This window comes from Methylobacterium sp. V23 (genome assembly GCF_002917135.1).
Classification (GTDB): domain Bacteria; phylum Pseudomonadota; class Alphaproteobacteria; order Rhizobiales; family Beijerinckiaceae; genus Methylobacterium.
On the sequence record NZ_PDHT01000001.1, the window covers coordinates 336,182 to 446,847 of the forward strand.

Below are 110,666 nucleotides of genomic sequence, written 5' to 3' on the forward strand. Positions count from 1 at the left end.
AAGCGCGCCGGCATCGCCCTCAATCCGGGGACGCCGGCCTCGGCGATCGAGCCGCTCCTCGACCTCGTCGACCTCGTCCTGGTGATGACGGTCAATCCGGGCTTCGGCGGCCAGAGCTTCATTCCCTCGACCCTGGAAACCATCCGGCGGATCCGGGCGATGACCGCCGGCCGCGACATCGACATCGAGGTCGACGGCGGCATCGGCCCCGAGACCGTGGCGCTGGCCGCCCGCGCGGGCGCCAACGCCTTCGTGGCCGGCAATGCCGTGTTCAAGGGCGGGCCGTCCGGCTACGGGGACCGGATCGCGGCGATCCGCGCGGGTGCCGCGGAGGTCGGAGGCGGTCCCCTCTCATGCTGAGGGCGCTGATCTTCGACGTCGACGGGACGCTCGCCGAGACGGAGGACCTCCACCGGCAGGCCTTCAACGGTGCCTTCGCGGATCTCGGCCTGCCCTGGTCCTGGTCTCCGGCGCGCTACGCCGATCTGCTGACGGTGATGGGCGGCAAGGAACGCCTGCGCCACTACGTCGAGACCGAGCACGCCGACGCGGTCGAGACCCTGCGCCCGCGCATGGGCGAGATCCACGACCGCAAGACCCGCCGCTACGGCGACCTCGTGGAGGGCGGCAGCCTCGGCCTGCGCCCCGGGGTGGGCCGCCTGATCGCGGAGGCGCGGGCGGCCGGGCTCAAGCTCGCGGTGGCCAGCACGACGAGCCGACCCAACGTCGACACCCTGCTGCGGATCAACTTTCCCGCGGGCGACATCCCGTTCGACGTCATCGCCTGCGGCGACGAGGCGCCGCGCAAGAAGCCGGCCCCGGACGTCTTCGAGCTCGCGCTCGCGCGCCTCGACGTCCCGGCCGCGGAGGCCGTCGCCTTCGAGGATTCCGCCGCCGGCATCCGTTCGGCCCTGGATGCCGGGTTGCCGGTGATCGCCACGCGCAGCCGCTACACCGAGAGCCACCGCCTCGACGGGGCGTTCTCGGCCGTCTCCGATCTCGGCGAGCCCGGCGCCCCCCATCGGCACCTGTCCGGATATGCCTGGCCGGACGGCGTCGTCACGGTCGGCGCCCTGCGCGACTGGCACGCGCAGGTCACCGGCTGAAGGTCACCGGCTGAGGGTCACCGGCTGAGGGTCGGCGTCAGGGCCTCGGACGCCGCGGCTCGCCGCGTCCGCGCGGGGCGCCCTCGGCGCGGGTCGGGAACAGCATCGCCCCGGCGACGATCCCGAGCGCACCCGTCAGCGCGAGCCTGAGCCATCGCGGCGACCCCGCGTCGGTGCGGGGCCGGGTCCGGAGATCCCTGCCGCTGCTTTCGGGCCGTGCCCGATCGATCGCCTGCTGTGTCATCGCCCCAGGATAGTCCCTGTCCGCCGGATAGCCATGGGGGATCGCGCCCGAGGCCGCGCACGCTGCGGCGCAGCGTTGTCACGGGCGCGGCCCGCGGCCTATAAGCCGGCCAACCCCGCTCCGTCCGGCATCGCGGACCCGCCGCCCCGGCATAGGCTCCTGGCATATGGCCTAGGTAGATTGCCTCGGCAGATGGCCCCCGCGATCCGGTCTCGTTCCTACCAGTCTAGGGTCACGTCATGGCCGGCCATTCCCAGTTCAAGAACATCATGCACCGGAAGGGCCGCGTCGACGCGGTCCGGTCGAAGCTGTTCGGCAAGCTCGCCCGCGAGATCACGGTCGCGGCCAAGCTCGGGCTGCCGGACCCGGCGATGAATGCCCGTCTGCGCGCCGCCATCATCGCCGCCCGCGCCGAGAACGTGCCCAAGGACAACATCGAGCGCGCGATCAAGAAGGCGCAGGGGGCCGATGCGGAGAGCTACGACGAGATCCGCTACGAGGGCTACGGCCCCGGGGGCGCCGCCCTGATCGTCGAGGCGCAGACCGACAACCGCAACCGCACGGCCAGCGACGTGCGCTCGGCCTTCACGAAGTCCGGCGGCAGCCTGGCGGAGACGGGCGCCGTCTCCTTCATGTTCGACCATGTCGGCGTGGTGGAGTTCGAGGCCAAGGTCGCGGATGCCGACACCATGCTGGAGGCCGCGATCGAGGCCGGTGCCGACGACGTGCGCTCGGACGAGTCCGGCCACGAGATCACCTGCGCGCAGGAGGCCTACGGCGAGGTCTCGAAGGCCCTGGAAGCCCGCTTCGGCGAGCCGCGCCGCACGGCCCTGGTCTGGAAGGCGCAGAACACCATCGAGGTCGACGACGAGACCGGCGAGAAGCTGATCCGCCTCGTGGAGGTGATCGAGGACCAGGACGACGTCCAGAACGTCTTCGTCAACTTCGCCCTGTCGGACGCCCTGATGGAGAAGCTCCAGGGCTGAGCGAAGGCCCCCGCCTCAGGCGGCCTTCACGGTCTCGAGGAAGCGGTTCACCTCGCTGCCGAGCTGATCGGCCTCCTGCGCCAGCGCGGAGGCCGAGACCAGCACCTGGGCGGCCGCGGCGCCCGTCGCCTCGGCCGACTGGGCGACGCCCCCGATGGTGCCGGTGATCGCCCCCGTGCCGGTCGCCGCCTCGGCCACGTTGCGGATGATCTCCCGGGTCGCGGATCCCTGCTGGTCCACCGCCGCCGCGATGGCGTCCGCGGTCTGGCTCATGGTGCGGATCTGCGCGGCGATCGCCTCGATGGCCGTCACCGCCTCGCCGGTCGTGCCCTGGATCGCGTTGATCTGCTGGGTGATCTCGTCCGTGGCCCGGGCGGTCTGGTTGGCGAGTTCCTTGACCTCCGCCGCGACCACGGCGAAGCCCCGGCCCGCCTCGCCGGCGCGCGCCGCCTCGATCGTCGCATTGAGGGCCAGCAGGTTGGTCTGGCCGGCGATGCCGGAGATCATGCCGACGACGTCCCCGATCCGGGCCGCGCCCGTGCTGAGGGCATGAACCAGGCGGCCGGTGGCATCGGCCTGCCCCACCGCGCCCTGGGCCATCCGGGCCGAATCCGCGACCTGCCGGCCGATCTCCGCGACGGAGGCGCCGAGTTCCTCGGCGGCGCCGGCGACGCGACCGACATTCTGCGCGGCCATCTCGGCGGCGCCGACCACGGATCCGGCGCGTCCCGCCGTACCCTCTGCGGTTCCGGTCATGGCCTGGGCCGTGCCCTGCATCGCCGCTGCCGCCCGCGTGACCCGGCCCAGGATGTCGCTCACCGTCGTCTCGAAGTAGTGGGCGGTCTGCTGCATGGCGGCCTTGCGCTGCGCATCGGCGCCCGCCCGCGCCAGCGCGCTCTCCGATTCCAGGACCCGCATGCGGTCCATCTGCGCCTGCATCGCTCCCTCGGAGGCCGTCTGCGCCGCGAAGGTCGTCGCGATGGTGCGGGCGACCCAGGCCAGCACGCCGGTTTCGAGGAGCAGGATGACCGCGTGCAGCATCACGCGGGCGAGGTCCGAACTCTTGGCGCCGCCGGGGAAGATCAGGGCCGGCATCACGAGGTTCAGGGTGAGGTGGTGGCCGGCGATGGCGGCGGCGCAGGCCACCAGGATGGTCCAGTCGCACCAGGCGACGATCACCGCCATGCAGGCGAAGAAGTACATGTGCAGGTCGACCTGCCACGGATGTCCGGCCAGGGCCGAGAGCAGGATCGCCGCCATGCCGATCAGGGACAGGCTGCTCACCAGCCGGGTTGCCAGGCCGAGGGCGGAGCGCCGCCACATCAGCGTGCTGAGACCCGCCAGGGCGCCGGCGACCGACAACGGCACCAGGGTCGGATTGCCAGCGAGCCAGGCCGCGAGCGCGACGATCGGCAGGTGCAGCCAGAGGATGCCGATGAGGAAGCGGCCAAAATGCTGCCGAAGGGTGTCGAGGTTGGTCATCGGCGGGTCGGATCCAGAGGCGAGCGTCGGGGTCGTCGGGTCTGGTCGAGGTCGTCGGGTCTGGTTGGAGCGATCAGGTCTGTGCGGTGGGCGTGCAGCCCGTCGCGAACCAGGCGTCGAGGTCGGAGGATCCGGCCCGCACCGCCAGGACGTGGGGCCCGCCGCCCGGGCGCAGGATGGTGCCGCCCGCGCGGGCGACGATGGCGGCGACGTCCTGGCCGGGGGAACCGATCACTGCCACGGTCCCGCAGGTGGTCGGCGCCACCAGCCCGGCCGGCAGGACCAGGGTCGCACGGATCGCCAGGGGCCCGAGGAGCCGGTTCGGGCGATGGGCCGGGGAGTCGTTCACGAGGAAACCCGTCCGCCTGGAAGGTGTCCTGTGTTAATACAGGCCCATAGTCTAAGAAGCAGTTACAGAGCCGTATTGGAGCATGGTCAGCCCGGGGCTGATCTGACTTTCGCGGCCTCCGGGATGGGTCCGCAGGGCGCGCCGGTGCGCCACCGATCGCGGCACCGCGCGGGTGCGGATTGGCATAACGTTCCGTTCACGGTATGTCCCTAACGCTCGCACGGCGCGATGTTCGCGCCCGGAGCCGCGCCAGCCATGACCCTGTCCGCATGACCGTTCCCGTTCGCATCCTCGGCATCGATCCGGGCCTGCGGCGCACCGGCTGGGGCGTCGTCACGGCCACGGGGACCAAGCTCGCCTACGTCGATTGCGGCGTCGTCACCTCGGACGGGGACCTGCCCCTCGCCCTGCGCCTGCGCGAGCTCTACGAGGGCATCACCCGCATCGTCGGGGCTTTCCAGCCGGACGAGGTGTCGGTGGAGGAGACCTTCGTCAACAAGGACGCGCAGGCGACGCTGAAGCTCGGCCATGCCCGCGCGGTGGCGCTGCTGGTCCCGGCGCTGGCCGGCATGCCGGTGTTCGAGTACTCCGCCAACCTGATCAAGAAGACGGTCTCGGGCTCGGGACACGCCGACAAGGTCCAGATCCAGGCCATGGTGAAGTTCCTGCTGCCGAAGGCCGAGTTCAAGGTGGCCGACGCCGCCGATGCGCTCGCCATCGCCATCACCCACAACAGCCATCGGGGCGCCCACGCCCTCAAGCGCCAGCACGTCCCGGTGGCCGGGACGAGCAGCCTGGCGGCGGCCCGCATCGCGGCGGCCCTGGCCCGCAACTGAGCGCGGCCGCGCCCTGGACTCTGCCCGGGCGCTTGTGCAGTGCCTCTGGGCGCAACGCGCGCTGGGCGGAGATCGAACGGAATGGCCGACCACGGAACGATGCGGCCGGCGCTGCCGGTCGGCGAGACGCTGCGGGACGGCGTGACGTCCGCGCTCCCGGCGATCCGCGCCCTCGGCTCGGCCACCACCGTGGCGTTCCTCATCGTCCTGGCCAAGGAGGCCGCCCACACGCTGATGGGCGACCCGACCCGGCCCGCGCGCTTCCAGGACGACCTCTTCCTCGTCGACGGCCTCTGCACGATCCTGCTCGCCCCCTACTGGATGGCGATGTTCCGGCTCATCCTGGGCGCCGACGGCTCCGTGCGCGCCGTCGTCGAGGGCCGGGCGGGCCCGTTCCAGGACTTCCTCGCCCTCGAGCTGTTCTGGCTCCTGGTCAGCGGGGTGCTGGACCGAAGCCTCTCGCCGGAGAGGCTCGGTCCGGTCGCGCTGATCGTCGGCCTGCTCGCCTGGATCGCCCTCCTGCTCCTGCAGATCCGGACCAGCATGCTCGCGCCGGCCCTGGCGGTCGGCGCCCCCGACGCGACCCTGCGCGGCACGCTCGCGCTAACCCGCGGATCGACCGCCCGGATCGGCGTGATCCTGGTGGCCACGATCCTGCCCCTGGGTCTCGTGGACCGGATGCTGCACGCGCCCGAGCGCGCCGGCGTCGACCTGCCCCCCGTCGTCCTGGCCGTCCGAATCCTCGCCTCCAGCCTCATCGACATGGCGCTGCTCGTCCTGGTGACGGCCCTCCTGGCGGGGATCTACCGACGCCTGCGGCCGTCGCAGCGCGGCCTCACTCCACGGCCTTGAACTCGCCCTCGAGCCGCAGGGACACCTCGTCGCCGAGGAGCGGCAGGAAGGCGTTGATGCCGAAATCCGAGCGCTTGATCACCGCCCGTCCGTCGAACCCGACCGTGTAGGCCTTGTTCACCGGGTTGATCCCGGCCTGGTTGAAGGTGGCGTCGAAGGCGACCGGCCTCGTCACCCCCTTCAGGGTCAGGTCGCCGTTGACCCGCGCGGTGGTGGGGCTCGTCGGCTCGATGCCGGTCGCCGTGAACGTGGCCTTGGGGAACTTCGCGGTGTCGAAGAAGTCCGGCGCCTTGAGGTGCTGGTTGAGCCGGTCGTCGAGGCCGTTGACGCTGTCGGTGCCGATGGTGACCGTGAGGGTCGATTTCGCCGGCTCCTTCGGGTCGAGCACCGCCTGCGCGGTCACGTCGGTGATCTGGCCGTAATAGGTCGAGAAGCCGAGGTGGCTCACCGACCAGGTGATCTTGCCATGGGCGGAATCGAGCACGTAGGCGCCCGGACGGACCTGGGTCGGATCGCTGGACGGCGCGGCCGGCGTCACCGCGGCCGGCGTCTCGGCCGCCCGGGTCGCGCCGGCGGTGAACAGGAGCCCGAAGGCGAGGAGCAGCGCGGTCTGGCGCATCGAGGCGGTCATCCGTGAGTGGCGGGCAGGGCGCCTTTGATTTCACGAACGCCGCGCCGCCTCAAGGCAGGCCGGCCGCCGTCGCGCGGGAGCACAGGGTTCCGGACCATATGACGGTCCGGACCACATGGCGCTCGGGCGTTCCGGCCTGTAGGCAATCCGCCGGCGGATGGGCATCCGGCGGCGTGAGGGATGGGCGAGGCGATGATCGGCAAGCTGAAGGGCGTGGTGGATTCCTATGGCGAGGATTTCGTGATCCTCGACGTGCAGGGCGTCGGCTACGTGGTCCACTGCTCGGCCCGGACGCTCCAGCGCCTGCCCGGCATCGGCGAGGCCGCGGACCTCGCCATCGAGACCCATGTCCGGGAGGACATGATCCGGCTCTACGGCTTCCGCTCGGATGCCGAGCGCGAGTGGTTCCGTCTGCTTCAGACCGTGCAGGGTGTCGGCAGCAAGGTCGCCCTCGGACTGCTCTCGGTGCTCGAACCCTCGGCCCTCGCCTCGGCCATCGCCATGGGGGACAAGGGCGCGGTGGCGCGGGCTCCCGGCGTCGGTCCGCGCCTCGCCGCCCGCCTCGTGGCGGAACTGAAGGACAAGGCGCCGGCCTTCGCGCCCATCGATCCCGCGGTGATCGCCCTGTCGGGTGCGGTGGAAGCCCGCACGGCGCCGCAGCCCGTCGCCGACGCCATCTCGGCCCTGGTCAATCTCGGCTACGCGCCGGTCCAGGCCTCCGCGGCGATCGCCGAGGCCCTCAAGAACGCGGGCGAGGGGGCCGAGGCCAAGACCCTGATCCGGCTCGGATTGCGCGAGCTCGCCCGCTGAGGGCGGCGGGATCGTTGGGGCGCGACGGAATTGTGCCCTTGACGATCGCCGTTTCCGTTGCCAGTTTGGGCGCAAGCAGCTAACCTGCTGAAAGTAAAGCAGTTTTCAATTATTCTAATCTACGCGCCAATCCGATGCGGGGGCTCAGCTTCTGCGCTCTGGCGTCAGCACCGCCTCAGATTCGACGAAGTGGCCGGGTGAAAACCTCACCCGGTGGCCTCACCCGACACGCGAGCCACGCACGAGTTACGGTCCCGCATGATCGTCTGTTCCTGCAACGTCCTGTCCGATCGCGCCGTGCGCGCCTGCCTGCATCGCGGCCCGGATTGTCCGCGCACGCCGGCCCAGGTCCAGGCCTGCCTCGGGTGCAGCCCGAAATGCGGGCGCTGCGCCCGGACCATCCGCAACATCCTACAAAACGCCCTCGATGAGGCCGGGCATGCATGCACGGCGACTTGCGCGAGCTCCTGTAGTTTGGTCAAGGTCCAGCCTGCGGAGGAGGGGATCGCCGCCTGAGCGCCCATTCCGGGTGCTGAAGCTCCCCTCCGGCGACACGTGCCTCAAGGGAGATTGGGCGGATGAAGGGTGATGCGAAGGTCGTCGAGTACCTCAATCGGGGACTGCGCAGCGAGCTCACGGCGGTCAGCCAGTACTGGCTCCATTTCCGCATGCTCAACGACTGGGGTTACATCGATCTCGCCAAGTTCTGGCGCAAGGAATCCATCGAGGAGATGAACCACGCGGACCGGTTCGTCGACCGGATCCTGTTCCTCGACGGCTTCCCCAACCTGCAGGAACTCGATCCGCTGCGGATCGGTCAGAACGTCCAGGAAATCATCGAGTGCGATCTCGCCGCCGAGAACGAGGCGCGGGCCCTCTATCTCGAGGCGGCCAAGTACTGTGATTCGATCAACGACCGGGTGTCGAAGCGCCTGTTCGAGGATCTGGCCGAGGACGAGGAGGGCCATATCGACTTCCTCGAGACGCAGCTGGAGCTGATCGGCCAGATCGGCCTGCCGCTCTATGCCCAGAAGCATATCGGCGGCCTGGAGCCGATCGCTCCGGAAGCCGAGTAAGAGCCGGACCGCGCCGGGCTCGCGAGCCCGGCGCTCAGTCTGCCACCGCGCCGGGCTTGCGAGCCTGGCGCTCAGTCTGCCAGGACTCGCTGATAGATCTCGCGCAGGGACAGGGTGACGCCGATCGCCGGCAGATCGAGCGTGCCGTCGAGACCCTCGATCACCTGGAAGCCCCGCCAGACGCCGTCCACCCGATCGTAGACTTCCAGATGCGGTCGGTCCCGGGCGACCAGCACGTAATGCTGAATGTGCGGGCAGCCGCTGATAGACCTGCCACTTTTCAAAGCGGTCGCGGGCCTCCGTGCCCGGGGAAAGGACCTCGAACAGCACACGGGGGTTGTCGACCGAGGTCGCCCCCGGCGCGATGTCGCCGCAGACCACGATCACGTCGGGCAGCATGGCCGCCTCCAGGGCGCGGCTCTTCATGAAGAAGGTTTCCGTGAAGACCTGGCAGCTGCCGCCCGCCGCGTCGAACTGGTTTCCCAGGCGCCGCGCGATGTTCTGGACGATCCGCGCATGCTCCCAGCGCGCGCCGACCATCATCCGGACCACGCGCCCGCCGATCAGTTCCCAGCGCTCGTTCCGGGGCTTGTCCGCGAGAAGCTCCTCGAAGTCGTCGAGGGCCATCCATTCGAATTCCTGCGACGCACCGTCCACGACGAATCCCCCGCCTCGCGGCGGCCCTTGGCCGCGCGGAGAATGTAGCGCGAACGGCGCCTTTATGCGACATCCAGCCAGAGAACAGATGATGGACACAGGGCGCCGCCGCCCCCACCGAGAGTCCGTGTGAGCAAACCTGCGAGACCCACCGCGAAGGCGTCGGCGCCCAAATCGCCGACCCTCCAGCCGCTTCCCGAATCGCTCCTCACGCCCGAGCGGCGCGAGGACGACCTGGAGCAGTCGATCCGGCCCCTGAGCCTGTCCGAATTCATCGGGCAGCGGGCCGCGCGCGCCAACATGAGCATCTTCATCGAGTCGGCCAAGAAGACCGGTTCGGCCCTGGACCACGTGCTGTTCGTCGGGCCGCCGGGCCTCGGCAAGACGACGCTGGCGCAGATCGTGGCCCGCGAACTCGGGGTGAACTTCCGCTCCACCTCCGGCCCGGTCATCGCCAAGGCGGGCGACCTCGCCGCCCAGCTGACCAACCTGGAAGAGCGCGACGTGCTCTTCATCGACGAGATCCACCGCCTCAATCCGGCGGTGGAGGAGATCCTCTATCCGGCGATGGAGGATTACCAGCTCGACCTCATCATCGGCGAGGGGCCGGCCGCCCGCTCGGTGAAGATCGAGCTGCCCAAGTTCACCCTGGTCGGGGCCACCACCCGCGCCGGCCTGCTGACCACGCCCCTGCGCGACCGGTTCGGCATCCCGATCCGGCTGGAATTCTACGACGTCGACGAGCTCGAGCTCATCGTCAGCCGGGGCGCCCGGGTACTCGGCCTCGGCATGTCGCCGGAGGGCGCCAACGAGATCGCCAAGCGCGCCCGGGGGACGCCCCGCATCGCCGGGCGTCTGCTGCGCCGGGTGCGCGACTTCGCCATCGTGGCCGATGCGCCGACGGTCACCCGCGCCATCGCCGACCGGGCGCTGCAACTCCTCGACGTCGATCCGGCCGGCCTCGACGTGATGGACCGCAAGTACCTGACGATGATCGCGAGTTCCTTCAACGGCGGGCCGGTCGGGATCGAGACCATCGCGGCCGCGCTGTCGGAGCCCCGCGACGCGATCGAGGACATCATCGAGCCGTTCCTGATCCAGAAGGGCTTCGTCCAGCGCACGCCGCGCGGGCGCATGCTCACGCCCCACGCCTTCCGCCACATGGGCTTTCCCGAGCCCCGGCGCGAACCGAGCGGGCAGTTCGGCCTGTTCAACCCCGACGACCCCGACGCCTGAGCGGCGCGCGGCCGGGAATCAGGCCGCGTCGCGATGCTGCGTCCGGTCGGAACGCGGGTCCGTCCGATCCGGCAGGGCGAAGGTCCGGCGGGTCAGGATGTCCGTGAGGTCGGGCGCCGGCAGGGCACGGCTGAAGAGGAAGCCCTGCAACTCGTCGCAGCCCTCCGCCTCGAGGATGGCGGCCTGCTCGGCCGTCTCGACGCCCTCGGCGACGACGCCCATGTTGCAGGCCTTGCCGAGGCCCACCAGGGCCCGGACGATGGCGATGCTGCCCCCGTCCTGCCCAAGGGTGCGGACGAAGGATTGGTCGATCTTGAGCTTGTCGAAGGGAAAACGGCGCAGGTAGCTGACGCTCGAGTAGCCCGTGCCGAAATCGTCCATGGCGATCTGGAGGCCGAGGGCCTGCAGCCGATGCAGGATCCGGAAGGTGTCGGCATGGTCGCGCAGCAGGACCGATTCGGTGATCTCCAGTTCCAGCCGGCTCGCCATGAGACCGGCGCCGATCAGCGCCCGCGTCACGTCCTCGACGAGGTCGCCGCGGACGAACTGCACGGAGGAGAGGTTGACGGCGATCTTGAGCGTGCCCGGCCAGGTCGCCGCTTCGCGGCAGGCCTGGGCGAGGACCCAGGCGCCGATCGACCGGATCAGGCCCATCTCCTCGGCCAGCGGAATGAAGGTCGCCGGACCGATCAGGCCCTCCCGGGGGTGACGCCAGCGCAGCAGCGCCTCGAAGCCGTTGAGGGTCCGGGTCCCGGCCGCGACGAGGGGTTGGTAGTGCAGTTCGAACTGCCCGCCCGCCAGGGCGCGCCGCAGCTCGGTCCCGAGCTGATGCCGGCGCTGGAGGTCCACATCCATGTCGGTCTCGAAGAAGCGCCAGGTGCCCCGGCCCGCCGCCTTGGCCTGGTACAGGGCCACGTCGGCCCGGCGCAGGACGGCGTCGCTCTCGGTGTCCGTCGGCTCCACCAGGGCGATGCCGATGCTGGTGCCGATGACGATCTCCTGGTCCTGGACCGCGAAGGGCGTCTGGAGCATCGCGACGAGGCGTGCGGCGAGATCGGCGGCGTCCCCGGGCGCGACGATCCCGGACTGGACGATGGCGAATTCGTCGCCGCCCAGGCGCGCGACGAATTCGGACGCCCGCAGGCACTCCCGCAGGCGCTGCCCCGTCAGGCACAGGAGGGCGTCGCCGGCCGGGTGACCCAGCGTGTCGTTGACGCCCTTGAAGCCGTCGAGGTCGAGATAGAGCACCGCCGTCCGCCCGGCGCCGCCGCGGCCGGCCAGCACGCCCGCCATGTGCTCGCGCAGGAAGGCCCGGTTGGGCAATCCGGTCAGCGCATCGTGGCGCGCCATCCGGACGATCTGCGCCTCGCTCTGGCGGCGCTCGGTGACGTCCTCGTGGGTGCATTGCCAGCCGCCCCGGATCGGAACGTGCTTGATGGCGATGGCCCGCCCGTCGGCGAGATCCCAGGTGAAGGAGGCCGGCGACCGCGAGGCCTCCTCCGGGGCGGGCCAGGGCGGAGCCCGGTCGCCGTTGCTCGCCGTGAGATAGGACCGGATCGCCGCCACCGTCGTGCCGGGCTGGCGCAGGTCCGGCGGAACGCCGTGCAGCGCGACGTAGCGCGCGTTCATCACGATCAGCCGGTTGTCCTGGTCGAACAGGCAGAGGCCCTGGGCCATGGTGTCGAGGGCGACCCCGAAGCGGGCATATTGCGTTCGGAGCGCGTGCTCGCTGCGGGCCCTCTCCTCGGCGCGCAGGAGGCGTTCCTGGCCGCTGGCCTGGCGCCAGCCGAGCACGAAGAGCCCGACGAGCCCGAGGTCGAGGAGCCCGGCGGCCGCGCCCAGCACCGTGGCCTGGCGGCGCCAGGGCGCCAGGGCCTCGGCGGTGGTTCGGCTGACGCTCAGGATCGCCGGATAGTTCGAGAGGGTCCGGGTGGCGACGAACCGGTCCTGCCGGTCGATCGGACTGACGGTCCGGGTGACGCCGCCGGCCTTGTTCTGCAGGGCGATCAGGGCGGCGCCGGTCGTGGCATAGCCGCGCCCGATCGTATCCTCCCGGTGGGGATGACGCACCAGCAGCACGCCGTCGGTGCGGAACAGCGAGATGACGTAGTCCGGCTGCGGTGCGATCTGGCCGTAGAGGCCGGCGAAGTACTGCAGTTCCACCGCGCCGAGCACGAGCCCGAGGAAGCTCCCGTCCGGGGCGGAGATCTTGCGGGCGATGTAGAGGGTCCAGCTTCCGTTGCCGCGGTTCTGCACCGGCTCGCTGATGAAGCGCTGCAGCAGCGGGTCCGAGGCCAGGGCCTTGAAGTAGTCCCGGTCGGCGATGTTCACGTCCGGGATGGGCCAGAACCGGGTGAAGTTGCGCAGGGTCCCGGTGTGATCCACCACCGTGACGGCGTTGACCTGGGGCAGGGCCGCCGTGCGGGCCCTGAGGGAGTCGTGCATGGCCCGCGAGGAGACCTGGACCGCGAAGGCCGCGGGCGTGGTGACCTCGGCGGCCCGGATCTCGTCGATGAGGGAGTCCTGCACGAGCTCGATCGCCTGCAGGGCCCGGTCGGCCTGGTCCGCCAGGACGGTGGTGAGGCTGACGAGGTTCTGCTCGGTATCGGCGACGGCCCGGCCGTGCAGGTCCGCGATGAACAGCGCCGCACCCGCGGCGATCGCCAAGCCGAGAACACCACCCGCGGTCGCAAGCAAGATGAAGGAGCCGGCGTAAAGGTTTCTCGCCACGGCCACCAGGTGAGCCGATCGTCTCCGAACGCTGGCCGTAAGCATGATCCTATCCTTGTACCGCCACGGCGGCACAGACATCGACCCTGAGCGTCTCGACGTTGCTTTCCAGGAGCGCCAAGGGCTCGGCGCACGAGCGCCTTATGGGTGATCAACGTGGGAACGCCTTAATTTTTCGTCCGAGCTTTCGGGCGGAATTTTCGCACTGTCGGCGCGGAAACCTGCGCCGGCGACCCGCACCGGTGGGCACCGACGCGCGGCGTCTCGTGACCCCGCGTTGCTCGCCCCCCGGAATCTGCTAGAGCGGCCAACCGCTCAGGGGCGATGGCCACCCCGGCGCGAGGGCCATCGCGCGCGGCCAGGGGGCGGCGTGGCGCCCCAGGCGCGGGCCGCGGGGGTCGTCATCACAAATCCGGGAGACGCGACGTTGACCCAGCCCGAACCCGGCGTTCACGCCCTCGCGGTGCGCGTCTATTACGAGGACACCGACTTCTCGGGCTTCGTCTATCACGCGAGCTACCTGCGCTTCATGGAGCGGGGACGCACCGAGCTCCTGCGCGGTCTCGCGGGCGACCAGTCCGACCTGCACCGGGACGCGGCCGGCCTGCACTTCGTCGTGCGCCGCATGGTGATCGACTATGCCAAGCCGGCGCGGATGGACGACCTTCTCGACGTCCGGACCTGGACGGCCACGATGAAGGGCGCCTCGATGCACCTCGCGCAGGAGGTTCGGCGGGGCGGCGAGGTGCTGGTGAAGGCCGAGGTCGTCGTCGCCTGCGTCCGCGACGGCCGCGCGATCCGCCTTCCCGACAGCCTGCGGCGGGTGCTCGCGCCGGAGCGCGGCGACCGCGAGCCGGGCTCCGGGACGTGACCTGCGAAGGTCGGTCTGCGGGTTTCGATTCGGTTTCGACGGAGAACTTCGTCGAAGCACAGTCAATCGGTTCGTGTGCCGTCGCCGAGCCCAAGTCGTGCAGGGGCGGCCGCGCCGGTGAGGCGTGGCGCAGATCCCGATTCGTCGGACGCATCCGGGGCTCCGCCCGCGCTGGCCGCAAGGGAATGTTAACCCTGCCGGGTGCTTAACTGCCGTCAGGCCGGGCGGGTGCGATGCACAAGGCCGGCCCATACTTTCGACAGATTCGCGGGCCATTGAGCCTTGAAATCGCTCAAGGTTCCGGTTGAAGCGCGCAGGACGGACCGCCGGTTCCGTGACGGCTCCGCGCGGGGTTTTTCGAGGATCATGTCATGAACCCAGCCGATGCCATGCAGGCGATGCCGGCCCCCGACATGACGCTGCTCGGCCTGTTCCTGCAGGCGCATTTCGTCGTCAAGATCGTGATGCTCGGGCTGATCGGCGCCTCGATCTGGTGCTGGTCGATCATCGTCGACAAGACCCTGCTGTTCCGCCGCACCAAGGCCGAGATGGACGCCTTCGAGGAGGCGTTCTGGTCCGGCCGCTCCCTGGAGGAGCTGTATCGCTCGTTCAACGACCGGCAGCCGGTGGGGCAGGGCGCCCTGTTCGTGGCCGCGATGCGCGAGTGGAAGCGCTCCTTCGAGGGCTCCGGCCGCCAGATCCAGAGTCTGTCCCAGCGCATCGACAAGGTGCTGGACGTAACGATCCAGCGCGAGGTCGAGCGCCTCGAGTCGCGCCTGCTCTTCCTCGCCTCTATCGGGTCGGCGGGTCCCTATATCGGCCTGTTCGGCACGGTCTGGGGCATCATGACCGCCTTCACGTCGATCGCGGCGTCCAAGAACACCTCGCTGGCCGTGGTGGCGCCGGGCATCGCTGAGGCGCTGTTCGCCACCGCCATCGGCCTCTTCGCCGCCATTCCGGCGGTGCTCGCCTACAACAAGCTGCAGGCCACGGTGGCCAAGAACCAGTCGCGGCTCGAGGGCTTCGCCGACGAGTTCTCCGCCATTCTGTCCCGGCAGATCGACGAGCGCCTCTCGCTCGTCGCCTGACCCCACCCCCACATCCGAGGAACGATCATGGGCATGGCCCACGGAGCAGCGCAGGGTGGCGGCGGACGGCGTCGGCGGGGACGCCGGCACGCGGCCATCAACGAGATCAACATGACGCCGTTCATCGACGTCGTGCTCGTGCTGCTGATCGTCTTCATGGTCGCGGCACCGATGATGACGGTGGGCGTGCCGCTCGACCTGCCGCAATCGAAGGCGAGCCCGCTCAACTCCGACACCAAGCCCGTGACCCTGTCGATCCGGCAGTCGGGCCAGGTCTTCCTCGGTGAGAGCGAACTCTCCGACGACACCATCGTCCCGAAGCTCACCGAGACGGCCAAGTCCGGGTTCGAGGAGCGCGTCTTCGTGCGCGGCGACAAGCGGGTCGATTACGGCCGCGTCGCCCAGGTGATGGCGATCGTGACCGCCGGCGGCTTCAAGAAGGTCGCCCTGGTCACCGAGCCGGACCAGAAGTAGCGGGCCCGGCGGTGCGAATTCCCTTCAAGCGCAGTGAACCGGGCGTCTGGGTCTCGGCGGTGACGCATGTCGGCCTGCTGACGGTCGCCCTGCTGTCGGTGGCCGCCCCCGCCCTGCCGGATGCGCAGGAGGGCGTGCCCGTCGAGGTGATGACCGAACAGCAATATTCAGAGCTGACGAAGGGCGAGCGCAACGCCGATGCGCCCCAGCCCAACGCCAAGCCGCGCGCCGACCGCGTCGCCGAGAAGTTCGAGGAGCGCGAGCCCGAGAACGCCAAGGTCGATGCCCCGGCGCCCCCGAAGCGGCCCGCCGACATGAAGGTGGCGAGCGCCGAGGAGATGCCCCTGCGCTCCAGCGAGCCCGACCCGCAGGAAGCCAAGGCCGAAGCGGCCAAGCAAGCCGCCAAGGAAGCCGCGAAGGAGGCTGCCAAGGAAGCGGCCAAGGACGCCGCGAAGGCGGCCAAGGCCGAGGCTGCCAAGGCGGCCGCCGCTGCCGAGGCCAAAGCCGCTGCCGCCGCGGAAGCGAAGGCCGCCGCCGCGGCCGAGGCCAAGGCGGCCGCGGCGGAAGCCAAGGCTGTGGCCGCCGCCAAGGCGAAGGCCGAGGCGGTCAAGCGCGAGCATCTCGCCGAGTTGATCGAGAAGCAGGAAGCGGAGGCTGAGGCCAAGGCCGAGGCGGCCGCCAAGGCCGAAGCTGCCAAGGCCGAAGCTGCGAAGGCCGCCGCCAAGGCGAGAGCCGAGGCCAAGGCCAAGGCCGACGCGCAAGCCAAGGCCGAGAAGGACGCGGAGGCCAAGGCCGAGAAAGAGGCGGAAGCCAAGGCGAAGGCCGTGGCGGAGGCGAAGGCCAAGGCGGACGCGGAGCGCCAGAAGGAGCTCGCCGAGGCGAAGGCCGAGGCAGAGGCCGAAGCGGCGGCCAAGGCCAAGGCCGATGCCGCCGCCAAGGCGAAGGCCAAGGCGATGGCCGATGCCAAGGCGAAGGCCGACGGGGAGGCCAAGGCCAAGAAGCAGGCCGAGCTCGCCGACAAGTTCAGCGCCGGCGACATCCGCTCCCTGCTCGCCTCGAAGGCGCCGTCGCAATCCACCGGCGCCACCGGGCGCGAGGTGCAGCGCACCGCCTCCCTGGGCGCGGCCTCCGGCACTGCCCAGCGCCTGTCGCCGTCCCTGCGCGACGCCCTGGTGGGCATGCTGCAGCAGCAGATCGAGCGCTGCTACGTGGCACCGCCCGGCGCCACCCAGGGCGTGGTGCTGCCGATGCTGGACATCCGGCTGAACCCGGACGGCACGCTCACCTCCGAGCCCCGCATCATGCGCGGCGGGGCGAACGCCGTGGATCGCTCCATCGCCGAGGCGGCGCAGCGCGCGGTGCGCCGCTGTGCGCCCTACAAGATCCCGACCCAGTACGCGCCCTACTACAACGACTGGAAAGCCATCAACGCGGAGTTCGAGTTCTCGCGGGTGTGAGGCGGCAGCCCCGTCCGGGCCGCGCCTGCACGCGCCGCGCACCCGCGCGGTCGGTGACGGCGTCCTGGAGGACGTCTTGGACGAAGCCTTGGACGACGTCCGCGTCGGCGTCCCGCCTTCCCCGCGCGGCGGGGCCGACCGTTCACCCGCACCGTCCGGACCCATCCCCGATCCTCGCATGCCCACGACCACGGAATCGATCATGCATCGCAGTCTTCTCGAGAGCCCGGTGTCCAAGGGCCTGACGTCGCTCCTCGCGCTCCTGGCCCTGGTCCTGTTCGGCCTGAGCCCGGCGGCGGCCCAGCTCAACCTGCGCATCGGCGGAGGCTCGTTCCAGCCGATGCCGATCGCGGTCACGGATTTCACCGGCGACCCGAGCCTGGGGCTCCTCGTCTCCAGCGTGGTGACGAACAACCTGCGGCGCTCGGGCTACTTCACCCCGGTGGAGAAGGCGAAATTCCCCGAGGCGCCGGCCTTCGATGCGGTGCCCGGCTTCGAGAAGTGGCGGGCGGCCGGAGTCCAGGCCCTGATCACGGGCCGCGTCGCCCGCGACGCCGCCGGCAAGCTCAAGGTCGAGTTCCGCCTCTGGGACGTCACCTCGGGCCAGCAGATGACGGGCCAGCAATACGGCACCGATCCGGCCAATGCCCGCCGCACCGGCCACCTCATCTCGGACGCGGTCTACACCAAGATCACCGGCCTCGGGCCGTGGTTCGACAGCCGCATCGCCTTCGTGGACGAGTCGGGTTCGAAGGAGCATCGGCGCAAGCGCCTGATGGTGATGGACCAGGACGGCGCCAACGTGCGGGCGCTGACGAACGGCGAGAACGCGGTGGTCGCCCCCCGCTACTCCCCGGCGACCCAGGACATCGCCTTCATGACCCAGACCACCGGCCAGCAGCCGCGCATCCAGGTCATCAACCTGGAGACCGGCAGCCGGCAGGCGCTCGGCAAGGCCGACTCGATGAGCACCAGCCCGCGCTTCTCGCCCGACGGCCGCCGCCTGGTGATGAGCGTGCAGCAGGGCGGCAACGCCGACATCGTGGTCATGGATCTGGCCTCGAAGGCCCAGACGCCGATCACCAACGGCAACGCCATCGACACCTCGCCGACCTTCTCGCCGGACGGCAGCCAGATCGTGTTCGAGTCTGACCGCGGCGGCTCGCAGCAGATCTACGTCATGAGCGCCTCGGGCGGCACGCCCACCCGCCTCTCCTTCGGCGAGGGCTCGGCCTCCCAGCCGGCCTGGTCGCCGCGCGGCGACCTCATCGCCTTCACCCGCCAGCGCAAGGGCGGCTTCGCCATCTGCGTGATGAAGCCGGACGGCTCGGGCGAGCGCGTGCTCACGGAAGGCTTCCACAACGAGGGCCCGACCTTCGCGCCGAACGGCCAGTACGTGCTGTTCTTCCGCGATCCGGGCGGCCAGGGCGGCGGCAAGCTCTACATGGTCGACATCACCGGCAAGGTGGAACAGCCGGTCCCGACCCCGTCCTACGCGTCGGACCCGACCTGGTCGCCGCTGCTGTCGGGGAAGTAGGGCGCGCCGCGCGCGGCGGCCGGATCAGCCGCGCTCGGAGCCGACGGTCCGGCGCATGAAGCCCAAGGCCGAGCTCAGCGACGCGCCGGCGGCGCCGGTCACGGCCTGGACCGCGCCGACGGCTGCCTCGCTCGCCGTCGTCGCCAGGGACGCATCCGCGTGTCCCGGCCCATCGACCGACGGGGCCACCCGCTGCGCGGCCCGCGCAAACCCCCGTCGCAGAACCTCCCGATCGTTGCCGATCAGCGCCGGAAGCCGCGGGTCGGCCAGGGCGATCAGCAGGCTTCCGTCCTCAAACGTGATTTCCAGCAGCGTCTGAGGCTGGGATTCGTCGGCCGACACCGCGGTCAGGGCGGTCGCGGCGAGCAGCGCCGTGCCGCTCAGGTCGATGTTCGAGGCGAGGGCGAGGCTTCCCTTGAGGCCGTCGAGAACCTGCCCGCCCCAATTCCGGGCGCCCGCGATCGCGCCGTGCGCCTCGATGGTGCGAAGGCTCTCGACGGAGCGCTCGACCCCGTCCGGGCCGGTCAGAACACCCGCCTCGTAGGTGCCTCTGCCCTTCCCGCAAGTTCCGGCAACCACCTTGATGTCGGCCATCGCACCCTCCCGCAGGATTTCTACCCCTGCGTGTGGGCCGCTGTCATGTCGAAAAGCTCGGCCGTGCCGGCGCGATGGATCGGCGACGGGGCGGCGGAGGGATCATCCCCCCTCACTCCGCCGGCACGAGCCGGTCCCGGGCCCGCAGGGCCGGGAACACCCGGCCCCACAGGGCCGCGACCAGGAGGGTGGCGAGGCCGCCCGCCACCACGGCCGGGACGGCGCCGATCAGGGCCGCCAGGGTGCCGGATTCGAACTCGCCGAGTTCGTTCGAGGCGCCGATGAAGACCGAATTCACCGCCGAGACCCGGCCCCGCATGGCGTCGGGTGTCTCGCCCTGGACGAAGGTCTGGCGCACGAACACGCTGATCATGTCGGCCGCCCCCGTCACGAACAGGCAGGCCATGGAGAGGGGCAGGGAGGTCGAGAGGCCGAAGCCCACCGTGGCGAGGCCGAAGATCGCCACGGCCTGGAGCATGCGCAGCCCGGCTTGGCGCTGCAGCGGCCGGTAGGCGAGGGCGATTGCCGTGAGCACGGCGCCGGCCGCCGGCATGCTGCGCAGGACGCCGAGGCCGAGGGGGCCGACATGCAGCACCTCGGCGGCGAAGATCGGCAGGAGGGCGGTGGCGCCGCCGAGGAGCACCGCCACGAGGTCGAGGCTGATGGCGCCGAGCACCACCGGATGGGTGCGGATGTAGGTCAGGCCGGCCGAGAGGGTCTCCCAGGTCACGGGCGGGCGCTCGGCGAGGGCGGCGGGCCGGAACCGGATCGCCAGGATGAGGGCGCTGGCCAGGGCGAAGCTCGCCGCCGCGGCGCCGAAGACCACCGCCGGCCCGAGGGCGTAGAGAAAGCCGCCGGTGGCCGGGCCGAGGATCGAGGCGCTCTGCCAGAGCGAGGCGTTCCAGGCGATGGCCGAGCCGAACAGGGGGCGGGGCACCAGGGTCGGCAGCAGGGCCTGGAGGGCCGGGTTGGCGAAGGCGCGACAGGTGCCGATCACGACGACGAGCCCGTAGATCGGCCACAGGGTCGTGGTGCCGAGCCAGGCGGCCAGGAGCAGGCCGAGATCCGCCAGCGCCAGGGTCGCGTAGGCCAGGGCCGCCACTAGGCGCCGGTCGTAGGTGTCGGCGACGTGGCCCGTCACCAGGGCCGACAGCATGGCGGGCAGGAAGCTCGCCAGGCCCACGAGGCCGAGGGCCAGGGCCGAGCGGGTGATGTCGTAGACGAACCACCCCACCGCCACCGCCTGCATCTGGAAGGCGAGGCCGGTGAGGAAGCGGGCCGCTCCGAAGAGGCGGAAATCGCCGTTGCGGAAGACGGTCCAGCGCGGCGCGGCATCGGTGCTCATCCCGCCGTGCTGGGGCAGGGCGGTTTCTGCGTCAAGCGCCAGGATTAAGAGGCGGACTCAACCGTGCCGCCGCAGGCCGCGACCGTCCGGACCGGGACCGGCCTGCCGGCGGCGAAGTCTTTCAGGGCCGCCCGTCCGTCAGGGCGGCGCTTCGGTCCGCGGCCGCGAGGGGCACCGCCTGCAGCGCCTCCAGCACCAGGCCGGGCGTGAGGATCTGCGGCAGCACCGCGGGCTCGCCCGGACCGGCATAGAGCAGGTAGAGCGGGACGCCGCTGCGGCCGTGGCGCTCCAGCAGGCGGGTGATCTCGGGGTTCTGGTTGGTCCAGTCGCCCTTGAGATAGGTGATGCCCCGCGCCTTCAGGCCGGCCTGGACCGCCTCGGCGCGCAGGGCCACGCGCTCGTTGACCTGGCAGGTGATGCACCAGGCCGCCGTCATGTTGACGAAGACCGGCTTGCCCTGGGCCAGGAGCCCGTCGAGGCGCGCCTGGGTGAAGGCGCCCGCAGCGGCCTGCGCGGTCTCGGGCCCGGCCCGGTCCCGGTCGAGGCCGACGGTGAGGATCGCGAGGGCGGCGAGCGCCGCCACGGCGGTGCCGCGCGCGATCCAGCTGCCGGCGGGGCCGGCCCCGTGCCCGCGCTCCCAGGCCCAGGCGGCGAGGCCCACCAGGACGAGGCCGACCAGGGCGGCCAGGAGCCCGGCCGAGCCGACCTGCTGCGACAGCACCCAGACCAGCCAGGCGACGGTGGCGTAGATCGGGAAGGCCAGCGCCCCCTTCAGGGTGTCCATCCAGGCCCCGGGGCGGGGCAGCCGCCGCAGGGCCGCCGGCCAGAGCGTGAGGACGAGGAAGGGCAGGGCGAGGCCGAGGCCGAGGCTCGCGAAGACCGCGAGGCTCACGGCGGCCTCCTGCGTCAGCGCGAAGCCCACCGCCGCGCCCATGAAGGGGGCGGTGCAGGGGGTCGCCACCACCGTGGCGAGGACGCCGGTGAAGAACGAGCCTTCCAGGCCGGCCCGCCGGGTCAGGCCGTCCCCGAGGCCCGCGATGCCGGCGCCGAGATGCACGACGCCGGACAGGCTGAGCCCCATGGCGAACAGCAAGTAGGCGAGGCCCGCCACCACCAGGGGCGATTGCAGCTGGAAGCCCCAGCCGATGCCGGCGCCCGCCCCCTTCAGGGCGACGAGCAGGCCTGCCAGCGCCAGGAACGACGCCAGCACGCCCGCCGTGTAGGCCAGCCCGTGCAGCCGGACCCGGCCGGCCGGCTCGCCGGAATGCGACACCAGGCTCAGGACCTTGATCGACAGGACCGGGAAGACACAGGGCATTAGATTGAGGAGGAGGCCGCCCAGGAAGGCGAGGCCGGCCGCGCTCCAGAGGGTCAGGCTCTCGTCCGGCGCCGGCACCGGGGTGGCAGCGCCCGACGCGTTCGTGGCCGCGGTCGCGGCCGTCGCCGTCGCATCGGCCGTCGCGCTCGGGGCCTCCCCGATGGCATAGGCGCGGTGCACCGGGCCGTCCGGCGTCGCCTCCTCGAAGGTGAGCACCCCCGGCAGGGTCGTGGGAGCCGCCACGGTGCTGTCGCCGCGGGCCAGGTCGATGTGCAGCCCGTCCGCGTCGCTGCGCGCCTCCTGGGGCGCGGCGTTCTCGATGGCGATCTCCGCATAGGGGAAGTAGGCGACGGAGGACGCCGCCAGCCCGGGGGGCGCGGCGAGGTGCACCTGCAGGCGCCCGTTCTCGGCGCCGTAGCGCACCGGCCAGGGCGCGGGCGCGGGCAGGGCCGCGCGGGCGGCCTCGAACAGCATCATCGAACCGGGCGCGACGCCCGTGCTGGTGCCGCCCGGCGCCACCGGCAGGGTCAGGCGCAGCTCGGCCGAGCCCGGCACGCATTCGCGCTCGCAGACGAGATAGGTCAGCCTGGCCTGGAGCGTCACCGGCTTGCCGGGCGCCAGCGCGGCCGGCGGGGTGAGCTCGGCGAGGAGGACGGCCTCGTCCTCGTAGCCGAAGTTCATGAGGTGAGCGACCGGGATGCGGCTCGGGCTCGGCCACTGGATCGGCCCCGCCGAGAACCCGGCCGGCAGCGTCCAGGCGACCTCCGGAGCCAGGCCGGAATCGCCGGGATTGCGCCAGTAGACATGCCAGTGCGGCCGCATCACCATGCGGATGCCCACCGTGAAGGGCACGCCGGGCCGGATCGCGGAGGGCTCCCCGACGAGGCTCGCCTTCACCAGGTCGGCCGGCACCTTGAAGCCCTGCGCGGACGCGGCGGGCAGAGCGAGGCCGAACAGCGCGAGCGCCAGGGCGAGAAGCCGGATCATAGAGTCCTGTTCGGAGAGGGAAGCGTGCAGGTTACGTCCGTTCGCCACGGGCGCAAAATCCCGAAGCCGCGAGAACCCTTGTTCCCGCCTTTTCGCTCCGCCGGAAGGCGTGGGATGGTCGCAAGCGCCGTCCGGCGCCGCGGCCGAGCCGGGTCAGGCCGCCGCCGCCATCGGGCGGGTCGCCGCCTCCAGCCAGGCCCGCGTCGCCGCGTCGAGGTCCGGCCCCAGCGCCGCCCGCACCCGGGCGTGATAGGCGTCGATCCAGGCCGTCTCCTCCGGGCTCAGGAGGTCCGGGCGGATCAGGCGGCGGTCGAAGGGGGCGAGCGTCAGGGTCTCGAAGCCGAGCATCGGACGCTCCCCGCCGGGCACGTCGCGGGCCTCGACCAGGACGAGGTTCTCCAGGCGGATGCCGTAGGCGCCGGGCTTGTAGTAGCCGGGCTCGTTCGAGAGGATCATGCCCGGCTCGAGGGCGACCGTCCCGGTCTTGGCGATGCGCTGCGGCCCCTCGTGCACCGACAGGAAGGCCCCGACGCCGTGGCCGGTGCCGTGGTCGAAGTCGAGGCCGGCCTCCCAGAGCGGCAGGCGCGCGAAGGCATCGATCTGCGCGCCCGTCGTGCCCTTCGGAAACACCGCGCGGGCGATGCCGATATGGCCCCGGAGCACGCGGGTGAAGTGCGCGCGCATCGCCTCGGACGGCGTGCCGATCGCCACCGTGCGGGTGATGTCGGTGGTGCCGTCCCGGTATTGCGCCCCGGAATCCACCAGGAACAGCTCTCCGGGTTGGATGCGCCGGTCGGTCTCGTGGCTGACCCGGTAGTGGACGATGGCGCCGTTCGGGCCGCTGCCCGAGATCGTCGGGAACGAGACGTCTTGGAGCAGTCCGCCCGCGGCGCGGAAATCCTCCAGGGCCTCCACCGCGGCGATCTCGGTCAGCGTCTCGCCCTGCGCATCGAGCCAGGCCAGGAACCGGGTCACCGCAAGACCATCGCGCAGATGGGCCGCGCGGGTGCCGGCGATCTCCGCCGGGTTCTTCACCGCCTTCATGGCCGTGATCGGGTCGGGGCCGAGATCGGCGACGCCGCCGGCCGCCTCGACCCGCTGCGTGAGGGCGTCGGCGGCGGTGGCGGCATCGAGGCGGATGCGCGCGGCGTTCGCCGCCTGTGCCGCCAGGGCGTCCGCGAAGGCGGCGCGCGGGTGAAGGTCGGCCAGGGGCGCGAGGGCGGCGCGCAGCTCCGGGCTCACGCGCGGCGAGGTCAGGTAGAGGGCGGCCCGGCCCGTGCGCGGCACCAGGGCGTAGCCCAGCGCCAGGGGGGTGTGGGCCACGTCGCCGCCGCGCAGGTTGAAGGCCCAGGCGAGGTTGTGCGGATCGGAGATCACCAGGGCGGCATCGTCCGCCTCGGCCAGGGCCGTCCGGATCCGGGCGAGCTTGTCCTCGGCGGACGCGCCGGCCAGTTCCGGCGGATGGGCGACGACGGCACCCGCCGGCGGCCCCGGCCGGTCGGTCCAGACCGCGTCGACGGGGTTCTGGTCCACCGCCTGCAGGCGCGCGCCGGCCTTGGCCACCGCGCGCTCCAGGCGTGCCACGCTGTCGGGGGTGTGCAGCCAGGGATCGTAGGCCAGCACCTGGCCGGCCTTGATGTGGGCGCCGATCCAGGCCGCGACGCTGGTCTCGGCCAGGGGCACCGGGGTGATGTGGGTGGTGTCGACCTGGGCCGGCGCCTGCAGGGTGTAGCGCCCGTCGACGACGAGGGCCGCCGCCTCGGACAGGATCACGGCGGTGCCGGCCGAGCCGGTGAAGCCCGTGAGCCAGGCCAGGCGCTCGGCCTGGGGCGGCACGTACTCGGACTGGTGCTCGTCGGCGCGCGGCACCACGAAACCGTCGAGCCCGGCGCTTCGCAGGGCCTCGCGCAGGGCCTGGATACGGGCGGCCCCGTGGCGGTGGCTGGGATCGTCGAAGGTCTGGAAGCGGAGGCGCGTCATGGCGCCCAGGGTTACGCCGGGCTCAGAAGGGCCGCAACCGCGTCCGGCGCGGGCGCGCCGCCGCGCCGCCGCGCGTCAGCACCAGCGTCGCCCAGCCCTCGATCAGCCCGTGCCGGGCGAGGTGGAAGCCGCGGTGCCGATAGGTCGAGAGGACGCCCGGCACGTCGCGCTCGATCAGGCCGGAGAGGATCAGCACGCCGTGGTCGGCCACGACCGCCGTCAGGGAGGGCGTCAGCCCCTTCAGCGGACGCGCCAGGATGTTGGCGAAGACCACGTCGAAGCGGCGCGGCCGGTCGGCGAGGGGGTGGCGCACGCCCGGGCCCTGGAAGAGCCGGAGGACCGGCCCGAGGCCGTTGAGGCGGGCATTGCCGATGGCGGTGGTCACCGCCTCCGGGTCGAGGTCGCCGGCGATCACCGGCGTGTGCAGGGCCTTGGCCGCCGCGAAGGCGAGGATGCCGGTGCCGGTGCCGACGTCGAGCACGTGGGCCGGGCGCCCGCGCTTGAGGATGTCGGCGAAGGCCCGGAGGCAGCCCAGGGTCGTGCCGTGATGGCCGGTGCCGAAGGCGAGCGCCGCCTCGATCTCGATGGCGAGGTCGTTGACCCGGACCGTGTCGCGGTCGTGGCTGCCATGGACGAGGAAGCGGCCGGCCCGAACGGGCTTTAGGCCCTCCAGGGAGGCGCGCACCCAATCCTTCTGATCGATGGTCTCGAAGCTGGCGACGTCCGCCTGCGCCCCGACCACGGGGCGGATCAGGTCGCGAATCATCGCCTCGTCCGGCGCGTCGGCGAAGTAGGCCTCGAGCCGCCAGGTCCGGCCGTCCTCGGCCTCGAAGGCGGCGACCGCCGTCTGCGTCGGATCGAACATCTCACCGAGGAGATCGGTCATCGCGCGCGCCGACCCCTCGTCGGTGAGGAGGCGCAGCACGTGGGTCGGACGGTGGGGAGGCAGGCCTTCGAGCATGAGCGGGGCTCTACCACCCGCGACGTCCCGCCGCCACCTCGCGCGCAAGCTTGGCCGGAACGGAACCGCCGGATCCGCGTTTGTTGTGGCTTCTCCAGGCTCGCGTCGATGTCGGAGCGTGCGTTGTGCGTATGAAAATCAGAAGAGCCGGCGGGCGAACGCCGGTCGTTCTCGCCGAAAAGTCCAAGGCCCGCCGTCGCCTCGTGCGCGAGCGCGGGGGGTTCACGGATGCGGAGACCCTGACGGGACCGCTGCCCGGGCCGATGCTGGTCCTCCTGAGCCGCCTGCACCGCTCGGAGCGCTCGCCCGCCGAGGACGAGGAGCGGGGCGCCTGACGCGCCACGCCCGGATCCCTGCCCCGGATTCATGCTATGGCGCCTTGGCTATTGCGGGTTGGCTATGACGGCCTCCCCGGGGTCGTGCCGGCCGAAGACGAAGGGCTGATCGATGATGCAGACGCGGCGGACGTGGCTCGGGGCGGCGCTGGGCCTGGCGATCTGGGCCGGCGCGACGCCTGTCCGGGCCGAAACGCCCGTGGTAGTCTTCGCCGCCGCCAGTCTGAAGAACGCCCTCGACGAGGCCGCCGCCGCCTGGACGCGGGAAACGGGCAAGACCACCCGGATCTCTTACGCGGCCTCCAGCGCGCTGGCCAAGCAGATCGAGGCCGGAGCTCCGGCCGACCTGTTCCTCTCGGCCGATCTGGCCTGGATGGACGACGTGGCCGGCAAGGACGGGCTCAAGCCGGGCACCCGGTCGAACCTCCTGCGCAACGCCCTCGTGCTGATCGCCCCCAAGGATTCGCCGGTGGCCCTGGAACTCGATCCGGGCCCCGGCCTCGCCGCCAGCTTCGCCCGGGCGCTGGGCGACGGCCGCCTCGCCATGGGCAACGTCGCGGCGGTGCCGGCCGGCAAGTACGGCAGGGCGGCGCTGGAGAGCCTCGGCGCCTGGGAGGGCGTGAAGGGCCGGGTCGCCCAGGCCGAGAACGTGCGGGCGGCCCTCCTTCTCGTGGCCCGCGGCGAGGCGCCGCTCGGCATCGTCTACGCCACCGACGCGGTCTCCGACCCCAGCGTCCGGGTGGTCGCCACCTTCCCGGCCGCGAGCCACCCGCCGGTGATCTATCCCGTCGCCCTGACGAAGGAGTCGACCAACCCGGATGCGGCCGCGTTCCTCGCCTACCTCCGCAGCCCCGCCGCCCGGGTGTTCTTCGAGCGCCAGGGCTTCTCGGTGATCGGCGCCGAGAACCGGACCTGATCGTCCGGCCTTGAGTCCCGCGATCCTGGACCGGCTCGGCCTGTCGCCGGAGGAATGGTCCGCCATCACCCTGAGCCTGCGCGTCGCCGGCGTCGCCACCCTGGCGAGCCTCGGCCCCGGCCTGGCCGTCGCCTGGCTCCTGGCGCGCCGGCGGTTTCCGGGGCGGGCGCTCCTCGACGGGCTGGTCCATCTGCCGCTGATCCTGCCGCCGGTGGTGACCGGCTACCTCCTGCTCCTGGCCTTCGGACGGCGCGGGACCTTCGGGGCCCTCCTGGCCGATCTCGGCATCGTCCTCTCGTTCCGCTGGACCGGGGCGGCACTCGCCTGCGCGGTGATGGGCTTTCCCCTGATGGTGCGGGCGATGCGCCTGTCCCTGGAGGCGGTCGATGCCCGCGTCGAGCAGGCCGCCGCCACCCTCGGCGCCGGACCCCTCGCGGTCTTCCTCACCGTGACGCTGCCCCTCGCCCTGCCGGGGGTCCTCGCCGGCGCGGTGCTGGCCTTTGCCAAGGCGATGGGCGAGTTCGGCGCCACCATCACGTTCGTGTCGAACATCCCCGGCGAGACCCAGACCCTGCCCTCGGCGATCTACACCCTGACCCAAGTGCCCGGCGGCGAGGCGGGGGCCCTGCGCCTGACCCTGGTCTCCGTGGCGATCTCGATGGCGGCCCTGCTGATCTCCGAAGTCCTGGCCCGCCGGGTCGGCCGCCGGATCGGGGCGGGGTGAGCCGATGACGCTCGCGGTCGAACTCGCCCTGGCGCGCGGCGCCTTCCGCCTCGACGTGGCCTTCACCGCCCCGCCGGGCCTCACCGCCCTGTTCGGCCGCTCGGGCTCGGGCAAGAGCACGGTGATCGCCTGCCTCGCCGGCCTGGCCCGGCCCGACCGGGGCCGGATCACCCTCGACGGCGAGACTCTGCTCGACACGCCTCGCGGCCGCGCGGTGCCCGCCCATCGCCGCCGCATCGGCACCGTCTTCCAGGAGGCGCGGCTGATGCCCCACCTCTCGGTCCGGCAGAACCTCGCCTATGGGCGCTGGTTCGCCCGCGGACGCCGGGACACCGCCGGCCTGGAGCCGGAGGCGGTCATCGCGCTCCTGGGCATCGGGCACCTCCTCGACCGGCGACCGGCCGGACTCTCCGGCGGCGAGGGACAGCGCGTGTCGATCGGCCGGGCGCTGCTGTCGCGGCCCCGCCTCCTGCTCCTGGACGAGCCGCTCGCCGCCCTCGATGCCGAGCGCAAGTCCGAGATCCTGCCGCTGATCGAGCGCCTGCGTGACGTGTCCGCGATCCCCCTGGTATACGTCAGCCACGCGGTGTCCGAGGTGGCGCGCCTCGCCGACACCATCGTGGTGCTCGAAGGCGGCCGCGTCGCCGCCGCCGGACCCGCCGAGGGCATCCTGCGCCGGGGCGATCTCGGCGCCTTCCACGCGGCCGAGGCCGGCGCCCTCCTCGACATGGTGGTGGAGGCCGACGCCCCGAATTCCGGACTGACGCTCCTCTCGGGGCGGGCCGGGCGCCTCCTCGTCCCGCGCCTTGCGCAGGCCGTCGGCACCGGCCTCCGCGTCCACGTGCCCGCCCGCGACGTCCTGCTCTCCCTCGACGAGCCCATCGGCCTGAGCGCCCGAAATCGCTTGAGCGGGCAAGTACTTGCCCTGCATCCCCAGGCGGACGGCACGGTGCTGGTGGAGGTGGATTGCGGGGGCGCCGTGCTCTCGGCCCGCCTGACCCGCGCCTCCGTGCACGAACTCGGCCTCGGACCCGGCCGCGCCGTCTTCGCCATCGTCAAGAGCGTCGCCTTCGATCCCCACGGGATGGGACGGGCCGCCGGCGCCGTCGAGATCTGAGAACTCGTTAAAATTCGATGCGCCGTCTTGGCATCGGCTTGAGCATGCGACCCAAGAAAGGCCCTGCAGAACCAATTCCTTAAGATCCCATTCACGCCGCCGGTCTTGTCTTGAGGGATAGCGCATAAGCCGCAAGCAGGAGCGTGCCATGTCGATCACAAGCCTCGGCGCCGTGCTGCCGGCCCGCCTCACCGGCGCCACGCCGGCACCCATTGTCCCGGTCCAGCCCGTGCAGGCGCCGGCTCCCCTGGCGCCAGCGGTGCGGGTCGACATCCGCAGCCAGGATCAGGGTACGGATTCCCAGGCCGGTCGAACCCGGACACCAGCGCCCGACGAGGACGCGAAGGCGGCGCCGACTGCGATGGAGCCGCGTATCCGCATCGACCAGGACACCAAGGCGGTGGTCTACCAGGAGGTGGATCCGAATTCCGGCGACATCGTCGTGCAACTGCCGGACCCGGTCGTGCTCAAGGCCCGCGCCTATGCCGAGGCCGCCGAGGCCCGCGCCAAGCCCACTGCCCGCCCCCTCGACCGTACCGCCTGAGGCCTCACGCTCATCGAAACGAAGAAAAGGCCGGGGCGCTGAGCCCCGGCCTTCTTTTTTTGCCGTCCGGTGGAATCAAGAAACCGCCGGCCCGAGGGCCGGCGGCGGGCTCGTCCTTAGCGGAGGAGCTGCAGGATGCCCTGCTGCGCCGTGTTGGCGAGCGAGAGGGCCGAGATGCCGATCGACTGACGGGTCGACAGGGCCTGCGAGTTGGCGGCTTCCTCATTGAGGTCCGCGTTCGTCAGGTTGGCCGATCCGGTGTCGAGGATGTTGATCAGGTTCTTCGAGAAGTCCTGACGGTTCTGCACCACCGACAGGTTCGAGCCGAAGGTCGAGGACTGGGCGCGAAGCTGGCTGGTCGCCTGAGTGATGGCGGTCAGCGTCTGGTTGATCTCGGTATCGGTCTGGAAGCCACCGGTCGAGGCGGTGAGGCCGAGGCCATCCGCATCGAGCTTGGAACCAGCGATCGTCAGGCTCGAAGAGCCAGTCTCGTTGAAGGTCACTTTCAAAGAGTTCTCGCTCGGATCGTCGCTGTTCCGGTAGAGCAGGTTGATGCCGTTGTAGCTCGAATCCTTGGCCTGCTGGGTGATCTGGTTCAAAATTTCATTGAACTGCTTGGCCAAGGTTTGCCGGGTGCTGTTGGTAGAGCCAGTGCTATCCTTGCCGAAGCCGGAGATAGCAGTCGCGGGTCCCTGGCCCGCGACACTGGAAGCCTGAAGGCCAAAGCCGATATCAGCGTTGAGAGAGGCCGTCGCCCCCTGTGCTGCCTGGATTGTCAACTTCTGGCTGGCGCCAGCAGCAGTGGAGCTGAGAACAAGCTTGTCGTTGGCATCGAGGCTCGCCACGACGTTACCAGCTAGACCCGTATCGGCACCGATCTGTTTGTTGATGGAGTCGACGATTTCCTGCTTCGTGGTCGCCGATGCATTTGCACCCGTGGTGTTGTCAATCTTGATGGTCTTGGCTGGGCCAGTACCAAGCTGGATAGTGAAATTCGAGTTCTTGACGCTCAAGTTGGTCGCGGACGTTAAAGCGACGTTGCCATTGACGACGGCTTTCGCAGATCCGTCGGTCGCATCCGAGCCGGTCGAGGACAGCCCGGAGGCAGCAGTTCCGGTACCGGCTGATAAGGTACCGGCGGTGGTCGCTGCGTTCGCACCGAACCCGAGACCAATGGTGTCGGCGCTGGCAGAGGCTGTCACACCCGTGCCTGTGAAGGCGAGGCCCGTTGCCGCACTTGCCGTAATACCAGTAACACCACCCGCGGTGATCTTGGCATTGATGGCTTCCAAGAGTTTGGCTTTCGTCGGATTGGTTCCGAGTGCCGCGCCGCCGGAGTCCAGGCTCGTGCTATCGATCGTGAACGTCGTTGAATTCGTTCCGTTACCGACGGTGAAGGTCGCTGACTTGCCCGATGTAAGGTCAACGTTCGCAGGAACGGTGGTCGAACCGGTAAGAGCAGCCGTGGCGCCAGTTCCCGAAGCCGTGCCTGCTACAGCTGCAAATGCACCAACAAAGCCCAGATCGACACCGCCAGCAGCAGGCGTCACCGTGACCTGTGCATCGGGACCCGAATCTTGGGTCGAGAACACAAGCTTGCTGTTCGCGTCGATACTCGCGGTAACAGAAGATCCGCCATCTTTAAGCTGTTTGTTGATGGCAGCTAGAATCTCCGTCTGATCACCCGAGGTTCCAACAGTTCCACCATTGGCATCGGTCGCGCTGTTCTTGTCAATCTTCACCGAGACTGATTTGAGGCCGTCGTTGATGGTGAAGGCTGCAGAACCACCGCCCGAGAAATCGGTCGCGCTGGCGACGCTTGCACCAGCAGCTGTCACCGTCGCGACTTTCGCTGTCGCTGCTTTGCCGAAGCCAATGTCCAGCGTAGAGCTCGCGGAGCCAGCTACGGACAGCTTCTGCGTTGAACCGGTAGAGGTGGTAGCAAAGTTGATGCGACCGTCGCTCCCGACAGAGGCAGAAATCTTACCCTTCAAGGCAGTTGTATTCGAAATCTGGCTGTTGATAGCCGACACAATCTGGCCGGCCGAAACCTTGGTCAGGTCGCTTGTGTTATTGCCAAGGGTGGACGAGTCAAGGCGGATGGTCGATTTGGTGGTGCCCCCATCCAGCGAAATATCGATCGAGCCGTCCTTGCCCAGCGTGGAGAAGTCCTGCGTGCCGTCGGCGGTGCCGGCGAGACCTTGGAAGCTCTTGCTGCCGCTCACGGTGGCGGCGGTCGCAGCCAGAGCGCTGGTGACAGCGCTCTTGTCGGCCAGGGCCTGGTTGGCAGTGGATTTGGCTGAATCGACCAGCTTCTGGATCGAGGTGATGCCTTGGTTGGCCGTCTGGATGGTCTGTACGCCGTTCGAGATGCCGTTGAGGAGCTGGCCGAGATCGCCCGAGCGACCGGAGAGTGCTTGCGAGGTGAAGAAGCTCGTCGGGTCGTCGAGAGCCGAGTTGACCTTCTTGCCGGTGGAGAGGCGGTTCTGAGTCTGCGTGAGAAGGTCGGCCGTACCCTGGAGTGAGAGCAGGTTCTGACGTGTGGCGGCGGTAAGAGTGATGCCTGAGGACATGGTGTTCGATCCATTCTGATCGGTGCGCCTCCGTTTTTGGAGGCCAGTGCACATGACCACCCATGCATTGCGATCGACTTAATAGGCACGTCGAACGAAAACTTACGGAGATCGGTCAATTGCAGCAGTTCTAGAAAAAGCTCTTTCCGATCAGTATGTTGTCGATTCGAAGCGGGGCCGTTGTTGAGGTCTTGTTAACCAAGATCGGTGAATGTGCTGGTGAGTCCAGAACGAGTGTCGTCATGCCCCTGAAGATCGAACTCAAGCCGTTCGAGCGCCTGCTGATCGGTGGCACGGCGATCCGCAACGGGTCCCGCCGCTCCAGCTTCGTTATCGAGACCGTGACGAAGTTCCTGCGCGAGAGCGACATCATCCTGGAGAGCGAGGCCGATACCGCCTGCAAGCGCCTCTATGTAACGCTGACGGTGATGTACCTCGCCGAAGTCACCCCGGAGGCGGAGGACCTGTTCATCACCCAAGCCAACGCGCTCATCGCGGCAGCGCCGAGCATGGCGCCCTACCTGCGCGACATCCACGACTTCATCGCGGAGCGTGAGCTTTACCGCGCGCTGAAGCGCTGCAAGGAGTTGATCCAGTACGAACAATCGCTGGCGGAACGGCTGGCGCCCCCTGCCGCATCCGAAGGGTGATGCGTCCGGAGGGTGAGGAATCAAGAGAGCCCGCCGCTGGGAAGCGGCGGGCTCTCTTGATTTCGGCCCTGCTGTTTCGCGCCTTACATGCGCAAGCCGGCGGCAATGTTCTGATTGATGCTGATGAGGGCGGAGAGCTTCTCGGCGCTCGGCTCGATCAGCGTATCGATCATCCGCTTGAAGACGAAGGTCGAGAGCTCGGCGATGTTGTTCTTGATCTCGATCGGCAGCGGGCTCTCGGGCGCGGTGGCGGCCCCGGCGATGATGGTCCAGACCTTCTGATTGAAGTTCAGGGCTTCGTTCAGAGCGGGCGCTTGATTGGTCCAGTCGGTCTGGATCGCCTGGAGGCGGGTCGCAGCCTTGATCAAGACGGCAGCTTCTGCTTCGCGCGGCGACAGCGCAGTTTGTGCAACCCGGGCATAGGCGCTGGCCCCGTACGACATCGCTCGATCCTCCCTCAAGGTGCGCCGCCCCGATTCGGGGCGCGGGCCGACCTTAGACAGCCGATTGTTAAGGGACCGTAATATCACTCCGTGCCGTAATCATGCCCGGATATGCGACGACGGAGAGCGCGCGCCCGCGCGGATCACGCGTAGGGTGTTGGATTCCGCCACCATGATGAATTTCATTCTGGGCACTGTCGCGGGCGGACTGTTGGTCGGGCTCGTCACGATTTCCGCCGTGCGCCAGCCCGTCGTGCAGGCCAAGCTCGGACTCTTTCCCGTTTCCAACGCGCTGTTGATGCCAGCCGCGAAGACGCCGGAGGCGCCTCGCTCTGATTCGCCATGCCGTCAGGCCGCGACGGTGGGACAACCGGACATGCTGTTCTCGAAGCGTCGATTCTGGTTCGTCGCTCCTTGAGCGAACGATCCGTGCGGCTCAGAGGCTGCTGATCAGGAACATCACCATCGTGGTCGCCACGGTGGTGCTGACGAACCCGCAAAGGGCGGCCGCGAAGGACGGACCAGTGGAGAAGCTGCGATCCATGGTCTTCAGGTCGAGGGCGGCGGTGGTGTTCATGATGGCTGACCTTAGCGGCGAATCATCGGCCGCGTGTGAGTTGACTGTGAAACGAAGTGTGACGGGCAGGCGTGCGGGCCCGCACTCGATCAATCGCAACGATTGACGCGCTTGGCCGCTCGAAGCTCCCGCGACTCACTGCGCAGATCGATGGCCACGACGCCGGCGCCGCAATCCTCGAAGGCGTCGCGCGCATCGGCATAACGATCGCCAATTTCATCCAGTGTGTCGCAGGCGCGGTCGTGATTGCCGATCCGAGCCTCCTGACGGAACTGGTAGCGGAGCGCATTGGCCTCATCGACCTTGCGCTGCGCATCGAGACAGACGGGTGCGGCAAGCGCCGGCGCGGCGAGAGCCAGCATGAGACCAGCGGTGAAAGGCAGTCTGAGGGATTGACGCATAGGAACACCTGAGGTGGGGACACCTGGACGTACGGCCGGTGAACAGAATTCATCGAGCGTTTGAAAGCGTCCGCAAGATCAGTTCTGGCTTCTCCAATATTGCATCAGAGCAGCGACACTCATCTCGCGTTCAGGCTCCAGAAACGGCAAACCTGTCGCTAAGGTTCCACGCTTACCCACGGCGTCGTTCGCCGGCGCCGGGAAACCAGGATGTCGGCCAGGGAGATCGGGGCAGGGCCCTGCGCATCGACACCGACATCATACTGCCGAGGAATCGGTTTCAACTTGTTATGCGAGTGACCGTGCAAGTTGATGGCACCGCGGCCAATCCCGTTCCAGGTGCGGAACGCGTAATGACACAGCACTAGGCGCCGCGCATCGACGCTTATCTCCGCATAGTGGGCGATCGAAGCCCATCCGTGCGCTTGCAGCGTTCCGGCCCCGTCATTGTTGCCGATGATGAGGTGCTTGGTGCCTGACAGGCTCCCCAAAATTTCGGCAATGCGTTCGGCGGAGGGACCGAGGGCGAAATCACCGAGGTGCCAGACGTTGTCCTCGGGCCTGACGACGGCATTCCAGGCGGCGATGAGCGCGGCGTCGTGCGTCGCGAGATCAGGGTAGGGGCGCTTGTCGATCCGCAGGATGCGCGGATCGCCGAAATGCGTGTCGCTGGTGAACCACACGGCCACGGCCGTCTTTCCCCGCCGCGATCAGCGCCCAGGGCTGAAGCGCAGCGGCACGGTAACGGCCAGGCTGCTCAGGCTGATCCCGGCGGGTGCTGCCGGGAGTGAGCCACGAACGGTCGCCAAGGCGGCGCTATCGATGGCGCCGATACCGCTGCTGCTGGCGAGCCCCGAACTCAATACCTGACCTGAGCGGGACACTGTGAACCGGACGACGGCCACGCCGCCGCTGGTCCCGGCGGCCGCATTCGCATTCATCCGCCCCCGAATCGCCGAACTCAGCATACCTTGCCACGCTCTCAGCGCGTTCGGATCGTTCCCGCCGGCGGCTGAGCCTGCACTGCTCTGCCGCGACGCGGAAGCCGAGTTCTGCTGGGCGCGTCCATCGCTTGCCGCAGCCGCGGCCCGGCGCGCGGCTTCCTTGGCAACCTTCGCCTTGGCTTCCTTGGCAGCTTCGCGACGGGCCTCGGCGATGGCCTCGCGGCGCTCCTCCTGCTCGGCTTTCAGTCGTGCTTCGCGATCCGCCTTACGCTTCGCCTCACGCTTGGCTTCGAGGATCTTGGCCATGTCCGGCTTCGGCTTCTCCACCTCCACGGGCTTCGGAACCTCCGCGATCGTGGGTGGGGGTGGCGCAAGGGCGGGCGCGTCCTCCCCCGTGGAGGTGATGACCTGATCCTCGGGCGGCGGCTCGACGACGGCTTCGGTCGGAGGAGTGACCGGTGCCTCTGGCGACTCGGCCATGGTCGTGGCTTCGGGTGCGACCGGTGTCGCGTCCGGGGGCGGCGGGACGGTGGCTTCGGGCGGTGCCACCTCGGTCGTCTCGAGAGGCTTCGTGACCGGGACCGCCTCGGGCGTTTCCACCGGGTTCGCTTCAGGCGGAGCGGGGGCCTGGGCTGCCTGCTCGGCTGGGGCCTGGGTGTTCGCCTCCGTCATCTGCGGGGCGAGATCGACCGTTACGATATTCTCGCCGGGAGGCGCAGTGGGCGTCGTGCCGAACAGTACCATTCCGACGAGTGCTGCGACGTGCAGCGCAAGCGCCACAAGGAACGCTGCGGTGAGCCCAGACGGGCCGCGCTGCTCCGGTTCGGCCGTGGTCGCGAAGGCGCTGTTGGGATGCAGGGCGTTCATGAATTACTGCGGCGTTCCGCTGACAGGGGCCGGGGCGGCGGTCGGCGATGTGGGCAGCGGACCGCCGGGCGACTGGGCGATCAACGAGACTTTTGTGAAGCCGGCTTGGCCCACGAGGCCCATCACCTCCATGATCTTGCCGTAGGGCACGTCGCGGTCGCCGCGCACCAGCATCACCTGGGTTGGGTCCTGGGCCGCCAATGCGCGCAGGCGTGGCAGGATCGAATCTGGCGTGAGTTCTTCCTTGGCCAGATAAGGCCTTCCGTCCTTGTCGATGGAAATCTCGAGCGGCTTCTTGGCCTGGGCGACCTTCTGGGCGGTGGTCTTGGGCAACTGCACGGGCACGCCCGTGGTCATGAGGGGAGCGGCGACCATGAAGATGATCAGCAGCACGAGCATGACGTCGACCATTGGGGTGACGTTGATCTCGGACATCGGCGCTGCGTCGAGACCATCGTCGTCATCGCCGCCGCCGGCGCGGATCGAACCCATTGCCATCGTGAAGCGGCCCTCCGGGGCCAGGGCGAAGGGCGATTAGGCCGGTCCGCCGCACAGGTTGCTTTCAAGGATCGGCGCTCGCGCGACGTAGGAGCGTGTCTCGGTCAGGTGGTAATAATCACTCGGCAGCGGCACGGCCATGCACGGCCCGGTCTCGGGCGAGGCGATTGCCGAGAATGCCGATGCTGGAGACGAAGCTGGACTGGATCCGACTGACATCGTTGATGAGCTTGTTGTAGGCCATCACGGCCGGGATCGCGACGATGAGGCCGATGGCCGTGGCGAACAGGGCTTCGGCAATGCCGGGAGCGACGACCGCCAGCGAAGTGTCTTGGCTCTTCGCGATGGACGAGAAGGAATTCATGATTCCCCAGACCGTCCCGAACAGCCCGATAAAGGGCGCCGTCGAGCCGGCGGTGGCGAGGAGCGGCAAGCCGGTTTGCAGGCGCTTGATCCGGCCGGTCAGGGCTGCGCGCATTGCGCGTTCAATGCGGTCGCGCCGCTCTGCCCGGGTCTCGCTGGAATCTTGATCTCGCCAAGCCTCCGCTGCCGCTCCCATGATCTGAGCGTCCATGCCGCCACCGGATGATTCAAGCGCTCCGCCGGACCGCACCAGTACGTCGAACGCCTTGGCTTGGCGCTTGGCGGCGGCAATCCGGATGATCTTCTCGAAGACGACGGTCCAGCACGCGATCGAGGCGATCACGAGAAGGATCATCACGCCCTTCACGATCGGATCCGCCTGCAGGAACAGTCCGATGAAGGAAAAGTCGTGCGTGACTTCGGCCTGCGCTGCAGTCGGGTCCATGATGGTTTCTCTCAATGCGTGCGGTGTGCGGGCTTCGCTATTGGATCGCGAATGCGCTGATCAGCGCACGAAGGTCGCGGAGGTCTTACTGTCTGTCTCAATGCGGTCGAGACAGGTCTCACGACTGGCCTCGCCGCCCTCGCAGGCCAGGACGTCGTTGAGGAGAAGGCGGCCGATCTTCGCGCAGGCGATCCCCGGGAAGTCGAAGAGGCGGACCATCGTCTTGCGGTCCTGCACTGGTCCCAGTTCCACGGACAGGCGCTTCTGGGCGATGCCCTCGGTATCGAACGCGAACAGGTCAACCTTGAGGGATTTCAGCGCTGGGCCGCGGCTGTTGTCCACGAGAAGATAGGTGCGGCAGGCATCGCCCGCCGGTTCCAGGCGATTGAGTTCCAGCTTGATCGGCGCAGCCTTACCGTCCTGCGCGGTACCCGGTGCTACCAAGCTCGTGAGCACCGCCAGGGACGCGAGACCGGATACGACACACTTCGCGACGATGGTCTTATTCCTCCTCCAGGACTGGTCTTTGCTCACGCCGTACACTCCCGCTCAAGTACCGTCGCTCGGTGCGACGCGACCGGATACTCATGCGATTCCCATCTCGACACGATGTCTCGACAGTCCTGCTTGGTCCGGGTTCGATTCAGTAAACGCCCAGAGGCGCGAGCTACAAGCCGCGATCTAGGACACCATCCTACGCGTGGTGGGCATATCCGAGGACCCAACCTCAGATCAAGCGCAGGGCAGAATATCAGAGGAATTCCAAACTGTTACTCGAAACGCAGGTACGGCTCAGCTTTCAATCAGCCAAGCCTTCCCGCAGCCAGTTACCTAAAACGTCTGGGTCGTCAGTGGTTAACAGGCATTCAGCGGGTCATGGGGCAATGTGTCGGGGCGGCCGCGCCCTTGATGCGTTCCGAACGCGCCTCCATATCGCGATGACCGGCGAGCAATCACCGGAAGGGGTGCTGCAAAAGTGGGCCCCGATCACCGAAGTGCCTCGTGAGACGTTGTTTCGGGCTTCGCTGGAAGGATATGCGTTCGTGACGACTCGGCCCTCACCGTTCGGACATCCATTTCTGCTCGGATTTGATGAAATCGAACAGGCTCTCGACCGGGTGTCGAAGGCCGCCAACGATGGGTATCCGCCCTATAACATCGAACGCTTGGCCCGGACCGAGCATCAACCGGAGCGCCTTCGCATCACCCTGGCTGTCGCAGGTTTTACCCGCGATCAACTCGATGTGATGTTGGAGGAGAGCCAGCTGGTCGTGCGTGGCCGGCAGGTAGACGACAAGACCCGGCAGTTCCTGCACCGCGGTATTGCTGCGCGTCAGTTCCAGCGTGCATTCCTGCTTGCGGACGGCATGGAAGTAATGGGCGCCGATCTCTCAAACGGTCTGTTGTCGATCGATCTCACGCGGCCGGAGCCGGACAGGATCGTCCGCAAGATCGCCATCGCGTCCCGAGACGAGGACTAAAATTGGGGCTTCGGCTCACATCGACCGCCGGGTCCTTTCCCGGTGTACCGCTCTGCCAAGAAGGAGGGCAGTCCATGACCGAGTTCAATACCAACCCGCTCACCCAGGCCGATCTCGACCCGGCCGAGTTCAACGTGGCCGATCTCGCCGCCCTCGGCGAAGGACATATCGCCTATGTGCGCGCGATTCGCTCTGACGAGGTGAAGCGCATTTTTCCGCAGGCGCCCGACCTCACGCCGGGTCTCGACCTGTTCGCGCTCCTTTCGGCCAGTGGTGCACCCATCCTGCTCGCCGACTCTCGGGATGCCGTGGTGGCCAATGCGGCCGCCAATGACCTTTACACGGTCAGTCTGCACTAATCGGGAATTCGGCGACCGCCGTCAGAAGCCGTTGCAAATCCTGTGGCCGTGACAGGCGATGGTCGCCGTCGGCGATGAGGGTGAGGAGGGTGCCGGTTTTCGGCAGCCTCTCCACCACGCGCAGGGCGTGCGTATAGGGGACGTCTGGGTCGTCCATGCCTTGCAGGATATGGACCGGGCAGCCCGGATCAAAGTTCGTTCCGAGAAGGCAATGACGTTGACCGTCTTGGATGAGCGCGTGAGTGATGGGTACTGGTGTCGGATCATAGGCGCTCGGCCGGAACCAGGCGCCGTCCCGTTCGATCTGCGATCGGATCTCCGGCGGGAAGCGATCCCAAAGGAGACTTTGGGTGAAATCCAAGGCCGGGGCGATGAGGACGAGGCCTGATGGCGCTTTGTGATCCTTGAAGGTCCGCGCGAGAGCTACCAGGCACGCAATCCAGCCGCCCATCGAGGAACCCACCAAGATCGGGTTCTCTGGCGCGTAGGTTTCGACGACTGCCTGTGCGTCCGCAAGCCAAGTCGAAATCGTAGCTTCGGCAAAGACGCCTGTCGATTCGCCGTGGCCTGTGTAGTCGAAGCGAACCAACGGGCGCCCCTGCCGCTCAGCCCAGGCATCAAGCGTCATCGCCTTCGTGGCGCCCATATCCGAGCGGAAGCCTCCAAGCCAGACCAGTGCTGGGCCTTCGCCTGCCCTTCGCCGCACCGCGATCCGCCGTGCTGCCGATCCGCTCCCGACTTCCAGGAATTCTGGCGCCTCATCCTGTGCAGACGTCATTCGTTAACCCTCGCCCTGGGATGCATCGAACTGAACGCATCGCCTTCGCATTTCATTTACCGGACCGTAAAGCGCGGCGTTCAAGCTCATGGCCATGATCGACACGCAAGACGGACTCTGTTTGCCTAGGGAACCCGACTCGAGCCTCTATCTTGGGCCGTGGTCCATTCCCGCTTGCGCGTCATGAGCAGCGACGTGCGCGGCAATTTCCCGAGCGAGCGTGCGCCGCTTGCCGGGGCGACCATCCTGCAGATCATTCCCGAACTCGATGCCGGTGGCGCAGAGCGGACCACTGTCGATGTCGCCGCCGCCTTGGCTGCGGCCGGCGCCCGGGCGCTGGTTGCTACAGAGGGAGGGCGCCTGATCGGCGAACTGCAGGCCAAGGGCGGGATATGGCTTCCGTTTCCTGCGGCTTCAAAAAATCCGCTCGTCATGGCCGTGAACGTGGGACGCCTCGCGCGCCTGTGCCGGCGTGAGGGTGTTCAGATCGTCCACGCACGCTCGCGGGCTCCAGCCTGGGTCGCCCTAGGTGCCGCGCGCCGCGTGAAGCTGCCGTTCGTGACAACGTATCACGGCAGCTATTCGGGTCGCACGGGCGTGAAGGTTCTTTACAACTCCGTGATGGCTCGCGGTGACATCGTCATCGCCAATTCTCACTACACCGCTGATTTGATTCGCACCTTGCACCTGGACCAGGCGGGTGACCGAGTCCGGGTGATTCATCGCGGCACCGATCTGACTCAGTTCACTCCCGCGGCCGTGCTCCCATCGCGGGTCGAGGCCCTTCGTCGTGCCTGGGGCGTTGCTCCGCATGAGCGTGTGGTGCTGCTGGCCGCACGCCTCACGGGCTGGAAGGGACAGCGTGTTCTGATCGAGGCGGCTTCTTTGATGCGCGATCGTGGGGTCACGGACATCGCAATCGTGCTCGCTGGTGATCCGCAGGGGCGCATTGCCTATGAGCGCGAACTTGACGCTCTGATCGCGGCGCGCGGTCTGCAGGCGATCGTGCATCGAGTCGGACACTGCGCCGATATGCCAGCGGCTTTCCGGGCTGCCTCCGTCGTGGCGGTACCCTCCGTGGAACCCGAGGCTTTCGGCCGGTCCGCCGTGGAGGCGCAAGCTCTAGGGACTCCGGTGGTCGTGTCGGATCTCGGCGCCGTACCGGAAACGGTCTTGGCGCCGCCCGAGGTTCCACCGTCCCAACGAACTGGTTGGCGGGTACCGCCTGGTGACGCTGGAGCCCTGGCCGATGCCCTCACGGAAGCTCTTTCGCTTGGCGCGAGCGCCCGGGATGCAATGACTCGTCGTGGCCGGGCGCACGTAGAGGCTCATTTCTCACTGGAAGGCATGGTTGGCGACACGCTCGCGGTCTACGCAGACCTCATAGCCCGGCAACTCGCTAGCGGCGAAGGGGTGACCTAGTTTCTGCCGATGAACCAAACTGCGGCGACCGTGTTGACTTGCACGAGAGTTCAGCCAAGGTATCGCACCGAATTTCGCGAGCGATGGGTGGCCAGGATCGACCCCAAACGGGGATTGAATTCGTGGGCTGCCGTTCCGTCGTTTCACTAGGAGATTAAAGCCATTCGTAGACCTATGAGAGCTATGCCGGCCCCGCAGAAGGACGGGCCGCGCGCCAACCGGGACATCCGTGGCGTCCGCGAAGTGCAGCTCATCGACGACACCGGACAGAACCGTGGCGTCGTCGCCTTCTTCGACGCCATCGCCATGGCCGAGGAAGCAGGTCTCGACCTTGTCGAGATCGCGCCGAACTCCGTTCCTCCCGTCTGTAAACTTCTTGATTATGGCCGCTTCCGCTTCAACGAGCAGAAGAAGCAAAATGAAGCGCGCAAGAAGCAGAAGACGGTGGAGGTCAAGGAGATCAAGCTCCGCCCCGGCATCGATAAGCACGACTACGACACCAAGATGAAGGCTGTGATCCGGTTCTTCGAGGAAGGCGATAAGGTCAAAGTGACCCTGCGCTTTCGTGGTCGTGAGATGGCGCACCAGGATATTGGCCTGCGTCTGCTCGAGCGCGTGAAGAACGAAACTCAGGAGATTGCCAAGGTCGAGAGCGAGCCGATGCTTGAAGGTCGGCAGATGATTATGATCTTGGCGCCGCGCTGATTCGCTGTCTCGATCGCGCTCGGTCTTAAAAAATACCGCCTCCCTTAGGAGGCGGTATTTTTTGTGGCGGAGACAGCGTTTGGCAGGGATGCTTGTAGACTAGGATTTGAGGAACGCCTCTCGGGAGAGAGGTGGACGAATGTCTTGAAGGAACACAGACTGTGGGGGACGCCCCGTAACGGAGCGTCACCCCGTTCTTGGTCCTACTTCAGCAGGGAGATCTGCGCGTCGCCCGTTCGTCTCAAGACATTAACTGTGACGTCCTCCCCGTAGCGCTGGAGTCGAAGGTCTATTCTTGAGGTGCCAATCTTTAGGTTGAAGATTGAGACACCATCGAGAAAGGGCGGCAGTGTCGGATTGCGGAACCGAACGCGATTGCGATCGTGGTCGATCTCAAGCCCGAGGCAGGCTGCTAAGAAGGCGAAGGGTGCCGCTGCGGCCCAGGCTTGAGGTGAGCAGGCTACGGGATACGAGACGGGACCGCGCTGATGACGCCGCATGAAACCGCAAAACAGCTCGGGCAAGCGCTTCTGATCCTGGTAGAGGGCTGTGTCGAACATGCCCTCGAAGATCCGCGAGGCTTCCGGCTTCAGGTCATAACGCGCTAGTCCGAGGGCGATAAGGGCATTGTCGTGCGGCCAGATCGAACCGTTGTGGTACGACATCGGATTGTAGCGCGCTTCGCCGCGCGCGATCGTGCGCACGCCCCAACCGTTGAAACCGTCTTTTGACAGGAGGTTTGCGGCGACGCTCGCTGCCCGCTCCGGCAGTGCGATACCGGTGAAGAGCGCGTGACCGGCGTTGGACGAGCGCACGGCGCATTGTCGCTTCTCGCCGTCCAGGGCAAGGGCGTAAGTCCCGATCGCCTCGCACCAGAATGCCTTGTCAAAGTTCTCTCGTAGGAGGTGTGCCTCCTCGCCGAGACGCTGTGCGAGGTCATCGTGGCCCAGCAGCGAGGCGAGTTTGGCAGCCCCGTTTTTGGCAGCATAAACGTACCCCTGGACCTCGCAGAGGGCGATCGGCCCCTTCGCGAGATTGCCATCGGTGTGGAAGATGGAGTCGTGGCTGTCCTTCCAGCCCTGGTTCTCGAGGCCTTTGTCGGTGTCGCGGGCATATTCCACGAACCCATCACCGTCCCGGTCGCCATACTCGTCCATCCAGGTCAGGGCGAGCTCAAGGGCGGGCCAGATCGCCGAGATGGTCTCTAGGTCGCCTGTGACGGCGTAGTACTCCCAGGCCAGCATCACGAAGAGTGGCGTGCCGTCGATGGTGCCGTAGTAGTGCCGGAACGGTACCTCGCCGAGCATGGCCATCTCACCACGCCGGGTCTCGTGCAGGACTTTGCCGGGCTGCGCATCGGCGGCTGGGTCGACAGCCTTGGCTTGGGTGGAGGCGAGGTAGCGCAGGACGCCCTTGCCGAAGTTCGGATCGATCCAGAGCGCCATCATCGCGGTGATGATACCGTCGCGCCCGAAGACCGTGGAGTACCAGGGGATACCGGCGAAGGGATAGATTCCCTCCGGTGTCCGGCTCGCCAGCATGTAGAGGTCGGCAGTGGCGCGGCAGGCCGCTTCGTTGAATTGATCGTTCGATGAGATAATCGTGGTGATGCCGGCTGTAAGCTGGCGCAGATCGCGCCGGGAGTCACGATAAGCTCGGGCGAAGATGACACCCTCGGCCAGCCCCTTCGGGTGGCGCGGAGCGGCGGAGCTGCCTGCGGCGCGCGACAAGCCGGCTGCCGCATCCTCACCGACCCGCTCGGCTGCGGGAGCGCTCGTGAAGGCGCGGTGCGATTCAAAGACCGCTCTTAGAAACAGCGAGGCGCGTCCGCCCGGAGGCATGGAGACAATGAACTCGGCACGACCCGGCTCGATATGCTCCGGCTTCGGCCCGAAATGCAGGCTCGTAGTGCGCACGACCTCATCGAGGCCGGCATAGCGGAATTGAACCTCGGATTCGCTCGCCACCTGGACGCTGCGCTTGCCGCGCACCGGGCGGTCCATACCACGCACCTCGAAGAGATCGCGGAAATCTGCGTCGAAGGTGACGGCGACCTTCAGGTGCCAATGCCGGGAATCGTAGTTGCGCAGGCCGATCCGGTCGTAGCAGGCGCCTTTGAACAGGAACTTGGTGCGCTCAATCGCGATCAACTCGCGGGGAATCGTAGTTTCGTCGTGGGCGTCGATGCGGATATCGGGCGTCGTCATGTTGACGCTGAGGGCACCGTTGTCGTCCTGCATCACGGAGGACAGCAGCAGGGGACGCTGATCCTCAATGGTGACATGCAGACGCGAGAGGTAGCGCGTATCCTGAAAGTAGAGCCCTTCGGGACCGGGCAGGACGCCGATGTCACCGTAGCTGTCGAGGACCGCGAAAGCCTCGCCGTACTTCAAAGAGCGCAGCGGACGCTCGACCAGGGAAGTCTGGGCCTCGATATGGTATTGCGGCAGGACCTCGTCGGCATCCTGGAAGCCCCGGGGAATCCGTGTCTCAGTTGCGGGCTCGGAGGTCGCCTTCAGTGTATCCGCTGCCATGCCTGAGCGTCTCCGAATTGGGGTCGAATCAAAAGGGCCACCGGTCGCATGATGCGGCGCGGCGGCCCTCAGTGGCAGAGGTAGTGCGGCAATCTTGCGGCGCCAGCCTATCCGGCGACGGGCAAATTCGATGCCGGGCCTAGCCCCGCTCGGGCATGATTAAGCGGGCATAGCAGCAACAGAGATCTGGGGCAGAGCGGAGCCGTTCATTTCGCCATAATGCGACGAGAAGGCGCCGGCGTGCGGCAGCTTGATCACCGGGTTCGCGCCGGCGAGCAGCCGTTCGTAGGCCGACACGTACTTGCGCACCATACACTCAGCGGTGAAGTTGCCTTCGAAGTGCTTGCGCACACCGGTACGACTCATTGATTTCACCGTGTGGACCGCTGCCACCGCGTCATCCATCGAGTCGCACAGAACGCCCGAGATGCCGTCGGCAATGACCTCTGGTACGGAACCATTGCGGAAAGCGATCACCGGTGTGCCGGCCGACATTGCCTCGATCATTACGAGGCCGAAGGGCTCTGGCCAATCGATCGGGAAAGCGAGAGCGAGAGCGTTTCCGAGGAAATCCTTCTTCTGTTCCTCGTTGATCTCCCCGATGAACTCGACGAGGGGATGATGGATCATGGGCTCGATGACTTCATCCCAGTAATCCTGGTCAGCCTTGTCGACCTTCGCGGCAATCTTCAACGGAACGCCGGAGCGGATCGCCATCTCGATCGCACGGTCAGGGCGTTTCTCCGGGGATATACGGCCGAGGAAGGCGAGGTAGCCACCCTTCGACTCTGGATAAAACGGGCAATTCTGAGCCGGCAGTCCGTGGTGGATGGTCGAGAGCCAGTTGACGTTCTCGGGCATGGGATCGCGCTGATTGTCCGAGATCGACACCAGGGGCATGCCCGTAAACGTACGGTAGACTGGCATGAAGTCTGGCACATCGAGGCGCCCGTGCATCGTTGTGAGGCACTTGTGATTGAGATCCTCGAACATCGGGTACTGCAGCAGGTCGATATGAAAGTGCAGAATGTCAAACTCGTGTGCTCGCTTGTGCACGTGATGCAACATCGCGAGGTGGCTCGCGGTATGATCACGATAACCGAGAAGACGGAGACCTTCCGGCGTGCAGGCTGCCAGCTTGGCTGAAGTCTCCGAATCGCCGCTGGCGAACAGGGTCACATCGTGGCCCTGACGGACCAACTCCTCGGTGATCCACGACACCACGCGCTCGGTACCACCATAGAACTTCGGGGGTACGGCCTCCGACAGCGGAGCAATCTGAGCAATGCGCACGAAGCGTCTCCTATGAGGTCGAATGTTGCGCAGACCTAACGCGATCCGGCCTGAGTGGGACATGAACGAAACGGACGGCCAAGGTTATGGTTCCCGCTGTGTGACCATCGCCAGCGCTGTCTGACAGAAGGTCGAGGATGTCCCCGATATCCCCGTGCTGCCGGCCATCCGGCATGCCGCACAAGCCGATGACAGGGCCTGCAAGAACGCGGCCGTAAACCTCCCTGCGCGCATCCGTCGTGTTGTGAGGAACGGGAGAAGAACTACCTGAGGCTCATGGCCGATTTTGTGCGACGCACGATGCCCTTGTTTCACTCCGGGGGGTCGTCTAAGCCTCGCGCCTGCACAGTCTGGCATTGGAGCAGTTCCACGTGGCCGACGGCGCCGAAGGCGTCGCAATCGTCTGCGAACACGAGAGGTCCCGCATGTCCGGCCTGATGGCAGACTATCTGCCCCTCATCGTTTTTATCGGCGTCTCGGTGTTCATTGCCGCGGCCTTGCTGGTTGCGCCTTTCTTGGTCGCTTACAACAGCCCCGACTCCGAAAAGCTGTCGGCCTACGAGTGCGGCTTCAATGCCTTTGACGATGCACGCATGAAGTTCGATGTGCGCTTCTACCTCGTCGCAATCCTGTTCATCATCTTCGATCTTGAAGTCGCGTTCCTGTTCCCGTGGGCAATCTCTTTCGGCGAACTCGGATGGTTCGGCATGTGGTCGATGATGGCTTTCCTTGGCGTTCTGACCGTCGGCTTCGTCTACGAGTGGCGTAAGGGCGCTCTTGAATGGGACTAGTCCTTCCGAATCGCGTCGCCCCAGATGTCCTTCCGTCCGAAGCCTGATCCCGAGAAACCGATGGCCTTCAGCCCCGACCTCTCCCGCGCCCCGGCGATCGCACCCGCCCCAAAAGGGATCATCGATCCCAACACGGGCCTTCCGATAGGGGCCAATGATCCGACTTTCCTGTCGATCAATGACGAACTTGCGGATCGGGGCTTCCTCGTCACGTCGACGGATGACCTCATTAACTGGGCCCGCACCGGATCACTGATGTGGATGACCTTCGGCCTCGCGTGCTGCGCCGTCGAGATGATGCAGATGTCGATGCCGCGGTATGATTGCGAGCGCTTTGGATTCGCGCCGCGTGGCAGCCCGCGGCAGTCCGATGTGATGATCGTCGCCGGCACGCTGACCAACAAGATGGCCCCGGCGTTGCGCAAGGTCTACGACCAGATGCCGGAGCCTCGCTACGTCATTTCGATGGGGTCCTGCGCCAACGGTGGCGGGTACTATCACTACTCCTACTCGGTGGTCCGCGGCTGCGACCGGGTGGTGCCGGTGGACATTTACGTTCCGGGCTGCCCGCCCACCGCCGAGGCGCTGCTGTACGGCGTACTCCTGCTCCAGAAGAAGATCCGCCGCACCGGTACGATCGAGCGCTGAAAAAGGACGCCCGGCATGACCAATGGCATCAGCATCCTCGCCCACACCGCGCCGGAATCCGGCGTCGACGCCTTGCGGCAGATCAGCGACCATGTCGCCGGAGCGCTCGGGCCCGCGGTCGTCTCTCGCACCATCGCGTTCGGCGAGCTGACCCTTGTGGTGCAGGCCAGCGACATTGTCTATGTGCTGACCTATCTGCGCGATGACCCCACCTGCGCTTTTCGCTGCTTCATCGACATCTGCGGAGCCGATTATCCGTCCCGTGAGAAGCGCTTCGACGTGGTCTACCACCTGCTGTCGCTGCGCCATAACTCCCGCATCCGCGTGAAGGTGCAGACCGACGATCAGACGCCGGTGCCCTCCGTAATCGAGGTCTTCCCAGCTGCGAACTGGTTCGAGCGCGAGACCTACGACCTCTACGGGATCCTGTTTTCAGGCCATCCGGATCTGCGTCGGCTCCTCACCGATTATGGCTTCGAGGGACACCCCCTGCGGAAGGACTTTCCGCTCACCGGCTTCGTTGAGGTTCGCTACGATCAGGACGAGGCGCGCGTGGTCTACGAGCCGGTGAAGCTCACCCAGGAATTCCGCAACTTCGACTTTCTCTCGCCGTGGGAGGGCACCGAATACGTGCTTCCGGGCGATGAGAAGACGTCGGCTTGAACGGCGGAGCAAGGCCATGACCGAGCACAACATCCGCAACTTCGCGATCAATTTTGGACCTCAGCACCCGGCGGCGCACGGTGTGCTGCGCCTCGTGCTGGAACTCGACGGCGAGATCGTCGAGCGCGTCGATCCGCATATTGGTCTCCTGCACCGCGGCACCGAGAAGCTCATCGAACATAAGACCTATCTGCAGGCAACGCCCTACTTCGACCGCCTCGACTACGTCTCCCCGATGAATCAGGAGCACGCTTTCTGCCTCGGCATCGAGAAGCTTCTTGGGCTTGAAGTTCCGAGGCGGGCGCAACTCATCCGCACGCTGTTCTGCGAGATCGGTCGCATTCTCTCCCACCTCCTCAACGTCACCACGCAGGCCATGGATGTCGGCGCCCTGACACCGCCGCTCTGGGGCTTCGAAGAGCGTGAGAAACTCATGATTTTCTACGAGCGCGCGTCGGGCGCTCGCCTCCACGCCAACTACTTCCGACCCGGTGGCGTCCACCAGGATCTGCCACCGGCGCTGATCGACGACATCGAAGCCTTCATCGACCCGTTCCTGCAGGTGGTCGACGACCTCGATAACCTCGTGATGGGTAATCGTATCTTCAAGCAGCGCAACGTCGACATCGGCATCGTCACCGTGGACGAGGCGATGGCCTGGGGCTTCTCCGGCGTGATGGTTCGCGGCTCCGGCATCCCTTGGGACCTGCGTAAGTCGCAGCCCTACGAAGCCTACGAAGAGATGGATTTCGACATCCCGGTGGGAAAGAACGGCGACACCTACGATCGTCAGGTCATCCGCATGGAAGAGATGCGCGAATCGGCCAAGATCATGAAGCAGTGCTGCCACAAGCTGCGGGAGCCGGCCGGGCAAGGCCCGATCTCGGCCACTGACGGCAAGATCGCGCCTCCGCCGCGGCGCGAGATGAAGCGCTCGATGGAAGCGTTGATCCACCACTTCAAGCTCTACACCGAAGGTTTCCATGTGCCGGCCGGCGAAGTTTACGCCGCCGTCGAGGCGCCCAAGGGCGAGTTCGGTGTCTATCTCGTCGCCGACGGCACCAACAAGCCCTACCGCTGTAAGATCCGCGCTCCGGGTTTCGCCCACCTTCAGGCGATGGACTGGATGTGCCGCGGCCACATGCTGGCCGACGTGTCCTGCGTACTCGGTACGCTGGACATCGTGTTCGGCGAAGTGGACCGGTGAGGATCAAGGTTCGAAACTGATGGCCAACCGCAGACTCGCCCCCGCTGCCGAGCAGCCCACGTCCTTCGCGTTCTCGTCCGAGAACGCCGAATGGGCGAAGGGTCAGATCGAGAAGTATCCTGAGGGCCGCCAGGCCTCGGCGGTGATCCCACTGCTGTGGAAGGCGCAGGAGCAGAACGGCGGCTGGCTGCCGCAGAAGGCGATCGAGGCAGTGGCCGACGAGCTTGGCATGCCGCATATCCGCGTGCTGGAGGTCGCAACGTTCTACACGATGTTCGCTCTGGAGCCGGTGGGCAAGTTCTGGATCCAGCTCTGTGGGACTGTGCCGTGCGATTCCTGCGGTGCGCGCGAGCTAAAGGACTACCTGCATCACCGCCTTGGAGCGCCGGGCCACGTAAGTGCGGACGGTAATTTCTCCTGGCTTGAGGTCGAGTGCTTGGGGGCTTGCTGCAACGCTCCAATGGCGCAGATCAACCAAGACTATTATGAGGATCTGACGCCTGATCTCCTCGGGAAACTGATGGACGATCTTGCCGCTGGTCGGCCCGTGAAGATCGGCTCGCAGGTTGGACGCACCTCGTCCGAGCCGCTGGGCGGCGCAGACACCCTTGCCGACACGAGCCTGTTCGACGGATCGCGCGTAGGCGCTTGGCGCAAGCGCTTTGAGGAGAAAGAGGCCGAAGGCGACAGCGAGCAGGGAAAGGCTGAGGCGGCCTCGTCCGAGCAGCGTGCCGCTGCCGAGCCGAAACCGGCGCGCCCCGATGCGGGTCGGGCCGTCGAGACGCCAGCGACCGATGCACCTGCCCAGCGAACTGCAGTCGGGGAATCGCCCATAAAGGCGAGCGACAAGATGGATGCCGCCGACGGAACGAAGTCGACCACAGCGCCTGCGTCGCCGACCGCTCCGGCACCGGTGACGATCGCGAAGTCCGAAGCCGCCGGTGCGGAAGCGGGTACGCAGTCGAGCCTGCCGCGCAATGAGCCGCCGCCTCAGCCGGTGGCTTCGGGTATCAGCGCGGATGTCAACGACGCGCAGCCGGTCGACACGAAAGACTCGGCTTCAAAGACATTGACGGCGAAACCGTCGACATCCCGGTCTTCCGTCCCAAGGAAGGGGAACTGACATGCTCGCCGATCAGGATCGCATCTTCACGAACCTCTACGGCCTGCACTCGCCGGGGCTGGAAGCCGCGAGGCAGCGCGGTGCCTGGGACGGCACCAAGTTTCTCTTGGAAATGGGCCGCGACTGGATCATCGACGAGATGAAGCAGTCTGGCCTGCGCGGCCGTGGCGGCGCCGGCTTTCCCACCGGCCTCAAGTGGTCATTTATGCCCAAGAAGTCCGACGGGCGCCCCCACTACCTCGTCGTCAACGCTGATGAGTCAGAGCCGGGCACCTGCAAGGACCGGGAGATCATGCGGCACGATCCGCACCTCTTGATCGAGGGTTGCATGCTGGCCTCCTTCGCGATGGCCGCGCATGCCTGCTACATCTACATTCGCGGCGAGTACGTCGCGGAGAAGCACGCCCTTCAACGGGCGGTGGACGAAGCCTACGAGGCCCGCCTCGTCGGCAAGGACAATGTCCACGGCTACCCCTTCGATATCTACGTCCACCACGGGGCCGGCGCCTACATCTGCGGCGAAGAGACTGCGCTGCTGGAGAGCCTCGAAGGCAAGAAGGGCATGCCGCGCCTGAAGCCTCCGTTCCCTGCCAATATGGGCCTCTACGGTTGCCCAACGACGGTCAACAACGTCGAATCGATCGCGGTGGCTGGTACCATCCTGCGCCGCGGCGGCGCTTGGTTTGCCGGCCTTGGCGGCAAGAACAACACCGGTACCAAGCTGTTCTGCGTCTCGGGCCACGTCAACAAGCCCTGCAACGTCGAGGAGGAGCTCGGGATCACCTTCCGCGAACTCATCGACAAGCATTGCGGCGGCATGCGCGGTGGCTGGGACAACCTGCTCTGCTCCATCCCAGGCGGTTCCTCGGTTCCCCTGGTGCCGGCCGAGCAGATCATCGATGCGAAGATGGACTTCGACACCCTGAAGAACCTCGGCTCCGGCCTCGGCACGGCGGCGGTGATCGTGCTCGACAAGTCCACCGATATCGTCTCGGCCATCGCGCGCATCGCCTACTTCTACAAGCACGAGTCCTGCGGCCAGTGTACCCCGTGTCGCGAGGGTACGGGCTGGATGTGGCGCGTGATGCTGCGCATGGCGGAAGGCCGGGCCCAGCGCCGCGAGATCGACATGCTTCTCGACGTCACGAAGCAGATCGAGGGCCACACCATCTGCGCGCTCGGCGACGCGGCGGCCTGGCCGATCCAGGGCCTGATCCGGCACTTCCGTCCCGAAATCGAGAAGCGCATCGACCGCTACAGCGCCAATCCGCATTCCGATCCGGTGCCGATGGCGGCGGAGTGATCCGCCCCTCGCGCCGCCCTTAAGTTTCGAGACCGAGACCCACGCATGACCAAGATCGTCGTCGACGGCACCGAGGTCGATGTTCCGGCTGAGTACACGCTGCTCCAGGCCTGCGAGGCTGCAGGCGCGGAAATCCCGCGCTTCTGCTTCCACGAGCGTCTGTCCATCGCGGGCAACTGCCGGATGTGCCTCGTGGAACTCAAGGGCGCGCCGAAGCCGGTGGCCTCCTGTGCCTATGCGGTGAAGGACTGCCGACCCGGCCCCAACGGCGAGCCGCCGGAGGTGCTGACACGCTCGGGACAGACGAAGAAGGCCCGCGAAGGGGTGATGGAGTTCCTCCTCATCAATCACCCACTCGATTGCCCCATCTGCGACCAGGGCGGCCATTGCGACCTGCAGGACCAAGCGATGGCCTATGGCGTCGACTCCACGCGCTACGGGGAGAACAAGCGCGCCGTCGAGGAGAAGTATATCGGCCCGCTGGTGCGGACCGCTATGAACCGCTGCATCCATTGCACCCGCTGCGTCCGCTTCCTGGCGGAGGTCGCCGGCGTGCCGGATCTCGGCGCCATCGGGCGCGGCGAGGACATGGAGATCACGAGCTACCTCGAATCCGCCATGGGCTCGGAGCTTCAGGGCAACGTCGCCGACCTCTGCCCCGTGGGCGCCCTCGTCCACAAGCCGCAGAGCTACGAGGTCCGGCCCTGGGAGCTCTCGAAGACCGAATCCGTCGACGTGATGGACGCCGTCGGTTGCGCCATCCGGGTCGATGCCCGCGGTCGCGAGGTCATGCAGATCGAGCCGCGCGTGCACGAGGGCATCAACGAGGAGTGGATCTCCGACAAGACCCGCCACGCGGTGGACGGCCTGCGCACCCAGCGCCTCGACCGGCCCTACCTGCGGGAGAACGGTCGCCTGCGCCCTGCCTCCTGGGGTGAGGCGTTCGCCGCCATCGCCGCGCGGGTGAAGAGTGCCGATCCGACGCGCATCGGCGCGGTGGTGGGCGATCTCGCGGGTGTCGAAGAGATCTATGCGCTCAAGGCCTTGATGACCTCCCTCGGGGTGACCAGCCTCGACTGCCGCCAGGCCGGCGAGGCGATCGACCCGGCCTGGGGCCGGGCCGCCTACACGCTCGGGACCGGCATTGCCGGGATCGAGGAGGCGGACGCGATCCTCCTCATCGGCACCAATCCGCGCCTCGAGGCGTCCCTCCTCAACGTGCGCATTCGCAAGCGCTGGCGCATGGGTCCCCTGGCGGTCGGCCTCATCGGCGAGCCGGTCGACCTGACCTATCCGCACACCTATCTGGGCGCCGGACCGGAGACCCTGGCCGACCTCGCCTCCGGCCAGCACAGCTTCGCCGAGGCGCTGAAGGCGGCGAGCCGGCCCCTCATCATCGTCGGCACCGGCGCGCTCGCGCGGCCCGACGGCGCCGCGATCCTCGCCGCCGCGGCGACGCTCGCCCGGGATCTCGGCGCGGTCACCCCGGACTGGAGCGGCTTCGGCGTGCTCCAGACCGCGGCGGCACGGGCCGGCGCCCTGGATCTCGGCTTCGTGCCGGGGCCGGGCGGGCTCGACTTCGCCGGGATCGCGAACGGCGCAAATCTCGACGTGGTATACAACCTCGGTGCCGACGAGGTCGCGGTGGGACCGGGTGCGTTCGTGATCTACCAAGGCACCCACGGCGACCAGGGCGCCACGCGGGCCGACGTCGTCCTGCCGGGGGCCGCCTATACCGAGAAGAGCGCGACCTACGTCAACCTCGAGGGCCGGGTCCAGACCACGAATCGCGCCGGCTTCCCGCCGGGGGATGCCCGCGAGGATTGGGCGATCCTGCGTGCCCTGTCCGACGTCCTGGGCAAGCGCCTGCCGTTCGATTCGCTGGCGGCCCTGCGCCGGGCGCTCTACGCCGAGCATCCGCACTTCGCGGCCCTCGACGCCATCGCCCCGAGCGATGCGGTCGCCACGGTGGAGACGCTGTCGGGTCTCGGCGGCGAGCCGACCCGCACGGCCTTCGTCTCGGCGGTGCCGGACTTCTACCTCAGCAACGCGATCGCCCGCGCCTCGCGCGTGCTCGCCGAGTGTTCGAGCCTCGCCCGGGTGCGCGGCCTCGAAGCGGCCGAATAAGGATCTCCTGCGATGACCTTCTGGGAAGTCCTCGGCACCGTCCTGCTGCTGGCGTTCAAGAGCTTCGTGCTCCTGGCGCTGCTGCTGGTCTTCATCGCCTACGCGCTGCTGGCCGATCGCAAGATCTGGGCGGCGGTGCAGCTCCGGCGCGGCCCCAACGTGGTCGGGCCCTGGGGCCTGTTCCAGTCCTTCGCCGATCTCCTGAAGTTCGTCCTGAAGGAGCCGGTGATCCCGGCCGGCGCGAACAAGGCGCTGTTCCTGCTGGCCCCCCTGGTCTTCGCCACCCTGGCCCTGGCCGCCTGGGCGGTGATTCCCCTGGCCGAGGGCTGGGCCATCGCCGACCTCAACGTCGGCATCACTTACATCTTCGCGATCTCGTCGCTGGGCGTGTACGGCGTCCTGATGGGCGGCTGGGCCTCGAACTCGAAATACGCCTTCCTGGGCGCCCTGCGCTCGGCCGCACAGATGATCTCCTACGAAGTCTCCCTCGGATTCGTCATCATCTGCGTCCTGCTCTGCGCCGGCTCCCTGAACTTGTCGCGCATCGTCATGGCGCAGGACACCGCGCTCGGCATCCTGGGCTGGTACTGGCTCTGGCTGTTCCCGATGTTCGTGGTGTTCTTCGTCTCGGCGCTGGCCGAGACGAACCGCCCGCCCTTCGACCTGCCGGAGGCCGAATCCGAACTCGTGGCCGGCTACATGGTCGAGTATTCCTCGACCCCGTACCTGCTCTTCATGCTGGGCGAGTACGTGGCCATCATGACCATGTGCGCCCTTGGGACGGTGCTGTTCCTCGGCGGCTGGCTCTCGCCGATCCCGTTCGCGCCCTTCACCTGGGTGCCGGGCCTGATCTGGTTCGCCCTCAAGGCGAGCTTCCTCTTCTTCATGATCGCCATGGTGAAGGCCATGGTGCCGCGCTACCGCTATGACCAGCTCATGCGCCTCGGCTGGAAGGTGTTCCTGCCGCTCTCGCTCGTCTCGGTCATCGTCGTCGCCTTTGTCCTCAAGCTCACCGGCCTCGCGCCGGGCGCCTGACAACCCCTCACGGAGATCCGGGCCATGAAGCTCGATCAGGTCGCTAAGGGTCTGCTGCTCAAGGAGTTCGCGTCCGGGTTCGTCCTGGCGATGAAGTACTTCTTCAAGCCGAAGGCCACGATCAACTACCCCTTCGAGATGGGCCATCGCGGCCCGCGCTTCCGGGGCGAGCACGCCCTGCGCCGCTATCCCAACGGCGAGGAACGCTGCATCGCCTGCAAGCTGTGCGAGGCGATCTGCCCCGCCCAGGCCATCACCATCGAGGCGGGCCCGCGCCGCAACGACGGCACCCGCCGCACGACCCGCTACGACCTCGACATGGTCAAGTGCATCTATTGCGGCATGTGCCAGGAGGCCTGCCCGGTGGACGCGATCGTGGAAGGGCCGAACTTCGAGTTCTCGGTCGAGACCCGCGAGGAGCTGCTCTACGACAAGGAGAAGCTGCTCCTGAACGGCGACCGCTGGGAGCGCGAGATCGCCCGCAACCTCGCGGTGGACGCGCCCTACCGCTGAGCACGTCCGAGCGCCGGACGCGCGTTTGCCCATCCGCGGACCGCGCGTCCGAGCGCCGGACGCGCGTTTGCCCATCCGCGGACCGCACGTCCGAGCGCCGGACGCGCCCGGGCGCAGCCGCGGAATGAGACAGAGGGGCGATTCCGTGCCCACGGAGTCGACCGGAACCCGCCGAGGCGGTTGTGCACCGCAGGGGCGGGTTCTATAGACGGGCGGCCGGTGGGCCGTGGCACAATTTCGGCAGAAGGGGCCGTCCTCGGGACGGCTGATCTCTAGAATCGCATGAGCGCAGCCGCTGCCTTCTTCTACCTGTTCGCAGGTGTGACCATCGCCTCGGGCTTCATGGTGATCGCCTCGCGCAATCCCGTGGCCTCCGTGCTCTTCCTCATCCTGGCCTTCGTGAACGCCGCCGGCCTGTTCGTGATGATGGGCGCCGAGTTCCTCGCGATGATCCTCGTGGTCGTCTATGTCGGCGCGGTGGCGGTGCTGTTCCTGTTCGTCGTGATGATGCTCGACGTGGATTTCGCGCAGCTGCGCCAGGGCTTCCAGCAATACCTGCCCATCGGCGCGCTGATCGGCGCGGTCTTCCTGATCGAGCTGCTGCTCGTGGTCGGCTCCTGGACCATCGATCCGGGCCTCGTGCAGGCGCCCCTCGGTCCCGTCGCCAGCGCCGAGGCCGTCACCAACACCCAGGCCCTCGGCCGGGTGCTGTACACGGACTACGTCTTCTTCTTCCAGCTCGCCGGCCTGATCCTGCTGGTGGCGATGATCGGCGCCATCGTGCTGACCCTGCGCGACCGTCCGGGCGTCAAGCGCCAGAACATCTCCGTGCAGAACGCGCGCACCCAGACCATGGCGGTGGAAACCCGCAAGGTGCCGTCGCGCCAGGGCGTGGAAGTCTGATGGCCGGCGGACCTCGAACGGCAGAGACCGGGAGCCACATCCGATGATCGGCCTGAGCCATTACCTGACGGTCGCCGCGATCCTGTTCACGCTGGGCGTGCTCGGCATCTTCGTGAACCGCAAGAACGTCATCGTCATCCTGATGTCCGTCGAGCTGATCCTGCTCGCGGTGAACATCAACCTCGTCGCCTTCTCCACCCACCTCAACGACATCACCGGTCAGGTCTTCGCCCTGTTCGTGCTGACGGTCGCGGCGGCGGAGGCGGCCATCGGCCTCGCCATCCTCGTCGTGTTCTTCCGAAACCGCGGTTCGATCGCGGTCGAGGACGTCAACATGATGAAGGGCTGAGCGGAACCGAGGCGACACTCGATTTGACGCCCGGCAGCGCGGTGACCGCGCCGCCGGGGCGGTGACACGAACCCCACAGGGCGCCGCTCGGGCTCCTCGCGCATCGCGCGGGGACCCGGCGCACCCAGGAGGCCGGACAAGCCAGCGATGTATCACGCGATCGTCTTCCTCCCGCTCGTCGGCGCGCTGCTCGCCGGCCTGTTCGGCCGCCAGCTCGGCGCCAAGCTCAGCGAGGGCATCACCACCGGCCTCCTCGCCTTCTCGGCGCTGCTGTCCTGGGGCGCCTTCCTCGAGGTCCCGGGCACCGAGCACGCCACCCGCGTGCAGGTCGCGACCTGGTTCACCGCCGGCGACCTGGTGGTCGACTGGGCCTTCCGCATCGACACCCTGACGGTGATCATGCTGGTGGTCGTGACCTCGGTCTCGACCCTCGTGCACCTCTACTCCATCGGCTACATGGAGGAGGATCCGCACCGGCCGCGCTTCTTCGCCTACCTGTCGCTCTTCACCTTCGCCATGCTGATGCTGGTGACGGCCGACAACCTCGTGCAGATGTTCTTCGGCTGGGAGGGCGTCGGCCTCGCCTCCTACCTGCTGATCGGGTTCTGGTACGAGAAGCCCTCGGCCAACGCCGCCGCCATGAAGGCCTTCATCGTTAACCGCGTCGGCGATTTCGGCTTCTCGCTGGGCATCTTCCTCGTCTTCGTGCTGACCGGCTCGATCGCCTTCGACGGCATCTTCGCCCGTGCGCCCGAGATCAAGGACGCCACCTTCCACTTCCTCGGCTACGACTGGAGCGCCCTGACGCTCGCCTGCCTGCTGCTGTTCATGGGCGCCATGGGCAAGTCGGCCCAGTTCCTGCTGCACACCTGGCTGCCGGACGCGATGGAGGGGCCTACCCCCGTCTCGGCGCTGATCCACGCCGCCACCATGGTGACGGCCGGCGTGTTCATGGTGGCGCGCCTGTCGCCGCTGTTCGAGCTCGCCCCCAACGCCCTCATCGTGGTCACGGTCATCGGCGGCATCACGGCGTTCTTCGCGGCCACGATCGGTCTCGTCCAGAACGACATCAAGCGCGTGATCGCCTACTCGACCTGCTCGCAGCTCGGCTACATGTTCGTGGCCCTCGGCGTCGGCGCCTACTCGGCCGCCGTCTTCCACCTCTTCACCCACGCCTTCTTCAAGGCGCTGCTGTTCCTCGGGGCCGGCTCGGTCATCCACGCGATGCACCACGAGCAGGACATGCGGAACATGGGGAATCTCCGCCGCTACATCCCCTTCACCTCGGCGGTGATGACCATCGGCACCCTGGCGCTGATCGGCTTCCCCTTCACCGCCGGCTACTACTCCAAGGACGCGATCATCGAGGCGGCCTACGCCTCGACCCGGCCCGGGCACACGCTCGCCTTCCTGTGCACCGTCGTCGCCGCGCTGATGACCTCGTTCTACTCCTGGCGCCTGTTCTTCATGACCTTCGAGGGACCGGCCCGCTGGGCCGGCCACGGGGCGCACCACGACGACGACCACGCGGTGGCGCAGGCCGCTCATGCGCCGACTTCGGCCCATGCGGCGACTTCGGTCCATGCGGCGACCTCGGTCCATGCCGCGACCTCCGCGGAGGCCGACGGCGCGCCGGGCCATCATGAGGGCGTCGCCCACGACGACAAGGGCCACGACCTGGAGCCGGCCTCGCACAGCGCCATCGAGCACCACGACCATGCGCAGACCCCGCATGAGAGCCCGCTGGTGATGACGATCCCCCTCGCGCTCCTGGCCTTCGGCGCGCTCTTCGCCGGCCTGATCTTCAAGAACCGCTTCATCGGCGAGGGCATGGACGCGTTCTGGGGCCATGCCCTGGGCCACGGTCCCGACAACCACATCATGCACGACATCCACGCGGTGCCGGCCCTGGTCTCCTACGCGCCCTTCATCATGATGCTGATCGGCTTCGTGCTGGCCTACTGGATGTATATCCGCCGGCCCGAGTTGCCGGGCCAGCTCGCCGCCCAGCAGCCGAGCCTGTACCGGTTCCTGCTCAACAAGTGGTACTTCGACGAGCTCTACGACCGGATCTTCGTCCGTCCCGCCAAGGACTTCGGCAAGTTCCTCTGGAAGGAGGCCGACGGCCGCGTCATCGACGGCATGGGCCCCGACGGGATCGCCACGCGCGTGCTGGACGTGACCCGCGGCGTGGTCCGCTTCCAGACCGGCTACGTCTACCACTACGCCTTCGTCATGCTCGTCGGCGTCGCCGCCCTCATCAGCTGGTACATGCTGACCGGCTTGCCCAAGGTCGCCCATTGATGGCCGCTGTCACGCATCGGAGCGCCCGCTAATGTTCGGCCTCGGAATCCTCTCCGGCCTCCTGATCGTGCCGCTCTGCGGCGCGGCCTTCATCCTCACCCTCGGCGAGGAGACGGAGGCCTCGAAGCGCAATGCCCGCTGGGCCGCGCTGATCACCACGCTGGCCACCTTCCTGCTCTCGCTGGTGGCCTGGGGTCGCTACGACGCGACCACGGCGAATTTCCAGCTGGTCGAGACCCATGCCTGGCTGAGCGAGGCCACCCGCTTCAAGCTCGGCGTCGACGGCTTCTCGATGCCGCTGATCCTGCTGACCACCTTCCTGATGCCGTTCTGCATCGGCGCCTCGTGGCTCTCGGTGAACACCCGGGTGAAGGAGTATTTCGTCGCCTTCCTCGTCCTCGAGACGACGATGATCGGCGTGTTCTGCGCCCTCGACCTGGTGCTGTTCTACCTGTTCTTCGAGGCCGGCCTGATCCCGATGTTCCTCATCATCGGCATCTGGGGCGGCAAGCGGCGCATCTACGCCAGCTTCAAGTTCTTCCTCTACACCCTGCTCGGCTCGGTGCTGATGCTGCTCGCCATCATGGCGATGTACTGGCACGCCGGCACCACCGACATCCCGACCCTGCTGCACACCCGCTTCCCGGTGGAGCTCCAGACCTGGCTCTGGCTGGCCTTCTTCGCCTCCTTCGCGGTGAAGATGCCGATGTGGCCGGTCCATACCTGGCTGCCGGACGCGCACGTGGAGGCGCCCACCGCCGGCTCAGTGATCCTGGCGGGCATCCTCCTGAAGATGGGCGGCTACGGCTTCATCCGGATCTCGCTGCCGATGTTCCCGGACGCGAGCCACGCCTTCGCCCCGATGGTGTTCGCGCTCTCGGTGATCGCGATCATCTTCACCTCGCTGATCGCGCTGATGCAGACCGACATCAAGAAGCTCATCGCCTATTCCTCGGTGGCGCATATGGGCTTCGTGACGCTGGGCCTCTTCACCATGAACGAGCAGGGCATCCAGGGCGCCCTGTTCCTGATGATCTCGCACGGCATCGTCTCCGGCGCGCTCTTCGTCTGCGTCGGCGTGGTCTACGACCGGATGCACACCCGCGAGATCGCCGCCTATGGCGGCCTCGTGAAGCGGATGCCGCTCTACGCGGCGGCCATGATGGTCTTCACCATGGCCAATGTCGGCCTGCCCGGCACCTCCGGCTTCGTCGGCGAGTTCCTGGCCATGATGGGGGCCTTCCGGGCCAACCCGACGGTGGCGTTCTTCTCGGTCTTCGGCATCATCCTGTCGGCCGGCTACGCCCTCTGGCTCTACGCCCGGGTGATCTACGGCAAGCTCGAGAAGCCCAACCTGCAGGGCATCCTCGACCTGGACCTGCGCGAGAAGATGATCATCGCGCCGCTCGTCGCCCTGACGATCTATTACGGCGTCCACCCGGCCCCCGTGCTCGACACCTTCGCGCCCTCGACGGAAGCGTTGATGCAGAGCATGCGGACCGCGCTCTCGAACACGCAGACCGCCGCGGCCACCCTGCCGCCCGCGTCGCGCTGAAGGCTTTGACCCGATGAACGCCGCTCAGATCGTCCTGCCCGCGCTCGGGCCCGCCCTGCCGGAGCTGATCCTCAGCATCGGCGTGCTGGTGCTGATCCTCTACGGTGCGTTCCGGGGCGAACGCTCCGCCGAGGGCGTCAATGTCGGGGCGCTCATCCTGCTGGTGGTCGCGCTGTTCGCGGTCATGTCCCAGTCGGGCGCCAAGATCACGACCCTGAACGGCTCCTTCATCGTCGACAACTTCTCCAAGGTGATGAAGGCTCTGATCCTGCTGGGCTCGGCGGCCACGATCCTGCTCTCGCGCGACTACTTCCAGCGCGAGCGCATCGACCGGTTCGAGTTTCCGATCCTGCTGATCCTCTGCACCATCGGCATGATGGTGATGGCCTCGGCCAACGACCTGATCTCGCTCTATCTCGGCCTGGAGCTGCAATCGCTCGCCGCCTACGTCATCGCGGCCTTCCATCGCGACAACCTGAAGTCGACGGAAGCTGGGCTGAAGTACTTCGTCCTCGGCGCGCTCTCCTCGGGCATGCTCCTGTACGGCGCCTCCCTGGTCTACGGCTTCACCGGCACGGTCTCGTTCCCCGGCATCGTCGCGGCCCTGGACGGTACCGCCGGCTTCGGCATCGTGCTCGGCATCGTCTTCGTCTCGGCCGGCGTCGCCTTCAAGCTCGCGGCCGTGCCGTTCCACATGTGGACGCCCGACGTCTACGAGGGCTCGCCGACGCCCGTCACCGCCTTCTTCGCCTCGGCGCCCAAGATGGCCGCCATGGCGATGACCGTGCGGCTGTTCATCGGCGCCTTCCCGGACGTGACCGCGGTCTGGCAGCAGATCATCGTCTTCGTGGCGATCGCCTCGATGGCGTTGGGCTCCTTCGCCGCCATCGGCCAGCGCTCGCTGAAGCGCCTGATGGCCTATTCCTCCATCGGCAATGTCGGCTACGCGCTGGTGGGCCTCGCCGCCGGCTCGCAGGAGGGCGTCAGCGGCGTCGTCGTCTACATGATGATCTACCTGGCGATGACCCTGGGGGCCTTCGCGGTGCTGCTGTCGCTGCGGCGCGGCGGCCAGATGTTCGAGACCGTCGACGACCTCGCGGGCCTGTCGCGCACCCATCCGGTCATGGCCTTCTGCCTCGCCGCGATGATGTTCTCGCTGGCCGGCATCCCGCCTCTGGCCGGCTTCTTCGCGAAGTACTACGTCTTCCTCGCCGCCATCAAATCCGGCCTCGTGGCCCTGGCGATCATCGGCGTGGTCACCAGCGTGGTCGGCGCGTTCTACTACCTGCGCCTCGTCAAGGTGATGTACTTCGACGAGCCGGTGGCCGCCTACGAGCCGATGCCGCCGGGCGCCCGCATCGTCCTCGGCCTCGCCAGCGTGGTCGTGGTCCTGCTCGGGATCGTGCCGGGTCCCATCGTCGGGGCCGCGAGCGCCGCCGCCAAGTCGCTGTTCTAGGTCCTTGAGCGGATACGCCCTCGGTGCCCTGGCGCGGGGGGAGGGGCACCGCCTCCACGTCCACGACCGCCTCGGCTCCACCAACACCGAGGCGCTGGACCGGTTTCGCGCGGGCGAGGCGGGACCGCTCTGGGTGGTGGCGCACCGGCAGGAGGCCGGACGGGGGCGGCGCGGCAACGCCTGGGTCTCTGAGCCCGGGAACCTGACCGCGAGCCTGCTCTGGCCCGTGGACGACGTCGACCCCCACCAGGTTCCAACCCTCGGCTTCGTCGCCGGCACCGCCCTGGCCTCCGCCCTCGCGGCGGCCGGCATCACCGGGTGCCGCCTGAAATGGCCGAACGACGTCCTGGCCTCCGGCGCCAAGCTGGCGGGGCTGCTGCTGGAGGCGGAAAGCCGGCCCGGCGGGCGCCGCGCGGTGGTGATGGGCTTCGGTGTCAATGTCGCTGCGACGCCGCAGGGCTTGCCTTATCGCGCGACGTGCCTCAGGCAGATGCAGTACGACACGCGCGCCGAGGACCTGTTCGTCCACCTGACGGACGGACTCGTCGACGCCGCGCGACGTTGGGAGTGTGGCCGCGGATTCTCGAGGATCCGCGAGCGCTGGATCGCTGACGCGGCCGGGATCGGCGCGCCGGTTTCGGTGCGCACGGGCGACACCCTCGTACACGGAATTTTCGAGACGATCGACGAGGCGGGGCGGCTCGTGGTCCGATCGGAGGATGGGACGCGACGGACCGTGACGGCGGGCGAGGTGCATCTGGGAACGGCCGCGACGGCGGCTTGAGGTTTGGACGGACAATGACGACAGGGCAAGACGAACTCGTCTTCGTGCCGCTCGGCGGCGTGGGCGAGATCGGCATGAACGCGGCGCTCTACGGCTTCGGCCCCCCGAAGCGGCGCAAATGGATCATGGTCGATTGCGGCATGGGCTTCGCCGGCGAGGAGGGATTCCCCGGCATCGACCTGATGTTCCCGGATCTCAGCTTCATCGAGGAGCGCAAGGACGACCTCCTGGGCATCTTCATCACCCACGCGCACGAGGACCATATCGGCGCGATCGGTGAGCTCTGGCCCAAGCTCAAGGCGCCCGTCTACGCGACGCGCTTCGCCAAGAACCTGCTGGAGGCCCGTCGCCTGAGCGAGCCGGGCGCGCCCAAGGTCATCCTGAAGGAGATCCAGGCCGGCCGCCGGGTCCAGATCGGCCCCTTCGAGATCGAGTACGTGCCCGTCTCGCACTCGATCCCCGAGTCGAACGCGGTCGCCATCCGGACGCCGCACGGCCTGCTGCTGCACACCGGCGACTGGAAGCTCGACCCGACCCCGATCCTCGGCGACGTGACCTCGGAGGCCGCCTTCCGGGCCCTCGGCGACGAGGGCATCCTGGCGATGATCAGCGATTCCACCAACGTCGTGCGCGAGGGGCGTTCCCCGAGCGAGGCCGAGGTCGCCGCCACCCTGCGCGAGCTCATCGCCGACGCCCCCCACCGGGTCGCGGTGACGACCTTCGCGTCCAACGTCGCCCGCATGCGCGCGGTGGCGGAAGCCGCCCAGGCCTGCGGCCGCGAGGTGATCGCGGTCGGTCGGGCCATGGACCGGGTCATCGGGGTCGCCCGGGAATGCGGCTTCCTCGACGGCCTGCCGGACTTCCGCTCGTCGGACAGCTACGGCTACCTGCCCCGCGACAAGGTCGTGGCCCTGCTCACGGGCTCGCAGGGCGAGGAGCGCGCCGCGCTCGCCCGCGTCTCGCGCGACGACCATCCCGACATCACCCTGGCGGCGGGCGACCGCGTCATCTTCTCGTCGCGGGCCATTCCCGGCAACGAGCGGGCGGTGGGCGCGATCATCAACGACCTCGTCAATGCGGGCATCGAGGTGGTCACCGACCGCACCAAGCTCGTCCACGTCTCGGGCCATCCCCGGCGCGACGAGATGGCGGAGATGTATGCCTGGACCCGACCGCAGACGGCGATCCCGGTCCACGGCGAGGCTCTGCATCTCGACGAGCACGCGCGCTTCGCCCGGGCCCAGGGCGTGCCGAACATCGTCAAGGCCCGCAACGGCAGCGTCGTGCGCCTGGCGCCCGGCACGCCGGAGATCGTCGACCACGTCAAGGCCGGGCGCCTGTTCAAGGACGGCAACGTCCTGATCGACGCCAAGGACCGGGCCATCCCGGAGCGCCGCAAGCTCTCGCAGGCCGGTCTGGTCTCGGTGGCCATCGCCATCGACGAGCAGGGCGAGATCCTGGGCGAGCCCGCGATCGACATCATCGGGCTGCCCAATCGCGGCCGGAACGGCCAGGCGATGCTCGACGTCGTGGTGGAGTGCGTGTCGCGCACGCTCTCGGGCCTGTCGAAGCAGAAGCGACGGGATGCCGAGGGCGTCGAGAAGGCCGTCGACCGCGCGATCCGCTCCGCGGTGAACGAGGTCTGGGGCAAGAAGCCCGCCTGCCACGTGCAGGTGGTCGAGGTCTGATGCGCGAACCCTCCCCCTCCGCGGGGGAGGGGTGTCGCCGATGGAGCGGGTTGCGCGGGACGCCCGCGCAACCCATCGTCATCCCGGGGCCGCCCACGGCGACCCGCGAGGACACCGCGGTGCCATCGCGAATCGCCCCGCTCGACGGGGAGGGGTGGCGGCACCGTTTCGGAGGGAAGGGGAGCAAACCATGATCGGACGCCTGAACCATATCGCCATCGCGGTCCGCGATCTCGACGCCGCCTGCGCCATCTACCGGGACACCCTCGGGGCCACCGTGACGGAGCCGCTGCCGCAGCCCGAGCACGGCGTGACCGTGGTGTTCGTCAACCTGCCCAACAGCAAGGTCGAGCTGATGTCGCCCCTGGGCGAGGGCTCGCCCATCGCGAGCTTCGTCGAGCGCAACCCCCAGGGCGGCGTCCATCACGTCTGCTACGAGGTCGACGACATCATCGCCGCCCGCGACACGCTCAAGGCCCAGGGCGCCCGCGTCCTCGGCACCGGCGAGCCGAAGATCGGGGCCCACGGCAAGCCCGTTCTCTTCCTCCATCCGAAGGACTTCCTCGGTACCCTCGTCGAGCTGGAGCAGGTCTGAGCCGGATGAACGGCATCCTGCAGACCCTGGCGGCCTCCACCCTGCGCACCCTGGCGGTGATGGGCGTGGTGCTGGTCGCGGTGGTCCTCCTCGCGGTGGGCCTGTTCAAGCTCACCGTGTTCGGCGCCCTGGCCCTCTACTTCGTGGTCTGGTGGACCCTGCTCTTCGTCATCCTGCCCCTGCGCAACCAGGTCGAGACCGACCCGGAGCGGATCGTGCCCGGCCAGGACCCGGGGGCGCCCGCCGCTCCGCGCCTGCGCGAGAAGGCGATCCTCACCTCCGTCCTGGCGAGCGTCGTCTTCCTGGCGGCGATCCAGGTCTTCGAGCTGGCCGGCCTGTAAGGACGCCGGGGACGTCCGGTCGAACCGGATGGGATCCCGCCCGCGGACGAAGCGCACGCTGCCGTCATGGTCCAGACTGGGCGCGTCGCTGCCCCCGTGAAGAACGGACAGCGTACGCGGGACATCGAGCCACGGCCGCAGAGACAGCACCGCGTCGTTCCGGGGCGCCGCAGGCGAGCCCGGAATCCAGAGCCGCCGACGGTGCAAAGTCTTGCGCACCCTGGGTTTCGGGAGCCCGGGTTCCGCGGCGCGGCCCCGGGACCACGGCGCCTCGACGCGGGATGGCGCGCGGATCACGCGGGAGCGGCCACAGCCTCGCGCAAGCCTTCAGGCATAAACGCAAGCCTTCAGGCATAAAAAAAGCAAGGCCTAAGCCTTGCTTTTGTAAAGATGGTCGTTTGCTCAGCCTCGATTGTCTCACGCATTGCTGACGGCGTGGCGGCTGAAATTCCTCCCGAGACTCGGACCGTGTGGCGCCACTGCTTGGCGGCGCGATCATCACGGAGGCGCTTATAGGAACAACAATTCTCATTGTCACCTGTCTCGTGAGACATTCCTGCGCTTTTCTACCGGAATGGTGGGCAAGGCATGCTCGGCGACCGGTAACGCTTGCCCGACGGCCGGCCAGACTTGCCCAACGGCCCGCGAGGCTTGCGGTTTGGCGGGTCGGCCTTGACGGGAATGGAGCTCGGCCGCGGGGGCGAAACGCCACGCTGCGGACCAGTGTCACCCCTCCGCGCTTGTGTTTTCCCGATGCAATGTGTTGTGTGCCGGGGCGTGCCGCCGCCCCGCTGGCACGCTGTTTCCAGGGCCTTTCATGCGTCTCTCCCGCTACTTCCTGCCGACCTTGCGCGAGACGCCCAAGGAGGCCGAGATCGTTTCTCACCGCCTCATGCTGCGCGCCGGGCTCGTGCGCCAGGAGGCCGCCGGCATCTATGCGTGGCTGCCGCTGGGCCTGCGCGTCCTGAACAAGGTCTGCGCGGTGATCCGGGAGGAGCAGGACCGGGCGGGGGCCATCGAGATCCTGATGCCGACGATCCAGTCGGCCGAGCTCTGGCGGGAATCCGGCCGCTACGAGGCCTACGGCAAGGAGATGCTCCGCATCTCGGACCGTCACGACCGCGAGATGCTGTTCGGCCCCACCGCCGAGGAGGTCGTCACCGAGATCTTCCGCGGCAGCGTGCGCTCCTACAAGGACCTGCCGAAGAACCTCTACCAGATCTCCTGGAAGTTCCGCGACGAGGTCCGGCCGCGCTTCGGCACCATGCGCTCGCGCGAGTTCCTGATGAAGGACGCCTATTCCTTCGACATCGACCAGGCCGCCGCCCGCCACGCCTACAACCGGATGTTCGTGGCCTACCTGCGTACCTTCGCGGGCCTCGGCCTGAAGGCGATCCCGATGCGGGCCGATACGGGTCCGATCGGCGGCGACCTCAGCCACGAGTTCATCATCCTGGCCCAGACCGGCGAGAGCGAGGTCTACTGCGACAGCCAGTACCTCGACTTCGAGGTCCCGCCGATCACCACCGATTTCGAGGACGTCGCGGCGCTGCAGGGCACCGTCGACCGCTGGACCTCGCTCTACGCCGCCACCTCCGAGATGCACGAGCCGGCGGCCTTCGCCGAGGTGCCGGGCGACAAGCAGATGGCCGCGCGCGGCATCGAGGTCGGGCACATCTTCTACTTCGGCACCAAGTATTCCGAGCCGATGGGCGCCAAGGTCACCGGCCCCGACGGCGTCGAGCGCCCGGTCCATATGGGCTCCTACGGCATCGGACCGAGCCGCCTCGTGGCGGCGATCATCGAGGCGAGCCACGACGAGGCCGGCATCATCTGGCCTGACGCGGTGGCGCCCTTCGACGTGGCGCTGATCAACCTCAAGACCGGCGATGCCGCCACCGACGCCGCCTGCGGCGAGATCCAGGCCACCCTGGAGGCGGCCGGCCTCAGCGTGCTCTACGACGACCGCGACGAGCGCCCGGGCGCCAAGTTCGCCACGGCCGACCTCATCGGCCTGCCCTGGCAGGTCATCGTCGGCCCCCGCGGCCTGGCCGAGGGCAAGGTCGAGCTGAAGCGCCGGGCCGGCGGCGAGCGCGAGAGCATCGCCCCGATCGATCTGCTCGCCCGCCTGAAGCGGCTCTGAGGCACCCCATGGCGGCGACCCTGACGGACAGGCTTGCGGGCCTACGCGCCCGGTTCCGGCGCGGGAGCACGCCACCCTTCGCCGGGTTCGAGTGGATCATCGCCGGGCGCTACCTGCGGGCCCGGCGCCGGGGCGGCGGCGTCTCCGTGGTGGCGTTCTTCTCGCTCCTCGGCATCGCCCTCGGCGTCGCCACGCTGATCATCGTGCTGTCGGTGATGAACGGCTTCCGCACCGAGCTGCTGTCGAAGATCGTGGGCATCAACGGCCACGTCTTCGTCGCGCCGATCGACAAGCTCTTCACCGACTATGCCGACCTATCCGAGCGCCTGTCGAAGGTCGCCGGGGTCCGGGCGGCGATTCCCCTGGTGGAGGGGCAGGCCTTCGCCTCGTCGCCCTATGGCGGCGCCGGCAGCGGCGTGCTGGTCCGCGGCATCCGGGGCGAGGACCTCGACAAGATCGGCGCCATCGCGAGCAACATCAAGGGCGGCAGCCTGGAGGGTTTCGACGACGGCTCGGGCGTCGCCATCGGCCGGCGCCTGGCCGAATCCCTCGGCGTCCAGGCCGGCGACCAGATCAACCTGCTGACCCCCAAGGGGGCCTCGACGCCGTTCGGCACGGCGCCGCGCACCAAGGGCTACACCATCAAGGCGATCTTCGAGATCGGCATGACCGAGTTCGACTCGACCTTCGTGTTCATGCCGCTCACCGAGTCCCAGGCCTTCTTCAACCGGGACGCCGATGTCAGCCTAATCGAGATCTACCTCGACAATGCCGAGGCGGTGGGCGCGATGCGGCCCGACCTCGAGATGGCAGCCGAGCGCCCGGTGCTCCTCACCGACTGGCGCCAGCGCAACCGAACCTTCTTCGGGGCGCTGGAGGTGGAGCGGAACGTCATGTTCCTGATCCTCAGCCTGATCGTCGTGGTGGCGACCCTGAACATCATCTCGGGGCTGATTCTGCTGGTGCGCGACAAGTCGAGCGACATCGCCATCCTGCGCACCATGGGCGCGACCCCCGGCACCATCATGCGGGTGTTCCTCATCAACGGGGCGCTGATCGGCGTGGTCGGGACCCTGAGCGGCCTGGGGCTGGGCATCCTGATCACAATGAACATCAAGGGGATCCAGCGGGTGCTGTTCCCCTCCGCCTGGGACCCCACGGTGCGCTTCCTGGCCGAGATCCCGGCCGAGATGAATGCCAACGAGATCACCGTGGTGGTCGTCACCTCCATCGCCCTGTCGCTGATCGCGACGCTGTATCCCTCGTGGCGCGCCGCCCGGCTCGATCCGGTGCAGGCCCTGCGCTACGGCTGAGGCCCGAACATCCATGACCACGAAAGCCGAGGCGCCCGGCGCGCAGCCGGTCCCGGCCCTGTTCTTCGCCAAGGTGGAGCGGCGCTACACCCAAGGGGCCGGCGACGGGGCCGGCGCCCTCGAAATCCTGCGCCAGGCGGATTTCGCGATCTGGCCGGGCGAGCTCGTCGCCCTGGTGGCCCCCTCGGGGGCCGGCAAGAGCACCCTGCTGCACCTCGCCGGCCTGCTGGAGCGCCCCGACGGCGGCGAGATCTATATCGGCGGCAGTCCGACGGCCGCGATGGGGGATGCCGAGCGCACCCGCCTGCGGCGCGAGGAGATGGGCTTCGTCTACCAGTTCCACCACCTCCTGCCGGAATTCTCGGCCCTGGAGAACGTGGTGATGCCGCAGCTCATCCGCGGGCTGTCCCAGCGCGAGGCCCGCGAACGGGCGGGCGAGCTCCTGAGCTTCCTCGGCCTGAAGGAGCGCCTCCTGCACCGGCCGGCCGAGCTCTCGGGCGGCGAGCAGCAGCGCGTCGCCATCGCGCGCGCGGTGGCCAACGGCCCGCGCCTGCTGCTCGCCGACGAGCCCACCGGCAACCTCGATCCGCACACCGCCGCCCACGTCTTCGGCATCCTGGTCTCGCTGGTCCGCGCCTCCGGTCTCGCCGCCCTGGTGGCCACCCACAACATGGATCTCGCCGCCCGCATGGACCGGCGCGTGACGATCCGGGACGGGCTGATCGAGCAGCTGCCCTGAGGGCGGGTGGGGGACTCTGCGCGGGCCATCCCCGCACTGGAGGGGCCGACACCTCGCCTGAGCCCTCCCGGCCGATCCGCGACCCCGGGCCGGGCTGATGGAATTTACGCGACGTTAACGACGATCCGTCAGCGCGGAGACTTTTGCTTTACATAGAACAAAACAAGAACAAAACTCGGGGCGTCAACGAAAGGCGATGCCCATGTTCAAGCGGATGATCCTGACGGGTGCGGTCGAGTTCATGGCCTTCGGGCTCCTGGCGATGTCCTTCGCCGCCTGGGCTGTCGCATTGGCGCCCTTGCGATAGCGTTGCGGCGGAGTCACAGGGGGCGCGCGGTCCACAGGGAAACGCGTCTGGGCGCCGGTTTCTCATGGATTGGAAACCACGACTCGGGCTGTTGGTCTCATGGCGCGCATCCTCCAGAATCCCCTGCTCAAAGACCCGGCTTACGTCCACCTCCACGTTCACTCGTCGTTCTCCCTGCTGGAAGGGGCCCTGAAGGTCGGCGACATCGTGAAGGCCGCCCTGGCCGACCGGCAGCCGGCCCTCGCGCTTACCGACACCAACAACCTGTTCGGGGCGCTGGAATTCTCCGAGAAGGCCGCCGGCGCCGGCATCCAGCCGATCCCCGGCCTCCAGCTCACCGTGGCCTTCGAGGCGCCCGATCCGATGGCGCGCGTCGGGCAGGGCCAGGCCGGCTGCGCCAACATCGTCGTGCTGGCGCAGGACGAGACCGGCTACGGCAACCTGCTGCGGCTGGCCAGCCGCGCCTATTTCGACGTCGCCCTGGGCGACGCCCCCCGCGTCAGCGTCGAGGCCCTGGCCGAGTCGAGCGCCGGCCTGATCGCCCTGACGGGCGGCTCCACCGGTCCCCTCGACAGCGCCCTGCGGCAGGGCCGGGCCGAGCTCGCCGCCGGCCGCCTGGCGCAGCTGCGCGGGGCCTTCGGCGAGGACAGACTCTACGTCGAGATCCTGCGCCACGGCCTCGCCGACGAGCGCATGGTCGAGCGGGAATTGCTGCGCCTGGCGGACACGAACGGCCTCTCGGTGGTGGCCGCCAACGAGCCGTTCTTCGCCCGCGAGGGCGACTACGACGCCCACGACGCGCTCCTGGCGATCGCGGATGGCCGCCTCGTCTCGGACGACCGCCGCCGCAAGCTGACCCCCCGGCACGGCTTCAAGACCCGCGCCGAGATGGCCGCGCTCTTCGCCGACCTGCCGGACGCCCTGAGTGCCACCGTCGAGATCGCCATGCGCTGCGCCTATCGCGTGCGCACCCGCAAGCCGATCCTGCCGAATTTCGGCGTCGTCGCCGCCCGCGACGCCACCGCCCCCGCGGACACCCCCGACGTCGCGGCCGCGCCGCCCCTCGACGAGCCGGCGGAGCTGCGTCGGCAGGCCGAGGCCGGCCTCGAACTGCGCCTCGCCCAGCACGGCACCGCGCCCGGGATGTCCGAGCAGGTCTACCGCGACCGCCTCGCCTTCGAGCTCGACGTCATCGTGGGCATGAAGTTTCCCGGCTACTTCCTGATCGTGTCGGACTTCATCAAGTGGGCCAAGGACCACGACATCCCGGTGGGTCCGGGCCGCGGCTCCGGCGCCGGCTCCCTGGTGGCCTGGTCGCTCCTCATCACCGACCTCGACCCGCTCCGCTTCGGCCTTCTGTTCGAGCGCTTCCTGAATCCCGAGCGCGTCTCGATGCCGGATTTCGACATCGACTTCTGCGTCGAGGGCCGCGAGCGCGTGATCCAGTACGTGCAGCAGCGCTACGGCGAGCGTCAGGTGGCGCAGATCATCACCTTCGGCACGCTGCTCGCCCGCGGCGTGCTGCGCGACGTCGGCCGCGTGCTGGAGATGCCCTACGGGCAGGTCGACAAGCTGACCAAGCTCGTGCCGCAGAACCCGGCCAACCCCGTCACCCTGGTCCAGGCCATCGAGGGCGAGCCGAAGCTCCAGCAGGCGATCGAGGAGGAGCCGATCGTCGCCCGCCTCATGGAGATCTCGAAGAAGCTCGAGGGCCTGCACCGGCACGCCTCGACCCACGCCGCCGGCGTCGTCATCGGCGACCGTCCCCTCGAACAGCTGGTGCCGCTCTACCGCGATCCGAAGACCGGGATGCGGGTGACCCAGTTCAACATGAAGTGGGTCGAGGCCGCGGGCCTGGTGAAGTTCGACTTCCTCGGCCTGAAGACGCTGACGCTGCTGCGCTGCTGCACGGACTTCCTGGCCCAGCGCGGCATCATCGTCGATCTCGCCTCCCTGCCCCTCGACGATGCGGCGACCTACGCGCCGATGAAGCGCGGCGAGACGGTGGGCGTGTTCCAGGTGGAATCCGCCGGCATGCGCAAGGCGCTGGTCGAGATGCAGGCCGACCGCTTCGAGGACATCATCGCCCTGGTGGCGCTCTACCGCCCGGGCCCCATGGCCAACATCCCGGTCTATTGCGAGCGCAAGCTCGGCCGCGATGCCGGCAACGAGGCGAGCTGGTACCCGCACGAGAAGCTGGAGCCGATCCTCAAGGAGACCTTCGGCATCATCGTCTACCAGGAGCAGGTGATGGAGGTGGCCAAGGTCCTGGCCGGCTACTCCCTGGGCGAGGCCGACATGCTCCGCCGCGCCATGGGCAAGAAGATCAAGGCCGAGATGGACGCCCAGCGCGACCGTTTCGTGAAGGGCTGCGTCGAGCGCGACCTCACCAAGGCCAAGGCCAACGAGATCTTCGACCTGCTCGCCAAGTTCGCCGATTACGGCTTCAACAAGTCACACGCCGCCGCCTACGCCCTGCTCACCTACCAGACCGCCTACCTGAAGGCGAACCATCCGGTGGAGTTCCTGGCCGCCGCGATGCAGCTCGACATCGACGTGACCGACAAGCTGGCCGAGTTTCGCCAGGACGCCCAGCGCCTGAAGATCACGGTGGAGCCGCCCTCGATCAACACCTCGGGTGTCGGCTTCGAGGTGCGCGAGGGCTGCATCCACTACGCCCTCGCGGCGATCAAGGGGGTGGGGCGGGGCGCGGTCGAGGCCCTGATCGAGGCCCGCGGCGACAGGCCCTTCAAGGATCTCGCCTGCCTCGCGCGCCGGCTCAACCCGCGCATGCTGAACAAGCGCACCCTGGAGAACCTCGTGGCGGCCGGGGCCATGGACACCATCGAGCCGGATCGCGCCCGGGCCTGCGCCGCCATCGAGCCGATGATGAAGCTGGCCCAAGGGGCCGCGGAGGCGGCGAGCACCGGCATCGACGACATGTTCGGCGGGATCACGGCCGCCAACGTCACCCTGCGGGTGCCGCCCTACGACCCCTGGCCGATGGCCGACAAGCTGAAGAAGGAATACGACGCGGTCGGCTTCTTCCTGTCGGGCCATCCCCTGGACGAGTACGGCGACCTCCTCGGCAAGCTCCGGGTCCAGACCTGGGCCGAGTTCTGCCGGGCGGTCCGGGCCGGCACCACCAGCGTGGGCCGCGTGGCGGCCTCGGTCCTCGATCGTTCCGAGCGCCGGACCAAGACCGGCAACAAGCTCGGCATCGTCATCCTCTCGGACCAGACCGGGCATTTCGAGGCGATCATCTTCTCCGAAGGTCTCGGCCAGTACCGCGAGATCCTCGAGCCGGGCCGGCCGCTGGTACTCCAGCTCCAGGCCAACCTCGAGGGCGAGGACGTGCGCGCCCGCATCATGACCGCCGAGCCCCTCGACGTGGCGGTGGCCCGCCACCAGAAGGGCATGCGCGTCTACCTGCAGGACGAGCGCCCGATCCAGAGCGTGCAGCAGCGCCTGCAGGTGCGCGGGGAGGGCGAGGTCTCCCTGATCCTCCTCCTCGACGGCGCCCGCGAGGTCGAGGTCAAGCTGCCGGGCCGCTACCAGGCCACGCCGCAGATCGCCGGGGCGCTCCGGGCGGTCCCGGGGGTGGTGCAGGTCGAGGTGAACTGAGCGGAGGCCCGACGCGGGCCGACCGCCTGGGGGGAACGACGTCGGCCGGGCCGTGAGCCCGACCGACGCTGCGTCTCACGCCGCGCGGATGGCGGCCAGGAAGCCCTCGACCTCCTGGCGCACGTTCACCGACTGGACCGAGAGTTCGCCCGCCGCCATCAGCACCTGCTGGGCCGCGGAGCCGGTGTCGCCGGAGGAGGTGAGAACCTGGGCGACGTTCCGCGAGACGTCCTGGGTTCCGCGTGCCGCTTCGGCCGCGTTGCGGGAGATCTCGCCGGTGGCCGCCGTCTGTTCCACCACCGTCGCGGCGATGCTCTCGGTGATCGCGTTCACCGACACGATGGTCTGGCCGATCTGGCGGATGGCCGCGACGGCCTGGGCGGTCGCCTGCTGGATCGCCGTGATCTGACCGCCGATCTGGTCGGTGGCCCGGGCGGTCTGGCCGGCGAGCTCCTTGACCTCGGCGGCCACCACCGCGAAGCCGCGTCCCGCTTCCCCGGCGCGGGCGGCCTCGATGGTGGCGTTGAGCGCCAGCAGGTTGGTCTGGCTGGCGATGCCGGAGATCATCGTCACGGCCTCGCCGATCCGGTCGGCGGCCTGGATCAGGCTGCCCATGGTGACGTCCGTGGCTTCCGCCTCGCGGGCCGCGGCACCCGCGGCGGCGTTCGATTGCTGAACCTGGCGTTCGATCTCCTGCAGGGACGCGACCATCTCCTCGGCGGCCGCCGCCACGGTCTGCACGTTCGCGGCGGTTTCCTGCGCGGCCGCGTTCGAGGCCAGCGCCTGCCCGCTGGTGCTCTCCGCCACATGGGTCATCGAGCGGGCCGTGGCGTCGAGTTCGGTCGCCGCGGAGGTGACGATGCCGATGGCGCCCGAGATGGTCTGTTCGAAGCTCTGGACCAGGCCGTCGACCCGGTCCGCCCGGCGCTGGCGGGCCGACTGCGCGGCGACCTGCTGCGCCTCCAACTCGCCGCGCGCGATGGCGTTCTGGCGAAACACGTCGACGGCCTTGGCCATCTCGCCCATCTCGTCCCGGGCCTCCTGCGAGGGCACCGTGATGGCCGTCTCGCCGGCGGCCAGGCGGCTCATGGCTTCGGTCATGCCGGAGATCGGCCTGATGATGCTGCGCGCGATCAGGAAGGCGAGGGCGCCGCCGAGCGCCAGCGCCAGGGCGATGAGGCCGAGCTGCAGGACCCGCGCCCGGTCGACGCTCGCCTCGGTGGCGGCGGAGATCTCGCCGACCGCCGCCTCGATCTTCGTCCGGACCTCGTGGCCCGCCTGCATCAGCGCCGCCATGTGCGGCTTGAGCGCGTCGTCATGGGCGGCCCGCGTCGCCTCGATCGCGGCGGCGGCGGCGTTGAACGCGCCGATATAGGCGTCGATCGTGTCCTGCAGCTGCTTGATCGGGCGCGTGAACGTGCCGTCCGTGTCGAGGTCGCGCAGCGCCTTCAGCGCGGCGCCCGCCTTCAGGCTGTTCGCCGCGAAGGTCGCGGGACCCTTCGGATCGCGGGTGGCCAGGAACCGCCAGTTCGCGACCCGCATCAGCAGCACCGCGCTGTCGATCTGCGCCGCCTGGCTGACCTCGGCGGCGGAGCCGTTCTGGCGGATCTCCGTGGCGAGGAGGCCGCTCACGCGGGTCAAGGCATCGCCGGTCTTGAACAGCGCCGCCTTGCTGTCCGTGAGCGTGATTCCGGTTTGGCCGAGGCGCTGGAGATCGTCCTTCAGGGTCGCGGACTGATCCTGCATGCGGGTGTAGAGCGCGCGCCGCTCGTCGGAGAGGGCGATGTCGATCTGGCGCTGGAGCACGGTGGAGATGGCCTGGCGCGTCTGCTCGACCTGGCTGATCTGATCGGGAGTCTGGCTCGCCTGCAGTTCCAGGGCCTGGCCGGAGAGGCGCTCCGCAAGGCCGTTCAGCGAGAAGACGTTGCGTGCTCCCTCCTCGAGGCGAGCGACCCGCGCGTATTCAGCCACGATGGAGCCGAGCTGATACTGCGCGGTCAGGCCAATCCCGCCGGTGATCAGGATCAGGCTCCCAAATCCGGCGTAGAGGCGGGCGCGGATACCGTATGTCATCGATAGGCCTGATCAGTCGTGTCGCGTCTCCGCTTGTCTTAGGGAGCGGCCAATAAAAATGTATTAAATCACATCCTCTGTCGGCTTCGTCAGATCTAAGTGGACTAATTCGGATCATCTATACGGTCGCGCCGGGCCCGTTCCGGCCCAGAACGCCGCGCGCGTCACCGATCGGGGTTCTGTCGGGGCCGCGGGGGGTGCAGGATCCGACCGCCCGACACCGCATCCCCGTGCCGGCGGACCGATCCCGCCGCGGTTCCGGACTGGCGCGTCAGGCGCCGGCCGCCGAGGGACCGTCGCGCCCGGCCCCGAGCCGCGCCTGCAGGCGTTCCGCCACCATCGCCTGCAGGGTCAGCAGGTGCGGGCAGCGGATGCCCGCCTCGAGGCAGGCGGCCACCGTGCGGAACAGGTACTCCGCACTTGGCCCGAGGTGCCCGGCCCCGGCGGCGATCCGGTCCGCGATCGCTTCGTCCGAGATCGGCCCGGTGTAGCGGTCGCTCTCGGGGTTCACCAGGAAGGTCAACGCCTGGATCGTGCCGGCGGCCGTCTCCACCGGGACCCAGCGCCCGAGATAGCCGTTGCCGCGCATCTCCCGGCGCCAGACCGGCAGCAGGGTCTCGGCGGCCTCCGCGCCGGTCAGCCGGAAGGCGACCCCCTCGCAGGCGCCTCCCGTATCCAGGGCCAGGACGAGGCCGGGATTGTCGACGCTGCCGCGGAACCGGCGCTGGAGCAGGCAGAAGCGCCGATGATAGCCGTGCACCGTGCCGACCCGGCGCTCGGAATAGGCGAATTCCGGCTGCCAGATCAGGGAGCCGTAGCCGAACACCCAGAGGCCGTCCGCCGGGGCGGGGCGCGTCGCCAGGGCGGCGGCGAGGCCCGGCGCCAGTTCGGCGTCGGTCATCAGCGCCAGGGCGGTGGCATCGTCGGCCACCGGCACCGGGTGGGCACGGGCGATGAGGTCGAGGCTCAGGGCGATGGAGGGGTCCGGCATGGCGCCACCGAATCATCCGGCGCGCCGCGGCGCAAGTGTCGCGACCTCGGGACGACGCGTCGGCGCAGGCTCCTCCGGGTCAGCGCTCTACTCTCAGGGCATGGCTTTCAGGGCTTGGCCCTCAGGGTTTGGCCCTCAGGGTTTGGCGACGGCCATCGTCTCGAGTTCGGGCAGGGGCTCGGTGCGGTGGAAGTCGCAGGTCTCCTTGTCCTCGTCGATGACGCGCAGGACCCCGGCCTTCTCCTCGATGACGACCTTGGCCCGCTCGGCCCGGCCGAAGGTGCGCCCCCGCATCCGGCTCGACACGCAGTAGAGCGTGCGCCCCTCGTCGAGGAAGGGCCCGGTGGCCCGGCTCTCCGCGAACCGGACCGGAATCAGCGAGAGCGATCCGAATTCCGGCCGGCTCAGGGCCAGGGCGGCGAGGCGCTCGTGCAGGGGCGCGGTGGCGGACGGAAGCGGGATTGACGGGCGGGCGCTGCAGCCGGCGAGGGCCGAGCCCGCGACGCTCGCCAGGAGGACGCCGAGGCGCGGCAGGGGGCAGGCGCGTGACATGGCGGGGCGGCCTCGATTCGGATCCCGCCGAGCCTACCGGAGTTCGCGTCAGGCGCGAGTCCGATAATTGATGCAACCTGCGCCGTCCCGAGGCATTTGCAAGGGCGGGACATCGCCGTAAGACGGCCCATGCAATGGACCGACGAGGCCCTGGTGCTCGGCTTGCGCCGCCAGGGCGAGACCAGCGTCATCCTCGAACTCATGACCCGGAACCACGGCCGCCACCTCGGGCTCGTGCATGGCGGCCGCTCGCGCCGGATGCAGCCAGTGCTGCAGGCCGGCAACCGGGTGCAGGCCACCTGGCGGGCGCGCCTCGACGAGAGCCTGGGCGCCTTCGTGGTGGAGCCCATCGAATCCGTCGCCGCCCGGCTGATGGGGTCGGGGCTCGCCCTCTACGGCATGAGCCACCTCGCGGGCCTGCTCCGGCTGTTGCCCGAGCGCGACCCCCATCCCGAGCTGTTCGCGGCGGCCGGACTGCTGGTCGCGCACCTGGACGACCCGGACATCGCCCCGCCGCTGATGGTGCGCTTCGAGCTCGCCCTCCTGGTCGAACTCGGCTTCGGGCTCGACCTGGCGGCCTGCGCCGCCACGGGAGGCAACGACGCGCTGATCTACGTCTCGCCCCGCAGCGGGCGGGCGGTGAGCGCCTCGGCCGGCGAGCCCTATCGCGACAAGCTGCTGGCGCTGCCGGACTTCCTGCGCGAGCGCGCCCCCGGCACGGGGCTGCCGATGACGCCGGACGCCCGGGACGTTACCGAGGGGTTTACCTTGACGGGGTACTTCCTCGACCAGCACATCTGGGGACCGCGTGCGATCCCCGTGCCCGAGGAGCGGACGCGCTTCGTTGCATTGGGCACGGGAAACGCCTAAATTCCGTTCGTGCTTTGTTCTGATTTGGGTCGTGTGCGGCCCGGGAGTTCGTGATGGGCCAGCCCTTCGAGCCGCCATCGGATCCCGATGGCATCGAGAGCGTCGAGCTGAAGACCGCGCTGGAGGATCGCTACCTCGCCTACGCGCTCTCGACGATCATGCACCGGGCGCTGCCCGATGCCCGCGACGGGCTGAAGCCGGTCCATCGCCGCATCCTGTTCGCCATGCGGCTGCTGAAGCTCGACCCCAGCTCGGCCTTCAAGAAATGCGCCCGCATCGTCGGCGACGTCATCGGCAAGTACCATCCGCACGGCGACACGGCGGCCTACGACGCCCTGGTGCGCATGGCGCAGGACTTCGCGCAGCGCTACCCGCTGGTCGACGGCCAGGGCAACTTCGGCAACATCGACGGCGATAACGCCGCCGCCCAGCGCTACACCGAGGCCCGGATGACGGAGGTGGCGCGCCTCCTCCTCGAGGGCCTCGACGACGATTCGGTGGATTTCCGCCCGAACTACGACGGGCAGGAGGAGGAGCCGGTGGTGCTCCCCGCCGCCTTCCCGAACCTGCTCGCCAACGGCAGCCAGGGCATCGCGGTGGGCATGGCGACCTCGATCCCGCCCCACAACGCGGCCGAGCTCTGCGACGCGGCGCTGTATCTCATCACCCATCCGGAGGCGACCTCCGCCCAGCTCCTGACCTTCGTGAAGGGGCCGGACTTCCCCACCGGCGGCATCCTGATCGACAGCGCCGAATCGATCACCGAGGCCTACCGCACCGGGCGCGGCGGCTTCCGCGTGCGCGCCCGCTGGGCCAAGGAGGATCTGGGCCGCGGCACCTGGACCATCGTGGTCACGGAGATCCCCTACGGCGTGCAGAAGGCGCGCCTGATCGAGAAGCTCGCGGAGCTGCTGCAGGAGCGCAAGCTGCCGCTGCTGGCCGACGTGCGCGACGAATCGGCCGAGGACGTGCGCATCGTGCTGGAGCCGCGGGCCCGCAACGTCGATCCCGTCATCCTGATGGAATCGCTGTTCCGGCTCACCGAGCTCGAATCGCGCATCTCGCTCAACATGAACGTGCTGGTGGGCGGCCTCGTGCCCCGCGTCATCGGCCTCGCCGAAGCCCTGCGCGAGTGGCTCGACCACCGCCGCGTCGTGCTCCAGCGCCGCTCGCGCCACCGCCTCGGCCAGATCGACCGCCGCCTGGAGATCCTGGGCGGCCTGCTCATCGTCTATCTCGACCTCGACGAGGTCATCCGGATCATCCGCGAGGAGGACGAGCCGAAGCCCGCCCTGATGAAGCGGTTCGAGCTCACCGAGATCCAGGCCAACGCCATCCTCGACACGCGCCTGCGCTCCCTGCGCAAGCTCGAGGAGATGGAGATGAAGCGCGAGCTTGACGCGCTGACGCAGGAGAAGGAGGGGATCGAGGGCCTGCTCGGCTCCGACAAGCTGCAATGGGCCGACATCACCAAGCAGATCCGCGCGGTGAAGAAGACCTTCGGCCCCGAGACCAAGATCGGCGCCCGCCGCACCACCCTGGAGAATCCGCCCGACACCGCCGGCATCGACTTCGCGGCCGCCATGGTGGAGCGCGAGCCGATCACCGTGATCGTCTCCAACAAGGGCTGGATCCGGGCGCTCAAGGGCCACGTCGCCGACCTGTCCGGCGTCGCCTTCAAGGGCGATGACGGCCTCAAGCTCGCCTTCCCGAGCGAGACCACGGCCAAGATCCTGGTGCTCGCCTCGAACGGCAAGGTCTTCACCCTGGAGGCGGCCAAGCTGCCGGGCGGGCGCGGCTTCGGCGACCCGATCCGCCTGATGGTGGATTTCGACGACGGCACCGAGATCGTCGCGGCCATCCCCTATCAGCCGGGCGCCAAGGTCCTGGTCGCGGCCACGGACGGGCGCGGCTTCCTGGCGCCGGCCGATGCGCTCGTCGCCAACACCCGCAAGGGCAAGGGTATCATGGGCCTCGACGCGCCGGCGACGGCCGCCGTGCTGGTGCCGGCGACCGGCGACCACGTGGCGGTGTGCAGTGCCGACCGGCTGATGCTGGTCTTCCCCTTGAGCGAATTGCCCGAGATGGTGCGCGGCAAGGGCGTGCGCCTGCAGCGCTGCCGCCAGACCACCCTCACCGACGCCCATGTCTTCACCCTGGCCGAGGGCCTGCCCTGGCGCGAGGCGGGCGGCGAGGCGCGCCTCGCCCATGCGGGGATCCTGGAGAAGTGGCTGGGTCACCGCTCGGACGCCGGTGCCCTGATGACCCGGAGCTTCCCGAAATTCGAGCGGTTCGGGAAGTAGGTCCGGGACCGGCAGGGACCAGGTCCTGCGCATTGCGCCGAGTCGGTCGGCAGGGACCGAAAAGGCCGCCTCTGCGTAGGGGCGAGGTTTGGGACGGGGGGCGTGCCCCTGCGGTTCGGTCGCAAGCTCCGCCCTGTTCCCGCGCCTTCCCGGAGCGGGGACGCGCGCCCGAGAGACGCCGGACGGGTGGAACGAAGTCGGTCCAACACCTTCGCCCGGTTCGCTGAACCACGCGCCGGAGGGTCCAAAACAGCGATGCCTCCCGGGGGGAGGCATCGGCGGGACGCTCGGACGATCAGCGGCGGCGGAACTGGCCGCGCATCGGCGGGCGCGGACCGGCGGAGCGCTCGTCCTTGTGTCGGAACACGAGGCGGCCCTTCTCCAGGTCGTAGGGGGACATCTCGACGGTGACGCGGTCGCCGGCCAGAGTCTTGATGCGGTTCTTCTTCATCTTGCCGGCCGTGTAGGCCACGATCTCGTGCCCCTGATCGAGCTGCACGCGGTAGCGCGCGTCCGGCAGGATCTCGATCACGAGACCGTCGAACTGCATCAACTCTTCTTTTGCCATCCACACTCTCCAGCCGGACGGCCTGAATGGGGCGACCCGGGACACAAAACGAAGCCGTTCGGCAAAACGCGGCGGGCGGCGGGTCCGATCCCATCGGATGCGCAACACCGGCGAGCGTTGCCCCGACATAATGTCCGCACCGGCTGGAAGCAAGCTTTTCCCGATGCAGCCCGGTGGTGAACCCGGAACAATCCTCACGGGGATTCTAGAAAATCAAGATTCGACGCGGGATTTCACGCTTTGCGGCCGGTGATGTCGAGGCGTCGCGCGCTCGGCCGGACCGCGTGCTCCGCCGGTGGCGGCCGGTCACGCGTCAGGGCGTGACGTCGTTGCCGGAAAAGTCGATCCGCCCGTCCGGCATCCGCTTCCAGGCCTGCAGGATGGTGGCGGGACGACGGGGATCGGGCTTGAGGTCGCCCCTGGCATCGTAGGCGAGGTCGCCGAGGATCGTCCGCAGGGTCCGGCCCTGATGCAGGTAGGCCGCCACCGCCCGGCCGTCCGCCGATCCGGCGCCGAGGATTCCCTGGCGCAGGACCTCGACGGCCGCGTAGGCCTGGGCGGCCACGGCGTTCGCCTCCGGGCTGCGCGGCCCCTTGGCCGTCTTCATGGGGGAGGCCTTCGCGTCGGGCGCCTTCGCGTCGGGCGCCTTGGGCTCGGGCAGCCGGGGCGGGTCGGCCGGGAGGGTCATCACCGTGCCCTCGGCAGCCGGCCCGGCGGCCTGGGGAAAGGCCGGATCGAGGAGTCCGTCGCTGCCCACCAGGGGCGCGGTCACACCGGCGTCGCGCAGGCCGCGCAGGAGCACGGCCGCGTCCGGCGCGAGCCCCCCGAAATACACCACCTCGACGCGCGCCCGCTTCAGGCGCGCCACCAGTCCGGAGACGTCGCGTTCGCCGCGGCTCAGGGTCTCGAAGGCCGCCTCCGGCTGGTCGGCCGCCTTGAGGACGCGGCTCACGCCCTCCGCGAGGCTGCGTCCGAACGGGCTCTTGTCGTGCACGAGGGCGATGCGCTGGCCGCCGTGATGGCCGAGGAGGTAGGCGCCGGCGAGCCGCGCCTGCTCGGCCTCGTTCGGCACGGTGCGGAAGACGTTCCAGAGGCCCTTGGCCGTCAGGGCGGCGGAGCCGGTGCCCGGCGTCACCGCGACGATGCCGGCCTCCTCGTAGACCGGCATCGCCAGGCCCGCGACACCGGCATTGAAGGGGCCGACCATGAGGCCGACCCGCTCGGCGGCGAACCGCCGGGCGACGGCGAGGCCCTGCTTGCCCTCGCCCGCATCGTCGGCCACCACCAGGACGAGGCGCTGACCGTTGGCGCCGCCGGCCCGGTTGAGGTCGGCCACAGCCAGTTCGGCCCCGAGCCGCAGGCCCTGTCCGAAGGCGGCGTCCGGGCCGGTCAGCGGCGCCGACAGGCCGATCCGGACCTGCGCCTCGGCGGAGCCGGTCGCCGAACCCATCAGAAGGCCGGCGAGGGCGCAGGCGGTGGCGCGGAGGCTGGGCATCGGGGCACGGGTCCATCGAGGCGGGTGGGCGTGGCCGCACGATAGGGCTGCCCGGTCGGTGCGGGAAGTCACGCCCCGATTCCCGCGCCGCAGGGCTCGCATTGCCACGGCGGCGCGGGACCTTACCTGTTTTTCCCGGGTTTCCCTCCATGTTCCCGGGTTTCCCGCCATGTTTCACGTGGCGGGTGCGATCCCGCGCCGGAGTTCGTCAGGACCATGCTTTCCACCGACAACGACATCCTCGGCGCGGCCGAAGCCTGGCGGCGCGAGGGTCGCGCGGTGGCGCTCGCCACCGTCATCGAGACCTGGGGCTCGGCGCCCCGTCCGGTGGGAAGCCACCTCGTCGTCGACGGCGAGGGCAACTTCCTCGGCTCGGTCTCGGGCGGCTGCGTCGAGGGCGCGGTGATCACCGAAGGCCTGGAGGCGATCGCCGACGGGCAGGCGCGGGTCATCGCGTTCGGGGTGGCCGACGAGACCGCCTGGCGGGTCGGCCTGTCCTGCGGCGGGCGCATCCGCGTCTACGTCGAGCCCGTGGCCTGAGGCGCCGGCATGCAGCTCGAGACCCTCGCGATCCTCAACGCCGAGCGCGCTGCGCGCCGCGCCGCCATCCTGGTGACCGACCTCGACGGTGGGGCCCAGCGGGTGGTGCGCGAGGCCGAGATCGCCGGCGATCCCCTGGCCGACCTCCTCGCCCGGCACCTTGCCTCCGGCAAGAGCGGCCTCGCCGAGGCGGACGGCCACTCCGTCTTCCTCACCGTGCAGGCGCCCCCGGTGCGCCTGGTGGTGATCGGCGCCGTGCATATCAGCCAGGCCCTCTGCCCGATGGCCCGCGCCCTCGACCTCGCCGTCACCGTCATCGATCCGCGCACCGCCTTCGCCACGCCGGAGCGCTTCCCCGGCATCGACCTCGTGGCCGAATGGCCGGACGACGCCCTGGCCGGGCCGGTTCCGCCCCTTGACCGCTACTGCGCCGTGGCGGCCCTGACCCACGACCCGAAGATCGATGACCCGGCCCTGGTCGCCGCGCTCCGGGCGGGGTGCTTCTATGTCGGGGCCCTCGGCTCCCGCAAAACCCATGCGGCCCGCGTCGCCCGGCTGGCCCAGGCCGGGTTCTCGGAGACTGAGATCGGCCGGATCGCGGCGCCGATCGGCCTTCCCATCCAGGCGGTCAGCCCGGCCGAGATCGCGGTCTCGATCCTGGCGCAGATCATCGCGGCGCAGCGCACCCCCCGCAGCGGAGCCGCCGCGTGAAGTTCGGATCTGTCCCGACGCGCGAGGCCGCCGGGCTGATCGCCGCCCATACGGTGCGGTCCCACGACGTGACCCTGCGCAAGGGCCGGGTGATCCCGGCCGAGGACGCCGCGCGCCTCGCCGCCGCCGGGCTGTCCGAGCTCGTGGCCGTCACCCTCGAGCCGGGCGACGTGGCCGAGGATCTGGCGGCCGAACGCCTCGCCGCCCATCTCGCCGGTCCGCACCTGGACCGCGAACGGCCCTTTACCGGCCGCTGCAACCTGCACGCGGCGACCGCCGGGCTCCTGCACATCGACCGGGCCGCCATCGACGCCGTCAACGGTGTAGACGAGGCGATCACGGTGGCGACGCTCGCGCCCTACAAGCCGGTGGTGGCCGGCGAGATGGTCGCCACGGTGAAGATCATCCCCTACGCGGTCCCGGGCGCAGCCCTCGACCGGGCCTGTGGCGCCGCGCCCGCTGGGGCGCTCGCGGTGGCGCCCTACCGGTTGACCCGGGTCGCCGTGGTCTCGACCCTGCTGCCCGGCCTGAAGCCGGCGACCATCGACAAGACGCTGGCCAGCCTGCGCCACCGCCTCGCCCCAACGGGGGCCGACCTCGTCACCGACGCCCGGGTGCCCCATCGCCGCGAGGCCGTGGCCGAGGCGATCCGGGCGGCCGTCACCGAGGATCGCGCCGAGCTGGTCGTGGTGTTCGGCGCCTCGGCCATCGCCGACCGGCGCGACGTGATTCCCGCCGGGATCGAGGCGGCGGGCGGGCATGTCGAGCATCTCGGGATGCCGGTGGACCCGGGCAACCTCCTCCTGGTCGGACGGGTCGCCGCCGTGCCGGTCATCGGCGCGCCGGGCTGCGCGCGCTCGCCCAAGGAGAACGGCTTCGACTGGGTGTTGCACCGGCTGCTCGCCGGCCTCGCCGTGACCCGGGCCGACATCGTCACCCTCGGCGTCGGCGGGCTCCTCATGGAGATCGTGTCGCGGCCCCAGCCCCGGTCCGGTGGCGACCCGGCCGATGACGATGCGTGAGAACGATGCCTGAATTGGGACTCATCCTGCTGGCGGCCGGGCGCGGGACGCGCTTCGGCGCCGAGCCGAAGCTGCTGCAGCCGCTCGCCGGGCGGCCGCTCGTGCGCCACGCCGCGGAGGCCGCGCTCGCCTCCGGGCTCGGCCCGGTGGTGGCGGTGCTCGGCGCCCATGCCGACCGGGTCGGCGACGCCCTCGGCGGGCTCGCTCTCGCCCGGGTCGTGAACCCGGCCTATGCGGACGGCCTCGCCACCTCGCTCCAGGCCGGCCTCGCGGCCCTGCCGGCGGGGCTCGGCGGCGCGATCGTGCTCCTCGGCGACATGCCGCGCGTGACCGCCCGCCACCTCACCGACCTGGCCGACGCCTTCCGCCGGGCGGACCCGGCCCCATCGGCCGTCGTGCCGGTCCATGCCGGCCGGCGCGGCAACCCGGTCCTCCTGAACCTGGATCGCCTGGCCCCGGCCCTCGCCGGCCTCTCGGGCGACCAGGGCGCCGGGCGCCTGCTCGCCGGACGCGCCGACGTGCTCGAATGCCCGATGGATGTGGGCGTCGGCCTCGACGTCGATACGCCGGACGGTCTCGCGGCCCTCGGGTGAGGTCTCAGTCCTGCGCCGCCCGCGCCGGCGCGCGCTTGGCCTCGGCCCGGCAGCGGTCCGAGCAGTAGCGGACCTCGTCCCAGACCCGCTCCCACTTCTTGCGCCACGCGAACGGCTTGCCGCACTGGACGCAGATTTTGGTGGGCAGGTCGGCCTTCTTGCGCATCCGCGCCATGGGATCTGCTCGATCGCTCTCGTGGGGGTGTCGCTTCGAGGGAGGGCGGCCTACCGCCCCAGCTGTCCGGCCTCGCTGGCCGGGACCGGGCTCCAGCGGTTGAGCTGGATGTAGCCGTCGCGGGCGGCGATGACGACGTGGCGGCGGTAGCGCTGCACCACCGTCCCGGGCGCATGGCGATGCGCCTCGCGCCAGCCCTCGGCCGCCGCCACGTAGACCCGGGATTCGCCGACCCGGGCGATCGTCTCGATCGTGCCGAAGGCCCGGACCCGGCGCAGGATCGCCTCGATCTCGGAGCGGAAATCCAGGGTGCGGTCCGCATCCGTCACCCGCGGCCAGTACGAGCCGGTGCCCTGGGGGGCGGGCGTGCGCCAGAGGGCGGGCAGGTCCCGGGCGATGGGGCCGGCGGCGATGCGGCGCGCCGCCATCTGGCACTTGGCGAGCAGGGTCTCGTGCGATTCCAGGGCTGCGAGCGGGAAGCGCTCCTGGGCCAATATGTCGCCGGTGTCGAAGCCGTCCTCGGCGAGGACGTGGGCGGTGACGCCCCAGTCCGGCTGCCCGTCGCTGATTGCCTTGAACAGCGGGTAGGGCCCGCGGCCCAGGGGAAGCGGGGAGGGGTGGAAATTGAGCGCGTAGGCGGCTTGGCCCCGCCAGCCCCGGATCAGCCAGGGATAGCCGGCCACCACCAGGGCCCAGTCCCGGCCCTGCGTCTCTGCGAGCCCGGCGAGGTCCTCCGGCCGCATCCGCGAGATCTGGATCGGCACGCGGTGGCGGCGGGCCTGGGCCACCACCGCCTCGTTGTGGTCGTAGATCCCGTCGCAGGGCCGGGTGAACAGCTTGATCGGCGTCCAGCCCGCCCCGATCAGGGCCTCGAACACGCCGCCGAGGAAATCGATTCCGGCAAAGGCGAACTTCATGCGGCTCCCGACGGTCCTGCGACGTCACGGATCGGTCGATCCCGCGCAAGGACGGCTCCCCGTCCCCGGCACCCGCCATACCTAACCGATCGGGAGCGAATTGGGAGCGGGCATGACGGCGGAGCGGACATGAGGCGGGAGCGGCGATGAGGCGGGACTTCGTCACCGACGAGGCGAGGCTGCCCGTACCCGGCCGGTGCGCGCAGCGGGACGCCCGGCCGCGCCGTCGGCAGGCCGAGGGCTGATCCCCATCCGCACGCTCCGCTTCCTCCTCGGCGACCAGCTCACCCGCCGCATCGCCACCCTCACCGATCTCGATCCGGATCACGACGTGGTCCTGATGGTCGAGGTGCGCGCCGAGGCCACCTACGTGCGCCACCACAAGCAGAAGATCGCCTTCCTGTTCTCGGCGATGCGGCACTTCGCGGCGGAGCTGGAGGCGGAGGGCATCGCCGTCGACTATGTCCGCCTCGACGCGCCGGGCAACACCGGCAGCTTCACCGGCGAGCTGGAACGCGCGGTCGCGCGCCACGCCGTCGACCGCGTCGTCGTCACCGAGCCCGGCGAGTGGCGGGTCTGGGAGATGATGCAGGGCTGGCGCGCCGATCTTGGCCCGCCCGTGGAGATCCGCGACGACAACCGCTTCCTCTGCCCCCGCGCCGACTTCGCCGCCTGGGCCGGCGACCGGCGGAGCCTGCGCATGGAGACGTTCTACCGCGGCATGCGCCGCCGCACCGGCCTGCTGATGGAGGGAAGCGAGCCGACCGGCGGCCGCTGGAACTTCGACCCCGAGAATCGCAAGGGTCTGCCGAAGGGCCACGTCGTGCCCGAGCGCGTCGGCTTCCCGCCCGATGCTGTGACCGTGGAGGTCATCGCCCTGGTCGAGCACGCGTTCGCGGACCATTTCGGCGAGACCGACGCCTTCGCCTGGCCGGTCACCCGGGCCGAGGCCATCACCGCCTTCAAGCACTTCCTCGCCGTCGGCCTGCCGACCTTCGGCGACTATCAGGACGCGATGCGCGCGGACGCGCCTTTCCTGTACCACGCGCTGATCGCGCCGGCGCTGAATGCCGGGCTCCTCACGCCCGAAGAGGTCTGCCGGGCGGCGGAGCGGGCCTACCGCGCGGGCGCGGCGCCGCTCCACTGCGTCGAGGGCTTCATCCGCCAGATCCTCGGCTGGCGCGAATACGTGCGCGGCCTGTACTGGGCCCGGATGCCGGACTACGCGGCGTCGAACGCCCTCGCGGCCACCCGCGACCTGCCGTGGTTCTACTGGTCGGGCGAGACCGCGATGAACTGCCTGGCGCAGTGCATCGGCGCCACCCGCACCCATGCCTACGCCCACCACATCCAGCGCCTGATGGTGACGGGCAACTTCGCGCTCCTTGCCGGGATCGCGCCGGCCCAGGTCGAGGAATGGTACCTCGTCGTCTATGCCGATGCCTACGAGTGGGTCGAACTGCCCAACGTCCACGGCATGGTGCTCTGGGCCGATGGCGGCGTGATGGGCTCGAAGCCCTATGCGGCCTCGGGCGCCTATATCAACCGCATGTCGGATTACTGCCGGGGCTGCGCCTACGACGTGGCCAAGAAGTCCGGTCCCTCGGCCTGCCCGTTCAACTATCTCTACTGGAACTTCCTCATCCGGCACGCGGAACGCCTGGCGGACAATCCGCGCCTCGCCATGCCCTACCGCACCCTGGCGCGCATGGATCCGACGAAGCGGGCCGCGATCCTCGACGATGCGGCGCGCTTCCTCGACGGGCTCGACGCCGCGCCCTCGGCCGCCCCGGCCGACCAGGGCAGCCTCGCCCTGGCCGCGCCCCGGTCCGACCCCGCCCGCCGGCCGGCCCGGGATACGGCTACCACGGCGTCCAGACGGAAAGGGTGAGGTAGGGGCCGGGGTCCTGATCGCCGGCGATTTGCAGACCCGCGGAGAGGCGCACGTGGAAGCGTCCGAGGGCGAAATCCGTCGCGTGCAGACCGACCGTCCATTTCCGGTAGCCGGTCTCGTCCCCGTAGAAAGCGAATTCCGGTCCGAGATAGGCGTCCCAGTGCCGATAGCCCCAGGCGAGGCGGCCCCAGGCGCTCATGCGGGTGGTGCCGGTGACCAGCGTGGCGGTGAACAGGGTCGCGTCGGTGGGATGGGCCCAGACCTCGCCGTGGAGGCGCAGGCCGAAGCGGGGTGGCAGGGCCCGGGCGCAGCCGCAGCCCGACACCGCCTCCATCGACCCTTCCGGGCCCACGTAGGCGGCCACGACGCCCCAACCGGGAAACCACTGATAGCCGAGCACGACCGCACCGACCGCGGTGTCGCGCGTGAGGGCGCCCTCGCGGCGGCGCTGGCCGCCGAGGCTCCCCAGGGCCACGAAGCCTTCCCGGTCGACCCGGTCCAGCGCCAGCTTCGCCCCGGTGGTCACGAAGACGGCGGGGCTCGCCTCCAGGCTGCCGAACAGGAGGATCGAGGCTGGCGAGGATTCCGAGGCCTGTGATGATGCCAAGGTCTGCGAGGATGCCGAGACCGGCGTGCCGAGAAGGAAGGCGGCGCAGGCGGCCGGCCCGACGAACCGCCCGCGCTTCCACTTGCTGTCGGACAAGGCTGTGGCCGTCGCTCGCACAGGCGTCCCACGTTCGACTCCAATGACGGCCTGATTGTCATGGCGTCGAACAGAGAGAGCAATTGAAAATTTAAGTCCTCCAATATTGATCTAACAACAGTTGCATTTATCACAGTTCTTCGAAAACAAAACCCGATCAAAATACCTTAGAGAAAGCGATCTAAGTTTTCGCAACCTCAAATTGATTGGTGGCGCGTGGGCCCTCGTCTCCGGTACGGCGAACCGTGCGACGACCGCGTTTCGCTGCCCTCCCGGCGCGCGGAAGCGCCGCTTGGCCTTGGCGCCCATCTCGGCTACAGCCCGGCTCAGGACCGTCGCCAATGGCCGAGCTTTCTTGTCACCAGCTGCCAGAACTTCCGAGGTTCTCACCGTGCTCGCCGAGCAGGAAGGGGAACGGCTGACCGTCGGCGAGATCGTCGCCGTCCTGAAGGATCGCGCCTTCGCGCTCCTCATCGTGATCCTCGGCTTGCCCAATTGCCTGCCGATGCCGCCGCCGATCCCCCTGGTCTGCGGCCTGCTGCTGCTGCTGGTGGCCATCCAGATCACGGCCGGCATGGCCTCCCCCTGGCTGCCCCGCGCGCTGCTGAGCCGGTCCGTCGCCCGCAGCGACGTCGAGCGGGCCGCCAACCGGGCCGTGCCGCTGCTGCGCCGACTCGAGCACTGGTCGCGTCCACGCATGAGCCTGTTCGAGACCGCCCTCGGTATGCGCGGCGTCGGCCTCATCCTGCTCACCCTGTCGCTGGCCCTGATCGTGGCCGCGCCGATCGTGGGGCAGATCCCCCTCGGCCTCGCCATCTGCCTCGTCGGCCTCGGCCTCGTCGAGCGGGACGGCGTCGTGGTCCTGGGCGGACTCGCCATCGGGGCGGTGGGAGTCCTTCTCAATGCCGGCTTCGTCTACGCCATCATCTCCGGCCTCATGAGCCTGTTCAACCTCTGACGGCGTGCCGCGCTGCGGGCCGATGCGCCTCGAGCGACCCTTCGCCGGTCAGGCCTCGAGATGGCGCGCCCGTACCAGCCGGCGGACCAGGCCGCCCCGGCGCCCAATCAGCATCGACACCAGGTAGAAGCCGCCCGCCGCGAGCACGATCGCGGGCCCGGTCGGAAGATCGGCCTGGTAGGACACGCTGAGCCCGACCACGCTCGACAACATCGCGATCAGGATCGAGACTGGGATCATGCCCGACAGGTCCGCCGCCCAGAACCGTGCCGTGATGGCCGGCAGCAGCATCAGCCCCACCGCCAGCAGCGTGCCGAGGGCCTGGAAGCCGCCGACGAGGTTCATCACCACGAGGCCGAGGAAGGCGTAGTGCACCGGGCCGCCGGCCCGGCTGACCGTGCGCAGGAACAGCGGGTCGACGCATTCCATCACCAGGGGCCGGTAGATCGCCGCCAGCCCGAACAGCGTCACGGTGGCGATGCCGCCCAGGAGCCAGAGGGCCGGATCGTCGAGGGCGAGGACGCTGCCGAACAGGATGTGCAGCAGGTCGATCTGCGAGCCGCGCAGGGAGACCAGCAGGACGCCGCCAGCCAGCGAGATCAGGTAGAAGGCCGCGAGGCTCGCATCCTCCTTGATCACGGTGGAGCGGGTGACGAGCCCCGCCATCAGCGCCACCGCGAGGCCGGCCACGAGGCCGCCCAGGGTCATGGCCGGCAGGGACAGCCCCGCCACCAGGAAGCCCACCGCCGCCCCGGGAAGGATCGCGTGGCTCATGGCGTCGCTCATCAGGCTCATGCGCCGCAGCATCAGGAACACGCCGACGGGCGGGGCCGAGAGCGACAGGGCGAGGCAGCCCACCAGGGCCCGGCGCATGAAGCCGAATTCGAGGAAGGGACCGAACAGGAGGTCGATCACGCGGCATGCCCCCGGTCGCGCGCCACCCCGTGGCCGTGGTCGCGCGGATGCGCGGGGCGCCGGTCGGCGCCGTGGTCATGACCCTGACCGTGGTCATGACCCTGATCGTGATCATGGCTGTGGTCGTGATGATGGTCCTGGTCATGGCCATGCCCGTGGGACGGGCCCGGCGCTTCGTGCCGGCCGCAGACGGCGGCATCCTCGTCCCAGGCCTCCGACAGGCTCTGGGCACGGGCGAGGTTCTGGGGCGTGAGCACCCGCTCGGTCGGTCCCCAGGCCACGCCCTCCCGCGCGAGCAGGAGCGTGTGCGGGAAGTGGCTCCGCACCTGTCCGAGATCGTGAAGGGCGGCCACGATGGTGCGTCCCTGCCCGTGCCAGGCGCGGACCAGGGCCAGGAGGTCGGCCGTGGTGCGTCCGTCGACCCCCGTGAAGGGCTCGTCGAGGAGGAGAACGCGGGCCTCCTGCACGATCAGGCGCGCGAACAGGGCGCGCTGGAACTGGCCGCCCGACAGGGTGCCGATCAGGCGCGTCTCGAATCCGGCGAGGCCGACGGCGGCGAGGGCGTCCAGCAGCGTCGCCCGATGCCGACGCGCGCTCCGCCAGGGACCGAGGCGCCGCCACAGGCCCATGGCCACGAGATCCAGGACGCTGAGGGGAAAGCTGCGGTCGATCTCCGCCGCCTGCGGCAGGTAGGCGATGGCCTCATCCAGGCCCGGACGGGCGATCCGGCCCTCGAGGCAGGGGATTTCGCCGACGATGCCCTTCAGGAGGGTCGACTTGCCGGCCCCGTTCGGCCCGACCAACGCGAGGAGGGCCCCGGGTGGGATGACTCCGTCGAGGTGATGTACCGCCGGGTGGCGGTCGTAGCCCAGGGTCAGCCCGTGGAGCGTGATGGCGCCGGGCAGATCACAACTCATAATCAGGACTCATCGGGAAGCCCATAGGATGGCGGCCCAGAGCAAGAGGGTCAGGACCAGTGCCACCGCGAAGCGCAGGGACGCGCCGGCCTGGAACAGCGAGCGGCGGAGGGAGGCGGGGGGGCGCGGGTCTCGAGTCACGGAGGGATCATTTGCCCGAACGGGAGCGCCGGCTTATGTTGGCGGTGATACACTGTAACACTCGGGCAGTTCAACGGGCCGGGTTCACGGGGCAGATCATGCACGACCATGCGGCGACGCATGACCACGGCTGCGGCGGGGCGGAGGAAGCGATCGCCCGGGCGGAGCGCTTGTGTCGCGAGCGCGACCTGCAATTCACCCGCCTGCGTCGCGACGTGCTGGCGGCCGTGGCGGGGCAGACGCGGCCGATGGGCGCCTACGACATCGCCGAGGCCCTGAGCGAGCCGGGACGGCGAGTGGCCGCGGTCTCGGTCTACCGCGCCCTGGACTTCCTCACCGAGCACGGGCTGGTGCACCGGATCGCCAGCCGCAACGCCTTCGTGTCCTGCGGGCATTCCCACACCGACGGCGCCGGCCTCGTCTTCCTGATCTGCCGGAACTGCGGCACCATCGACGAGACTACCTCGCCGGAAGTGGAGGATCAGCTCGGCCGCACCCTGGCCAAGGCCGGCTTCAAGCCAACGAGCCGCATCCTCGAGGTCGAGGGCGAGTGCGGCGCCTGCCTCGGCCGGTCCAGCACGGACTGAGCGGACGCGTCCGCTGCCCCGGCCCGAGCCGCCCCCCGGCTCGGCCCGCGGTGCTCAGCACGCGTTCTTGTAGGCGCGCGGTGAGACTACGGTCATGAGCATGATCCGCAGGTCGAACCAGATCGACCAGTTGTCGATGTAGTGCAGGTCGTGCTGGACCCGCCGCTCCATGTCGAGATCGGTGAGGGTTTCGCCCCGGAGGCCGTTCACCTGCGCCCAGCCGGTGATGCCCGGCATCACGTTGTGACGTCGCGCGTAGAGGGCGATGCGGTTCTCGAAGCTGCGATCATGCGCCAGGGCATGGGGGCGCGGCCCCACCAGGGACATCTCGCCGAGCACCACGTTGATGAGCTGAGGCAACTCGTCGATGTTCGAGCGCCGCAGCACGCGGCCGATCGGCGTGATGCGGCTGTCGTTGCGGGTCGCCTGCCTGAAGACCGCTTCCTGCTCGGCCTTCATGCTGCGGAACTTGAAGACGCCGAAGGGCTGCTGGTTGAAGCCGTAGCGCCTCTGCCGGAAGAACACCGGACCCGGGCTGTCGAGCTTGATCAGCGCCGCCACCACGAGGAAGAGCGGGCTCAGCAGCACCAGGGCGACCAGGGCCAGGGTGAGGTCCAGGCTGCGCTTCAGGAACAACTCGCCGGCCTGCAGCGGGCGACGCCCGATATTGATGCCCGACAGGCGGCCGACCCGGGCGAGGGTGAGGTCCGGGAAGCGGTCCATCACCGCGCCGGGACGCAGGTGGAGCGCCGCCGGCACCCTCAGGAAGGCGTCGATGCAGCGCTCGATGTCCGAGGCGTCCGACCAGGGCAGGAGGATGAAGACGTCGTCCGGGCGCAGGAAGCGCACCACCGAGACCGCGAGATCGAGATCCTCCGACATCTGGGCCTGCCGCGCGGCCGCGTCGCCGGTCGGGTCGAGCCGGCGCAGATAGCTCGTGCCGATCACCCGCAGGCCGAGGGCCTCGGGGTCGTTATGGGCATCGAACCGCGCGATATCCTCCTCGTAGCCGACGAGATGGATCCGGTTGGTGTTGCCCGATGTCGGTGTCGCCGCGCTGCGGACGAGGCGCAGCATCGTCGCGCGGGCCAGCAGCATCGCCGGGAGTCCGCCGGCGAACATCCCCAGGGACACGAGGCGCGAATACTCATGGGTGGTCTTCGTCGCGAAGCCGATCAGCAGCACGATGGCCCAGGCTCCGATCCAGACCGTCGTCGCCCGCCGCAGGTGCGGCCTGCGGGAGAGCAGCGTCTCGATGTTGTAGTCCTCGCGGACGAGGTTCGTCAGCAGCACGAACAGGGCGACCAGGGCGGCAAGCTCGAAGCTGCCACTGTGGCCCGCGAACGGCTCGCTGCCCGCGAAGGTCGTCCGGTAGGCGAGATCGATGCCCACGGCGACGCTGAAGATGACGAGGATGTCGGCGATGGCGGTCGCGGCCGAGAGCCCGACCCGAAAGGCGGTGCGGCTGCGTCGTGGGAGAAGCGCTGCCCAGACGCCGTGACGCGCACGAAACACCGGAAGCTTCTCGAGAGCGGCTGGGATTCGGTCATGAAACATCTGGAGCGCTCTGTCCCGTCCTGATGCAAAGACTGTCCGACACTGAACCAAATCACGAATCGGGCATGGATGCCGAGAGTATCGGTGCAAGACGCGGGCCTGAAGACACCGGGCTGAAGACATCGGGCTGAAGAGGGGGGCCTGACGTCCGTTGCTCGGTTCCGACGCCGCGGCACGGGTCCGCAACCGCGACGGGGCCGCGCCGTCGACGACGTGTTTCGAAAGGGAGCGCGTCTTGCTGGCCCTTGAGATGCCGTCCCGCGATCGTTCCGATCCGTTCGGTCGCGCACACCGCCCCACAACGTCGGTTCGGCCGATAGGGTTGCGTCCGGAGTTCCGTTCAGCCGGGAGCGATCGAACGCACGGGGTCGCTCGTCTCGATCCCGGCTCCGGACTGGCCCCGACGGAACGATGGTTGCTGCGACGGCCGACGGCATCGCGCACGGCGCGGCGTTCCAGCCGCGCCTCGGCAGGGTCTGTGACGTCTCGGCCCGGGCCACATCACACCGGGTCGGCGCGAATCAAGCGGCGGCGTTCGAATCGGGCCGTGCGACGGTCTGGATCGTCTCGAAACCCTCGAATTGCGGATGGCCCAGGTAGAGGGGCTTGGTCGACGGCACGCGGCCATGCGCTTTCCGGAACTGCTCCGACCGGGTCCAGGCCTCGAAATCCGCCTTCGACGACCAGATGGTGTGGGAGGCATACAGGACATGGTCCTCGGCTTCAGGACCGCGCAGGAGATGGAACTCGACGAAGCCCGGCATCTCTCCGAGATGACTGTCGCGGCCGAGCCAAACCTGTTCGAAGTCTTCCGTCGCGTCCTTGACGACTTTGAAGCGATTCATTGCGATATACATGATCCACCTGGGTTTTTCGGCGTCTCGGACGATCCCGTGCGACACCTTAAACCTGGGGCGTCAGGACACGAAAGCCATCCGGTGCGGCGGATGCGCCGCGCCCCGCCTTGCATGCAGCGCCCGAGGAAAGCCGGGCTGCCTCGCGGTTCGTCAGGCATTCGGACCCGTCGGCGCGTTCGCAGTGCAGCGAAACTCGTGAGGGACGGTTACAACGTCACGCTTGCAATCCGTGCCAGCTTTGTGGTCAAGCTGTCAGAACGGTCGCCTCCGATGCTCATGCGGAGTAAACATCTAGTGGCGTTTGACTGCAGACAAGGATAGTCTCTATCGCCACGTTCAATCCTTGATCGACTGCCTTGGTTTCCTGGCGAATGAACTTAAGGAATCCTGCACGCCTTCGTACGAAAGCGCTCCAACCTCATCGTCCCCGGGTCTGGTCCGGGCGGGGGCCGAAAATTTCTATAGGGACTGAATCGAGAGATGATGCCTAAGCAGACTACCGACGTCGATCGCCTCGTCGGATTGAGGATCACCGCTTTGCGCAAGGCGCGCGGCCTGAGCCAGACCGCGCTCGGAACCGCCGTGGGCGTGACCTTCCAGCAGGTTCAGAAGTACGAGAAGGGGCAGAACCGCGTCGGGGCCGGGCGCCTGCGCGAGATCGCCCGTCTCCTCGAGGTCCCGGTCTCGGCCTTCTTCGAGGAAGACGAGGTCGGCGGGACCCAGTCCGACGTCTTCGGCTTCCTCAGCGCGCAGGGCGCCATCGAGCTGCTGCGGGCCTACGCGCTGATCGAGGACGACCAGCTGCGCCGCGACGTGCTCGCCATCGTGCGCACGGCCGCCAAGATGGGCAAGCAGGCACCCGCCGAGCCCGCCGCCGCCAGCTAGGGGCTCGCCGGGCCCCTAACCGATCCAGTGAAAGAAGCTGCCGGTCACCGGGCCGCGCCGGTGTCCGGCGAGGCCGAGGGGCACCCCTTCCGCATCGGTCACCGCCGCGAGCCCCGTCTCGGGCGTCGGCGGCGCACTCGTCTCGCTGGCATAGTGGAACTCGTGCCCGACGAGCCGTGCCCCCGTGCCCCCGAGGGGGCCCTCGGCCAGCAACGTCGCGACGCGGTAGCCCAGGTGCAGGCGGCGGGTCCTGTAGGAGGTCGCCACCGGCAACAGGCCGGCCATGGCATGGGTGACGCCCTCCGCATCCTCCAGGCTCTCGCCCAGGACCATGTAGCCGCCGCACTCCCCGTGCACCGGCTTCGCCCGCGCAAAATCCCGTAATCCGTCGAGGAAGCGCCGCGCCTGCGACAGGGCGCCGGCATGGAGCTCGGGGTAGCCGCCGGGCAGCCAGCCGGCATCGCAATCGGCCGGGGGCGGCTCGTCGGCCAGGGGCGAGAACGGCACGAGTTCGGCCCCCGCCGCCCGCCAGCCCGCCGCCATGTGCGGGTACAGGAACGAGAAGGCCGCATCCGACGCGATGGCGATGCGCTGGCCCGGCGGCCGGGGCAGGATGCCGGCGCCCGGGGCGGGCGCCGCACCCGCCGCGACGGCCAGGATCGCGTCAAGGTCGAGGCCGGCCTCGGCGAGGTCGGCGAGCCGGTCGAGGCGGGCCTCGAGGTCGTTGGTCTCGCGCGCCTGGACGAGGCCGAGATGGCGCTCCGGCAGGACGAGGGTCGCATCCCGCATCAGCGCCCCGAGCACCGGCATGCCGATGCGGCTCAGGCCCGTCTCCACGAGGCGGCGGTGGCGGGCACTCGCGACCTTGTTGAGGATCACCCCGGCGATGCGGATGCGCGGATCGTAGGCCCGACACCCGAGGGCGAGGGCGGCGGCCGATTGTGCGGCGCCGGAAACGTCGAGGACGAGGATCACCGGCCAGCCGTAGCGCGCGGCGATGTCGGCATTGGCGCCCGTGCGCCCCTCCGGCGCCACGATGCCGTCGAACAGCCCCATCGAGCCCTCCGCGACCACGAGGTCGGCGCCCGTGGCCGAGAGGGCCGCCACGGCGTCGAGCATCGGCTCCGGCATGGCGAAACTGTCGAGGTTGAAGCTCGGATGGCCGGTGGCCGCCTGATGGAAGGCCGGGTCGATGTAGTCCGGCCCGCACTTGGCGCCGCGCACGGCCAGGCCCCGCCGGGCGAGCGCCCGCATCAGCGCCAGGGTCACGGTGGTCTTGCCCGAGCTGGAACGCGGCGCGGCGACGAGGAGACCGGGCACGCTCATGATCGGTCTCCGTTCGCCCGCACGGTCTCGCCCGTCGGCCGGAAGCGCCGGTCGTAATCGGTGGAGTAGAGGGCGCTCTCCCGGAACTCGGCGGGATCGAGGGCGGGGCCGACCAGGATCAGCGCCGTGCGCTCCAGGCCGGCCTCAGCCACCTGGCCCGCGATCGTCGCCAGGGTTCCGGTGAGCATCCGCTCGTCGGGCCAGGTGGCGCGGAACACCACCGCGACGGGGCAGTCCGCGCCGTAGAACGGCGTCAGCTCCGTGACCACCGCGTCGATGACGTGGATCGACAGGTGGAGGGCGAGGGTGGCGCCGGTGCCCGCGAAGGCCGCCAGGGTCTCGCGCTCCGGCATGGCGCTGGCGCGCCCGGAGGTCCGGGTCAGGACCACGGACTGGGCGAGGCCCGGCACGGTGAGTTCGCGCTGCAGGAGCGCGGCGGCGGCGGCGAAGGACGGCACGCCCGGCGTCACCGTGAAGGGGATGCCCGCCTGCGTGAGGCGGCGGGTCTGCTCGGCCAGCGCGCTCCAGATCGAGAGGTCGCCCGAGTGCAGGCGCGCCACGTCCTGGCCCGCCGCGTGGGCGGCCGCGCATTCGGCCACGATGGCGTCGAGGTCGAGGGGCGCCGTGTCGACGATGCGGGCGCCCGGCGGGCACCAGCCCAGGATCTCGGGCGCGACGAGGGACCCGGCATGCAGGCAGACGGGGCAGCGCGCGATGAGGTCGCGGCCGCGGACGGTGATGAGGTCGGCGGCGCCCGGACCGGCGCCGATGAAGTGGACTGTCATGGATCCTGCGTGACGGATTGTGCGCGAAGCGCAAGGGCGCAGGTCGCCCCGGCGCTGGCGATTCGCCGCAGCAGCAGCGTCGCACCCGGGCCGGCGGCGGCCAGGGCCGCGGCCTCCGCCACCGAGCCGATCCGGCGTGAGGCCTCGATCCGGTGCGAGCGGGTCGGCACGTCGGCGTCTACGGCGATCAGCGCCTCGGGCGGGACGGCGTCCAGGGGACATCCGAGCGTCTCGGCGGCGGCGCGGATCGCCGGCTCGCCGGCGCGGTCGCCGGCGGTGGCGAGGCGGGCGAGGCGCGCGGGCGGCAGGCCGGCCGCGTCGCAGGCCTGCGCGACCAGGGCGAGGATCTCGGCCGGCGGTGTCGCGTGGCGAAACCCGATTCCGGCGACGATGTCGGCGCCGCCGGGCCCGGCCGGAACCGGCCCATCCGGCCTCATGCCTTCACCCAGGCCCATTGCGTCACCGGCATCGCCCCGCGCCAGCCGTGCAGGTGCCCGACCGGATCCGCATGGGCGACCGTCAGGCGCTTGAGGCTCCCGCCCCGCTGCGCGAAGGCGGCGAGCAGCACGGCCTCGCCCTCCAGGGTCACCACGTTGGCGACGAGGCGCCCGCCCGGGGACAGGGCCGCGACGGCCGCGTCGAGGAGGCCCGGCGCGGTGACGCCGCCGCCGATGAAGACGGTATCGGGGGCTGGCAGGCCGGCCAGCGTCGCGGGGGCCGGGCCCTCCACCACGCGCAGGTCCGGTACGCCGAGGCGGGCCGCGTTGCGGGCGATGCGGGCGGCCCGGGCCGCGTTGCCCTCGACGGCGATGGCCCGGAGGCTCGGGTGGCGCAGCATCCACTCGATGGAGATCGAGCCGGCCCCGGCGCCGATGTCCCACAGGGTCTGGCCGGCGCGGGGGCGCAGGGCCGCCAGCGTCACCGCCCGGATGTCGGCCTTGGTCAGTTGGCCGTCATGGTCGAACCAGGCATCGTCGAGGCCGGGGCTCAAGCTGACGACCTGCGCCGCGGCCGCCCCGACGACCGCGATGCCGAGGGTGTTGAGCGGGTCGATCCCGGCGAGGTCGAAGCCCTCGGCCGTCGCGCTGCGCCGGCGCTCGCGCGGGCCCCCCATGGCTTCCAGCACGGTGAGGCGGGACGCGCCGAGGCCGCGCTCGACCAGGAGCGCGGCGACCGCGGCCGGCGTGGTCTCGTCCCAGGTCAGGACCAGGAGGCGGGCGCCGGGCTGCAGATGCGGGATCAGGCGGGGCAGCGCCCGGCCGTGCAGGGTGAGGCAGCCTGTCTCCGCCAGGGGCCATCCGAGACGGGCGCAGGCGAGGCTGAAGGCGGAGGGCTGGGCGAAGACCCGCATCTCCGCGGCCGGGACGAGGCGGGCGATCTCGGCGCCGATGCCGTAGTGGAAGGGATCGCCGGTCGCCAGGATGCAGGTGGGGGTCCCGCGCCGGGCGAGGAGGCCCGGATAGGCGTCAGCGATCGGGCTCGGCCAGATCCGCGTCTCGGCCGCCAGCGGCCCGGCCAGCGCCAGGTGCCGGCGTCCGCCATAGACGAGGCGCGCGCCGTCCAGGGCGGCGGCGGCGGCGGGGCTCAGGCCGGCGCGTCCGTCCTCGCCGATGCCCACGATGGTGAGCCAGGGGGCGGGGGCCGCCGCGGTGGACACGGTGTCACCGGTCATGGAGAACGGCCCCGAGGGTGGGGGGAGCATGCGGATACTGATCCTGGGCGGCACCGGCGAGGCGAGCGCCCTGGTGCGCGGGCTCCTGGCCATGGGCCGGCGCGACGCCGTCACCCTGTCGCTCGCCGGCCGCACCCGTCAGCCGAAGGCGGAGCCCGTGCCGACGCGGATCGGCGGCTTCGGCGGCGCCGAGGGCCTCGCCGCGTGGCTGGGCCAGGACCGCACCGATCTCGTGATCGACGCGACGCATCCCTTCGCGGCCCGGATGAGCGCCAACGCCGCCGAGGCCTGCGCCCGGACGGGGACGCGGCTGCTGGCGATCCGCCGTCCGGCCTGGACGCCGGTGCCCGGCGACCGCTGGACGGAGGTGCCCGACATGGAAGCCGCCGTCCGGGCCCTCGGCCGCGCGCCGCGCCGGGTCTTCCTCACCATCGGCCGGCAGGAGGTCGCGGCCTTCGCCGGCGCGCCGCAGCACGACTACGTCGTGCGGGCCATCGAGGACATCGCCCTGGCGGTGCCGCGCCTCACCGCGATCCAGGCCCGGGGCCCCTTCGACGCGGCGGCCGAGGCGGCGTTCCTGGCCGAGGGGGCGATCGAGGTCCTGGTCAGCAAGAATTCCGGGGGCGGCGCCACCTACGGCAAGATCGCCGCCGCGCGGGCCCTCGGCCTGCCGGTCGTGATGGTCGCCCGTCCGGAGAAGCCGGACGTGCCGAGCGTGCCGGACGTCGCGGCCGCCCTCGCGGGGATCGCCGCCCTCTGATCGTCGATCCGGCGGATCGCGGCGGTTGATGGGGCCGGAACGGCCCCCCTTCCCCGTGTGGGAGAGGGCCGGGGTCAGGGGCGTGCCCCATCCGGACACGTCCCAGACCTCACCCTGTCCCTCTCCTGACAGGAGAGGGGACCCGCGCGCGTCCGAATCCGAAGGGATCGAGCGGCGACGATCCCAGGCCTGCACCGACCCGCGCATCACGCCGCCGGGACGCTGCGCGGCGTGTAGACGAAGGGTGTCGCGTCGCCGCGCGGAATCAGGCGGGTGGCCGAGGCGCCGATGATCACCATCGTGGCCATGTCGGCCGTCGTCGTGCGCGCCTCGTTGAGGGTGAGGACGCGGATCGCCTCGTCCGGCCGCGAGACGGCGCGGGCGAAGACCACCGGCGTGTCGCCGCGCCGGATCTCGGCGGCCAGGTCGAGAGCCTTGCCGAGCTGCCAGGGCCGGGCGGAGGAGATCGGGTTGTAGAGGGAGATCACGAAATCCGCCCGCAGCACCGCCTCCAGCCGGGCGGTGATGACCTCCCAGGGCTTGAGGTTGTCCGAGAGGGACATCGCGCAGAAATCGCCGCCCAGCGGTGCGCCGAGGCGGGCCGCGGCCGCCAGCATCGCGGTGATGCCGGGCTCCACCGTGATGGGGAGCCGGGCCCAGGCAGGATCGCCGGCCTCCACCGCCTCGAACACCGCCGCCGCCATGGCGAACACGCCGGGATCGCCGCCGGAGACCACCGCGACGCGCCGGCCGGAGGCGGCGAGCTCGAGGGCGTGGCGCGCCCGGTCGACCTCGACCCGGTTGTCGCTGGCGTGGCGGACGAGCCCCGGCCGCTCGGGGACGCGGGCGACGTAGGGAATGTAGCCGATGAGGTCCTGCGCCTGGGCCAAGGCTTCCTGGGCGGCCGCCGTCAGCAGGCGCGGATCGCCGGGGCCGAGACCGATGATCGCGACGGACCCGGAATCCGGGGTGGGGCCGCTCACGGCCGGCGTCCCTCGCCGGGCAGCAGCACCATCGAGAAGTAGGGCGCGTCGTCGTCGGGCTTGTCCTTGAGGGCGATCACCCGCTCGCCCGCCATGGTGCCGCGCTCCACATAGACCGCGCGTTCCAGCACGCCGGCCTCGGCCAGCGCCGCCCGCACCTTCGGCAGGTGGCGGCCGAGCTTCATCAGCACGGCGGCGTCGGTGGCGCGCAGGCGCTCCACCAGGGCGGCATGCGACAGGGTGGCGGGCAGCACGGTCAGCACGTCGTCGCCCCAGGTGATGGGGGTCCCGGCCCGGGTCCAGCAGCCGGACATCCCGGTGACGCCGGGCACGACCTCCACGGGGAAGCGGTCCTTCAGGCGCCGCCACAGGTGCATGAACGAGCCGTAGAAGAACGGATCGCCCTCCGACAGGATGGCGACGTCCCGGCCCGCGCCGAGATGGTCGGCGAGGCGACCGGCCGCGTCGTCGTAGAAGGCGGCGAGCGCCGCGACGTAGTCCGGGTGCTCGGGGTGGAGTTCGGTGGTGTAGGGGTAGACCAGGGGGCATTCGCGCCCCGGCTCGGCCGCCAGCACCGCATCCGCGATGGTGCGGGCGTTGCCCCGTCGGCCCTTCTTGCAGAAATGCACCAGCACCGGAGCCCGCTCCAGCACCCGCATGGCGCGGACGGTGAGATAGTCCGGCTCGCCCGGGCCCATGCCGACGCCGTACAGGGTGCCGGTGGTCACCGCCCGCGGGGTCTCGGTCCGCTCCGCCGCATCGGGGGGAAGGCGCTCGCCCGAATCCATCACTCGATCACTCACTCGATCTCTTGCGCGAGCGCGTTGATGGCCGCAGCCGTCATGGCGCTGCCGCCGCGCCGACCATGGACCACGATGAAGGGCACGCGGCCGTCGCGGGCGAGCGCTTCCTTCGACTCGGCGGCGCCGACGAATCCGACCGGAATGCCGATGACGGCGGCGGGGGGCGGCACGCCCTCGTCGAGGAGTTCGAGGAGGCGGAACAGCGAGGTCGGGGCGTTGCCCACCGCCACGACGCTGCCGGGCAGGTGCTCGCGCCAGAGCTCCATCGCGGCGGCCGACCGGGTGGTGTTCATGGCAGCGGCGAGGTCCGGCACGCGCGGATCGCTCAGGGTGCAGATCACCCGGTTGTCGGCGGGCAGCCGAGTCCGCGTGACGCCGTCGGCGACCATGCGGACGTCGCACAGGATCGGCGCGCCGGCCTTCAGGGCCGCCTCGCCGGCTTGCGCGAAGTCGGGCGAGGCCTCCACGTCGCGCGGCAGGTCGGTCATGCCGCAGGCGTGGATCATCCGCACCACGACCCGCTCGGCGGTGCCCTGGAAGCGCGCGAGGTCGGCCTCGGCCCGGATCATCGCGAAGGAGCGGGCATAGATCGCCCCCCCGTCACGCAGGTAGTCGAGGCGGGAACTCATGACGGTCGCGGTCCTGGCGGGTGTTCTGGGAAGATCTGGGCGAGGGAATGGGCCGAATCCCCCCTCCTTACGCGCTCCAGCGCGGCCTCGAAAGGGAGGCGCATCGCCGGCAACGCATCGGGCCGCCCGGACAGCACCACGTCGTACTGCCCCTCCCGCCCGACGAGGGTGAGGTCGGCGGCACCCGGATGGGCACAGCCCTTGAGGCAGCCCGAGACATGGGCGCGCAGGCCCTGCGCCGCGAAGGGCCGGAAGGCTTCGGCCAACCGAGCGGCGTCGAGCAAGGTCGGCGTCGAGCCGGACGCGCAGGCCGGCGCCCCGGGGCAGGCCGCCACCGCGCCGCGCGGATCGTCGGCCCGCGTCAGGAATCCGGCTCCGGCCAGGGTTTCGCGCGCGATTTCGGCGGCTGCGGCATCGGGGCAGACGAGGAGGAAGCCGCGGGTCGGCGAGAGGCGCAGGTCGGCTGCACCGACGGCGTCCGCCGTCTCGGCGAGACTGTCGAGGGCGTCGGCCGTGCACCGGCCGAAGGGGGCGTCGACCAGGAGGGCGACGGGGCCATCCGCCCTCGGCGGTGAGGATCGCGGGGCCTCCCGCTCCTGGAAGGAGAGGGGTGGAGTGCGGTGTGCGATCCCGCCCGACAACCCATAAACCTCACCCTGTCTCCCTCCCTCTGGGAGAGGGAACCCGCGTTCGGGTCCGATGGGAGTTGGCAGGGCGAACACGCCCGGACTCAGGACGGACGCCGCAGCCGGGGCCGGAATGCGCGACAGGGCGAAGCGAGCCGGGATCTCCGCGCGCGCCACGTCGGGGACATCGCGCATCCGGCGTTGTCCGCTCGCCGCCAGCAGGTGCAGGGCCGCCGCCACGACGGTCTCCGCGTCATCGTCGGGCAGGCGCCACCAGGCCGCATCGCCCGCGAGATGCAGGGCCAGGCCGTCCCGGGTGACGACGCCGTGAAGGTCCGCTTCCGCGGTGCCGAGGGTGATGCCCTGGGCGGCCGCCTCGACGGCGACCAGCGCCTTCGGCGGAAGGCCGGGGATTGCCAGCCCGAGCGTCTCGATCCGGCGCGCCAGGGCCGGGACATCGACCGGCTCCGCGGGTTCGAGCCCGGCCAGCGGCGTGGTCAGGGTCAGGCGCTGCGGGCCTCCGTCGTGGCGGACATCCCCGAGTCCCACGGCCGCCAGGGCTTCGGCCAGACCGAAGCGGGTCGCCTCGGTGACGCCGCGGATCTGCAGGTTGGCCCGGGCGGTGACGTCGACATGGCCGTTGCCGAAGCCGCGCGCGCCCGACGCCACCGCCCGGGCCTGGACCGGGGTGAGGCGCCCGAGGGGGGGGTGGACGCGGGCGAGCAGGCCGTCGCCGGTGGGCATCGGCCGGGCGAGGCTCGGGCACCAGCCGCGCCGGCTCGGCGCCTCGGGGGCGACGCGGCGGGGCGCGTTCATTCCGCCGCCTCGCGCAGCAACGCGTCCGCAGCCATCTCGTCGGCCGCCCTCTCGTCGGCCGCCATCTCGTCCGCCGCCATGGCGTTGCGCCGGGTGGTCCAGAGGCCGCGCCGGCGGGCTTCGTCGAACCGTTCGAGGATGGCGCGGGCCGCCTCGGGATTGGCTGCCCGCAGGGTTTCGAAGGTCTCGAGATCGGCGATCATCGCGCCGTAGAGCCGATCGAGGTCGGCGTCGGAGACCGCATCCGTCGTGGCGGCCAGGACGAACACCGCGTCGATTCCCTGGGCCAGCTCCTGGGCGCCGCGATAGCCGTGCCGAAGCTGCGCCGCGATCCAGCGCGGATGGGCGAGGCGGCCCCGGATCAGGCGGGCGGCATCCTCGCGGGCGGTGCGGGCCTTCGGGGTCTCGGGCGTGGCGACGTCGAGGCTGTAGAGGGCGGGGCGGGCCCCCGTCAGGGCGGCGGCGGCCGAGAAGCCGCCCATCGCCTCCACGGCGGCGTCGCCGTCGAGGAGATCGCGCTCGGCGACGTCGAAGGCGTGCACGTAGGCATCGGCGCCGGCGACCCGGGCGGCGAAGCCGGCATCCGCCGCCTCGGCCGCGCCGCCATAGGCATGAGAGGTGGCGTCGAGATAGGCCTGCCCGAGGTCGTCGCGGCTGTCCCAGGCGCCGTCGAGGGCGAGCCCGCCCGCCCCGGCACCGTAGCGCCCCGGCGCGGCGCCGTAGACGCGGGCCGGCGCCTCGCCCCGGCGGCGGGCGGCGGCGAGGGGATTCTCGTCGTCCTCCTCCTCGCGGGCGGCCACCGCCTCGGCGGCCCGGGCGAGGAGCGACAGGGTCTCCGGGAAGGTGTCGCGAAAGGCACCCGAGACCCGCACCGTCACGTCGATGCGCGGCCGGTCGAGGAGGGCCAGCGGCAGCACCTCGAAGCCGGTGACCCGGGTCGAGGCATGGTCCCAGACCGGGCGCACGCCCATCAGCGCCAGGGCATGGGCGATGTCCTCGCCGCCGGTGCGCAGGGTCGGCGAGGCCCAGAGGTCCATGACGATCCGGGCCGGGTACTCGCCCTCGTCCTGCAGGTAGCGCAGGACCACGGCGTCGGCGGCCTTGGCCCCGAGGGTGGTGGCGGCCCGGGTCGGCAGGCTGCGCGGGTCGAGGGTGGCGAGGTTGCGCCCCGTCGGCATCACGTCGGTGCGGCCGCGCGACGGCGAGCCGGCGGGACCGGGCGCCACGAAGCGCCCGTCGAGGGCGCGCAGCAGGCCGAGGCGCTCGCCCTCGGCACAGGCCCCTACGGCGGCGGGCGCCTCGGGGGCGGCGCGGCCGAAGACGTGCAGCCCGTCGCGCGCGGTCACCTCCCCGAGGTCGCAGAGATGCGCGTCGAGGGCCGCGAGCGCGTCCGGCATCGGCGTCCCGGCGTCGATCCCGGCGCCGGCGAGCAGCCCGGCCGACAGCGCCTCGTCCAAGATGGTGCGCGCCAGGATCGCGGCGCGGCGCGGGTCGAGGACGCTGGCGGCGGAGTACTCCTCCACGAGTTCGCGCAGGCGTGCCGCGTCGGGGTCGAGCCCCGTCACGCCGGTCTGCGGCGTCAGGTGCCCGAGGGCGACGCCCCCGAGGCGGCGCTTCAGGGGCGCGGCCTCGCCCGGATCGTCGACGATGAAGGGATAGACCACCGGGAGCGCCCCGACGGCGCGGGCCGGCCAGCAATCCGGCGACAGGGCGACGGCCTTGCCCGGCAGCCACTCGGTGGTGCCGTGGGTGCCGAGGTGGACGAGCGCGTCGAACCGGCTGCGCAGGCCGAGATGAAAAGCCAGATAGGCGTGGGTCGGCACCGCGTCGGGGTCGTGATAGGCGGCCTTCCGGTCCTTCGACCGCCCGCGATCCGGCTGCAGGAAGACCGCGAGGCGGCCGCCTTGCGGGGCCACGCTCGCGAAGCGGAAGGCGCCGTTCCGGCAGGCCGGGTCGGCCTCGGGCGGACCCCACTCGGCGTCGAGGGCCGCGCGGGCGGTCTTCGGCAGCGTGCCGAGCCACGCCCGGTAGGCGTCGAGGGCGACCGCGAAGTCCCGGGGACCGCGCGTCAGCGCCCGCATCAGCGCCTCAGGCTCGGGCAGCGCGCCGACGCCGTAGCCGGCCTGCCGCAGGTCCGCGACGATCGCGCGCGCGCTTTCGGGCGTATCGAGCCCGACGGCGAATCCTGCGCGGCCGCCGCGGGCGGGGTAATTCGAGAGCACCAGGGCGAGGCGGCGCTCGGCCCGGGGCAGCCGGGCGAGGCGGATCCAGGCGGCAGCCCGCTCGGCCAGGGCCGCGATGCCCTCCGCGTGCGGCACGGCGCGTCGCTCGGCAAAGCCCTCGGTTTCCGGACCCTCTTCCTTGAACGAGATCGGAAAACCGGAGAGCCGGCCGTCGAATTCCGGCAGGGCGACCTGCATGGCGAGGTCGGCTGCACCCATGCCTCGGGTGGAGGCGGTCCAGGCGTCCCGCGCCGCACCGATGCTGAAGGCCTGGAGGACCGGGCAATCGGCGGTATCGAGGACGAAACCTGCATCCTCCCGGGCCGAGAAGGCGGTGGCGGCGATGACGATGGCGGGCCTGTGCGCGGCGATGGCGGCCCGCAAGGGCGCGGTCGCGGCGGGGTCCTTCAGGCTGGAGACCGCCACGGCCAGCACCGCGAGGCCGCGCGCCTGGAGCGCGGCGCCCAACGCGGCGATCGGCGCGGTATCACCGGAGAGCACGCTGGACCGGTAGACCACCAGTAGCGCCAGGGGCGCCTCCGCCGGGGTAGTCTGGAACGGCCGTCCGGCGGCGAGCGCCTGGTCGTCCGCGACGGGGCCGCAGCCCGGGCAGCAGACGAAGCCGCGGGGCAGGGGCAGCGGCGGTTCGACCGGCCCGGCATAGCCGATCGCGACGGCCAGGCGTCCGATCAGGCGGCGCAGGTTTGCCGCGCCCCCGGCGCGGAAATAGGCGTCGAAGTCGGAGGCGAGCTCCGGCTTCGTGGAATAGGCGTCGAGGCGTGGGTCGGGCCGGTCGTCGCCCGGCAGCACCACGAGGGCGACCCCAGCGGCGCGGGCGGCCGCGCTGGCGCGCTCGATCCCGTAGCGCCAGTAATCGAGCCCGCCGAGGCAGCGGATCACCACGATCCGCGCCCGGGCGATCACCGACTCGACGTAAAGGTCGACCGACATCGGGTGGCGGAGCTTGGCGAGCTTGGCGAGCCGCAGGGTCGGGGCCGCGTCCGAGGCTGCCGAAAACACCGCCGCGTAGGCGCCGGCCATGCCGAACAGGTCGGAATCCGTGAAGGAGAGGAAGACGATGTCTCCCGGCGCCTGACCGAGATCGATCGCGGCTTCGCCCTCGTCGAGGGAGACCGTATCGATGCGGATCAGGTGCATGGCGGGCGCTTATCCCGCCAGGGCGGCGGCGACGGCGCCCTGGTCGAAGCCCTTGAGGCCGATCACCACGAGGCGGCCGTCGCGGGGCTCGCTGGACTTCCAGGGGCGGTCGTAATGGTGGGCGATGCGGGCGCCGACGCCCTGGACTACGAGGCGCATCGGCTTGCCGGTGACCTCGGCGAACCCCTTGATGCGCAGCACGCCCTCGGTCTCGGCGGCGCGGGCGACGCGAAGCGCCAGGTCCTCGGCGGAGGCCGTGGCCGTCACGGGCAGCGCCACCGAATCGAAGGCGTCGTGGTCGTGGTCCTCGCCGTCGCCGTGGTGGGAGGGACGCGCGTCGAGGTCGTCCTCGGCCGCCGCCTGGATTCCCAGAATCACGCGTGGGTCGAGGCGACCGTGCTCGGCCTCCACCATCTTCACCGCGCGGGGCAGGTGTTCGGTGACCTCGGCGCGCACTTTGGCGCGCCCGGCCTCGTCGAGGAGGTCGGCCTTGTTCATCACCACGAGGTCGGCGCAGAGGAGCTGGTCCTCGAACACTTCCTCCAACGGATTGTCGTGGTCGACGCTGGCGTCGTCGGCGCGCTGGGCGGCCAGCGCCGCCGGGTCGTCGGCGAAGAAGCCCGCGGCCACGGCGGGGCCGTCGATGACCGCGACCACGCCGTCCACCGTCACCCGCGAGCGGATCGCCGGCCACTGGAAGGCTTGGACCAGAGGCTTCGGCAGGGCGAGGCCCGAGGTCTCGATCAGGATGTGCTCGGGCGGATCGGCCCGGTCGAGGAGCTTGTTCAGGGCCGGCACGAAGTCGTCGGCCACGGTGCAGCAGATGCAGCCGTTGGCGAGCTCGACGATGTCCTCGTCGCCGCAGCCCTCGATGCCGCAGGCGGCCAGGAACGAGCCGTCGAAGCCGATGTCGCCGAACTCGTTGACGATGATGGCGAGGCGCCGGCCGCCGGCGTTCTCCACGAGGTGGCGCACCAGCGTGGTCTTGCCGGCCCCGAGAAAGCCCGTGACGATGGTGCAGGGAATCTTGGCGACGAGGGTCATTCGGCGGCGTCCGTGATGCGGGGCGCCGCGAGCGGCGGCAGAGGAGCGGGGAACGGCGGGATGCGGGCGACGACGCCCTTGCGGAATTCCTGGGGCCGCGCCTTCCACGGCACGATGCCGTCCGCTGTCTCGGCGTAGAGCGCGACGCCGTCCAGGATGGTGCCGGCGGAGGCGACCGGGTCGAGGTCGCCGTAGACGTAGGTCCAGCGGCCTTGCGAGGCGACCGCCACGGTGCAGGGGCGCTTGCAGACCGAGAGGCATTCGACGCTCTCGACCGTGATGCCGGGGTGGGCCCCGGTGCTCACGGCCTCCTGGAGCGCCGCCAGCAGGCGGGCGCCGGCGCGGGGCTCCGCCGTATCGCCGGCCGCCCGGCAGGTGGCGCAGACGTAGAGGGTCACGGGCGCGGCCTCAGGCATGGGTCGGCCGGGTTCGGCCGAAGAGGCCCCAGGCCCAGCCATAGGCCAGCCCGATCACCGCCCAGAACACGAAGGCGATGCCGAGCGAGCGCGCGGCGAACTGGGCGGCGTAGGAGGCCGGCAGGTTCGAGGCGGCGTGGCTCGCCTCCGGCGCCCCGGCAAGATGGGGCGCCACGAGGAGCACGAGGCCGCCCGCGATGGTGATCGGCGCCCGCCGGATCGCGATGAGGTAGAGGCCCATGGCGGTGGCCGCGGCGGTCATCACCCACCAGAACTGGCGATCGGCCAACGGCGCGGCCTCCATGCCGGGGAGTTCCGGGGCAAGGCCGAGGGCCGGGGCCAGCGCCACGGCGAGGAAGCCCCCGATGGCGAAGCGCAGGCCGGCCTCGGGGCTGGGCTCGCGGTGGCAGGCGAGGAGCACGGCGCCGAGCAGGAGCGCGTAGCCGACGCCGCCCACCAGGGTGGCCAGGGCCGTGAAGGCCATGCGCGGCAGGCCGGGGCCCGGCTGCCAGTCGGGCGCGACTTCGCCGCCCGCCACCGAGGGGTCCTTGGTGCCGTGATCGTGACCGCCGTGAACGCGGACGATCAGGGCGGCGGGGGTCGGCCGGACGGGCGCGGCGGAGGCCTGCGTCTCGTAGCGCTCGGCCGCGATGATGAGCGGCGAGGTGAGCGCGAGCTGCAGGCCCGTCGCGACGACAGCCGCGAGAAAGCCGGCGACCAGGGCCGCCGACACGAGCCGGATGATCATGGGCGGTTCTGCCTTAAGCGGAGGCGCTCAGTGGCAGGGGAAGTTCTGGCTGTGCCGGAAGTCGTGCGCCGCGTTGTGCAGCGCCATCGCCGGGGCAAAGCCGGCCATGAACACGAGGCCGAGGCCGAGGAAGGCGGCCACGAGCACGGCGCCGAGGCGCTCGTTGGTGCGGGTGCCGGTCAGGACGAGGGTGTTGGTCGACATCGGGTACATCTCCTGGCCACCCCGCCGGCGGCCGTCAAGGATGGGGCGTGGACGGCAGGTCCACTTTCGACGGCAGGTCTCCTGGCTCGCGGGTCGCTGGTCCTGCCGCCTTCCCGGATCGCTCCAGTGGCTGATGGCAGTCCCGTCTCCGCTCACAGTTGCGGGGGCAGCCGCGGTTTCAGGGTCGCCCCCTCACCGCATTCCCTTTTCACCCCGTCGCCGGGGCACCGTCCGATCCTCGCTTCTACGCGGTTGCCGATCCGCTGACAACGCGGCCCGGGCGGGTTTCCCGCCTTTGACCTCGGACCTCGATATCGGGCACAGCATGCCCCATGCCGCATCCTCCACCCCGAATGATCCTCGTGCTCGGCGGCGCGCGCTCGGGCAAGAGCGCCCATGCCGAGGCGCTGATCGAGGCCCAGCCTCGACCCTGGCTCTACCTCGCCACCGCCCAGGCCTGGGACGACGAGATGCGGGAGCGCATCGCGCTCCACCGCGCCCGCCGCCCGGAGGGCTGGATCACGCAGGACGTGCCGATCGCCCTGGCCGAGGCGGTCGCCGCCGCGACCGGGCCGGTGCTGGTCGATTGCCTCACCCTCTGGCTCACCAACCTCATCCTGGCCGAGGCCGACCTCGAGGCTGCCACCGCCGCGCTGCTCGCGGCCTGTGCGGCGGCCCCCGGCCCGGTGGTCCTGGTCGGCAACGAGGTCGGCCTCGGGATCGTACCGGACAACGCCCTCGCGCGCCGCTTCCGCGACGCCGCCGGGCGCCTGCACCAGCGCCTCGCGGCCCAGGCGGACCGCGTCGTCCTCACGGTGGCGGGCCTGCCGATGATCGTGAAACCCCAACCCGGAGCCACCCCATGACGGACGCCGAGACCGAGGCCGCGCGGCACCGCGAGAAGATGGAGAAGCGCAAGGCCGTCCAGGACGCCGAGGTGGCGGAGAAGACGATCGAGAAGGGGCTCCTCATCGTCAATACCGGTCCCGGAAAGGGCAAGACCACGGCGGCCCTCGGGCTGATGCTGCGGGCCCTCGGCCATGGCTGGCGCGTCGGCGTGGTGCAGTTCATCAAGGGCGCCTGGGACACCGGCGAGAAGCACGCCCTCAAGGCTTTCGGCGATCAGATCGATTGGCACACGCTCGGCGAGGGCTTCACCTGGG

Annotated in this window: 108 protein-coding genes, 1 pseudogene and 1 riboswitch (2 of these 110 running past the window's edge); of the genes and pseudogenes, 60 read left to right on the plus strand and 49 right to left on the minus strand. The window is 69.5% G+C overall.

The features are described 5' to 3' along the window. From rpe to CRT23_RS01550, 3 genes are all read left to right on the plus strand, one after another. On the plus strand, window positions 1-360 hold the 3' portion of the coding sequence (gene rpe, locus CRT23_RS01535) for a ribulose-phosphate 3-epimerase (protein WP_055947237.1). It extends 327 nt beyond the left edge of the window; 360 of the gene's 687 nt are visible here — the last part of the coding sequence; its start codon lies beyond the left edge, outside the window; the stop codon is at window positions 358-360. After that, a complete protein-coding gene (locus CRT23_RS01540; protein WP_055947241.1) occupies window positions 354-1,106 on the plus strand; it encodes an HAD-IA family hydrolase in 753 nt (250 codons plus the stop codon). Before rpe ends, CRT23_RS01540 begins: the two co-directional genes overlap by 7 nt. Window positions 1,107-1,589: 483 nt before the next feature. Further along, window positions 1,590-2,336, plus strand: coding sequence for a YebC/PmpR family DNA-binding transcriptional regulator (locus CRT23_RS01550; RefSeq protein WP_055947248.1), 747 nt, complete (start codon window positions 1,590-1,592; stop codon window positions 2,334-2,336). A gap of 15 nt (window positions 2,337-2,351) precedes the next feature. Here the strand turns inward: CRT23_RS01550 and CRT23_RS01555 are convergent, their stop codons facing one another. Continuing rightward, on the minus strand, window positions 2,352-3,818 hold the full coding sequence (locus tag CRT23_RS01555) for a methyl-accepting chemotaxis protein (protein ID WP_103708306.1): 1,467 nt from the start codon (window positions 3,816-3,818) through the stop codon (window positions 2,352-2,354). A gap of 73 nt (window positions 3,819-3,891) precedes the next feature. Next, the gene (locus tag CRT23_RS01560; RefSeq protein WP_103708307.1) at window positions 3,892-4,167 is read right to left on the minus strand and encodes a hypothetical protein; all 276 of its coding nucleotides are present in this window, start codon (window positions 4,165-4,167) and stop codon (window positions 3,892-3,894) included. A gap of 269 nt (window positions 4,168-4,436) precedes the next feature. On the opposite strand from CRT23_RS01560, the gene ruvC reads away from it, so the two are divergent. Both ruvC and CRT23_RS01570 read left to right on the plus strand, forming a co-directional pair. After that, window positions 4,437-5,003 (plus strand): crossover junction endodeoxyribonuclease RuvC, encoded by a 567-nt coding sequence (gene ruvC, locus CRT23_RS01565; RefSeq protein ID WP_055947256.1) that lies wholly within the window; start codon window positions 4,437-4,439, stop codon window positions 5,001-5,003. 81 nt (window positions 5,004-5,084) lie between these two features. After that, window positions 5,085-5,855, plus strand: a complete 771-nt coding sequence (locus CRT23_RS01570) for a hypothetical protein (protein WP_103708308.1) — start codon at window positions 5,085-5,087, stop codon at window positions 5,853-5,855. On the opposite strand, the gene CRT23_RS01575 is transcribed toward CRT23_RS01570, so the two are convergent. Then, window positions 5,839-6,474 (minus strand): YceI family protein, encoded by a 636-nt coding sequence (locus CRT23_RS01575; RefSeq protein ID WP_103708547.1) that lies wholly within the window; start codon window positions 6,472-6,474, stop codon window positions 5,839-5,841. The genes CRT23_RS01570 and CRT23_RS01575 overlap by 17 nt on opposite strands. A 204-nt stretch (window positions 6,475-6,678) precedes the next feature. Between CRT23_RS01575 and ruvA the strand changes: the two genes are divergently transcribed. The 3 genes from ruvA to bfr all read left to right on the plus strand — a co-directional run bounded on the left by ruvA (window position 6,679) and on the right by bfr (window position 8,372). Further along, on the plus strand, window positions 6,679-7,296 hold the full coding sequence (gene ruvA, locus CRT23_RS01580) for a Holliday junction branch migration protein RuvA (protein WP_103708548.1): 618 nt from the start codon (window positions 6,679-6,681) through the stop codon (window positions 7,294-7,296). A 258-nt stretch (window positions 7,297-7,554) separates the two neighbouring features. Further along, entirely contained in the window at window positions 7,555-7,812 is a 258-nt protein-coding gene (locus CRT23_RS01585) for a (2Fe-2S)-binding protein (RefSeq protein WP_082512803.1), read from the plus strand. 62 nt (window positions 7,813-7,874) lie between these two features. Beyond that, a complete protein-coding gene (gene bfr / locus CRT23_RS01590) occupies window positions 7,875-8,372 on the plus strand; it encodes a bacterioferritin (RefSeq protein WP_055947262.1) in 498 nt (165 codons plus the stop codon). Window positions 8,373-8,443: 71 nt separating this feature from the next. Here bfr and CRT23_RS29035 read toward each other — a convergent pair whose 3' ends face one another. Together CRT23_RS29035 and CRT23_RS29040 are read right to left on the minus strand one after the other, a co-directional pair. Next, window positions 8,444-8,608: a hypothetical protein gene (locus CRT23_RS29035; protein WP_245435901.1), complete on the minus strand. Its 165-nt coding sequence runs from the start codon at window positions 8,606-8,608 to the stop codon at window positions 8,444-8,446. Window positions 8,609-8,687: 79 nt separating this feature from the next. Then, window positions 8,688-8,999 (minus strand): annotated as a pseudogene (locus tag CRT23_RS29040) (Uma2 family endonuclease); the annotation flags it as partial. A 264-nt stretch (window positions 9,000-9,263) separates the two neighbouring features. Here CRT23_RS29040 and ruvB point away from each other — a divergent pair. Then, entirely contained in the window at window positions 9,264-10,265 is a 1,002-nt protein-coding gene (gene ruvB, locus CRT23_RS01600) for a Holliday junction branch migration DNA helicase RuvB (RefSeq protein WP_181017241.1), read from the plus strand. Between the two features lie 18 nt (window positions 10,266-10,283). Here ruvB and CRT23_RS01605 read toward each other — a convergent pair whose 3' ends face one another. Then, window positions 10,284-12,962: an EAL domain-containing protein gene (locus tag CRT23_RS01605; protein ID WP_245435903.1), complete on the minus strand. Its 2,679-nt coding sequence runs from the start codon at window positions 12,960-12,962 to the stop codon at window positions 10,284-10,286. A gap of 460 nt (window positions 12,963-13,422) precedes the next feature. Between CRT23_RS01605 and ybgC the strand changes: the two genes are divergently transcribed. From ybgC to tolB, 5 genes are all read left to right on the plus strand, one after another. Further along, window positions 13,423-13,866 carry a tol-pal system-associated acyl-CoA thioesterase gene (gene ybgC / locus CRT23_RS01610; protein ID WP_055947268.1) on the plus strand — a complete coding sequence of 148 codons (444 nt, stop codon included), beginning with the start codon at window positions 13,423-13,425 and terminating at the stop codon, window positions 13,864-13,866. Window positions 13,867-14,237: 371 nt separating this feature from the next. Then, complete coding sequence (gene tolQ / locus CRT23_RS01615; RefSeq protein ID WP_055947271.1) at window positions 14,238-14,954, plus strand: protein TolQ; 717 nt, start codon at window positions 14,238-14,240, stop codon at window positions 14,952-14,954. Window positions 14,955-14,981: 27 nt separating this feature from the next. Next, window positions 14,982-15,428 carry a biopolymer transporter ExbD gene (locus CRT23_RS01620; RefSeq protein WP_055947274.1) on the plus strand — a complete coding sequence of 149 codons (447 nt, stop codon included), beginning with the start codon at window positions 14,982-14,984 and terminating at the stop codon, window positions 15,426-15,428. 11 nt (window positions 15,429-15,439) lie between these two features. Beyond that, window positions 15,440-16,885, plus strand: coding sequence for a cell envelope integrity protein TolA (gene tolA, locus CRT23_RS01625; protein WP_103708311.1), 1,446 nt, complete (start codon window positions 15,440-15,442; stop codon window positions 16,883-16,885). A gap of 178 nt (window positions 16,886-17,063) precedes the next feature. Next, the gene (tolB, locus tag CRT23_RS01630) at window positions 17,064-18,422 is read left to right on the plus strand and encodes a Tol-Pal system beta propeller repeat protein TolB (RefSeq protein ID WP_103708312.1); all 1,359 of its coding nucleotides are present in this window, start codon (window positions 17,064-17,066) and stop codon (window positions 18,420-18,422) included. A gap of 24 nt (window positions 18,423-18,446) precedes the next feature. On the opposite strand, the gene CRT23_RS01635 is transcribed toward tolB, so the two are convergent. The 5 genes from CRT23_RS01635 to CRT23_RS01655 form a co-directional block, all read right to left on the minus strand. Beyond that, a complete protein-coding gene (locus CRT23_RS01635; RefSeq protein WP_103708313.1) occupies window positions 18,447-19,016 on the minus strand; it encodes a hypothetical protein in 570 nt (189 codons plus the stop codon). 112 nt (window positions 19,017-19,128) lie between these two features. Then, on the minus strand, window positions 19,129-20,361 hold the full coding sequence (locus CRT23_RS01640; RefSeq protein WP_055947285.1) for an MFS transporter: 1,233 nt from the start codon (window positions 20,359-20,361) through the stop codon (window positions 19,129-19,131). A 121-nt stretch (window positions 20,362-20,482) separates the two neighbouring features. After that, complete coding sequence (locus CRT23_RS01645; RefSeq protein WP_103708314.1) at window positions 20,483-22,666, minus strand: protein-disulfide reductase DsbD domain-containing protein; 2,184 nt, start codon at window positions 22,664-22,666, stop codon at window positions 20,483-20,485. Window positions 22,667-22,819: 153 nt separating this feature from the next. Then, window positions 22,820-24,646, minus strand: a complete 1,827-nt coding sequence (locus tag CRT23_RS01650; RefSeq protein WP_103708315.1) for an aminopeptidase P family protein — start codon at window positions 24,644-24,646, stop codon at window positions 22,820-22,822. 22 nt (window positions 24,647-24,668) lie between these two features. Continuing rightward, on the minus strand, window positions 24,669-25,607 hold the full coding sequence (locus CRT23_RS01655; protein WP_103708316.1) for a 50S ribosomal protein L11 methyltransferase: 939 nt from the start codon (window positions 25,605-25,607) through the stop codon (window positions 24,669-24,671). Between the two features lie 131 nt (window positions 25,608-25,738). Here CRT23_RS01655 and CRT23_RS01660 point away from each other — a divergent pair, with 131 nt between their 5' ends. From CRT23_RS01660 to CRT23_RS01680, 5 genes are all read left to right on the plus strand, one after another. Beyond that, window positions 25,739-25,942, plus strand: a complete 204-nt coding sequence (locus tag CRT23_RS01660) for a hypothetical protein (protein WP_103708317.1) — start codon at window positions 25,739-25,741, stop codon at window positions 25,940-25,942. A gap of 112 nt (window positions 25,943-26,054) precedes the next feature. Further along, window positions 26,055-26,858: a molybdate ABC transporter substrate-binding protein gene (modA, locus tag CRT23_RS01665; protein WP_103708318.1), complete on the plus strand. Its 804-nt coding sequence runs from the start codon at window positions 26,055-26,057 to the stop codon at window positions 26,856-26,858. Between the two features lie 22 nt (window positions 26,859-26,880). Continuing rightward, a complete protein-coding gene (gene modB / locus CRT23_RS01670; protein ID WP_103708549.1) occupies window positions 26,881-27,582 on the plus strand; it encodes a molybdate ABC transporter permease subunit in 702 nt (233 codons plus the stop codon). 4 nt (window positions 27,583-27,586) lie between these two features. Beyond that, complete coding sequence (gene modC, locus CRT23_RS01675) at window positions 27,587-28,699, plus strand: molybdenum ABC transporter ATP-binding protein (protein WP_103708319.1); 1,113 nt, start codon at window positions 27,587-27,589, stop codon at window positions 28,697-28,699. A 148-nt stretch (window positions 28,700-28,847) separates the two neighbouring features. Further along, window positions 28,848-29,243 (plus strand): hypothetical protein, encoded by a 396-nt coding sequence (locus tag CRT23_RS01680; RefSeq protein WP_103708320.1) that lies wholly within the window; start codon window positions 28,848-28,850, stop codon window positions 29,241-29,243. Window positions 29,244-29,359: 116 nt separating this feature from the next. Here CRT23_RS01680 and CRT23_RS01685 read toward each other — a convergent pair whose 3' ends face one another. Beyond that, window positions 29,360-31,816: a flagellin gene (locus CRT23_RS01685; protein WP_181017227.1), complete on the minus strand. Its 2,457-nt coding sequence runs from the start codon at window positions 31,814-31,816 to the stop codon at window positions 29,360-29,362. Window positions 31,817-32,058: 242 nt separating this feature from the next. Between CRT23_RS01685 and CRT23_RS01690 the strand changes: the two genes are divergently transcribed. Further along, window positions 32,059-32,466 carry a flagellar biosynthesis repressor FlbT gene (locus CRT23_RS01690; protein WP_055947307.1) on the plus strand — a complete coding sequence of 136 codons (408 nt, stop codon included), beginning with the start codon at window positions 32,059-32,061 and terminating at the stop codon, window positions 32,464-32,466. Between the two features lie 83 nt (window positions 32,467-32,549). Here CRT23_RS01690 and flaF read toward each other — a convergent pair whose 3' ends face one another. Then, on the minus strand, window positions 32,550-32,909 hold the full coding sequence (flaF, locus tag CRT23_RS01695; RefSeq protein ID WP_055947312.1) for a flagellar biosynthesis regulator FlaF: 360 nt from the start codon (window positions 32,907-32,909) through the stop codon (window positions 32,550-32,552). A gap of 172 nt (window positions 32,910-33,081) precedes the next feature. On the opposite strand from flaF, the gene CRT23_RS01700 reads away from it, so the two are divergent. Next, the gene (locus CRT23_RS01700; RefSeq protein WP_103708550.1) at window positions 33,082-33,327 is read left to right on the plus strand and encodes a hypothetical protein; all 246 of its coding nucleotides are present in this window, start codon (window positions 33,082-33,084) and stop codon (window positions 33,325-33,327) included. Window positions 33,328-33,345: 18 nt separating this feature from the next. On the opposite strand, the gene CRT23_RS28330 is transcribed toward CRT23_RS01700, so the two are convergent. The 7 genes from CRT23_RS28330 to CRT23_RS01730 form a co-directional block, all read right to left on the minus strand. Continuing rightward, window positions 33,346-33,486, minus strand: coding sequence for a hypothetical protein (locus CRT23_RS28330; RefSeq protein ID WP_181017244.1), 141 nt, complete (start codon window positions 33,484-33,486; stop codon window positions 33,346-33,348). An 89-nt stretch (window positions 33,487-33,575) separates the two neighbouring features. Continuing rightward, on the minus strand, window positions 33,576-33,887 hold the full coding sequence (locus CRT23_RS01705; RefSeq protein ID WP_103708322.1) for a hypothetical protein: 312 nt from the start codon (window positions 33,885-33,887) through the stop codon (window positions 33,576-33,578). 158 nt (window positions 33,888-34,045) lie between these two features. Next, window positions 34,046-34,576 (minus strand): metallophosphoesterase family protein, encoded by a 531-nt coding sequence (locus tag CRT23_RS01710; protein WP_103708323.1) that lies wholly within the window; start codon window positions 34,574-34,576, stop codon window positions 34,046-34,048. Window positions 34,577-34,597: 21 nt separating this feature from the next. Further along, a complete protein-coding gene (locus tag CRT23_RS01715; RefSeq protein ID WP_103708324.1) occupies window positions 34,598-35,698 on the minus strand; it encodes a TonB family protein in 1,101 nt (366 codons plus the stop codon). 3 nt (window positions 35,699-35,701) lie between these two features. Continuing rightward, complete coding sequence (gene tolR / locus CRT23_RS01720; RefSeq protein WP_103708325.1) at window positions 35,702-36,196, minus strand: protein TolR; 495 nt, start codon at window positions 36,194-36,196, stop codon at window positions 35,702-35,704. Between the two features lie 118 nt (window positions 36,197-36,314). Further along, the gene (locus CRT23_RS01725) at window positions 36,315-37,004 is read right to left on the minus strand and encodes a MotA/TolQ/ExbB proton channel family protein (protein ID WP_103708326.1); all 690 of its coding nucleotides are present in this window, start codon (window positions 37,002-37,004) and stop codon (window positions 36,315-36,317) included. Between the two features lie 60 nt (window positions 37,005-37,064). Continuing rightward, a complete protein-coding gene (locus CRT23_RS01730; protein WP_245435927.1) occupies window positions 37,065-37,466 on the minus strand; it encodes a Tat pathway signal protein in 402 nt (133 codons plus the stop codon). Window positions 37,467-38,047: 581 nt separating this feature from the next. Between CRT23_RS01730 and CRT23_RS01735 the strand changes: the two genes are divergently transcribed. Then, complete coding sequence (locus CRT23_RS01735; protein WP_103708552.1) at window positions 38,048-38,485, plus strand: Hsp20 family protein; 438 nt, start codon at window positions 38,048-38,050, stop codon at window positions 38,483-38,485. Between the two features lie 74 nt (window positions 38,486-38,559). Further along, the gene (locus CRT23_RS01740) at window positions 38,560-38,844 is read left to right on the plus strand and encodes a DUF1150 domain-containing protein (protein ID WP_055947330.1); all 285 of its coding nucleotides are present in this window, start codon (window positions 38,560-38,562) and stop codon (window positions 38,842-38,844) included. Here the strand turns inward: CRT23_RS01740 and CRT23_RS01745 are convergent. Beyond that, window positions 38,831-39,622 (minus strand): alpha/beta hydrolase, encoded by a 792-nt coding sequence (locus CRT23_RS01745; protein ID WP_103708327.1) that lies wholly within the window; start codon window positions 39,620-39,622, stop codon window positions 38,831-38,833. The two genes, CRT23_RS01740 and CRT23_RS01745, sit on opposite strands and share 14 nt — an antisense overlap. Before the next feature lie 183 nt (window positions 39,623-39,805). On the opposite strand from CRT23_RS01745, the gene CRT23_RS01750 reads away from it, so the two are divergent. Together CRT23_RS01750 and infC are read left to right on the plus strand one after the other, a co-directional pair. Next, a complete protein-coding gene (locus tag CRT23_RS01750) occupies window positions 39,806-41,044 on the plus strand; it encodes a glycosyltransferase family 4 protein (protein WP_103708553.1) in 1,239 nt (412 codons plus the stop codon). Window positions 41,045-41,227: 183 nt separating this feature from the next. After that, window positions 41,228-41,749, plus strand: a complete 522-nt coding sequence (gene infC / locus CRT23_RS01755; RefSeq protein WP_238280755.1) for a translation initiation factor IF-3 — start codon at window positions 41,228-41,230, stop codon at window positions 41,747-41,749. 203 nt (window positions 41,750-41,952) lie between these two features. Here the strand turns inward: infC and CRT23_RS01760 are convergent, their stop codons facing one another. Both CRT23_RS01760 and CRT23_RS01765 read right to left on the minus strand, forming a co-directional pair. Next, complete coding sequence (locus tag CRT23_RS01760; protein WP_103708328.1) at window positions 41,953-44,283, minus strand: glycogen debranching N-terminal domain-containing protein; 2,331 nt, start codon at window positions 44,281-44,283, stop codon at window positions 41,953-41,955. A 159-nt stretch (window positions 44,284-44,442) separates the two neighbouring features. Further along, window positions 44,443-45,576 (minus strand): glycosyltransferase family 4 protein, encoded by a 1,134-nt coding sequence (locus tag CRT23_RS01765; protein ID WP_103708329.1) that lies wholly within the window; start codon window positions 45,574-45,576, stop codon window positions 44,443-44,445. A gap of 425 nt (window positions 45,577-46,001) precedes the next feature. On the opposite strand from CRT23_RS01765, the gene CRT23_RS01770 reads away from it, so the two are divergent. The 22 genes from CRT23_RS01770 (at window position 46,002) to dnaE (ending at window position 73,087) form a co-directional block, all read left to right on the plus strand. Next, window positions 46,002-46,367 carry an NADH-quinone oxidoreductase subunit A gene (locus CRT23_RS01770; protein WP_103708554.1) on the plus strand — a complete coding sequence of 122 codons (366 nt, stop codon included), beginning with the start codon at window positions 46,002-46,004 and terminating at the stop codon, window positions 46,365-46,367. A 60-nt stretch (window positions 46,368-46,427) separates the two neighbouring features. Continuing rightward, on the plus strand, window positions 46,428-47,015 hold the full coding sequence (locus tag CRT23_RS01775; protein WP_103708330.1) for an NADH-quinone oxidoreductase subunit B: 588 nt from the start codon (window positions 46,428-46,430) through the stop codon (window positions 47,013-47,015). A 15-nt stretch (window positions 47,016-47,030) separates the two neighbouring features. Then, on the plus strand, window positions 47,031-47,678 hold the full coding sequence (locus CRT23_RS01780) for an NADH-quinone oxidoreductase subunit C (protein ID WP_055947344.1): 648 nt from the start codon (window positions 47,031-47,033) through the stop codon (window positions 47,676-47,678). Between the two features lie 16 nt (window positions 47,679-47,694). Next, a complete protein-coding gene (locus CRT23_RS01785) occupies window positions 47,695-48,885 on the plus strand; it encodes an NADH-quinone oxidoreductase subunit D (RefSeq protein WP_103708331.1) in 1,191 nt (396 codons plus the stop codon). 19 nt (window positions 48,886-48,904) lie between these two features. After that, window positions 48,905-50,008 carry an NADH-quinone oxidoreductase subunit NuoE gene (gene nuoE / locus CRT23_RS01790; RefSeq protein WP_103708332.1) on the plus strand — a complete coding sequence of 368 codons (1,104 nt, stop codon included), beginning with the start codon at window positions 48,905-48,907 and terminating at the stop codon, window positions 50,006-50,008. Between the two features lies 1 nt (window position 50,009). After that, a complete protein-coding gene (nuoF, locus tag CRT23_RS01795) occupies window positions 50,010-51,311 on the plus strand; it encodes an NADH-quinone oxidoreductase subunit NuoF (RefSeq protein WP_055947352.1) in 1,302 nt (433 codons plus the stop codon). A 45-nt stretch (window positions 51,312-51,356) separates the two neighbouring features. Then, window positions 51,357-53,438 carry an NADH-quinone oxidoreductase subunit NuoG gene (gene nuoG, locus CRT23_RS01800; RefSeq protein ID WP_103708333.1) on the plus strand — a complete coding sequence of 694 codons (2,082 nt, stop codon included), beginning with the start codon at window positions 51,357-51,359 and terminating at the stop codon, window positions 53,436-53,438. Between the two features lie 12 nt (window positions 53,439-53,450). Beyond that, window positions 53,451-54,473 (plus strand): NADH-quinone oxidoreductase subunit NuoH, encoded by a 1,023-nt coding sequence (gene nuoH / locus CRT23_RS01805; protein ID WP_055947358.1) that lies wholly within the window; start codon window positions 53,451-53,453, stop codon window positions 54,471-54,473. A 24-nt stretch (window positions 54,474-54,497) separates the two neighbouring features. Then, window positions 54,498-54,986, plus strand: coding sequence for an NADH-quinone oxidoreductase subunit NuoI (gene nuoI, locus CRT23_RS01810; RefSeq protein ID WP_055947361.1), 489 nt, complete (start codon window positions 54,498-54,500; stop codon window positions 54,984-54,986). A 282-nt stretch (window positions 54,987-55,268) separates the two neighbouring features. Next, window positions 55,269-55,889 (plus strand): NADH-quinone oxidoreductase subunit J, encoded by a 621-nt coding sequence (locus tag CRT23_RS01815; protein WP_055947364.1) that lies wholly within the window; start codon window positions 55,269-55,271, stop codon window positions 55,887-55,889. A 43-nt stretch (window positions 55,890-55,932) separates the two neighbouring features. Continuing rightward, window positions 55,933-56,238, plus strand: coding sequence for an NADH-quinone oxidoreductase subunit NuoK (gene nuoK / locus CRT23_RS01820; RefSeq protein WP_055947368.1), 306 nt, complete (start codon window positions 55,933-55,935; stop codon window positions 56,236-56,238). Between the two features lie 147 nt (window positions 56,239-56,385). Beyond that, window positions 56,386-58,542: an NADH-quinone oxidoreductase subunit L gene (nuoL, locus tag CRT23_RS01825; RefSeq protein ID WP_103708334.1), complete on the plus strand. Its 2,157-nt coding sequence runs from the start codon at window positions 56,386-56,388 to the stop codon at window positions 58,540-58,542. Between the two features lie 31 nt (window positions 58,543-58,573). Then, a complete protein-coding gene (locus CRT23_RS01830; RefSeq protein WP_055947375.1) occupies window positions 58,574-60,097 on the plus strand; it encodes an NADH-quinone oxidoreductase subunit M in 1,524 nt (507 codons plus the stop codon). A gap of 13 nt (window positions 60,098-60,110) precedes the next feature. Then, the gene (nuoN, locus tag CRT23_RS01835) at window positions 60,111-61,553 is read left to right on the plus strand and encodes an NADH-quinone oxidoreductase subunit NuoN (protein ID WP_055947378.1); all 1,443 of its coding nucleotides are present in this window, start codon (window positions 60,111-60,113) and stop codon (window positions 61,551-61,553) included. A 4-nt stretch (window positions 61,554-61,557) separates the two neighbouring features. After that, entirely contained in the window at window positions 61,558-62,337 is a 780-nt protein-coding gene (locus CRT23_RS01840; protein WP_103708335.1) for a biotin--[acetyl-CoA-carboxylase] ligase, read from the plus strand. Between the two features lie 14 nt (window positions 62,338-62,351). Beyond that, entirely contained in the window at window positions 62,352-64,025 is a 1,674-nt protein-coding gene (locus CRT23_RS01845) for a ribonuclease J (protein ID WP_055947383.1), read from the plus strand. Between the two features lie 190 nt (window positions 64,026-64,215). Further along, window positions 64,216-64,620, plus strand: a complete 405-nt coding sequence (gene mce, locus CRT23_RS01850; protein WP_055947386.1) for a methylmalonyl-CoA epimerase — start codon at window positions 64,216-64,218, stop codon at window positions 64,618-64,620. Next, window positions 64,617-64,961, plus strand: a complete 345-nt coding sequence (locus CRT23_RS01855; RefSeq protein ID WP_055947388.1) for a DUF1467 family protein — start codon at window positions 64,617-64,619, stop codon at window positions 64,959-64,961. The genes mce and CRT23_RS01855 overlap by 4 nt, the downstream gene beginning before the upstream one ends. Window positions 64,962-65,778: 817 nt before the next feature. Then, window positions 65,779-67,104: a proline--tRNA ligase gene (gene proS / locus CRT23_RS01860; RefSeq protein WP_103708336.1), complete on the plus strand. Its 1,326-nt coding sequence runs from the start codon at window positions 65,779-65,781 to the stop codon at window positions 67,102-67,104. A gap of 8 nt (window positions 67,105-67,112) precedes the next feature. Then, window positions 67,113-68,417 carry a lipoprotein-releasing ABC transporter permease subunit gene (locus tag CRT23_RS01865; protein WP_055947392.1) on the plus strand — a complete coding sequence of 435 codons (1,305 nt, stop codon included), beginning with the start codon at window positions 67,113-67,115 and terminating at the stop codon, window positions 68,415-68,417. 13 nt (window positions 68,418-68,430) lie between these two features. Further along, window positions 68,431-69,156, plus strand: coding sequence for an ABC transporter ATP-binding protein (locus CRT23_RS01870; RefSeq protein ID WP_103708337.1), 726 nt, complete (start codon window positions 68,431-68,433; stop codon window positions 69,154-69,156). Between the two features lie 406 nt (window positions 69,157-69,562). Continuing rightward, window positions 69,563-73,087, plus strand: coding sequence for a DNA polymerase III subunit alpha (dnaE, locus tag CRT23_RS01875; RefSeq protein WP_103708338.1), 3,525 nt, complete (start codon window positions 69,563-69,565; stop codon window positions 73,085-73,087). Window positions 73,088-73,162: 75 nt separating this feature from the next. On the opposite strand, the gene CRT23_RS01880 is transcribed toward dnaE, so the two are convergent. The 3 genes from CRT23_RS01880 to CRT23_RS01890 form a co-directional block, all read right to left on the minus strand. Further along, window positions 73,163-75,160, minus strand: a complete 1,998-nt coding sequence (locus CRT23_RS01880; protein WP_103708339.1) for a HAMP domain-containing methyl-accepting chemotaxis protein — start codon at window positions 75,158-75,160, stop codon at window positions 73,163-73,165. A 271-nt stretch (window positions 75,161-75,431) separates the two neighbouring features. Further along, entirely contained in the window at window positions 75,432-76,151 is a 720-nt protein-coding gene (locus CRT23_RS01885; RefSeq protein WP_103708340.1) for a gamma-glutamylcyclotransferase, read from the minus strand. A 135-nt stretch (window positions 76,152-76,286) separates the two neighbouring features. Beyond that, window positions 76,287-76,703: a hypothetical protein gene (locus CRT23_RS01890; protein ID WP_103708341.1), complete on the minus strand. Its 417-nt coding sequence runs from the start codon at window positions 76,701-76,703 to the stop codon at window positions 76,287-76,289. 129 nt (window positions 76,704-76,832) lie between these two features. On the opposite strand from CRT23_RS01890, the gene recO reads away from it, so the two are divergent. After that, window positions 76,833-77,573, plus strand: coding sequence for a DNA repair protein RecO (gene recO / locus CRT23_RS01895; protein WP_103708342.1), 741 nt, complete (start codon window positions 76,833-76,835; stop codon window positions 77,571-77,573). Window positions 77,574-77,626: 53 nt separating this feature from the next. Next, complete coding sequence (parC, locus tag CRT23_RS01900) at window positions 77,627-79,876, plus strand: DNA topoisomerase IV subunit A (RefSeq protein WP_103708343.1); 2,250 nt, start codon at window positions 77,627-77,629, stop codon at window positions 79,874-79,876. A 295-nt stretch (window positions 79,877-80,171) separates the two neighbouring features. On the opposite strand, the gene infA is transcribed toward parC, so the two are convergent. Beyond that, window positions 80,172-80,444, minus strand: a complete 273-nt coding sequence (gene infA, locus CRT23_RS01905; RefSeq protein ID WP_055947419.1) for a translation initiation factor IF-1 — start codon at window positions 80,442-80,444, stop codon at window positions 80,172-80,174. A gap of 313 nt (window positions 80,445-80,757) precedes the next feature. After that, complete coding sequence (locus CRT23_RS01910) at window positions 80,758-81,939, minus strand: branched-chain amino acid ABC transporter substrate-binding protein (RefSeq protein WP_103708344.1); 1,182 nt, start codon at window positions 81,937-81,939, stop codon at window positions 80,758-80,760. A gap of 216 nt (window positions 81,940-82,155) precedes the next feature. Here CRT23_RS01910 and CRT23_RS01915 point away from each other — a divergent pair, with 216 nt between their 5' ends. Genes CRT23_RS01915 through CRT23_RS01930 form a run of 4 tightly spaced genes read left to right on the plus strand, consistent with a single transcriptional unit; the run spans window position 82,156 to window position 84,805 of the window. Next, window positions 82,156-82,479, plus strand: coding sequence for an XdhC family protein (locus tag CRT23_RS01915; protein WP_103708345.1), 324 nt, complete (start codon window positions 82,156-82,158; stop codon window positions 82,477-82,479). 9 nt (window positions 82,480-82,488) lie between these two features. Then, entirely contained in the window at window positions 82,489-83,190 is a 702-nt protein-coding gene (locus CRT23_RS01920; RefSeq protein ID WP_103708346.1) for an XdhC family protein, read from the plus strand. Further along, a complete protein-coding gene (locus tag CRT23_RS01925) occupies window positions 83,187-84,212 on the plus strand; it encodes a molybdopterin-binding protein (protein ID WP_103708347.1) in 1,026 nt (341 codons plus the stop codon). Before CRT23_RS01920 ends, CRT23_RS01925 begins: the two co-directional genes overlap by 4 nt. A 5-nt stretch (window positions 84,213-84,217) precedes the next feature. After that, window positions 84,218-84,805, plus strand: a complete 588-nt coding sequence (locus CRT23_RS01930; RefSeq protein ID WP_103708348.1) for a nucleotidyltransferase family protein — start codon at window positions 84,218-84,220, stop codon at window positions 84,803-84,805. Between the two features lie 4 nt (window positions 84,806-84,809). Here CRT23_RS01930 and CRT23_RS01935 read toward each other — a convergent pair whose 3' ends face one another. Both CRT23_RS01935 and CRT23_RS01940 read right to left on the minus strand, forming a co-directional pair. After that, window positions 84,810-84,980, minus strand: coding sequence for a DUF2256 domain-containing protein (locus CRT23_RS01935; protein WP_181017229.1), 171 nt, complete (start codon window positions 84,978-84,980; stop codon window positions 84,810-84,812). Between the two features lie 50 nt (window positions 84,981-85,030). Continuing rightward, complete coding sequence (locus CRT23_RS01940) at window positions 85,031-85,897, minus strand: formyltransferase family protein (RefSeq protein WP_103708349.1); 867 nt, start codon at window positions 85,895-85,897, stop codon at window positions 85,031-85,033. 250 nt (window positions 85,898-86,147) lie between these two features. Between CRT23_RS01940 and CRT23_RS01945 the strand changes: the two genes are divergently transcribed. Beyond that, entirely contained in the window at window positions 86,148-87,788 is a 1,641-nt protein-coding gene (locus tag CRT23_RS01945) for a cryptochrome/photolyase family protein (RefSeq protein ID WP_103708555.1), read from the plus strand. On the opposite strand, the gene bcsS is transcribed toward CRT23_RS01945, so the two are convergent. Beyond that, on the minus strand, window positions 87,760-88,494 hold the full coding sequence (bcsS, locus tag CRT23_RS01950) for a cellulose biosynthesis protein BcsS (protein ID WP_245435905.1): 735 nt from the start codon (window positions 88,492-88,494) through the stop codon (window positions 87,760-87,762). The genes CRT23_RS01945 and bcsS overlap by 29 nt on opposite strands. Window positions 88,495-88,849: 355 nt before the next feature. On the opposite strand from bcsS, the gene CRT23_RS01955 reads away from it, so the two are divergent. Further along, window positions 88,850-89,452, plus strand: a complete 603-nt coding sequence (locus tag CRT23_RS01955; RefSeq protein ID WP_280951941.1) for an exopolysaccharide biosynthesis protein — start codon at window positions 88,850-88,852, stop codon at window positions 89,450-89,452. Window positions 89,453-89,500: 48 nt separating this feature from the next. Here CRT23_RS01955 and CRT23_RS01960 read toward each other — a convergent pair whose 3' ends face one another. From CRT23_RS01960 to CRT23_RS29550, 3 genes are read right to left on the minus strand one after another with little or no spacing between them, the layout of a single operon-like run. Next, entirely contained in the window at window positions 89,501-90,325 is an 825-nt protein-coding gene (locus CRT23_RS01960; protein WP_103708557.1) for a metal ABC transporter permease, read from the minus strand. A gap of 38 nt (window positions 90,326-90,363) precedes the next feature. Then, on the minus strand, window positions 90,364-91,284 hold the full coding sequence (locus CRT23_RS01965) for an ABC transporter ATP-binding protein (RefSeq protein WP_103708351.1): 921 nt from the start codon (window positions 91,282-91,284) through the stop codon (window positions 90,364-90,366). Window positions 91,285-91,293: 9 nt separating this feature from the next. Continuing rightward, window positions 91,294-91,425, minus strand: coding sequence for a hypothetical protein (locus tag CRT23_RS29550; RefSeq protein WP_280137522.1), 132 nt, complete (start codon window positions 91,423-91,425; stop codon window positions 91,294-91,296). A 98-nt stretch (window positions 91,426-91,523) separates the two neighbouring features. Between CRT23_RS29550 and CRT23_RS01970 the strand changes: the two genes are divergently transcribed. After that, the gene (locus CRT23_RS01970; protein ID WP_055947448.1) at window positions 91,524-92,012 is read left to right on the plus strand and encodes a Fur family transcriptional regulator; all 489 of its coding nucleotides are present in this window, start codon (window positions 91,524-91,526) and stop codon (window positions 92,010-92,012) included. A gap of 54 nt (window positions 92,013-92,066) precedes the next feature. Here the strand turns inward: CRT23_RS01970 and CRT23_RS01975 are convergent, their stop codons facing one another. Both CRT23_RS01975 and CRT23_RS01980 read right to left on the minus strand, forming a co-directional pair. Beyond that, window positions 92,067-93,569 (minus strand): exopolysaccharide biosynthesis polyprenyl glycosylphosphotransferase, encoded by a 1,503-nt coding sequence (locus tag CRT23_RS01975; RefSeq protein WP_103708352.1) that lies wholly within the window; start codon window positions 93,567-93,569, stop codon window positions 92,067-92,069. Between the two features lie 521 nt (window positions 93,570-94,090). After that, a complete protein-coding gene (locus CRT23_RS01980; RefSeq protein ID WP_055947455.1) occupies window positions 94,091-94,426 on the minus strand; it encodes an antibiotic biosynthesis monooxygenase in 336 nt (111 codons plus the stop codon). A gap of 480 nt (window positions 94,427-94,906) precedes the next feature. Between CRT23_RS01980 and CRT23_RS01985 the strand changes: the two genes are divergently transcribed. Then, window positions 94,907-95,311 carry a helix-turn-helix transcriptional regulator gene (locus CRT23_RS01985; RefSeq protein ID WP_055947458.1) on the plus strand — a complete coding sequence of 135 codons (405 nt, stop codon included), beginning with the start codon at window positions 94,907-94,909 and terminating at the stop codon, window positions 95,309-95,311. A gap of 15 nt (window positions 95,312-95,326) precedes the next feature. Here CRT23_RS01985 and CRT23_RS01990 read toward each other — a convergent pair whose 3' ends face one another. From CRT23_RS01990 to cbiE, 4 genes are read right to left on the minus strand one after another with little or no spacing between them, the layout of a single operon-like run. Further along, window positions 95,327-96,637: a cobyrinate a,c-diamide synthase gene (locus CRT23_RS01990; RefSeq protein ID WP_181017230.1), complete on the minus strand. Its 1,311-nt coding sequence runs from the start codon at window positions 96,635-96,637 to the stop codon at window positions 95,327-95,329. Continuing rightward, complete coding sequence (cobM, locus tag CRT23_RS01995) at window positions 96,634-97,422, minus strand: precorrin-4 C(11)-methyltransferase (RefSeq protein ID WP_103708354.1); 789 nt, start codon at window positions 97,420-97,422, stop codon at window positions 96,634-96,636. The genes CRT23_RS01990 and cobM overlap by 4 nt, the downstream gene beginning before the upstream one ends. Next, window positions 97,419-97,859 carry a cobalamin biosynthesis protein gene (locus CRT23_RS02000; RefSeq protein ID WP_103708558.1) on the minus strand — a complete coding sequence of 147 codons (441 nt, stop codon included), beginning with the start codon at window positions 97,857-97,859 and terminating at the stop codon, window positions 97,419-97,421. The genes cobM and CRT23_RS02000 overlap by 4 nt, the downstream gene beginning before the upstream one ends. Then, a complete protein-coding gene (gene cbiE / locus CRT23_RS02005; protein ID WP_103708559.1) occupies window positions 97,856-99,094 on the minus strand; it encodes a precorrin-6y C5,15-methyltransferase (decarboxylating) subunit CbiE in 1,239 nt (412 codons plus the stop codon). Before cbiE ends, CRT23_RS02000 begins: the two co-directional genes overlap by 4 nt. A 28-nt stretch (window positions 99,095-99,122) precedes the next feature. Here cbiE and CRT23_RS02010 point away from each other — a divergent pair, with 28 nt between their 5' ends. Further along, window positions 99,123-99,854 carry a cobalt-precorrin-6A reductase gene (locus CRT23_RS02010; RefSeq protein ID WP_103708355.1) on the plus strand — a complete coding sequence of 244 codons (732 nt, stop codon included), beginning with the start codon at window positions 99,123-99,125 and terminating at the stop codon, window positions 99,852-99,854. Window positions 99,855-100,060: 206 nt separating this feature from the next. Here CRT23_RS02010 and cobJ read toward each other — a convergent pair whose 3' ends face one another. Genes cobJ through CRT23_RS02055 form a run of 9 tightly spaced genes read right to left on the minus strand, consistent with a single transcriptional unit; the run spans window position 100,061 to window position 109,503 of the window. Next, window positions 100,061-100,837 carry a precorrin-3B C(17)-methyltransferase gene (gene cobJ, locus CRT23_RS02015; protein WP_103708356.1) on the minus strand — a complete coding sequence of 259 codons (777 nt, stop codon included), beginning with the start codon at window positions 100,835-100,837 and terminating at the stop codon, window positions 100,061-100,063. After that, window positions 100,834-101,625 (minus strand): precorrin-2 C(20)-methyltransferase, encoded by a 792-nt coding sequence (locus CRT23_RS02020; protein ID WP_055947473.1) that lies wholly within the window; start codon window positions 101,623-101,625, stop codon window positions 100,834-100,836. The genes cobJ and CRT23_RS02020 overlap by 4 nt, the downstream gene beginning before the upstream one ends. An 11-nt stretch (window positions 101,626-101,636) precedes the next feature. Beyond that, a complete protein-coding gene (locus CRT23_RS02025; RefSeq protein WP_103708357.1) occupies window positions 101,637-102,269 on the minus strand; it encodes a precorrin-8X methylmutase in 633 nt (210 codons plus the stop codon). Next, window positions 102,266-103,711 (minus strand): precorrin-3B synthase, encoded by a 1,446-nt coding sequence (gene cobG / locus CRT23_RS02030; protein ID WP_103708358.1) that lies wholly within the window; start codon window positions 103,709-103,711, stop codon window positions 102,266-102,268. The genes CRT23_RS02025 and cobG overlap by 4 nt, the downstream gene beginning before the upstream one ends. After that, the gene (cobN, locus tag CRT23_RS02035; protein WP_103708359.1) at window positions 103,708-107,091 is read right to left on the minus strand and encodes a cobaltochelatase subunit CobN; all 3,384 of its coding nucleotides are present in this window, start codon (window positions 107,089-107,091) and stop codon (window positions 103,708-103,710) included. Before cobN ends, cobG begins: the two co-directional genes overlap by 4 nt. A 9-nt stretch (window positions 107,092-107,100) precedes the next feature. Further along, a complete protein-coding gene (cobW, locus tag CRT23_RS02040) occupies window positions 107,101-108,135 on the minus strand; it encodes a cobalamin biosynthesis protein CobW (protein ID WP_103708360.1) in 1,035 nt (344 codons plus the stop codon). Further along, a complete protein-coding gene (locus CRT23_RS02045) occupies window positions 108,132-108,551 on the minus strand; it encodes a DUF1636 domain-containing protein (protein ID WP_055947486.1) in 420 nt (139 codons plus the stop codon). Before CRT23_RS02045 ends, cobW begins: the two co-directional genes overlap by 4 nt. Beyond that, on the minus strand, window positions 108,544-109,299 hold the full coding sequence (locus CRT23_RS02050; RefSeq protein WP_103708361.1) for a CbtA family protein: 756 nt from the start codon (window positions 109,297-109,299) through the stop codon (window positions 108,544-108,546). The genes CRT23_RS02045 and CRT23_RS02050 overlap by 8 nt, the downstream gene beginning before the upstream one ends. Before the next feature lie 27 nt (window positions 109,300-109,326). Further along, window positions 109,327-109,503, minus strand: a complete 177-nt coding sequence (locus CRT23_RS02055) for a CbtB-domain containing protein (RefSeq protein WP_055947494.1) — start codon at window positions 109,501-109,503, stop codon at window positions 109,327-109,329. Between the two features lie 53 nt (window positions 109,504-109,556). Beyond that, window positions 109,557-109,750, minus strand: a riboswitch (cobalamin riboswitch). A 106-nt stretch (window positions 109,751-109,856) separates the two neighbouring features. Here CRT23_RS02055 and cobU point away from each other — a divergent pair. Together cobU and cobO are read left to right on the plus strand one after the other, a co-directional pair. Further along, window positions 109,857-110,369, plus strand: coding sequence for a bifunctional adenosylcobinamide kinase/adenosylcobinamide-phosphate guanylyltransferase (gene cobU / locus CRT23_RS02060; protein ID WP_055947497.1), 513 nt, complete (start codon window positions 109,857-109,859; stop codon window positions 110,367-110,369). After that, window positions 110,366-110,666, plus strand: the beginning of a protein-coding gene (gene cobO, locus CRT23_RS02065; protein ID WP_103708362.1) for a cob(I)yrinic acid a,c-diamide adenosyltransferase. 311 nt of this gene lie beyond the right edge of the window; only the first 301 of its 612 coding nucleotides appear in the window; its start codon is at window positions 110,366-110,368; the stop codon falls past the right edge of the window. The genes cobU and cobO overlap by 4 nt, the downstream gene beginning before the upstream one ends.

What these genes read in the sequence shown, in the direction of transcription:
- CRT23_RS01540 (WP_055947241.1), top strand. Translation starts at nt 354, where the DNA reads ATGCTGAGGGCGCTGATCTTCGACGTCGACGGGACGCTCGCCGAGACG.
- CRT23_RS01550 (WP_055947248.1), top strand. Translation starts at nt 1,590, where the DNA reads ATGGCCGGCCATTCCCAGTTCAAGAACATCATGCACCGGAAGGGCCGC.
- CRT23_RS01555 (WP_103708306.1), bottom strand. Translation starts at nt 3,818, where the DNA reads ATGACCAACCTCGACACCCTTCGGCAGCATTTTGGCCGCTTCCTCATC.
- ruvC (WP_055947256.1), top strand. Translation starts at nt 4,437, where the DNA reads ATGACCGTTCCCGTTCGCATCCTCGGCATCGATCCGGGCCTGCGGCGC.
- CRT23_RS01570 (WP_103708308.1), top strand. Translation starts at nt 5,085, where the DNA reads ATGGCCGACCACGGAACGATGCGGCCGGCGCTGCCGGTCGGCGAGACG.
- CRT23_RS01575 (WP_103708547.1), bottom strand. Translation starts at nt 6,474, where the DNA reads ATGCGCCAGACCGCGCTGCTCCTCGCCTTCGGGCTCCTGTTCACCGCC.
- ruvA (WP_103708548.1), top strand. Translation starts at nt 6,679, where the DNA reads ATGATCGGCAAGCTGAAGGGCGTGGTGGATTCCTATGGCGAGGATTTC.
- CRT23_RS01585 (WP_082512803.1), top strand. Translation starts at nt 7,555, where the DNA reads ATGATCGTCTGTTCCTGCAACGTCCTGTCCGATCGCGCCGTGCGCGCC.
- bfr (WP_055947262.1), top strand. Translation starts at nt 7,875, where the DNA reads ATGAAGGGTGATGCGAAGGTCGTCGAGTACCTCAATCGGGGACTGCGC.
- tolQ (WP_055947271.1), top strand. Translation starts at nt 14,238, where the DNA reads ATGAACCCAGCCGATGCCATGCAGGCGATGCCGGCCCCCGACATGACG.
- CRT23_RS01620 (WP_055947274.1), top strand. Translation starts at nt 14,982, where the DNA reads ATGGGCATGGCCCACGGAGCAGCGCAGGGTGGCGGCGGACGGCGTCGG.
- tolB (WP_103708312.1), top strand. Translation starts at nt 17,064, where the DNA reads ATGCCCACGACCACGGAATCGATCATGCATCGCAGTCTTCTCGAGAGC.
- CRT23_RS01635 (WP_103708313.1), bottom strand. Translation starts at nt 19,016, where the DNA reads ATGGCCGACATCAAGGTGGTTGCCGGAACTTGCGGGAAGGGCAGAGGC.
- CRT23_RS01640 (WP_055947285.1), bottom strand. Translation starts at nt 20,361, where the DNA reads ATGAGCACCGATGCCGCGCCGCGCTGGACCGTCTTCCGCAACGGCGAT.
- CRT23_RS01645 (WP_103708314.1), bottom strand. Translation starts at nt 22,666, where the DNA reads ATGATCCGGCTTCTCGCCCTGGCGCTCGCGCTGTTCGGCCTCGCTCTG.
- CRT23_RS01650 (WP_103708315.1), bottom strand. Translation starts at nt 24,646, where the DNA reads ATGACGCGCCTCCGCTTCCAGACCTTCGACGATCCCAGCCACCGCCAC.
- CRT23_RS01655 (WP_103708316.1), bottom strand. Translation starts at nt 25,607, where the DNA reads ATGCTCGAAGGCCTGCCTCCCCACCGTCCGACCCACGTGCTGCGCCTC.
- CRT23_RS01660 (WP_103708317.1), top strand. Translation starts at nt 25,739, where the DNA reads ATGAAAATCAGAAGAGCCGGCGGGCGAACGCCGGTCGTTCTCGCCGAA.
- modA (WP_103708318.1), top strand. Translation starts at nt 26,055, where the DNA reads ATGATGCAGACGCGGCGGACGTGGCTCGGGGCGGCGCTGGGCCTGGCG.
- modC (WP_103708319.1), top strand. Translation starts at nt 27,587, where the DNA reads ATGACGCTCGCGGTCGAACTCGCCCTGGCGCGCGGCGCCTTCCGCCTC.
- CRT23_RS01680 (WP_103708320.1), top strand. Translation starts at nt 28,848, where the DNA reads ATGTCGATCACAAGCCTCGGCGCCGTGCTGCCGGCCCGCCTCACCGGC.
- CRT23_RS01685 (WP_181017227.1), bottom strand. Translation starts at nt 31,816, where the DNA reads ATGTCCTCAGGCATCACTCTTACCGCCGCCACACGTCAGAACCTGCTC.
- CRT23_RS01690 (WP_055947307.1), top strand. Translation starts at nt 32,059, where the DNA reads ATGCCCCTGAAGATCGAACTCAAGCCGTTCGAGCGCCTGCTGATCGGT.
- flaF (WP_055947312.1), bottom strand. Translation starts at nt 32,909, where the DNA reads ATGTCGTACGGGGCCAGCGCCTATGCCCGGGTTGCACAAACTGCGCTG.
- CRT23_RS01700 (WP_103708550.1), top strand. Translation starts at nt 33,082, where the DNA reads ATGATGAATTTCATTCTGGGCACTGTCGCGGGCGGACTGTTGGTCGGG.
- CRT23_RS28330 (WP_181017244.1), bottom strand. Translation starts at nt 33,486, where the DNA reads ATGAACACCACCGCCGCCCTCGACCTGAAGACCATGGATCGCAGCTTC.
- CRT23_RS01705 (WP_103708322.1), bottom strand. Translation starts at nt 33,887, where the DNA reads ATGCGTCAATCCCTCAGACTGCCTTTCACCGCTGGTCTCATGCTGGCT.
- CRT23_RS01715 (WP_103708324.1), bottom strand. Translation starts at nt 35,698, where the DNA reads ATGAACGCCCTGCATCCCAACAGCGCCTTCGCGACCACGGCCGAACCG.
- tolR (WP_103708325.1), bottom strand. Translation starts at nt 36,196, where the DNA reads ATGGCAATGGGTTCGATCCGCGCCGGCGGCGGCGATGACGACGATGGT.
- CRT23_RS01725 (WP_103708326.1), bottom strand. Translation starts at nt 37,004, where the DNA reads ATGGACCCGACTGCAGCGCAGGCCGAAGTCACGCACGACTTTTCCTTC.
- CRT23_RS01740 (WP_055947330.1), top strand. Translation starts at nt 38,560, where the DNA reads ATGACCGAGTTCAATACCAACCCGCTCACCCAGGCCGATCTCGACCCG.
- CRT23_RS01745 (WP_103708327.1), bottom strand. Translation starts at nt 39,622, where the DNA reads ATGACGTCTGCACAGGATGAGGCGCCAGAATTCCTGGAAGTCGGGAGC.
- CRT23_RS01750 (WP_103708553.1), top strand. Translation starts at nt 39,806, where the DNA reads ATGAGCAGCGACGTGCGCGGCAATTTCCCGAGCGAGCGTGCGCCGCTT.
- infC (WP_238280755.1), top strand. Translation starts at nt 41,228, where the DNA reads ATGCCGGCCCCGCAGAAGGACGGGCCGCGCGCCAACCGGGACATCCGT.
- CRT23_RS01760 (WP_103708328.1), bottom strand. Translation starts at nt 44,283, where the DNA reads ATGGCAGCGGATACACTGAAGGCGACCTCCGAGCCCGCAACTGAGACA.
- CRT23_RS01770 (WP_103708554.1), top strand. Translation starts at nt 46,002, where the DNA reads ATGTCCGGCCTGATGGCAGACTATCTGCCCCTCATCGTTTTTATCGGC.
- CRT23_RS01775 (WP_103708330.1), top strand. Translation starts at nt 46,428, where the DNA reads ATGGCCTTCAGCCCCGACCTCTCCCGCGCCCCGGCGATCGCACCCGCC.
- CRT23_RS01780 (WP_055947344.1), top strand. Translation starts at nt 47,031, where the DNA reads ATGACCAATGGCATCAGCATCCTCGCCCACACCGCGCCGGAATCCGGC.
- CRT23_RS01785 (WP_103708331.1), top strand. Translation starts at nt 47,695, where the DNA reads ATGACCGAGCACAACATCCGCAACTTCGCGATCAATTTTGGACCTCAG.
- nuoE (WP_103708332.1), top strand. Translation starts at nt 48,905, where the DNA reads ATGGCCAACCGCAGACTCGCCCCCGCTGCCGAGCAGCCCACGTCCTTC.
- nuoF (WP_055947352.1), top strand. Translation starts at nt 50,010, where the DNA reads ATGCTCGCCGATCAGGATCGCATCTTCACGAACCTCTACGGCCTGCAC.
- nuoG (WP_103708333.1), top strand. Translation starts at nt 51,357, where the DNA reads ATGACCAAGATCGTCGTCGACGGCACCGAGGTCGATGTTCCGGCTGAG.
- nuoH (WP_055947358.1), top strand. Translation starts at nt 53,451, where the DNA reads ATGACCTTCTGGGAAGTCCTCGGCACCGTCCTGCTGCTGGCGTTCAAG.
- nuoI (WP_055947361.1), top strand. Translation starts at nt 54,498, where the DNA reads ATGAAGCTCGATCAGGTCGCTAAGGGTCTGCTGCTCAAGGAGTTCGCG.
- CRT23_RS01815 (WP_055947364.1), top strand. Translation starts at nt 55,269, where the DNA reads ATGAGCGCAGCCGCTGCCTTCTTCTACCTGTTCGCAGGTGTGACCATC.
- nuoK (WP_055947368.1), top strand. Translation starts at nt 55,933, where the DNA reads ATGATCGGCCTGAGCCATTACCTGACGGTCGCCGCGATCCTGTTCACG.
- nuoL (WP_103708334.1), top strand. Translation starts at nt 56,386, where the DNA reads ATGTATCACGCGATCGTCTTCCTCCCGCTCGTCGGCGCGCTGCTCGCC.
- CRT23_RS01830 (WP_055947375.1), top strand. Translation starts at nt 58,574, where the DNA reads ATGTTCGGCCTCGGAATCCTCTCCGGCCTCCTGATCGTGCCGCTCTGC.
- nuoN (WP_055947378.1), top strand. Translation starts at nt 60,111, where the DNA reads ATGAACGCCGCTCAGATCGTCCTGCCCGCGCTCGGGCCCGCCCTGCCG.
- CRT23_RS01845 (WP_055947383.1), top strand. Translation starts at nt 62,352, where the DNA reads ATGACGACAGGGCAAGACGAACTCGTCTTCGTGCCGCTCGGCGGCGTG.
- mce (WP_055947386.1), top strand. Translation starts at nt 64,216, where the DNA reads ATGATCGGACGCCTGAACCATATCGCCATCGCGGTCCGCGATCTCGAC.
- proS (WP_103708336.1), top strand. Translation starts at nt 65,779, where the DNA reads ATGCGTCTCTCCCGCTACTTCCTGCCGACCTTGCGCGAGACGCCCAAG.
- CRT23_RS01865 (WP_055947392.1), top strand. Translation starts at nt 67,113, where the DNA reads ATGGCGGCGACCCTGACGGACAGGCTTGCGGGCCTACGCGCCCGGTTC.
- CRT23_RS01870 (WP_103708337.1), top strand. Translation starts at nt 68,431, where the DNA reads ATGACCACGAAAGCCGAGGCGCCCGGCGCGCAGCCGGTCCCGGCCCTG.
- dnaE (WP_103708338.1), top strand. Translation starts at nt 69,563, where the DNA reads ATGGCGCGCATCCTCCAGAATCCCCTGCTCAAAGACCCGGCTTACGTC.
- CRT23_RS01880 (WP_103708339.1), bottom strand. Translation starts at nt 75,160, where the DNA reads ATGACATACGGTATCCGCGCCCGCCTCTACGCCGGATTTGGGAGCCTG.
- CRT23_RS01885 (WP_103708340.1), bottom strand. Translation starts at nt 76,151, where the DNA reads ATGCCGGACCCCTCCATCGCCCTGAGCCTCGACCTCATCGCCCGTGCC.
- CRT23_RS01890 (WP_103708341.1), bottom strand. Translation starts at nt 76,703, where the DNA reads ATGTCACGCGCCTGCCCCCTGCCGCGCCTCGGCGTCCTCCTGGCGAGC.
- recO (WP_103708342.1), top strand. Translation starts at nt 76,833, where the DNA reads ATGCAATGGACCGACGAGGCCCTGGTGCTCGGCTTGCGCCGCCAGGGC.
- parC (WP_103708343.1), top strand. Translation starts at nt 77,627, where the DNA reads ATGGGCCAGCCCTTCGAGCCGCCATCGGATCCCGATGGCATCGAGAGC.
- infA (WP_055947419.1), bottom strand. Translation starts at nt 80,444, where the DNA reads ATGGCAAAAGAAGAGTTGATGCAGTTCGACGGTCTCGTGATCGAGATC.
- CRT23_RS01910 (WP_103708344.1), bottom strand. Translation starts at nt 81,939, where the DNA reads ATGCCCAGCCTCCGCGCCACCGCCTGCGCCCTCGCCGGCCTTCTGATG.
- CRT23_RS01915 (WP_103708345.1), top strand. Translation starts at nt 82,156, where the DNA reads ATGCTTTCCACCGACAACGACATCCTCGGCGCGGCCGAAGCCTGGCGG.
- CRT23_RS01920 (WP_103708346.1), top strand. Translation starts at nt 82,489, where the DNA reads ATGCAGCTCGAGACCCTCGCGATCCTCAACGCCGAGCGCGCTGCGCGC.
- CRT23_RS01930 (WP_103708348.1), top strand. Translation starts at nt 84,218, where the DNA reads ATGCCTGAATTGGGACTCATCCTGCTGGCGGCCGGGCGCGGGACGCGC.
- CRT23_RS01935 (WP_181017229.1), bottom strand. Translation starts at nt 84,980, where the DNA reads ATGGCGCGGATGCGCAAGAAGGCCGACCTGCCCACCAAAATCTGCGTC.
- CRT23_RS01940 (WP_103708349.1), bottom strand. Translation starts at nt 85,897, where the DNA reads ATGAAGTTCGCCTTTGCCGGAATCGATTTCCTCGGCGGCGTGTTCGAG.
- CRT23_RS01960 (WP_103708557.1), bottom strand. Translation starts at nt 90,325, where the DNA reads ATGCGCCGGGCCCTGGTGGGCTGCCTCGCCCTGTCGCTCTCGGCCCCG.
- CRT23_RS01965 (WP_103708351.1), bottom strand. Translation starts at nt 91,284, where the DNA reads ATGAGTTGTGATCTGCCCGGCGCCATCACGCTCCACGGGCTGACCCTG.
- CRT23_RS01970 (WP_055947448.1), top strand. Translation starts at nt 91,524, where the DNA reads ATGCACGACCATGCGGCGACGCATGACCACGGCTGCGGCGGGGCGGAG.
- CRT23_RS01975 (WP_103708352.1), bottom strand. Translation starts at nt 93,569, where the DNA reads ATGTTTCATGACCGAATCCCAGCCGCTCTCGAGAAGCTTCCGGTGTTT.
- CRT23_RS01980 (WP_055947455.1), bottom strand. Translation starts at nt 94,426, where the DNA reads ATGTATATCGCAATGAATCGCTTCAAAGTCGTCAAGGACGCGACGGAA.
- CRT23_RS01985 (WP_055947458.1), top strand. Translation starts at nt 94,907, where the DNA reads ATGATGCCTAAGCAGACTACCGACGTCGATCGCCTCGTCGGATTGAGG.
- CRT23_RS01990 (WP_181017230.1), bottom strand. Translation starts at nt 96,637, where the DNA reads ATGAGCGTGCCCGGTCTCCTCGTCGCCGCGCCGCGTTCCAGCTCGGGC.
- cobM (WP_103708354.1), bottom strand. Translation starts at nt 97,422, where the DNA reads ATGACAGTCCACTTCATCGGCGCCGGTCCGGGCGCCGCCGACCTCATC.
- CRT23_RS02000 (WP_103708558.1), bottom strand. Translation starts at nt 97,859, where the DNA reads ATGAGGCCGGATGGGCCGGTTCCGGCCGGGCCCGGCGGCGCCGACATC.
- cbiE (WP_103708559.1), bottom strand. Translation starts at nt 99,094, where the DNA reads ATGACCGGTGACACCGTGTCCACCGCGGCGGCCCCCGCCCCCTGGCTC.
- CRT23_RS02010 (WP_103708355.1), top strand. Translation starts at nt 99,123, where the DNA reads ATGCGGATACTGATCCTGGGCGGCACCGGCGAGGCGAGCGCCCTGGTG.
- CRT23_RS02020 (WP_055947473.1), bottom strand. Translation starts at nt 101,625, where the DNA reads ATGGATTCGGGCGAGCGCCTTCCCCCCGATGCGGCGGAGCGGACCGAG.
- CRT23_RS02025 (WP_103708357.1), bottom strand. Translation starts at nt 102,269, where the DNA reads ATGAGTTCCCGCCTCGACTACCTGCGTGACGGGGGGGCGATCTATGCC.
- cobG (WP_103708358.1), bottom strand. Translation starts at nt 103,711, where the DNA reads ATGAACGCGCCCCGCCGCGTCGCCCCCGAGGCGCCGAGCCGGCGCGGC.
- cobN (WP_103708359.1), bottom strand. Translation starts at nt 107,091, where the DNA reads ATGCACCTGATCCGCATCGATACGGTCTCCCTCGACGAGGGCGAAGCC.
- cobW (WP_103708360.1), bottom strand. Translation starts at nt 108,135, where the DNA reads ATGACCCTCGTCGCCAAGATTCCCTGCACCATCGTCACGGGCTTTCTC.
- CRT23_RS02045 (WP_055947486.1), bottom strand. Translation starts at nt 108,551, where the DNA reads ATGCCTGAGGCCGCGCCCGTGACCCTCTACGTCTGCGCCACCTGCCGG.
- CRT23_RS02050 (WP_103708361.1), bottom strand. Translation starts at nt 109,299, where the DNA reads ATGATCATCCGGCTCGTGTCGGCGGCCCTGGTCGCCGGCTTTCTCGCG.
- CRT23_RS02055 (WP_055947494.1), bottom strand. Translation starts at nt 109,503, where the DNA reads ATGTCGACCAACACCCTCGTCCTGACCGGCACCCGCACCAACGAGCGC.
- cobU (WP_055947497.1), top strand. Translation starts at nt 109,857, where the DNA reads ATGATCCTCGTGCTCGGCGGCGCGCGCTCGGGCAAGAGCGCCCATGCC.